Here is a 115343-nt window from a genome sequence, read left to right as displayed (position 1 = left end):
TCGGGCAAGAAGTCGGACAGCACGTGATCGGCGACCTCGCCGTGCACGGGCCTGCCGACGCCGAGGCGGATCCGCAGGAAGTCGCCGTTGCCGAGCAGCTGCAGGATGTCACGCAGGCCATTGTGCCCTCCGTGACCCCCGCCCTTCTTGACCGCGAGGCGACCGAGCGGGAAGTCGACCTCGTCGTGGACGACGAGGATCTGCGCCGGCGGCACGCGCAGGAATTGAGCCGCCGGGACCACGCTCTGGCCCGAGCGGTTCATGAAGGTCTGCGGCTTCAAGGCCACCACGCGGGCCGAGCCGGCGCCGAGGGTGGCGACCTGGGCCTTCCACTTCTCGGACCAGCTCGGCGAGGTCGTGGCCTGCTCGCACCAGGCGTCGACCGCCATGAAGCCGATGTTGTGGCGCGTGCGCGCGTACCGGGCCCCGGGGTTCCCGAGGCCCACGAGGAGCCATGGCGCCTGGTCGGCCATCTGCGCGCGCCCTCAACATCGGCGGTGGAGGCTCACTTCTTCTTGGCGTCCTTGGCCGGCGCGGCGGCCTTGGCCGGAGCCGCCTTCGCAGCCCCCTTGCCCGCGGCCGCCTTCTTGCCGGCCTCGCCGGGCGTCTCTTCCTTCTTGGCCTTGGCGGCCTCGACGAGGACGAGCGGGAGGTTGCCGTTGTCGAGGATCCGCCCCGCCGGGAACGTCACGTCGCGCACGCGCAGCGTCTGCCCGCCCTCGAGCGGCGTCACGTCGATGACGAAGCTGGTCGGGATGTCGGCCGGCTTGACGGCGACGCGGATCTGCCGCGCCATCGTCTTCAGCGTGCCGCCGACGGCCACGCCGGCCGCGCGGCCCGTGAACTCGAGCGGCAGCTTGACCTCGAGCTCGCGCTCCGGGTCGACGCGCAGGAAGTCGACGTGCAGGATGTCGTCGCGGACCAGGTCGAGCTGGCGGTCGACGATGATGCAGGACTCGACGCGATCGGCCTTGCCCTCCTCCTGGATCCGCACCGAGAACCAGGTGTTGCGCTTGCGGGCCGGGTCGACGGCCTTGCGCAGCGCGAGCGGGTCGAGGGCGATCGTCAGGTGCTCGCCGCCATGGCCGTAGACCACGCCGGGGATCTTGCCGGTCGCGCGCAGCTTGTGGGCCGCGCCCTTGCCGGTGCCCGTGCGGGCCTGGACGGTGATTTCACGTTGCTGGTTCATGGTGATTGTCTCGCTTCTGTCGGGTCCCCGGTTCGGGACCCCTCGTCTCGCCGCCGGGTGGGAGCCACACCATCGGGGCTCGCCGCCGGTTGGGCAGAGGTCTTGGTCGGTGCGATCAATAGAAGAGGCTCGAGATCGAGTCTCCGTGGTGGATGCGCTTGACCGCCTCGGCGAGCAGCGGCCCGAGGCTCACCACCGTGAGGCGGTCGCAGCGGGCCAGCCGATCTTCCTGCGGGCAGCTGTTGGTCACCCAGATCCGCTTGATCACCGACTTGTTGATGCGCTCCATCGCCGGGCCCGAGAACACCCCGTGGGTGGCGACCGCGTAGACCTCGGTGGCCCCCGCCTTGAGCACCGCCTCGGCCGCGTTGCACAGCGTGCCGGCGGTGTCGATGATGTCGTCGACGAGGATCGCCCGCTTGCCCGACACGTCGCCGATCAGGTGCATCACCTGGCTGACGTTGGGCCCGTCGCGCCGCTTGTCGATGATCGCCAGCGGGCAGTCGAGCAGCTTCGAGTACAGGCGCGCCCGCTCGACGCCGCCGGCGTCCGGCGAGACCACCACGACCTCCTGCCCGCGCAGACCCTCGAGCTTGAGCAGGTCGCGGAACACCGGCGTCGCCACCAGGTGGTCGAACGGGATGTTGAAGAAGCCCTGGATCTGCCCGGCGTGCAGGTCGACCGCGAGCACGCGATCGGCCCCGGCCGCGGTCAGCAGGTCGGCCACCAGCTTGGCCGAGATCGGCGTGCGCGGCTTGACCTTGCGGTCCTGGCGGGCGTAACCGAAGTACGGCATCAAGGCGACGATCGACCCGGCGCTCGCCCGCTTGAGCGCGTCGATCATGATGAGCAGCTCCATCAAGTTGCGGTTGGGCGGCGAGCAGGTCGACTGCATGATGAAGCAGTTGACCCCACGCACGTTCTCACCGATCTCGACGAAGATCTCTCCGTCGGAGAAGCGCTCGGCGCGAGCCCTGCCCTGCGAGATGCCGAGGTGGTCACACAGCTCGGCGGTGAGGGCCGTGTTCGAGTTGCCGCCGAAGATCGTGAAGGTCTTGTTCAAGCGCGGTTCCTCGGGTCCAGGCGAAGGAGGTAGCAGGGAAAGATTGGGGCGGTAGGATTCGAACCTACGAATGGCGGAACCAAAAACCGCTGGCTTACCACTTGCCGACGCCCCAGGCGGATGTTCAGCCCCGGAGGGCCGGAATGGAATTGGCTGTGCTCTGAGGACCGCGGAGGCGGCCCCCAGGGCGCGCGCTTTATAGGATTAGCCCAAAGGCGCTGTCAACCGTCCCCCTGGCGCCCAGGCGGGCCTCGCGTCCGCAGGCCGGGTCCCGCGCCGGCAGACGCCGCGACCGTCGGCGCGCTTCCCGCGCCTGCCCGTCACGACCTGGCCCGAGGGCCCGGCGGCGAACCTGAGTTCGGTACGACGAATTGGGGGTGACGAGCCCGTGGCCTGCTTCGCGGACGTCGCTCGAATCGCGTGAGTTCTCTTGCTCGGGAGCGGGGCACAAAGCAGGTGGAGCCGAGGGTCTCCGTGCGGTGCGAGGGTCCCGCTTTGTCCCACCGTCACTTTACCCATGTGCTAGGTTGCGGCCCTCGCAGGAGACGACCAATCCCATGTCGCCCACGCTGAAGTCTCACGGACGATCGCGCCGTGCCCTCGCCGGCCGCGCCGGACGCACCCTCGCCCTGTTCACCCTCTGCGGCGGCCTCTCGATCGCGCCGATCGCCGCTGACGCCGCGCCGGCGGCGGATCCTGCGCCTGCGAAGGCCGCGACCGCGGCCAAGAAGCCGGCCAAGGGCGGCCTCGGCTTCGACCTCCCGGTCCAGGAGTTCACGCTGGCCAACGGCCTGCGCGTGTACGTGGTCGAGGACCACTCGACGCCCGCGTTCAACATGACCCTGCTGTACGACGTCGGCTCGCGCGACGAGGTCCAGGGCCGCACCGGCTTCGCCCACCTGTTCGAGCACATGATGTTCGAGGGCAGCAAGAACGTGCCGCCGATGGGCCACCTCACGTTCGTGCAGCGTGTGGGCGGCAACAACAACGCCGGCACCAACTACGACATGACGGTCTACTACAACAACCTGCCGAGCCAGTATCTCGAGCTCGGGTTGTGGCTGGAGTCGGACCGCCTGCGCTCGCTCGAGATCACCGACGCCAACTTCGAGAACCAGCGCTCGGCCGTGAAGGAAGAGAAGGCCATGCGCATGGACAACGTGCCCTACGCGGCGGCCGTCCAGAAGTGGCTGTCGGCCGCCTGGGCCGGCACCGGCTACGGGCACGAGGTCATCGGCAGCCTGGAGGACCTCAACGCCGCCAAGACGCCCGACGTGCAGGCGTTCTTCGACAAGTACTACGCGCCCAACAACGCGGTGCTGGTGTTCGTCGGCGACGTCGAGCTGGCCGACCTCCAGGCCAAGGTCGAGAAGTACTTCGGCGACATCAAGAAGGGCCCCGACCGCGCGCCCACGGCCGTCGGTCAGGTCGACCGCAGCAAGCCGATGGAGTCGGTGGTCGAGGACCCGCTGGCCCAGCAGGCGCTGTTCCTGCTCGGCTGGCACACCGTCGGCGCCAACCACCCCGACCGCCACGCCCTCGACCTGCTGAGCAACATCCTGCTCGTCGGCGAGTCGGCGCGGATCCCGAAGATCCTGCAGGACGAGAAGAAGCTGGTCGCGTTCAGCGGCGGCACCCACTTCGCCCTGCGCGACGTCGGCCTCGTGTTCATCAACGCCATGCCGCTCAAGGACGTCAAGTTCGACGCGATCAAGCAGGTCGTGCGCGACGAGGTCGCCAAGGTCCAGAAGTCGGGCATCACCGCCAAGGAGCTGCAGAAGGCGATCAACGCCCAGGTGATGAACACCGTCGAGACCCTCGCCACCAACCAGGGCCGCGCCAACGAGATCGCTCAGGGGGCGCTGTTCCACAACGATCCCAAGCACGTCCTGACCGACCTGGAGAAGTACCAGCAGGTCAAGCCCGCCGACATCAAGCGGGTCGCCAACGAGTACCTGGGCCCCAACTGGCTGACCCTCGAGATCAACCCCGGAGGCGGCGGCGCGCCGATGGGTATGGGCGCCGGCTGACCGAGCTGACCTCAAGGACAGGAGCCAAAGACCATGTTCACGCGCACCACGCACCACTTCGCCACTGCCCTCGTCGTCGCCGCCCTCGCCGCCCCCGGCTGCGGCAAGCCCAAGGGTGAGACCACGCCGCCCGACGCCGGCCAGCCGACCGACAACGGCCAGGAGGTGGCCGCCAAGCCGACGCGGGTCTACCAGGATCCGCCGCCGCCGACCGAGCCGCGCGAGGTCCAGTTCCCCGACCTGCAGAAGATCACGACCAGGAACGGCCTCGAGATCTACGTCGTCGAGAACCACGAGGTCCCGCTGCTCACCGCGCAGCTGGTGATCAAGGCCGGCACGATGGACGACGAGCAGCTGGCCGAGATGACGGCGAGCATGCTCGGCGAGGGCACCAAGACCCGCACCAAGGCCAAGATCGACCAGGAGATCGAGTTCGTCGGCGGCAGCCTCGGCGCCGGCGCCGGCATCCACGACACCAGCGTGTTCTCGCAGGTGCTCAAGCGCGACATCAAGCTCGCGCTGACGCTGATGGCCGACGAGGTCATGAACCCCGCGTTCCCGCCCGACGCCCTGGCCAAGCTCAAGGACAAGGCCAAGACCGGGCTCAAGGCGATGAAGTCGAACTCCGACGTGCTCGCCGACCACCTGTTCCAGATGGCGGCCTACCCGGTCGGTCACCCCTACGGGCGCCCGATCCCGAGCGAGGCGCAGATCGACGCCGTCACCGTCGACGCGGTCAAGAAGTTCCACGACACCTTCTACCGCTCGAACAACGCCTACCTGATCCTCTCGGGCGACATCACCGTGCCCGAGGCGGAGAAGCTCGGCAACGAGGTGTTCGGCAAGTGGAAGCCGATCGAGGGCAACGCCCCGATCAACCCGCTCAACGCCTTCAAGTCGTACAAGCACCCGCCCAAGCTGATCGTCCACCTGGTCAATCGGCCAGGTTCGGCGCAGAGCGACATCCGCGTCGGCAACCTCGCGCTCGCGCGCAAGAACCCCGAGTGGATCAAGCTCGACCTCGCCTCCGACATCCTCGGCGGCGGCTCGACCGGGCGCCTGTTCCTCGACGTGCGCGAGGAGAAGGGCCTGACCTACGGCATCTACACCAAGATGGAGCCGGGCGTGGCCCCGGGCACCTGGCGGATCTGGACCAAGACCAAGACCGCCACCACCGGCGAGATGCTCAAGGCCATCTTCGGCCACATCAAGAAGATGCGCGACGAGGACGTCACGGCGAAGGAGTTCGAGGACGTCACGCGCGAGGCGATCGGCAGCTTCCCGCTGAGCATCGAGACCGCCGACCAGGTCGCCGGCCGCGTGCGCACGATCCTCACCTACGGCCTGCCGAACGACTACTACAAGACCTACCGCGACGAGGTGCGCAAGGCGCAGCTCGCCGACATGAAGACCATGGCGCGCAAGTTCATGAACGACGTACCGGTGGTCGTGGTCGTCGGCCGCGCCGACAAGACGGAGCAGCAGATCAAGGACGCGCTGCCCGACGCCACCATCGTCCACTACGACACCGACCTCAACTGCGTCGAGAAGGACACCACCTTCTGCGCCGCCAACAAGGCCGACCTGGCCGCGCCCGCGCCGGCCCCGGCTCCGGCCAACTAGTCGACCGCCGTCGCGGCTCGTGATAACCCGCAGGGGCCCCGCGGAAGCGCGAGGGCCCCTTCGCGCGTAAGGGCCCCGAATCGCCCTCCGGCCGCGTTCGCGGCCCCGTCTGTTCAGGAGACTCCATCATGTGCGGCATCATCGGTTACACCGGCGCTCGCTCCGCCGTCCCGCTCCTCCTCGGCGGCCTGCGCCGCCTCGAGTACCGCGGCTACGACTCGGCCGGTGTGGCGGTCCCGTCGACCACCGGAGGCCCGGTCCAGCTCTCGCGCTGCCAGGGCAAGATCGCCGCGCTCGAGGCGTCGCTCGACAAGGCCCCGCTCGCCGGCCCGTGCGGGATCGGGCACACGCGCTGGGCCACCCACGGCAAGCCGTCCGAGGTCAACGCCCACCCGCACCGCGCCGGCGACGTCGCCGTCGTCCACAACGGCATCATCGAGAACCACGCCGAGCTGCGCGCGCGCCTGCAGGCGGCCGGCAGCCACTTCACCAGCGAGACCGACACCGAGGTCATCGCCCACCTGGTCGCCCACGAGCTGACGAAGGACTCCGACTTCTTGCAGGCCGTCGTGCGCGCCGCGGCCCAGCTCGAGGGCGCGTGGGCGATCGCGGCGGTGAATCAGAAGCAGCCCGACACCATCGTCGCCGCGCGGCACAGCGCCCCGCTGCTGCTCGGCCTCGGCGGGCCCGGCGTCGGCGAGGACAGCACCGCCGCCGAGAACTTCGTCGCCAGCGACGTCTCGGCGATCTTGCAGCACACGCGCGTCGTCGTCGACCTCGAGGACGGCGACCTCGCCCGCATCACGCCGAACCACTACGAGGTCGTCGACGCCCACGGCAAGCCGGTCCAGCGCCCGCGGCGGCGCGTCGAGTGGAGCCCCGCCGCCGCCGAGAAGCAGGGCTTCCGCCACTACATGCTCAAGGAGATCCACGAGCAGCCGCGGGCCATCCGCGAAACCATGCTCGGCGCCGGCGTCGGCGCCGACGACGTCCGCTTCGACGGCCTGAGCCTCGACGTCAGCGCGTGCGCGCGGATCGTCATGCTCGCCTGCGGCACCAGCTTCCACGCCGCCCTGATCGGTCGCTCGCTGATCGAGGGCCTCGCGCGGATCCCCGTCGAGGTCGACATCGCCAGCGAGTTCCGCTACCGCGACCCGATCGTGCGCACCACCGACCTCGCGCTGGCGATCAGTCAGTCGGGCGAGACCGCCGACACCATCGCCGCGCTCAAGGAGGCCAAGCAGCGCGGCGCCCAGACGCTGGCGATCTGCAACGTCCTCGGCGCCTCTCTCAGCCGCGTCGCCGACCAGGTCCTCTACACCCACGCCGGCCCCGAGATCAGCGTCGCCTCGACCAAGGCGTTCACCACCCAGCTCACCATGATGGTGCTGCTGGCGATCCACCTCGGGCGGCGCACCGGCCACCTCACCGCCGAGCGCGCCAAGGCCCTCGTCGACGGCCTGCAGGACCTGCCGGCGCACATCGACAACTTGCTGGCCGCCAGCGCCGCGATCCGGATCGTCGCCCGGCGGCACCAGGGCGCGCGCGACTGCCTCTTCCTCGGCCGCGGCCTGTGCTATCCGGTCGCCCTCGAGGGCGCGCTCAAGCTCAAGGAGATCAGCTACATCCACGCCGAGGGCCACGCCAGCGGCGAGATGAAGCACGGGCCGATCGCCCTGGTCGACGGCAACATGCCGGTCGTCGTGCTCGCCCAGCGCGGCCCCGGCTACGGCAAGGTCCTGTCCAACCTCGAGGAGGTGCGCGCGCGCGGCGGCAAGATCATCGCGGTCGCCACCCTCGGCGATCACACCATCGGCGACCTCGCCGACGACCTCATCCTCGTCCCCGACGTCGCCGGCGAGCTGCAGCCGATCCTCGCCAGCATCCCGCTGCAGCTGCTCGCCTATCACTTCGCCGACTTGAAGGGCACCGACGTCGACCAGCCGCGCAACCTCGCCAAGTCGGTCACCGTCGAGTAGCGGGCCGCTGCATCCGCCAGAACCGCACCCCGCCGAGGTTGGCGAGGTCGTGCTCGCCCACGACCTCGTAGCCGTGGCGCATGTACAACCGCTTCGCCGGCTCGCGGTCGGTCTCGAGGTAACACGGCAGCCCGGCCGCGTCGGCGCGGGCCGACAGCGCGCGCAGCAGCGCCGAGCCGAGCTGCAGCCCCTGCATGTCCGGCTCGACCCCGAGCACCGCGAGGAAGAAGTGCGGCGCGCGAGGGTGGTGCGTGCGCAGGAACTCGTCGAGCCGCAGCAGCCGCGGCAGGCACGACGCGACGCTGAGGCCCGCGAGGTAGATCGGCAGCAGCGCCAGCCCGCGCGGCTTCTGGCCTGGCCCATAGGACAGGCTCGTCGCGACCGGGCGTCCCTCGACCCGGACCACCTCGACCGTGCCCGCCGCCAGCGCCGCGCCGGTGAGCCCGCCCATCAGTCGGGTCGCCCGGACCAGCCGCCGCGCCCGGTCGTCGCCGAGCACGGCCATCATGCCCGGGTTGTCGCAGAACGCCCGCCCGAGCAGCCCCCGCAGCTCCTTCGCCGCGCCGGCGAAGCCCTCGACCGGCCACGACGTCACGCCGCGCCTCCGCGGCGCCACACGCCCGACTTCCCGCCTGACTTTTCGACCAGCACCACCGACTCGATCGTCATCGCCCGGTCGATCGCCTTGCACATGTCGTAGATCGTCAGCGCCGCGGTGGTGGCCGCCGTCATCGCCTCCATCTCGGGGCCGGTGCGGTCGACCGCGGTGACGCGGACCGTCGCGCGCACGCCGGGGAGGTCGGGCTCGAGCACGAACTCGACGTCGATCCCGGTGAGGCGCACCGGATGGCACAGCGGGACCAGCTGCGGGGTCTGCTTCGCGCCCGCGATCGCGGCCAGGCGGGCCACCGCGAGCACGTCGCCCTTGCCGATCTGGCCCTCGCGGATCCGCTCGAGCGTGGCCGGGGCCATGCGCACGCGGGCCTCGGCCACCGCGGCGCGCGCCGTCTCCGGTTTGTCGGTCACGGCGACCATGCGCGCGGCCCCGGCGGGGTCGAAGTGGGTCAGGGGCTCGGCCATGGCCGCGAGGCTAGCGAGGCGCGCCGGCGCTGCCAGGCGGTGCGTCCGTGCGACCGCTCAAGCGACCTGCCTCGCGCGGCCGGGCGGAGCGCCGCGACATTTGCCGAATTCGGCGAGGAAACGCTAGAGCCGCGCACGTCCTCGTGATATCTCTCGGGCCGGCTGCCGCGGCCAGGTCATGCACCTGGTCAGCAGTCCCGCAACGCTATGAAGATCGGCATTCCGAAGGAGATCTACCCGGGCGAGCGCCGGGTGGCCGCCACCCCTGACACCGCCAAGCGCCTGCAGAGCCAGGGCTTCGCCGTGGTGGTCGAGTCCGGAGCCGGCGCGGCCGCCGAATTCGGCGACGACGCCTATGCCAGCGTCGGCTGCGGGATCGCGGCCGATGCCGCCGGTCTTTGGGAACAGGTCGACATCGTCCTCAAGGTCCGCCCGCCGACCGCCTTCGAGGTCGATCTGCTGCGCGACGGCCAGGTCCTCATCGGCTTCGTCTGGCCGGCGCAGAACCCCGACCTGGTCGAGCGCCTGCGCAGCCGCGGCGCCACCGTCCTCGGCATGGACGCCGTCCCGCGGATCTCCCGGGCGCAGAAGCTCGACGCGCTGTCGTCGATGGGCAACATCTCCGGTTACCGCGCCGTCATCGAGGCCGCCAACTGCTTCGGCCGCTTCTTCACCGGTCAGATCACGGCGGCCGGCAAGGTCCCGCCGGCCAAGGTCCTCGTCATCGGCGCCGGCGTGGCCGGCCTCGCCGTCATCGGCGTCGCCCGCGGCCTGGGCGCCATCGTCCGCGCCTTCGACACCCGCCCCGTCGTCAAGGAGCAGGTCGAGAGCATGGGCGCCGAGTTCCTCGAGCTCGACTTCAAGGAGGACGGCACCGGCATCGGCGGCTACGCCAAGGAGATGAGCCCGGCCTTCATCGCCGCGGAGATGGACCTGTTCCGCCGCCAGGCCGAAGAGGTCGACATCATCGTCACCACCGCGCTGATCCCCGGCAAGCCGGCGCCCAAGCTGATCCTGCGCGACATGGTCGAGCGCATGAAGCCCGGCTCGGTGATCGTCGACCTGGCCGCAGAGACAGGTGGCAACTGCGAGCTGACCGCGCCCGGCGAGAAGGTCGTGCACGGCGGCGTCACCATCATCGGCTACACCGACCTGCCGAGCCGCATGGCCGCGCAGTCGAGCCAGCTGTACGGCACCAACCTGTGTCACTTGCTCGACGACATGGGCAAGGCCACGGGCTTCCGCATCGACGAGAACGACGAGGTCGTGCGCGGCTGCCTCATCACCCACGCCGGCGAGATCAAGTGGCCGCCACCCCGGCCCGCCGCCCCGGCCGCGCCCGCGCCTGCGCCTGCCGCCGCCAAGCCGACGCCCGCCGCCGCCGCGCCCGAGCCGCCGCGCCCCTCGGCCCCGCCGCCGAAGAGCCACGGCCACGGCCACGGTCCGCCCGCCGGCGAGTCGAGCCCGTGGCCGCTGCTGCTGGCCGGCGTCGCGCTGGTCGGCATCGGCCTCGGCGTCGACGACCAGTCGAGCTTCCTCAGCCACTTCACCGTGTTCGTGCTGGCCTGCTTCATCGGCTACCAGGTCGTCTGGAGCGTCTCGCCGGCGCTGCACACCCCACTGATGAGCGTCACCAACGCGATCAGCGGCATCATCATCATCGGCGGCATGTTGCAGATCTCGGGCGCGCCGACCTCGGCGGCGACCCTGCTCGGCGCGGCCGCCATCTTGCTGGCGATGATCAACGTCGCCGGCGGCTTCCTCGTCACCCAGCGCATGCTGAAGATGTTCCGCAAGTAAGCGGCGGGGACCACCACGATGTCGTACAGCCTCCTCACCGTCATCTACATCGCCGCCAGCGCGCTGTTCATCCTCAGCCTCGGCGGCCTGTCGCGCCAGGACACCGCCCGCCGCGGCAACCTCTACGGCATCATCGGCATGCTGCTCGCGGTGGTGGCCACCGCCGTCGGCATGAACGCCGACAAGCTGATGAACATCAGCGGCAGCGGCTTCGCCATCCTCGCCGCGGCCATCATCCCCGGCGCGCTGATCGGCGCCGTCCTGGCCGCGCGCGTCGCCATGACGGCGATGCCCGAGCTCGTGGCCGTGCTGCACAGCTTCGTCGGCGCCGCCGCGGTGCTGGTCGGCCTGTCGTCGTACCTCGGCGCCACCAACCACGCCGACGCGATCCACAACGTCGAGGTCTACATCGGCGTGTTCATCGGCGCGATCACCTTCACCGGGTCCATCATCGCGTTCCTCAAGCTGCGCGGCAGCATCGGCGGCAAGCCGCTCACCCTGCCCGGCCGCCACCTGCTCAACCTGGCGCTGGTGCTCGGCTGCGTGGTCCTCGGCTACCAGTTCCTCGCCGACCCACACCACGGCCTCACGCCGCTCCTCATCATGACCGGCATCGCCAGCGTCATCGGCGTGCACATGGTCATGGCCATCGGCGGCGCCGACATGCCGGTGGTGGTGTCGATGCTCAACAGCTACTCCGGCTGGGCCGCCGCCGCCGCCGGCTTCATGCTGAGCAACGACCTCCTGATCGTCACCGGCGCGCTGGTCGGCAGCAGCGGCGCCATCCTCTCGTACATCATGTGCCGGGCGATGAACCGCTCGTTCCTCAGCGTCATCGCCGGCGGCTTCGGCTCCGACGGCGGCGCGCCGGCCCCCAAGGGCGCCGCGGCCCAGCCGGTCGGCGAGTGCCGCGAGGTCGACCTCGACGGCACGATCGAGCTCATGCGCTCCGCTCGCAACATCATGGTCGTGCCGGGCTACGGCATGGCGGTGGCGCAGGCGCAGCACCCGGTGGCCGAGATCGCCAAGATCCTGCGCAAGGCGGGCGCGAACTTCCGCTTCGCCATCCACCCCGTCGCCGGCCGCCTGCCGGGGCACATGAACGTGCTCCTCGCCGAGGCCAACGTGCCCTACGACATCGTCCTCGAGATGGACGAGATCAACCACGACTGCCCGAACACGGACCTCGTGCTGGTCATCGGCGCCAACGACATCGTCAACCCCGGCGCCCAGGACGACCCGTCGAGCCCGATCGCGGGGATGCCGGTGATCGAGGTGTGGAAGGCGAAGACGGTGATCGTCATGAAGCGCGGCAAGGGCGTCGGCTACGCCGGTGTCGACAACCCGCTGTTCTACAAGGAGAACACGCGGATGCTCTACGGCGACGCCAAGAAGAACGTCGACGCGCTGCTCGGCAAGCTGCGCAGCTAGAGGGTTAGGGGTCCCGCTCGCGGCTGAGAGCGCGGGGCCGTGAAGTCCTGGGTGACGGCGGGCACGGAGCGGCGGACCGGGTCCCTCGCGGACGGCGGGCCCCTCCCGCTTCACGTGCTCGGCGCCTCGCTTCGGGCATGATCTGGCTCGAAAGACAGATCAACCGCGAGCGCGACGGACTGTGCGCCTGCGCGCGGTGAAGCGCGGCTCCGTCCCGCCTGCGCCCCAGTCCGCCGCTCCGCGCCCGCCTGCGGAGGACGTCGCCGGCCCCGCTTGTCTCCGTGCGGCGGTGACTGCGAGATGAATCGCTAGCGCGACGGACTGTGCGCCTGCACGCGCTGAAGCGCGGCTCCGTCCCGCCTGCGTCCGAGTCCGCCGCTCCGTACCCGCCTGCGGAGGACGTCGCCGGCCTGCGTTGTACGGCCCGACGAGCTCGACGGCTCGGGAGAAAATAAGAGACAGTATCTTGACCATAATCGCCTTGCTTCGCCCCCAAAAGCTCACATAATACCCCTTGTGCTCTTCACCACCGAAGAGGTCGCGCAGGGCCTCGCCGCGCGGATGAAGCAGCTCCGGCTGGCGCGCGACTGGAAGCGGGACACGCTGGCCGAGCGGGCGGGCATCAGCGCGAGCACCGTCAAGCGCTTCGAGGCGACCGGTCAGATCGCGCTCGACAACCTGCTCAAGCTGGCTCTCGCGCTCGGCTGCCTCGAGCAGTTCGAGTCCGTGTTCGCCCCGCCGCCCGCGCGCACGCTCGCCGAGCTCGAGCAGCGCGGTCAGGGCCCGGTGCGCCAGCGAGGTCGCCGATGATCGCCACGAGCCGCAAGCTCGAGGTCCGCCTCGAGCGCACCGCCGGCGACGCGCAGGTCGTCGGCCACCTCCTGCTGCACGAGCGGGCGATCTGGTTCGAGTACGCCTCGACCTGGCTGGCCGCCGGCCCGTCGATCTCGCCGCTCAAGCTGCCCCTTCAGCCAGGTATCTTCAAGGCCCCCGCGACCACGCGCCTGCACGGCGTGTTCGCCGACGCGTTGCCCGACGGCTGGGGCCTGCTCCTGATGGACCGGCTGTTCCGCAGGCGCGGCCTCTCGCCCGAGAAGCTGTCGCCGCTCGACCGCTTGGCGCACCTCGGCGCGCGCACCATGGGGGCGCTCACCTTCCACCCGTGCACCGACGTCGAGCCGGTGGCCGACCAGTCGATCGCCCTCGAGCTGCTCGCGGCCGCCGCCGACGAGGTCTATCAGGGCCACCCCTCGGAGCTGTTGCCGGTGCTGCAGCACGCGGGCGGCTCGCCCGGCGGCGCGCGGCCGAAGGTTCTCGTGGCTGTCCGTGGGGACAGCATGGTCTATGGGACAGCCGTACCGCCGCCCGGCCACGAGCCGTGGCTGATCAAGTTCTGGTCCGGCTCCGAGCAGCGCGACGCGGGGGCGATCGAGCACGTCTACGCCCGCCTCGGCCGCCTCGCCGGGCTCGAGGTGCCGGACACGCGCCTGTTCGTGTCGGGCGCCGGCCAGCGCTTCTTCGGCGTGCGCCGCTTCGACCGCGACGCCGACGCGAGGACGCACGTGCACACCCTCGCCGGCCTGCTCGACGCCGACTTCCGCGAGCCCAACCTCGACTACGACATGCTCCTCCGCGTCACCGCCCACCTGACGCGCGCGCAACCGGAGGTGCGCCGGGCCTTCCGCCACATGGTCTTCAACGTGCTCGCGCACAACCGCGACGATCACGGCAAGAACTTCTCCTTCATCATGGACCCGGACGGCTCCTGGCGCATGTCGCCCCCGTACGACCTCAACTTCGTCGCCGGCCCCGGCGGCGAGCACACGATGACGCTCGACGGCGAGGGCCGCCGCCCGACCTGGCAGCACATGCTGCGCCTGGCCCGGCGCGCCGGCATCGACGAGAAGACCGCGCGTACGATCGTCGACGAGGTGCGCGCTGCCCTGCAGCGCTGGCCCCTGGAGGCCCGCGCCGTCGACGTCGACCCCGCCACGATCCGCGACATCGGCCGCCGCCTCGACGCCGTGGCGGCCGAGGCCGAGCTCCCGGGCGCGACCGCGAGCAAGCGATCGCGCCGCCGCTGATCGGCGCCGGACCGCGGCGGCGGGCATAATTCCGCCATGGCCGCATCCGCGAGCACCCTGCCCTCGGCCCTCACGCCCAGGCCCGCGTCGACGGCGGGCCGACGTGAAGCCGCGGCGGTCGCCACCTGCGCCGTGTTCATCCCAACCGTCACCTGCGTTATGAAGAGAGCCGAGTCCGCGACCATGCACGAGCAAGAGACCTGTCTGGCGGTGCGCGACGTCCTGCACCGGGTCGGCGACAAGTGGAGCGTGCTCGTCGTCAGCATGTTGAGCGAGCGCCCGCTGCGCTTCAGCGAGCTGCGCCGGTCGATCGAGGGCATCTCCCAGCGCATGCTCACCCTGACGCTCCGCAACCTCGAGCGCGACGGCCTGGTGATGCGCACCGTCACGCCGACGGTCCCGCCGCGCGTCGACTACGAGCTGACCGCGCTCGGTCGGACCCTGCTCGACCCCGTCCTCGCGCTGGCGGCCTGGGCCGCGGGCCACCGCGTCGAGATCGCCCACGCCCGCGCTCGCTTCGACCGCAAGGACCGGGACGAGCAGACCGATTGAACCTGTCTCTTTCACCATGCCCTCCCGAACATGGCCGATTGGACATGTCCGATGCTCCATGTCGTGGAGGGCAGTCGGCAGCCCGGCGGAGCACAGGCCCGCTCGAGACGCCCGACCGCGGCCACCCGCAGGCGCGGAACACCACTGGCTAGCGCACCTCGGCGGCCACGCGGAGCACCCCCGGCGTCGGGTAGCTGATCGCCAGGTCGGCCAGCTCCAGCCCGCCCGCGCGCACCGCCTGCGTGCCCTCGCGCAGCAGCGCGCGCACCTCGATGCCCGGTAGCCCGGCCGCGCCCGGGGCGAGCTGGGCGTCGAGCCTCGCCGCGACGTCGCCCATCTCGAGCAGCGCCCCGAAGCACGGCCACAGCGCCCCCGCGCGGGCGCAGGACAGGCGCAGGCGATCGATCGACCCGGCCAGCGAGATCCGTCCGCGGGCGGCGTCGTAGTGCGGGCGCACGAACCCGCGCCCGGCCACCAGCACCTCGCCGGGGTCCTCGCTCTCGATCCCCGTCAGCCCGAGCCGCAGCCCCGCGACCGTCAGGGCCCAGCCGTCACCTGTCCCCGGGGACAGCGACGGCGGCAGGCGGACCTCGATCCCGGCCAGCCCGAGCGTCGTCCACTCGCCGAGCGCCGCGTCGACCCGCTCGACCCACTGCGCCCGCCCCATCAGGTCGCCGAGCAGCCCGTTGGCCGTCCACGCGTCGAGCAGGGCGTCGATCGTGTCGATCGTCAGCTCGACCTCCGCGTCGCCGGTCGGCGCCACCGGTCGCAGCGGCGGCAGCGCGACCCCGTGCTGCACCGGCCCCGGGATCGCCGCCAGGCGCGTGCGCACCCGGCTGGCCTCCTCGCTGGTCTTCGGGTCAGGTTTATCTGGCCGCAAAGACAGGTGCGCCGCCACCCCGCCCGACTCGATCGCCACCGCGCAGAACGCCAGGCTCGCGCGCGAGCGCGGCTCGCCGACGATCAACTCGGCGCGCTCGGGGATCAGCGGGATCGCGCTCGCCACCGCCAGCGCGGCCGACAGCTGGGTCTCGACCTCCTCCCGCGCCCGCCGATCGATGTAGCCGTCGGCCAGCGCGTAGCCGGCGAGCCCGCCGAGCGGCGCCAGCGGCCCCGTGATCGCCGCCCCCAGCGCCGCCGCCCCCAGCGTCGTCTTCGTCCGCAGCGAGCCGGTGAACTCGACCGGCCCCAGCGCCGCCAGGCGCACGCCGAGCTGGCGCGGCCCGGCCACGCGGACCTCGAGCTTGGCCGACACGCCGATCCGGTGGCTGCCCGCGAGCGCCACGCGGACCCACAGCGCGTCGCCCTCCAGCCGCACGCTCGCCTCCTCGAGCGCCGTCTCCGGCCCGAGCAGCGAGATCGTCGACGCCGCCGCCAGCAGCTTCTCGCGCAGCGGCGGCAGCACCAGGCGGTCGATCGCCGCGCCCGCGACCCGCACCGCCGCGCCACAGGCGGGCGCGCCGTCCCAGCGCTCGGAGAACGGTCCGACCAGCGCCGCGTCGGTCGCCACCTCGGTCCCGCCCCGGCGCGGCAGCTCGACCTCGATGAGCCGCAGCCCCGGCGCGTCGCCCAGCGCGATCGACCATGCCCCGCCGGACATGTCTTCTAGTTCATGTCCTTCAGGCCCTGTCTGAACGGCCCCGTCGATCCGCACCACCGCCCGGGCGGCCAGCTCCGGCGGCAGGACCCGACCCGACCAGCGCCCGTCCGGCGCCGGCGCGTGCGGCGTCGCCACCTCGACGCGGAACGGCTCGACCGCGGCCGCGTCGATCAGCGCCCGCCGCCCGGACGCCAGCAACGCGCCCGCGAGCACGATCCCGGCCAGCCCGGCCATCGACGCGAGTCGCCACTTATCCTCCGCGAGCGCCATACAGCACGACCAGCGACGCCAGCTCGAGCGCCACGATCCAGAGCGTACAGGCCATCACGCTGCGGACCATCGCCGCGGTCACGGCGTCGGCGCTGGCCTTGTCGCTGGCCCCCTTCGCGACCGCGTCCGCCGCGATCCCGCCGGCGTAGAGGGCGACGAGCACGAGCGCCCGCGCGCGGAAGGGCGCGCGGGCCGCCGGCGGATCGAGGAGGTCGGCGGTGACGACGGCCCACGGATCGGCGATCGCCGGCACCTGCACCTTCAGATACACGAGCCCGCCGAGCACCATCCCGGCCGTGAACACCGCCGCCAGCACCACGTACGCCAGCGCCAGCCCGAGCACCGCCGGCAGCCACAAGTAGCGCGCCTCGGCGATCCCCAGCCCGCGCAGCGCCGCCGTCTGGCGCGTCAGCGACATCCCGCCGAGCCAGGCCGCGACCGCGCTGCCGGACGTGGCCGCGAACAGGATCCCCGACAGCGGCGGCGCCAACGCGAGCACGTGCATCGACCCGATCAGCGCGAAGATCTTGTCCGGCCGCACCGGCGCCCCGCCGCCCGAGAACGCGCGGTGGAAGATGTACAGCAGCGTGAACCCGACCAGCAGCGACACCGCGGCGATGAAGCCGGCCGGGCGCCACAGACCCTGCGCGAACGACACCCGCGCGACCTCGAGGAAGTCGCGCGGGCGTGCCAGCGCCGCCGGGGCCGCCGCCAGAGCGCGGGCCAGCACGGCGAACGGCGCCGACATGTCCCTGAGGACAGCTCGCAGACGAGCCGCCAGGCGCCGCCGGGGACGCCCGCCCGCCTGACCTGTCTCTTTGGCCAGGAGCTCGCGCAGCGCCGCTCCGAGCGCCGCCACCGTCGCCGCCGGGCTGTCACCGGGGGCGATCGACAATTCGACGAGCCGCCCCGCGGCCGAGTCGAGGTACAGGAAGCGATCGGCGAAGCCCGCCGCGAACTCGAGGTCATGGGTGATCGCCAGGGCGGCCGCGCCCTGTCCGGCGATCTGGCCGCGCAGCGCCGCCGCGAGGCGGTCGACGCGGAGCGGGTCCAGGCCGACCGAGGGCTCGTCGAGCAGCAGGATCTGGCGCCCGCCCGCGAGCGTGCGCGCGACCGCCAGGCGCTGGGCCTCGCCGCCGCTGACGTGGGCGACCGCCTGCCCGTCGTCGATCCAGCGCCGCGGCAGATCGAGCGCGGCGATCCAGCGCTCGACCGCCGCGGGGGTGGCCGGCTCGGGCCGCTCGGCGTTGCGCAGCGCCAGGGCGATGTTGCCGGCCGCGCTGAGGTGGTCGAGCAGCGCCCCGCGCTGCGGCACGATCCCGACCGCGCCCGCCGCCGAGAAGCTCGCCGCCCGGACCGCGAAGCCGCGCGCGCGCAGGCCGTCGACGTCGTGCAGCGCCGCCATCAGCGTCGACTTGCCGGCCCCGCTGGCCCCGAACACCGCCGCCGTCTCGCCGGCCCGCAGCGTCAGCGCCAGCCCCTCGACCAGCGGCGAGCCGTCCGGCCGCGCGATCGTCAGCCCCTCGACGCGCAACAGGACCGACCTGTCTGTTTCACCCTGTCTTTTCATTCCTGTCGCAATGCGCAGCTCATCCGCCGCCATCACGTCCCCGATCACTCCGCGAGCCAGGCGCTCAGGCGCTCGGCGTGGCGTTCGGGCAGCTCGATCCCGGGCTGGCGGATCTCCGGCACCGCCGCGCCGTGGAAGTCGGAGCCGCCGGTGACCACGAGATCGCGCCGCTTGGCCACGTTCAGCCACAAATTGCGCTCCTGCGCCCCGTAGCGGCCGTAGAACGCCTCGATGCCCTCGAGCCCGGCGCTGCGGTACTGCGCGAACATCTCGTCGACCAGCTGCGGCGAGCGCAGCGTGTGCGGGTGGGCCAGCGACATCCTGGCCCCGGAGTTGCGGCCGAGCCGCAGCCCCTCGTCGAGCGACACCCGCTCGAGCGCCACATCAGCCGGCCCGCCATCGTGGAGGTAGCGCTCGAACGCCTCCCGCTGCGAGCGGACCACCCCGGCCTCGACCAGCGCGCGGGCGATGTCGGGCCGCCCCGGCGTGTGACCGTGGGTGGCGATGAGGATCTTCTCGCCGTCGAGCTTGACGCCGAGACGGCGCAGGCGGGCGATGATCGCCTTGAGCCGCGTGCGTCTGTCCTCGAGGACACTTTCGAGCCGGCCCTGCAGCGCCGCCAGCCCGGTGCCCTCGCGGACCCCGTAGATCAGCAAATGGACCGTCTTGCCGGCGTAACGGCAGCTCAGCTCGACCCCGCGCAGCACGCGGGCGCCGGTGAGCGTCCGCGCCGTCGCCTCGTAGCCCGCGACCGAGTCGTGGTCGGTCAGACAGAACAGCTCGACCCCCTCCGCGCCCGCGCGCGACGCCACCTCCTCCGGCGTCAGGCTGCCGTCGGAGCAGGTCGAGTGGCAGTGGAGGTCGACGCGCATCAATCCCTCTCGACGAGCGCGTAGCGCAGCCCGCGGTCGCGCACGACCAGGCTGGTGGCCCCGCAGTGCTGGATCGCCGCGACCAGGATCGTCAGACCCGCGACCACCACGTCGGCGCGCGCCGGATCGAGCGCCGGTCGGCGGCATCGCTCGGCGACTGTCTCTTGGGCCAGGCGGTCGCGGAGCTCGCGGATCTGCGCCGCCGTGAACGCGCTGCCGTCGACGCGCTCGCGGTCGTACTTCGGCAATTCGAGCAGCAGCGCCGCGGCGGTCGTGACCGTGCCCGCGAGCCCGTGGAGCACGGGAAACGCCTCCAGCGGTTGATCGCGGCGGAACGTGTCCAGCGCCTCGATCTCCATGGCCACGACCTCGGCCGGCTCGGGCGGATCGTGCTTCACGAACCGCTCGTGCAGCCGCACCGCGCCGATCCGGTGCGACACCGACGAGATCAGCCGCGGCCCCTCGCCCACCGCCAGCTCGGTCGAGCCGCCGCCGATGTCGAGCACGCGCAGCGGCCCGCTCGACCCGGCCTCCTGCGCGACCGAGCGGAACGACAGCTCGGCCTCCTCGGCGCCGCTCAGCAGCCGCACCGGGGAGCCGAGCACCCCGGCCGCGAGCGTCAGGAATTCGTCGCGGTTCTTGGCCAGGCGCACGCCCTCGGTCGTCACCGCCAGCGGCCTCGCACCGTACTGCTCGGCCGTCACGCGGTAGTCCTGGAGCACCGCGAGCGTGCGCCCGATCGACTCCGGCGCCAGCACGCCGGTGGCAGCGACGCCCTTGCCGAGGCGCGTGATCGTCGCCTGGTCGAGCGCGATCTCCAGGCCGCGCTCGCCCCACCGCGCGACCAGCAGCAGCACGCTGTTGGTCCCGATGTCGATGACCGCGCGCCAGGATCCTCGCGGATCCGCGGCGCGCGGCCCAGGTTCACCAGTCTGTGAGGACATGTCCCGAAGGACCTACTCGCTGCGCGGGCCCCAGTCGGGCGTGGTGCCGGCCTTGGCGATGACCTGCTGGTTGTTGCCCTTCTCGTTGGCGACGACGATGCCGCCGACGGTCGACTGGAACGCGATCATGCGGCCGTCGGGCGACCAGGTCGGGTCGAGGTTGCGGCCCGGGTTCTGGGTCAGGCGGGTCAGCTTGCCGCTGCCGACGTCGATGGCGAAGATGTCGTAGCGGTTGGAGTTGTCGCGCCCGGCGTAGGCGACGAGGTTGCCGCGCGCGCCCTGGCCGGGGTTCCAGTCGGGCGTCTGGTTGTAGCTGCCCTGCTTGGTCAGGCGAGCCGCGCCGGCGCCGTTGGAGCCCATGCGGAACACCTGCGGGCCGCCCGAGCGGCTCGACACGAACGCCAGCTGGTTGGCGCCCGGGCTCCACGTCGGCGAGCCGTCGATCGCGGCGTTGTTGGTGAGGCGGGCCTTGATCGTGCCGCCGTTGTCGATCAGGTAGATCTCGGAGTTGCCGTCCTTCGACAGCGTCAGCGCGATGCTCGAGCCGTCGGGGCTCATCACGCCGCCGAGGTTGAGGCCGCGCTGGGTGCTGATCCGGCTCAGCGAGCCGCCCGAGCTCATCCACAGGTCGGGGTTGCGCTTGGCGTAGGAGGTGAAGAGCACCTGCCCGCCCGGCCCGATCGACGGCGAGATGTTGAGCGAGCGGTTGTTGGTGATCGAGGCCGGCGACTCGCCGTTCATCTCGATCGTGAACACGTTCTTGGTGACCGTGGGCGTGCGGTTGGTGCGGACGAACGCGATGCGCGAGCCGAACACACCCGGGATCTTGGTGTAGTGCTCGATCACGTCGTTCATGAACCGGTTGGCGGCCTTCAGCGGGTCGTTGGCCGCGTAGCCGCGCGACAGCACCGGCTTGCCGCCGGCGCCGAGGTCGAACAGGCGGAACTTGAACTGACCGCCGACCTCGTCGGCGAGGATCACCGCCTGGGCGCCGATGTCCTGCCAGCCCTTCTGGTCGAAGTCGTTGGCCTTGATCAGCGCCGCCGGGATGCTGCGCCGGTCGATGACCTCGAAGCCGCTCGAGATCAACGCGTTCTTGCGCAGGATGTCACCGATGCGGCCGTCGGCCGGCACGGCGAGGCGCAGCAGCGTGAACCCGCCGCCGAGGTCGACCTCCGAGCCCGCGGCCGGAGCCGCGTTGGCGAGGGCCGGCTGTTTGCCCGCGTAAAACGAGGCGGCGAGCAGGAGGGTGGCGAGGAAGGAAGTTCCGAGCAGGGTCCGCTTCATGGGCGATGGCACCTTCTGAGCGGCCTAACCATACATGCCCGTCAAGGCCGGGGGAACCCCCCCGGAGCGCGAATTGTGGCGCAGGAGCCCGTGGCCGCGCTGGGGGCCGGCCCCACCGGCCGTCGGCCGCAAGCGGCCGAGCGACGGGCGGCGAGCCCCGCAGTGGACAATTTGTCACCGACGCGACGACTACTTGACCGAGCCCGCGCCGGCTCCCTTGCCGCGCCACGTGAACTCGTACTGGATCTTCTTGCACTTGCCCTTGAGCAGGTCGGAGACGCCGGCCGGCACGCTGACCTTGAGGCCCTCGATCGTGTTCTTGATCCGCGAGTCGAGCGTGGGATCGCCGGTGCCCTTCTTCTGCTGGGCCGACAGCTTGCCGTCGGGGCAGACCTCGAGGCGGAACTTGAATTCGGCGTCCTTGCCCTCGGCGCCGAAGGTGCCGACCTTCATGCCGTTCAGCACCTTCATGACCTCGGTGGCCCACGGGTCGCCGGCCTTGAACGTGTCGGACCAGCCGCCCGCGTCGCCGAACGGGTCGCCGGGCAGCTCCTTGACCGTCGGCAGGTCGTTGTGCGGCGTGTTCGAGTCCTGGTTCTTGTCGGACTCCTTGGCGCCCTTCTTGTTCGGGTCGGGCTTCTCGGTCGACTTCGCGTCGGTCTTCTTCGGCTCGTTCTTCTTCGGCTCCTGGGTCGGCTTCGCCTTCTCGTCGGTGGTCACCGTCGTCTCGGCGGCGGCCTCGGCCGCGACCGTCTTCTCGACGATGATCTTCTCGGGGATCTGCGTCGGGTCGAGCTTGGGCCCGAGGCGGACCAGCTCGCCGGGCATGAACTCCATCTCGAGCTCGTCGTCCTCCTCGGCCGAGACCTCGAAGGTCGGGCCGAACATCACCAGCGCCGCCACGCCGCCGGTGAGCAGCGCCGAGCCGAGCAGGCTGCCGAAGAACGCCGTCGGGTTGCGCAGGATGTCGCCGAACTGCCGGCCCAGCTCGACGAAGGGCGAGAGCAGCATCGGCACGGAGCGGACCTTGATCTCGGACATGCTCGTTTCCCTCTCAGGTGCGCGGCGGGACCTTCGGGTCGGTCAGGAAGCCGACCTTGGAGACCCCGGCCGTTCGCAACGCGACGAGCACGTCGACGATCCGGCTGAACTCGATGTTCGAGTCGCCCTGGATGAAGGCGACCCCGTCCTGCTTGAGGCGCGCGTTGCTGCTGAGCTCGTTCGCCATGGTCGCGGCGTCGCGCGACAGCGCGACCGTGCCCATGAAGACGTCGCCCTTGGCGTCGACCGACACGGTCGCCAGCAGGAATTGCTCCTGCGCGATCGCCTGCGCCTTGGCCTTCGGCACCGCGATCTTCTGCGGCTGCTTCGGCGCCATCATCGGCGTCGACACCATGAAGATGATGAGCAGGCACAACATCACGTCGACCAGCGGCGTGACGTTGATGGCCGAGACCGGGCCCTCGCCCTGAATCGCGTCTGCTGTGACCTTGTCGCTCATGCGTGCCCCGGGATCGTAGCAGGCGACTGACTAGAAGAAGTGGCGCTTGACGATGTTGGTGTAGTCGCTGCCGAACGTGGTCATCTCGGCGCCGAGCACCTTGATGCGGCGGTTGAAGTAGTTGTAGGCCATGACGGCCGGGATGGCGCTCATCAGCGACGTCGCGGTCGCCACCAGCGCCTCGGCGATGGGGCCCGAGACCGTCGCCAGGTCGGCCGAACCGGACGCGGCGATGGCGGAGAACGCCTCCATGATGCCCCACACCGTGCCCAGCAGCCCGACGAACGGCGCCGCCGAGCCGATGGTGGCCAGCAGCGGCATCAGGTTCTCGAGCTTGGTGGTCTCGCTGACCTTGGCGCGGGTGAGCGCGCGCTCGATGTTCTCGAGCCCGTCCATCTTCTCGTGCATCGAGCCGGTCGACTCGGTCTGGCCCTTCTTGACCTTCGACAGCTCGATGTAGCCGGCGCGGAACATCGCCGCCAGCGGGCTGTACTTGAGCTGCTCGGCCACGCGATAGATGTCGTCGAGGCGCTTCGACTCCCAGAAGCGGTCGAGGAACGTGATCGACTGCGACTGCGCCTGGCTGATGTGGATCAGCTTGTAGAGAATCACGAAGATCGTGGTGAAGATCGAAGTGACCAGCAGGACGGCGACCACGAGCACGAGGCCCTTGGCGCCGAACAGCAGGTGGACGATGTCGATCTCGGCGAGCAAGCTGGGCGCGGGAAGCAACACGCCGGCAGGCTACACGCCCCCGCCCGGCCCCGTCAAACCGCGAGCCACCCCCGAAGGCGCCGGTTTTGCTATCCTCCCGGCCGTGCCTCGCCCCACCGCCCCCGCGCTCGCGCCCGCGCCCGCCTCGCGCCTGCGGCGGCGCCCGAGGTCGGCGGCAGGAGCGACCTTCGCGCTGGCCGCCGCCCTCGCCTGCGTCCGCGACCAGGGAGAGGTCGAGCTCAATTGGATCGTCGTCGACGCCGCGGGCCGCTCCGTCTTCCCCGCCGGTGAGCTGAAGAAGATCGACGAGTGCAACGCCGACGCCGACCGATTCGACGATCTCTGCGGCTTCATCGGCCGCACCACCCCCGACGGGCCCCGCCGGCCCTACTCGCTGCACGCGCAGCTGCGCCTCTGCGAGCCGGATTGCCCGCAGGCCTGCAGCGAAGACGAGAGCTGCCGGATCGACACCTTGCAGTACGGTTGCGCGGCCGCCCGCGGGTTCTCGATCGTCGCCGCCCGCGAGGAGGAGCCCTACGACTTCGAGGTCGGCGTCGTCGCCCGGTTCGACGACGACCAGTGCGTCTGCGAGCTCGGCCCGGCCTGCGCCCTGGCCCCCGGCCCGCGCACCCGCAAGGTCGAGCCGGGCCTGCTCACCGACCTGCAGGTCTATCAGTTCGTGCTGACCGGCCTCGACGCCTGCGTGCAGCCCGCGCCCGAGCAGGGGCGCACCGTCATGGATCTCGTGGGATGCTGCGACGCCTGTTCGTAGGGACCTGGCTCTTGGGGCCGGCCTGCGTCCTGCCCGTCGGTGGCGCCACCGGCGTCGAGCTGACCTGGACCGCCCGCGAGGCCAACCAGGTCGACGGCCCCGAGCTCCGGCGCGCGCGCACGTGCGAGGGCGCCGGCCTGTCGCGCGTGGCCGTGCGGGTGGTCGACACCGCCGACGCCGCGCGCGACCGGGTGTTCGCCTACGGGTGTGAGGCCGGCAACATGTCCCCGGTCGACCGCGCGATCGAGGCCCCGGAGATCTTCCTCGACCTCCGGGCCGGCAATTACGCCCTGACGGCCAGCGGCCGGGCCGCCGGCGACGAGCCCCGCGCCTTCGCCGTCGCCATCGCCGAGCTCGAGAAGCACGTCGTCACCGCCGTCGATCTGGAGCTCGCGCGCCCGACCCAGCCGCTCGACCTCGAATTGACCGGCGCCTGCGGCGAACTCGTGGCGGCGCTCCGCTACGCCGACCCCGCCGCCGACCTGTTCCTCGGCGACGGCGACGAGCCGCCGGCGGTGTACCGCGACGCCCTCGCCAGCGACCGCGGCCTGCGCCTCGGCGGCCAGACCCAGGCCTGCGCCGGCCTCGAAGGCGCTCACCGCGTCGCCGACGTCGATCCGGGCCGCTATCGCCTCGATCTCGTGATCGACGGCCGAACCTGCTCGCGCCCCGTGACTGTCGAAGACTCACCCGTCAAGCTCACGCTGGACCTTGAAAACCCCGCCTGTGACGGATAGACCGGCCCTGATGCTCCGCGCTCGTCTCGCCCCTCTCGCGCTCGCGTCCGTCGCCGCGGCCGGCTGTGCGGAGGATCCGAGCTTTCAGGTCCGCTGGCGTCTGCACCCGTACACCGACGAAGAGGTCGCCAGCAAGGACGCCGAGCCGCTCGTCTCGGTCGATCAGTGCACCGAGCTCGGCATCGGTCGCGTCCGCCTCACCACCCGCGACGGCGCCGACACGATCGTCGACGAGCGCGAGTTCCCTTGCTTCCCGCGCGCCTTCGCCGACCCCGACGCCCTCATGCCCGGGCCGCAGGTCGGGCCCGGCAACTACAGCGTCACGCTCACCGCGCTCGGCCGCCGCGATGTCCCGTTCTGCGCCGACGAGCCCGTCGTCGAGGCCGACACCGACACCGGCGGCGAGGCCTTCGTGCCGAAGTGCAGCGAGGTGATCGCCGCCGACGCGCAGGAGGTCGTCGTGCGCGAGACCGGCGAGGGCAAGCCGGTCCCCGGCTTCGTCATCGTCGGCGCGCCGGAGTGCAGCGACGGCGTCGACAACGACCGCGACGGCTTCACCGACCTCGCCGATCCGTCGTGTGACGGCGACCGCCGCGGCGTCGAGGTCGGCGACTCGGCCGGCGCGCAGCTCGTCGTGCGCCCGCAGCTGATGAGCGGCAACCCGCGCGCCTACTGTGCGGGCCTGGGGATCGCCGAGATCGAGCTCGCCATCGCCGGCCCGACGGCGCTAAAGCGCCGCTTCTCCTGCACCACCACCGCGCAGACCTTCACCGAGTCGCTCGACCCCGGCGACTACCAGCTCACCGTCACCGGCATCGGCTACGACGGCGAGCCGGTCGCCGTGCCCACGCTCGACCCCGCGGTCGCCAGCTTCAACCTGGTGCCGGAGGGCTTCCGCAGCCTCGACATCGTCGCCGACTTCACGATCGCCAGCTTCCTCGCCCCGATCGAGGCCGGCTTCTCGTTCACGCTGGCCTACATCGCGGCTCCGGGTGAGCTGGCCCTCACGACATGTACGCCGGGCCAGGGCAACCTCGTGCTCGACCGCGCGCGGATCACCGTCCTCGACGCCGATCTGCAGGTCGTGCCCACGGCGACGCTGCGCGACGGCGCCAACCCGCCGATCCCGCTCGATGGCGTCACCACGATCGCCTGCGAGGCTCTCGGCCAGCTCCGCGACGTCCAGCCGCTCGTGTGGGACGACGCGCCGATGGGCCACGAGGAGCTGTACCTGCGCGTCGAGGCGTTCGCCGCCGGCTCGGACACGCCCTGCTTCGGCAACCCCGACGATCCCGCTCCGGCGGCGCCCAACGCCAGCCTCGCCCTCAAACTGCCGCGGCTCTCCGACCAGGGCGCCTGCGCCCCCTAGACCGATGACCGACACGCCCGAACAACCCGCCCCGCCGCCCGCGGATCCGCCCGCCGCGCCCGCTTCGCGCACCGACTCGCGCCGCAAGCGGCGCGGCACCGGCCCGTTCTTGACCAGCGAGCAGGAGATCGCCCAGGCCCAGGCGGCCGCCCGCGCGCGCACCCCTGCGCCCGCGGCCCCGCTGACGTCCGAGCGGCCGATCACCCCGAAGTTCGGCCGCTACGAGCGCGCCGACTTCCAGCAGGTCGAGAACATGCTGGCGAGCTTCGCCACCCGTCGCTTCGGTCCGTTCGTCGCCCAGGTGATGAACGGCTTCTTCGGCGGCAGCACGCCGGCCGAGAAGAACAACGCCGACCTGCGCGCCGCGGCCCAGACCTTCTGCCTCTACGGCTACCGCGACCCCAAGGGCATCCGCCTGGTCGACATGTTCGCCAGCGCCGGCCTGCCGCTCGAGGGCCGCCAGCGCGCCGCCCTCGACGCCTGCCTGCAGGCCCGGCTGCTGCTGGTCGCCGTCGAAGACGTGCACGTCGGCAAGCAGCGCGTGCGCGGCAAGGACGTCCTGCGTGACGAGCCGGTCACGCTGACCGACGCCAACATGCCGCAGGTGCTGCGGGCGGGCGACCGCGTGCTGACCTGGACCATCCCGTGGGGCACCAGCTGGCAGCCGATCGGCGTCGGCCAGCGCCTCGAAGCCCGCCGCGCCGGCGTGCTCGACCGCGGCCTCGAGACCCTGTGCGACGGCCTGCGGGCCGTCCGTCGCGAGCTGCCCGAGCGCCACGGCCCCAACCTCTTCTGGCTGGTCCACCGGATCGCCAACGCGCCGGTCGGCTGAGCAGCTGGCTGCGAGGACATGCCGCCAGGGCCATGTCCCGGGGAACATGCCCGCGAGGACATGTCCCTGGGGACGACCGTCAGCGCCGGCGCCGGCGGCCGGCCAGCAGCCCGAGGCCGGCCAGGGCCAGCAGGCCGGCCGCGCCGGGCTGATCGTCGCTGCGGCAGCCGCAGCCGCTGGCGTCCTCCTGCCCCCCGCTCGTGGCCGAGTCGACGCCCTCGCTGTCGGTGTCGGTGTCGCTGTCGCTCGCGCTGGTCGTCGGCGCGTCGTCGGGGAAGCGCGGCCAGCCGTGCGCCAGGTTCCACTCCTCGATCTTCTTGTTGATCGCGGCCGTGTTGTTGACCAGGTGCATCGGCTTGCCCTTGAGGGCCACCTGCTGGATCTCCTCGGCCCACCACATCTCGCCGATGAAGTCGGGCCACGGCGCGCCGTTGGGCACGAAGATCTCGCGGGCGTCGGGCAGCGTGACCACGCTGTTGCCGTCGCACAGGTTGTACTCGGTGGCCGGGCGGAAGCTGTCGACGTCTCCCAGGTCCGGGTTGATGTGGAAGATCGGGTCCGCGATCATCTCGTTGGGCGAGATGACGGTGTACATGCGCGTCAGGTACTCGTAGCTGTCGATCAGCTCCTGCGCGTGCACGCCGGGCGCGATGATGCGGTCGTTCAGCGCCGTGGCGAAGCCGCTGCCGTCGCCCCACAGCATCAGATCGATCTGGTCGGCGTACGCGGCCAGGTTGCCGTAGAACTCCTCCGGCGCGACGCCGTCGGGCGGCGGCAGGAAGTCGGCCAGGATGCCCTCGATCAGGGGGTGGTTGTAGAAGCAGAACCCCGGCTCCCAGCAGCTCGTCAGGCCCTGGTTGTTGAGCGTGTCGATCACCGACTGCGGCTCGAGCCCGACGAACACCGCCTCGTTCCACGACGGGTTGAACACGTTGAACGAGAACTGCTGCAGCACCGCCGACGGGCCGGCGTACTCGGTCACGAACGCGAGGCCGTCGGCCTGCAGCTCGTCGACCGCCTTGGTGATGACCTCCTTGTAGTTGGCCGCCAGGTTCAGCCAATCGATCTTGAGCGGGTTGACCAGCACGTGGCGGTAGTTGCTCGGCGCCGCGCGGGCGTTGCCGAGCAGGAACACGCGGATGTCCATGTTCTCGACCGACGCGAAGCGCGTGAGGCGGAGCGGGAAGCAGTTCTCGTTCGACGGGTAGCGCAGCACGATCGGGTGCACGTCGCCCTCGTCGGCCCCCGACGCCAGCTTGAGCGCGACGATCTTCTGGCCCTCGTCCAGGTACTGCTGCAGCACCTCGTCCGAGCCCTCGATCCACTGAAAGTCGTTGTCGAGCAGCCACGTCTTGATCGGATCGATGTTGGCGCCCTCGAGCACCACGATCTCGAACGCGCCCGCGACCGTCTTGAGCAGCACCGGATCCTCGGGTGCCGGTTCGCCGCCGTCGGTGCCGGTGCCGCCCGCGCTGTCGTCCTGACCGGTCCCCGTCGCGTTGGTGGTGAGCCCGCCCGAGATGCCGTTCTCGCCGCACTGCTCGAAGCTCTGGTTGAGCTGGTACACCGGCACCGACGACTGCAGCAGCGCGTCGAACAGCGGCTGCGAGCCGACCTCGAACTCGGGGACCTCCTGGATCGGGATCAGCCACGCGAACTTCTGCGCGTTGGTGTCGGGGTCGATGCTGATCTGGATGTGGACCTCGACCTCGTTCTGATTGAGGACGAAGAGCACGTTCTCGCCGTCCTGGTTGACGGGCATCGAGTTGGGGATCCCGCCGTCGCACGCCGTGCCGCCGCACGCCTCGGCCGTCCGCGGAATCGCCGCGACAGACGCCGCGCCGAGAGCTGCACACAGGGCTCGTCCCATCATCGTCCAGGTTCGCATCGCCAATCTCCGATCTCGCAAGTTAAGCAGTCGACCTCGACAGCGTCGCACAAGCTCGAGCACGACGCCAGGAGCCGCGGATCGAGGCCTGAAGGCCACGGCGCGAGGACGTGTGCAGACCCTTGAAACGCGTTCCATTGCACCACCGCGACCGTCGCCTCGGCGACGCGCGAGCGGTGCTCAGGTGCGGAAGATGTAAGACCGCTGACCGTGTACTCGGGCGACCCCGCGCGGCCGCGGCTGCATCGCCCCACGCAGCTCCGCCATCATCTCGAGCGTCGGGCTCGGGTCGCTCGGCGACTGCGGCGGCACGACGTCGAGCGTGAAGCGGATGTCGGGCGACGGCTCGATCGACCGCAAGTACTGCAGGCAGAACTCGCGCGCCTCGTTCTCGTCGGTGGCCAGCACCGTCAGCCCCGTCGTGTAGCCGTCGGTGTTCTCGGGCCAGTGCTCGGGCCGCTCGCCGGCCTCGGCGCGGGCCACCACCGTGTACATGCTGACCTGCGGCGAGCGCCCGTGGTCGGCCTCGTTGAGACAGTCGAGGATGTGCGGCGTGATCCACTCGCGCTGACCGGCCAGCCGGGCCACCTCGCGCGCCTCGCCCTGGCGGCCGTTCTGCCACAACGCCTCGAAGATCTCCTCGGCGACCAGGCTGCAGTAGCCGAGCTGACCCGGGTCCTGCGCGTAGCGCCGCTCGAGCAGTTCGAGCGCGCCGTACAGGAGCCCGAGCGCCTCGTCGAGGTCGCAGTCGGCCGCCGACAAGCGCCAGCCGCCGAGCACCGCCAGCGTCAGCGCGTTGCCCTTGTCGAGCTGGCGCGCCCGCTCGAGCGCCGCGAGGGCCTGCTCGTAGCGACCGATGCGATACAGCGTGATCGCCTTGTTGTACTGCGCCCCCGCGTTCTCGGGGTCGAGGCTCAGCGCGAAGTCGAAGCGATCGATCGCCTCGTCGAGGCGGTCGAGGTCCGAGAGACAGATGCCGTGCTCGACCAGGATCTCGACGTTGATCGAGTCGTCGCTGAGGTAGAGCTCGTAGATCTGCTCGGCCTCTTCGAGCCGGCCCTGGCGCCGCAGCAACGCCCCCAGCGCCGCGATCGCCTCGAACATGCCGCCGTGCGGGTCGCACTCGTTGGCGCGGCGGTAACAGACCTCGGCGTCCATCTCGCGTCCGAGCCGCTCGAGCACCGCGCCGAGGTTGTAGTGCTGCAGCCCGCCGCCCGGGTCCTGATCGATCGCCGCCTCGAACGCCTCGCGCGCGCGCTCGAGGTCGCCGACCAGGTCCTGCACGTTGCCCAGCGCGATCAGGACGTCGACCTCGCGGGGGAACTCGTTGGCGGCTCTGCGCGCCAGCGTCAGCGCGTGATCGAGTTCTCCCGTCTCACACAACCCGCGGACCCACATGCAGTACATCCGCACGAGGTCATCGGGCGGGAGGTCGGGCTCCCAACAGCTACGCAACAAACGGACCGCCGAATCCGCGGCCCCCTGGTTCAGCAGGGTCGCGATCGCGTCGAGTTGGGGAAGCGAAGACATGGGAAAGCCAGGGGTTATGGTTTTTGCACGGGCCCTCGCGCTTGGCAATCCTGGGGATATCGCCCGCTCGCTTTCTCGCCCGACCCCGGATTTATGCGCCATCCGGTTCGCCGCTGGTGCCAGACCTTGGAGCAGAACGTCGCACGTTGCGGCGGCCTGCGAGCCAGGCGAGCGTCCGCCGCGGCAACGCGCGGGCGACCAGCGCCACCAGAGCCGAGGCCGCGCCGTCGTGCGATACGGCCCGTCCTGCCAGCGCGTCGCGCAACGCTAGGGCCACCACCTGCTCCGGCGTCGCGGCGGCGGAGATCGGCCCGCGCATGCCGGCCACCGCGAAGAACTCGGTCGCCACCGGTCCGGGACACACCGCGCACACCTCGATCCCGCGCGACCGCAGCTCCTCGCGCAGCGCGTGGGCCAGGGAGATCACGAAGCTCTTGCTGGCGGCATAGGCCGCGAAATAGGGCGAAGGCACGTACCCTGCCGCCGACGCCACCAGCACGATCCGGGACCCGCGCGACATCGATGGCAAGAGCCCGTGTGTCAGCAAGGAAAGTGCGCGAATGTTCAGGTCGAGCATGCGCGCCAGCGACTCGGCGTCCTGGTCGGCGAACGGACCGAGGTGACCCACCCCGGCGCTGGCCACGAACATGCGCACGACGGGCCGTTGTTCTCGCACTCGCGCGAGCACGGCCTCGACCCCGGCCGGCGTGGCCAGGTCGGCCGCGATCGGCACCCCGAGCTCGCGCGGCAGCTCGCGCGCGATCGCGTCCAGGCGCCGCTCGCGGCGGGCGATCAGCCAGATCTGCGCCAGGTCGGCGAACGCCGGGTGCGCGGCGATCGCCCGCGCGAACACCTCGCCGAGCCCCGACGACGCCCCCGTCACGACGGCGATCGATCGCCCCGTCATGCCGGTGCGCCGAGGCGATCGCGGACGATGCCGAGGAACATCGCCACGCCCGTCGGGATCAGGTCGTCGTCGAAATCGAAGTCCGGGTGGTGGCACACCGGCGTGTCTTCGTCGCCGCGGCGGGCCCCGAGGAAGAAGTACGCCGCCGGCACGGCCTGCGCGAAGTAGGCGAAGTCTTCCCCGCCCGCGAGCGGCAGCTCCGCGTTCGACACCCGTTCCGCCCCGAGCACGGCGGCGCCGACGCGGACCACCGCCTCCACGCAGCGCGCGTCGTTCATCAGCACCGGGTAGCCGATCTCGATCTGCAGGTCGATGTCGACCGCGAAGGTCGCCGCCACCCCGCTGACCACCTCGCGCACGCGCTCGAGCACCCGCTCGGTCGTGCTCGGCGCGAACGTGCGGATCGTGCCCTTCATGCGCGCGACGTCGGGGATCACGTTGTGCGTCGTGCCCGCCGAGAATTGCGTGATCGACACCACCCCGCCGCCGGCGTACCCGAGCCCCCGCGACACCACCGTCTGCAGCGCGCCGATCAAATGGGCACCCGCCACGATCGGATCGCGGCACAGCTGCGGCTGGCTGCCGTGACCGCCCTTGCCGCGGATCGTGATGTCCAGCATGTGCACCTGCGCCAGCATCGGCCCCGGCTGCACGCGCAGCTCGCCTTTCGGGTAGGCCGGCCAATTGTGCAGTCCGTAGATCTCGCGCACCCCTGCGAGCGCGCCCTCCTCGATCATCACCTTCGCCCCGCCGCCGCGCACCCCTTCCTCGGCTGGCTGAAAGAGCAGGCGGATGTTGCCGCGCACGGACTCGCGGTGGCGCGCGAGGATGTCGGCCACCCCGAGCAGGATCGCCGTGTGACCGTCGTGGCCGCACTTGTGCGCCTTGCCCTGGTGCACCGAGCGGTGCGGCAGGTCGGTGCTCTCGTGCATCGGCAGGCAGTCGAGGTCGGCCCGCAACGCGATCGTCGGCCCCGGGTGATTCGGGTGCAGGTCGGCGACCAGCCCCGTCTCTGCGCAATTGCGCGGCTGATACCCGCGCTCCTCGAGCCACGCGCGCACCAGCGCTTGCGTGCGCACCTCCTCGAAGCCGAGCTCCGGGTGGCGGTGGATGTCGTGGCGGATCTCTCGCAGGCGCTCGCTGAGCGCCGCGATCTCGGCGCGGGGGTCGGTCCAGGACATGGCAGCAAGCTAGACCATGATCCGCGCCGGCGCGACCTCCCTAGGCCCGCGCGTCACGGCTTTGTGCACCGCCTGGTCGGGCAGGTCGCCCGGCACGTCGGCGACGCCTCGCGGGAGCACGGCGTCGCCCCCGCCCGACCGCCGTCACGCTGGCGGACGGGCGCCGATTCGCCGCCATGCTCGACCTCGAACCTGCCCCGAAGACCAGCCGAGTGCCGGACCTGGGGCGGGCGATTGCGCCGGCCCCGGTCGTCGTGCCAACCTTGGCCCATGCAAGAGCCGCAGGCAAACCCCGCCGCGCCCGGTCCGGTCGGGCCTCCGCAAGCCCAGCCGCCGGTCGGCTCCTCGCCGACGCAGGCCACCGACGAGCTCTTCTTCGAGGGCATCGCCAAGCACAGCGCCAACATCGGCACCTACTTCTGGTGGGTGGGCGTCTGCATCCTCGGCGGCGGCATCGCCTTCGGCCTGCTGCAGATCGAGGCCCTGCACGGCAAGCCGCTGTGGCTGCTGGCGCTGATCGGCACGCCGATGCTGCTGTGGTCGTACCTGCAGCACATCACCACGCGCTACAAGATCTCGCGCCGGCGCGTCGAGTTCCAGAAGGGCGTCGTCACCCGTCGGCTCGACTCGCTCGAGCTGTGGCGCGTCCTCGACGTCCGCTACGAGCAGAACCTGCTCGACCGCATCTTCGACAACGCCAAGATCACCCTCATCGGCACCGACCAGACCCACCCGAACCTCCTGCTCTACGGCCTGCCGAACCACCGCCAGCTGTTCGAGCGCCTGCGCGAGGCCGTCCAGTTCGCGCGCAGCAGCAACCGGCCGATGGAGCTCGCGCCCGGCGCCCACGAGGGCGACGTCCTCGGGCATCATCATCACTGAGCCTCGCCTCGCGCGCATCTTCGCGCCGCGACTCCGGGTATTCTCGGCGCGATGAAGCCGCAGAACCCGTCCGCCCTGCACATCCTCGCCTTCGTGTACTTGACCTTCAGCCACGTCACCGACGGCGAGCTCAGCGACGAGGAGATCGACACCATCGCCCGCGTGCTGCACGGGTGGCTGCCCGAGGCCACGAACGACGCGATCTCTCGCGTCATCGTCGACACCGCCGCGTGGGTCAACGGCATCGACGGCGACGAGGAGCGGCTCGCGCAGGCCGAGACCTACGCCCACCTGATGAAGGAGCAGATGAGCGAGAAGCAGCGCAGCGCCGTGCTGGTCAACCTCATCGAGCTCGCCCGCGCCGACGGCAAGATCACCGCGACCGAGGAGCAGTTCATCGGCCACCTCACGCGGATCCTCGGCCTCGGTTGAGCTACCGTCGCCGTGCATGCGGCCCGACGACGCGCTCTACCTCCCCGACGGCGATCCGGACAGTGCCGTCCGCTTCATCGCCACCCCGTGGACGCGCGGCCCCTGGGACATGCGGACCCAGCACGGCGGCCCGCCCACCGCGCTCATGGTCCGCGCCATGGAGCGCCGGGCCGCCGAGCTCGGCGACTTTCAGCTGTCGCGGGTCACCGCCGACTTCCTGCGCGCGATCCCCATCGACCGCTGCCACCTCGACGTCGCGCTGACGCGCCCCGGCCGGCGCGCCATGGGCCTCGAGTGCACCCTCGCCGTCGACGGCCGCGCGTGCGCCCGCGCCAGCGCCCTCTTCATCCGCCGCGCCGCCGTCCCCGTCCCGCCGGAGCTCCTGCTCGCCGACGAGCCCGTCGACCCCACCCGCCTGCGCGAGCACGTGTTCGACTTCTTCCCCGATCCGGTCGGCTACCACAGCGCCATGGAGCTGCGCCTCGGGACAGGTCCTTTCGAACCTGGCTCCGGGGACGGGTGGCTCCGCCTGCGCGGCCGGCTGGTCGCTGGTGAGGCGCCGAGCCCCGCCCAGCGCGTCGCCGTCGCCGCCGACGCCATCAACGGCGTCGGCTTCGCCCTCGACATCGCCCGCTGGACCTTCGTCAACGCCGACCTGACCGTCTACCTCCACCGCGAGCTCGAGGGCGAGTACGTCCGGCTGCGCACCCGCCACCTCTCGCAGCCGGACGGCCGCGGCCTCGTCGACGCCGCCCTCGGCGACCGCCGGGGCCCGATCGGCCGCGCCCTCGAGGCCCAGGTCCTCGATCCGCGCCAGCCTGTCTCGAAGGACAGCTAGACCAGCGAGTAGCCGCCGTCGGCCACGACGTCGGCCGCGGTCATGAACGACGACTCGTCGGACGCGAGGAACACCGCCGCGCTGGCGATCTCGTCCGGGGTCCCGCTGCGGCCGAGCGGCGTCGCGGCGTGTGTGGAATTCTTGACGTGGTTCGCCGTCGCCTCGTCGAGCCCCATGTTGACGAGGATCGGCGTCTCGGTGAGGCCGGGGCTGAGGCAGTTGACGCGGATCTTCCGCGGCGCCAGCTCGGCCGCGAACGTGCGGGCGAAGTGCCGCACCGCCGCCTTGGTCGCGCCGTACACGGACATATAGGGCGTCGCCTTCTGATGCAGCCCCGACGCGATCAACACCACCGACCCGCCCGCCGACATCAGCGGCAGCGCCTTCTGCACCGTGAAGAACACCCCCTTGATGTTGGTGTCCAGCAGCATGTCGAACGACGTCTCGTCGATCGCGTCGACCGGGCCCATCACGCTGCGCCCGGCGTTGGCGACCACCACGTCGACGCGCCCGAACTTCTCCTTCACCGCCGCGTACAGCCGCTCGATGTCGGCCACGCGCGTCACGTCGCCCTCGACCGCCAGCGTGTCGGGCCCCAGCTCCTGCTGCGCCGCGTGCAGCGACGACGCGCTGCGCCCCGCGATCGCCACCTTCCCCCCCTCGCGCACGAACGCCCTGGCGATAGCGAGCCCGATCCCGCTGTTGCCGCCCGTGATGACCGCGATCTTGTCCTTCAGTCTCATACGTCCCCTCGCTGGCCTCACACTACGCCCAAGCGCCCGCGCTTGGCCATCGGTCTGCACGCGCGGAACCGCCCGAGCGCCTCATCACATGTCCCTTGAGACATGTCCTCGACGCTCGCTCGCCGGCCCTTTGCTTCGCGGTCCCCGCGCTCGCCCGACGGCGAGCGAGCGGCCCGGCGCAGCCGCTCCGCGCCCGCGACGACGCAGCCCTCGCCGCCTGCTCGCGCCAGCCTCACCCGCGCTAACCTGCCTCCGCGATGGAGCCCGAGCCCGACCTGCGCACCCCGACCCAGCGCGGCGTGTCGCGGCTTTATCGCCTCGTCGCCGGCGACCGCCCCGAGGGCAACTACGTCCTCACGCGCTTCGTCGTCCTCCGCGTCTTCGGCCTCGTGTGCGTCGCGGCCTTCGCCACCGCGGTCACGCAGCTCGTCCCGCTCGTCGGCGCCCACGGCATCACCCCGCTCGTCCCGATCGACGACTTCTTCGCCCGCCCCACGCTCTTCTGGTGGAGCGCCACCGACGCGGCGCTGTGGACCGTCAGCCTCATCGGCGTCGTCCTCTCGTGCTTGCTCCTGATCGGCTGCGAGAACGGTTTCCTCCTCCTCGTCCTCTGGTCCCTCTACCTCTCGATCGTCCAGGTCGGCGGCCGCTGGTACGCCTTCGGCTGGGAGATCCAGCTGCTCGAGACCGCGGTCCTGTGCGCCCTCCTCGGCCCGCTCGCCCGCCTGCGTCCGTTGGCCGCCGAGCGCCCGCCCGCGTACGTCGCCGTCGTCCTGCTGCGCTGGCTCGCCTTCCGCATCATGCTCGGCGCCGGCCTCATCAAGCTGCGCGGCGACCCGTGCTGGACGGAGCTCACCTGTCTCGAGAGTCACTTCGAGACCCAGCCGATCCCCAACCCCGTCAGCTTCTACTTTCACCACCTCCCGCCCGTCGTCCTGCGCGCCGGCGTCGTCTTCAACCACATCGCCGAGCTCGTCCTCCCATGGTTCGTGTTCGGCCCGCGGCGCCTGCGGCTCGCCGCCGCCCTCGGCATGATCGCGTTTCAGCTGACCCTCATCGTCAGCGGCAACCTCTCCTTCCTCAACTGGCTCACCCTCGTCCCGCTGCTCGCCTGCCTCGACGACGCCTTCCTGCGCCGCCTCCTGCCCGCGCGCCTGAGCGCGCGCGCCGGCGACGGCACCGCGCCTGCCACCCGGGCGGCCACCGTCACCGCCGCCTGCTACGCCCTCGTCGTGCTGTGGCTCAGCATCGACGTCGTCGCCAACCTGGCCGGACGGCGCCAGCAGATGAACGCCTCCTTCGATCGCCTACACCTCGTCAACACCTACGGCGCCTTCGGCAGCATCAGCACCATCCGCCTCGAGCTGCAGATCGAGGGCACCGACGCCGCCGCGCCCGACGCCTCCGCCACCTGGCGCCCCTACGACCTGCCCTGCAAGCCAGGTCCCGTCGACCGCCGGCCGTGCTGGATCTCCCCCTACCACCGCCGCCTCGACTGGCTGATGTGGTTCGCCGCGCTCGACGTCGCCGCCCACGGCACCCTGGCCCGAGAGACATGGCTCTTCAACCTCCTCGATCGCCTGCTCGCCGCAGAGCCGACCGTCCTGAGCCTGTTCGCCGATCCGCCGCAGTTCCGCGGCGGCGCCCCCACCTTCGTCCGCGTCGAAATCTACCGCTACTGGTTCGCCCCGCTCGGCGACCCTGCGTGGTGGCGGCGGGAGCGCCTCGACCAGCTGATCCGCCCGGTCGCGCGCGACGATCCCGACCTCCGCGGCCTGCTCGACGGCGAATGATCGTCCGCCTCGCCGCGCGCGCTGTCGCACAACGCCACGTCGCGTCCTGCCACGCCTGTGAATGACGCCTGGCCCGCTCGCCTTCCTCGCCCCGGTCCGCGCCGCGTGCAAGCGCCGACCTCGCGCCGGGCCTGGAACGGCGCTTGAATCGTGCGCGGCGGAGGATCTTCGTGACCCGGGCACCCGCGCTCCCACTCCTCTTACTCCTCGCCTGCGGCGACCTCCCGGCGGGCAGCGACAGCGACGGCCCCGCGACCGAGGCCACGACTGCCGGCACCACCGGCGACGACCCCACCGCCGGCACCACCGGCGACACCGGCGGCGAGCCGATCCTGCTCGACCCGCGCGACCGCCTCCTGCGGATCTCCATGGCCCTCCGCGGCGTGCGGCCGAGCGACGCCGACTACGCCGCCCTCGCGGCTGACCCGAAGGCCATGTCGAAGCTCGTCGACGTCTACCTCGACTCGCCCGACTTCGGCGCCACCGTGCGCGACCTCCACAACGACGCATTGCTCGTGCTCGCCGACTTCGCCGCGCCCCCGGCCGGCTTCCTCGCCAAGGACGGCCTCGCCGGCATGGACCTCGTCGCGGCCAACCGCGCGATCATGGAGGCCCCGCTGCGGCTCATCGAGCACGTCGTCGCCAGCGATCGCCCCTACAGCGAGATCGTCACCGCCGACTACACCCTCGTCAGCGCCGCCTCGGCCGCCGCGTGGGGCTTGCCCTTCGATCCTGCCGGCGACGCCTGGCAGGTCCAGGACCCGCCGAGCGACCTGCGCAACGCCGGCGTGCTCGCCGATTCGTGGCTGTTCCAGCGCCACGGCTCCACCCGGACCAACGCCAACCGCGGGCGCGCCAACGCCGTCGCGCGCGCATTCCTCTGCGTCGACTTCAACGACCGCGACCTCGAGATCGACCCCAGCGTCAACCTCGCCGATCCCGAGGCCGTCGCCGGCGCCGTGCAGGACAACCAGACCTGCGCCGCCTGTCATCAGATCCTCGACCCGCTGGCCGCCTTCTTCTGGGGTTACAAGCCGGGCTTCGTCCCGCTGCTCGTCGGCTACCCGCAGGACCACTACGCCGAGGGTTGGTTCACCACCGTCCTCGGCGTCCCGCGCCGCGACCCGCACTACTTCGGCAGCGTCGGCGACTCGCTGGCCGACCTCGGCGCCCTCCTCAGCGTCGACCCGCGCTTCAGCCTGTGCGCCGCCCGCCGCGCCCACGCCTACTTCCACCAGACCGACCTCGGCGCCGTCCCGCTCGAACGCGCGAGCGAGCTGCAAGCTGTCCTTCAGGACAGTGACGACTACAAGGCCATGATCAAGGCGCTCGTGCTCGCCGACGACTTCGCGCGGGCCGACGGCGAGCTCGGGCGCAAGCGAGCCCGCCCGCACCAGCTCGCGCGCCTGGTCGAGGACCTCACCGGCTTTCGCTGGCGCACCGACCTCTCCGCGTTCGGCGCCGGCGTCCTCGACCTCATGGACGACAGCCTGATCGGCTACCACGTCCTCGCCGGCGGCCTCGACGCGGTCTTCGTCACCGCCGCCTCGTACACCTACAGCGCCACCACCAGCCTGGTCCTGCGGGCCCTCGCGCGCCAGGCCGCGGGCGACGTCGTCGAGGACGACTTCGCCGTCGACGACAAGGCCGCGCGGCGCCTGTTCACCCTCGTGTCCGTCGTCGACACCGGCCAGGCCAAGCTGCGGCCGCAGATCGCCCTCCTGCACCGGCGCCTGTTCGGCCGCGACCTCGCCGACGACCACCCCGAGGTCGGCGAGACCCTCGAGCTGTTCAAGGCCGCGCTCGCCCTGGCCCCCGGCGACGTCAAGCGGGCGTGGAAGGTCACCCTCACCGCCCTCCTGCAGGACGTCCGGATCGCCTTCTACTGACCCGGTGAACATGTCCACTCCAACATGTTCCTTCCACCCTGTCCTAACGAGCATGTCATGAACGCCCTGTCCCGACGTACCTGGCTCAAGAGCAGCTTTTACGCCCTCGCCGCCGCCGGCGCGCTCGTCGACGGCAGCGCCGCCGCCCAGGTCGGCCCGGCCCGCCGGCTCGTCCTCGTGCTCGTCCAGGGCGGCTGGGACACCACTTACGCCATCGACCCCAAGCCGGGGGTCGGCGGCGTCGACGGCCCCGACGGCGCCGTCCAGCAGTTCCACGGCCTCGACGTCCTGACCCACGCCGCGCGCCCGTCGGTCGGCGATTTCTTCGCCGCCTGGGGCGACCGCTGCGCGATCGTCCGCGGCGTCTCGGTCGCCTCCGTCGCCCACCCCGACTGCACCCGCCGGATCCTCACCGGCGTGCTCGACGACACCGCCCCCGACGTCGCCGCCATCGCCGCCGCCCGCCTCGCCCCCGATCTCCCCGCCCCCTACCTGATCCTCGGCCGCACCGCCTTCAGCGGCCCCTACGGCGCCCTGTCCGCGAGGACAGGTTCCGCCAACCAGATCGTCACCCTCCTCGATCCCAAGGTCACCTTCCCGGCCATGGGCGCCCCCCTGCTCCCGCTCGTCCCCACCGACGCCGAGGAGGCCCTGATCCGCGCCCACGTCGAGCTCCGGGCCGAGCGCGAGCTCGCGGCCGCGGCCGGCAGCCGGCGCGTCCAGGACTTCCTCGACTCGCTGCCGCGCGGCGACATGTTGCGCGAGCTCGCCGAGGTCGGCGAGCTCGAGCTGACCCGCACCTTCGACACCCAAATTAAACTCGCCGTCGACGCCCTCGCCCGCGGCCTCTGTCACTCCGTCCAGCTCGAGAGCGGCGACTGGGACACCCACACCGGCAACGACGCCCAGGGCCCCAAGCACGACGCCCTGTTCAAGAGCCTCGCCGCCCTCATGCAGTCGCTCTCGGCCGCGAAGCTGCTCGACGACACCGTCGTCGTCGTCGCCTCCGAGATGGGCCGCACCCCGCGGCTCAACGCCGCCCAGGGCAAGGATCACTGGCCCGTCACCAGCGCCCTCGTCCTCGGCGCCGGCGTCGCCGGCGGTCGGGTCGTCGGCGCCACCACCGACGCCCTCGACGCCGCCCCCGTCGACTTCACCACCGGCGCGATCGACCCCGGCGGCCGCCCGATCGCCTACGCCGACTTCGCCGCCGGCCTCCTGCAGCACGTCGGCGTCGATCCGTCCGAGTTCATCCCCACCGGAGCGCCCCTCGATGCCCTCTCGGCCTGACCCGCGCCTGCTCGCCCTCCTCTGCCTGTCCCTTGCGTCCTGTACTGGCGACCCTGTCCCTTCAGACAGCGACACGAACACCGCCGCCGCGACCACCACCGACGCGAGCGCAACGGCCGTCCCGACCACCGGCGACGCGACCGCCGACTATCCCAGCCTCGCCGAGCGACCTTGCCCCGAGGACAGCATCCTCACCGCCGAGAATTTCGGCGCCCCGTTCATGCTGACCCACTGCACCGGCTGTCACCACGTCGCCCTGAAGGAGGGCGGCCGGGCCGGCGCCCCGCTCGGCGTCGACTTCGAGAGCCTCGACAAGGTGCGCGCCCAGGCCGCGCAGATCTGGGCCCGCGCCGCCGACCAGAACGCCACCATGCCCCCCGTCGGTCCGCCCCCCGCCGACGAGCGGGCCCAGCTCGGCGAGTGGCTCGCCTGCGGCGCCCCCACGGCCGCCGACCTGTGAGCGCCGGGTTGGTCCGAACTCGGCCGCGCTCTCCTGTTGGTACGCAAGGACCTACCGCCGCCCGGACGGTCGCCGGCAGACCCCGGATAGTCGGCCAGGCTATCCCACCACGGAGCGCCGTCATGACCGATCAAGAGCGAATTCAGGTCTTGTTCAAGGAGTACGACACCCTTCGCGCCGAGATTCTGCAGCGTATTTCGAACCGACTTCAATGCGTGGCATTCACGGGTGCGCTCGGCGGCGTGGCGATGTTCTCGGAGAAACCGCTCGACACCGCCAAGTAGCCTGCCCTGGCGCCATGCAGACCTGCCAGCCGTTCTTCGGCGACGCGCCGCCCCCGCCCGGGCTGGCGCACCTCGGCCAGTGTCGGCTGCCCTGAGCGCCCTGCCCCCAGGGGCATGCCCTTCCGGACATGCTCCCATCGCCCTGCCCTCCAGGACATGCCCCTGCAGGCATGTTCATCCGACCATCAGGCGGCCCTCGGGGAACGTCACCCGCCCGGTCTTCTGCGCCCCGAGCGCCAGCGCCAGCGACGTCGGGCCGACGCGGCCGATGAACATCAGCGCGATCAGCACCCACTTGCCGATCGCGTGCAGGTCTTCGGTGATCCCGAGCGACAGGCCGACGGTCCCGACCGCGCTGACCACCTCGAACAGCACGTGGGAGAACGGCAGGTTGTGGGTCGCCAGCATGATCACCACCGCGATCACCGTGATGAAGCCGGCGACGGTGACGATGGTGGCGGCGCGGTAGACGATGTCGTTGGGGATCGCGCGGCGCATCAGCACCGCGCGCGGCTGGTTGTACAGGAGGGCCGGCAGGGCCGCGGCCAGCACCGCCAGGGTCGTCACCTTGATCCCGCCGCCGGTCCCGCCGGGGGCCGCGCCGATGAACATCCACACCATCATCACCGCCATCGTCGCCTGCTCCACGGTCGCGAAGTCGACCGTGTTGAACCCGCCGGAGCGCAGCGTGATCGACTGGAACAGCGCGTTCATCCACTTCTCGGGCGTCGTCATCCCCGCCAGCGTCGCGTTCCACTCGAGCAGCGCGTACAGCAGCGTCCCGACCAGGGTCAGCGCCAGCGTCATCCACAGCACCACCCGCGTCTGCAGCGAGAAGCGGCGGTGTTCGCCGCGCGCGCGCAGCCACAGCGCCGCCAGCACCGAGAACCCGACGCTGCCGACCACCACCAGCGCCATGATCACGCCGAGCACCACCGGGTCGCTCTGCTGCGAGACCAGCGAGTCGGGCCACAGCGCGAAGCCGGCGTGGCAGAACGCCCCCACCGCGTGGAACATCCCGTACCAGATCGCGTCGAGCGGCTCCATCCCGTGCTGTGAGAAGCGCAGCGCCAGGATCCCGGCCCCCAGCGCCTCGAGCGCCAGCGTCGCCACGACGATGAAGCTCGCCAGCTCGTAGGCCGCCCCGGGGCTCTGGATGTCGAGGATCTCCTCGAGCGCCTGCTCGCTGCGCAGCGCCAGGCGGCCGCCGAGCAGGATGGTTGCGAACGTCGACAGCACCATGATCCCGAGCCCGCCGAGCTGGATCAGGATCAGGATCACCGCCTGGCCGAACGGCGAGAACGTGCTCGCCGTGTCGAGCACCGCCAGCCCGGTGATGCACGCCGCGCTGGTGGCGGTGAACAGCGCGTCGAGGAACGACAGCGGCTCGCCGCGGGCCGACGCCGGGAAGCTCAGCACCAGCGCGCCGGTCACCGCCATCGACCCGAACGTCGACAGCAGCAGCAGCGCCGGGCGGTGCAGGAAGCTCTGCACGAGGTCGTCGAACAGCGGCCCGCGGGCGAGCACGAACCCGAACACCACCACCTGGTACAGCGCCAGCGCCACCAGCCCCGCGCTCAGCGTCGCGCTCCACGGCGCCCCGAGCAGCACCAGCGCCAGCCACGCCAGGTGCCGCGGCTGCTGGCGCACCACCGCCAGCATGAACGGCCCCGTCAGCGCCACCACCCCGAGCCCGAGCAGCAGGCACGTCAGGTCGGACACCCACGAGGCCGCGATCTCGAAGCCCACGATCGACAGGTTGGCGATCAGCGACACCGCCAGGATGTGGCGCGCCGCCGGCCCGTAGCGCTGGATCCACACCGACGCGGGCGTCGGCGCCTTCTGCTCGTGGCGGCGGACCCGCTGCGCCCGTGTGTCGTCGACGAAGAACTCGTTGGCGACCTGGACGACGCTCCACAGCATCACGCTGCCCGCGACCGGGAAGTCGTGAACCAACGCCGGCAGGAACGCGCTGACATTAACGGAAAGTAAGATCAGCGATCCCCGCGCCGCCCAGCGCCGGCCCTGCAGCGCGCCGAGCGAGAACACGAGGGCCAGCAGCACCAGCGCCGCCGCGTAGATCGCCCCGAGCAGCGTCACCTGGCTCGCCGCGCCGAAGTGCCCGCGCGGCGCCTCGGTCACGATCATGCCGAGCACGCCGACGACCGCGAGGCCGATGAGGCGAGCGGCCTGCAGGCGGCGGGTCGGGCGCGGGGCCGGCGTCGACGACATGGGGGGCGACCGGCCGGCGACCATACCACGACCGACCGCGCGCGGGCCGGCGGCGAGCGCGAGGTGCGGGACCGCCGCTTGCGCCCGAATCCTGGGTTATCCTCGCCGACCGATGAGCGCAGCCGGCTTCGCCGACCACATCCGCGATCTGAGCATCGTCCTCAGCACTGCCGCCGTCACGAGCCTGATCTCGCAGCGCCTCAAACAGCCGCCGGTGCTCGGCTACCTGCTCGCCGGCATCCTCCTCGGCCCGCACGTCCCGGGGATCACGCTCGGCGGCGAGGAGAGCACGGAGCTCACCCACAGCCTGTCCGAGCTCGGCGTCATCCTGCTGATGTTCACCATCGGCCTCGAGTTCAACCTGCGCAAGATCGCCCGGATCGGCCCCGTCGCCGGCTTCACCGCCGTCGTCGAGGTCGGCCTCATGCTCTCGCTCGGGTTCGTCGCCTCGCGCCTGCTCGGCTTCAGCTCGATCGAGTCGCTGTTCGTCGGCGCTTGCGTCGGCATCTCCTCGACCATGCTGGTGGCCAAGGCTTTCGAGGAGCAGAAGCTGCGCGGCGGCTTCGTCGAGGTCGTGTTCGGCGTCCTCGTGTTCGAGGACATCATCGCCATCCTCCTGCTCGCGGTGCTCACCGCGGTGTCGTCCGGCAACGGCCTGACCACCGGAGAGTTCGCGCTGGAGATCGGCAAGCTGCTCGGCTTCTTGCTCGCGCTCCTGGCCATCGGCCTGCTCGTCGTCCCGCGCTTCATCCGCGGCGTCGTCCGCCTCAGCCGCAACGAGACCACGCTGATCGCCGGCATCGCCGTGTGCTTCACCATGGCCACGCTGGCCGCCGAGGCCGGCTACTCGGTCGCGCTCGGGGCCTTCCTCGCCGGCATGCTGGTGTCCGAGTCGGGCCAGGGCAGCAAGGTCGAGCACCTCGTGCAGCCGCTGCGCGACATCTTCGCCGCGATCTTCTTCATCGCCGTCGGCCTCTCGATCAACCCGATCGACGTCGTCACCCACTGGGTCCCGGTCGTCGTACTGACCGTGCTCGTCCTGATCGGCAAGACCGTCGGCGTCGCCCTCGGCGCCTTCCTCACCGGCAACGGCGTCAAGCACTCGGTGCGCTCCGGCATGAGCCTGGCCCAGATCGGCGAGTTCTCGTTCATCATCGCCGGCCTCGGCATCGCCCGCGGCGCCACCGGCAGCTTCATCTACCCGGTCGCCGTCGCCGTCTCGCTGCTCACCTCGCTCACCACCCCGTGGATGGTCCGCAACTCCGAGCGGATCGCCGACGCCGTCGATCGCCGCCTCCCGGCGCGCCTCCAGACCTTCGTCACCTTCTACGAGGCGTGGATCGAGCAGCTCAAGAGCGCCCGCGGGCCGGTGTCCACCTGGCAGCGGATCCGTCGCACGATCATCCTGCTCGGCGTCGACGTCGCGCTGCTGATCGCCAGCCTCGCCGGCGCGCGGCTGGTCCACCGCCGCGTCATCGAGGCGCTGCACGACCGCTTCACCCTGCCGACCTGGCTGGTCGAGCCGGCCTTCACCATCGCCACCCTCCTCGTCGCCGCGATCTTCCTCGTCGGCGTCATCCGCCAGAGCGTCAACCTCGCCAACATCCTCGCGCGGATCGTCCTGCCCGAGCGCCCGGCCGACGGCGCGTCCAGGCCCGACCTCGGCGCCGCCCCGCGCAACCTCATCATCGTCGTCTTCCAGCTGGCGCTCGGCCTCGCCGTCGGTTTGCCGCTGGTCGCCATCACCCAGCCGTTCGTCCCGCCGGGCTCCACCTTCGCGGTGTTCGTCCTCATCATCCTCGCGCTGGTCGTCAACGTGTGGCGCAGCCTCAAGAACCTCCAGGGCCACGTGCGCGCCGGCGCCGAGCTGGTGGTCGAGATGCTCGGCCGTCAGAGCCGCAAGGCCACCGAGTCGCACCACGGCACCCCGATCGAGCCGCTGCCGACCGTCGAGGAGATACTGCCCGGCCTCCCCGGCATGACCCCCGTGCAGATCGTCGAGGGTCACGCCGGCCTGGGCAAGAGCATCGCCCAGCTCAACCTGCGCCTGCGCACCAGCGTCGCCGTCCTCACCATCCACCGCGCCGACGGCACCGAGGTCCCGCAGCCCGTCCACCGCCACAAGCTCGCCGTCGGCGACGTGGTCACCCTCGCGGGTTCGCGCGAGGCCGTCGACAAGGCCACCGCCATCCTCCAGAGCGGCCCCGCCGTCGATCCGACCTTCCTCAGCTACACCAGTTGAGCGCGGCCCGGCGTGTTATCGTGCCGGGGCGCATGACCAGCCCGTCGCCGTCGACCGCCCCGCGCGCGAGCATCTTCTCGATCGACGTCGAGGACTGGTTCCACATCCTCGACGTCCCCGCCACCCCGCCGCCCGCGGCCTGGGACGACCTGCCCTCGCGCGTCGAGGCCAACTTCCTGCGCCTGCTCGACCTGCTCGACGAGACAGGTGTGCGCAGCACCTGCTTCTTCCTCGGCTACGTCGCCGCCCGCTTCCCCCACCTGCCGCGCGAGGCCGCCCGCCGCGGCCACGAGGTCGCCTCGCACGGCTACGACCACCAGCTCGTCCACCGCCAGACCCGCGCCGAGTTCCTCGCCGACGTCGCCCGCGCAAAACATGTCCTCGAGGACACCATCGGCGCCGCCGTCGACGGCTACCGCTCGCCCGGCTTCTCGCTGTCCGAAGGGACAGGTTGGTTCTTCGAGGCCCTGCTCGAGGCCGGCTACCGCTACGACTCCTCGGTGTTCCCGGCCGCCCACGGCCACGGCGGCCTCAAGACCGCCCGCACCGCCCCGCACTGGCGCAGCTACCCGTCCGGGCGGCTGGGCGAGTTCCCGATCTCCGTCACCGAGACCCTCGGCCGGCGCATGTGCTTCTTCGGCGGTGGCTACCTGCGCCTGTTCCCCTACGCCGCGATCCACCACATGGCCCGCCGGGTCGAGCGCGACGGCCGGCCGGTCGTCTTCTATGTCCACCCGCGCGAGGTCGACCCCGACCACCCGCGCCTGCCGATGAGCGCGGTGCGCCGCTTCAAGTCGTACGTCAACCTCGCCACCACCGAGGCCAAGCTGCGCCGGATCTTCCGCGACTTCCCCCTCACCACGTTCCGCGACTACCTGTCGCGCCACGGAGCCGAGCTCGCCGATGAGCGCTTCCACTGACTCGACCGCTCGCACCCGCGACTTCTTCCACGGCTACGCCGGCCGCTTCGACGCCATCTACGGCAACGAGCACACCCCGTGGAACGCCCTCGTCAACCGCTTCTTCCGCGCCAGCATGCGCCTGCGCTTCGAGCGGACCCTCGCCGGCTGTGAACCGGTGGAGGGCGCCAGCGTCCTCGACATCGGCTGCGGCCCCGGCCACTACGCCGTCGAACTGGCGCGCCGCGGCGCCGGCCGCGTCGTCGGCATCGACTTCGCGGACAACATGATCGCCCGCGCCCGCGAGCACGGCGCCGGCGCCGGCGTCGCCGATCGCTGCGAGTTCCTCGTCGGCGACGTCGACCGCTGGCAGCCGGACTCCCCGTTCGACTACGTCGTCGTCATGGGATTCATGGACTACGTCGCCGACCCGGCGGCGCTCGTCCGCAAGATCGTCGGCTTCACCCGCCGCCGCGCCTTCTTCTCGTTCCCCGCCGCCGGCGGCCTGCTCGCCTGGCAGCGCCGGCTCCGCTACCGCAATCGCTGCCCACTTTATCTGTACACCCCGGCGCGCCTGCGCGCGCTGCTGCAGTCGGTCCCCGGCGCCGGCTTCGCCATCGAGCCGATCGCCCGCGACTACTTCGTCACCGTCACCCCAATCTCTGCTTAAGCGTCCGTCGAGCTCGCGCATTGCGACGCGGTAAGATCGCCGCGTGACCGCGCCCGAATCCGCCTGTGACCCGATCGCCGAGCTCGCGCACCTGCGCCGACGCGTCACCGAATTGGAGGCCGAGCTCGCCGTCCTGCGGCCGTCCGAGGCCGAGCTGCGGGCGATGTTCCGGGCGATGACCGACGTCGTCCTGGTGATGGACCGCGACGGCCGCTACCTGCGGATCGGCGACACCGCGCCCGACCTGCTCTACCGCCCCTCGCTGGACCTGATCGGCCGGCGCATGCACGAGGTCATGCCCGCCGCCGCCGCCGACTTCTTCCTCGCGCACATCCGCCAGGCCCTCGAGCGCCAGAGCGTCGTCAGCATGGATTACAGCATGCCGCTCGAGGACCGCGAGGTGTGGTTCTCCGCCAACATCTCGCCGCTGTCGCCCGACTCCGTCGTGCTCGTGTGCCGCGACGTCACCGAGCGCAAGCGCAACGAGCTGCTGCTGCAGGAGAGCCTGCGCCAGCAGGAGCTGCTGCGCGCCCACGAGGCCGCGCTCCTCCGGCTCTCGACCCCGCTGATCCCGATCAGCGACGCCATCGTCGTCATGCCGCTGGTCGGCCGGCTCGATCGGGTCCGCGTCGAGCACGTCATGCAGACCCTGCTCGAGGGCGTGCAGCGGGCCCGCGCCCAGGTCGTGATCCTCGACGTCACCGGCGTCGCGGTCGTCGACGACGCGGTCGCCGACGCGCTCGTGCGGGCCGCCCGGGCCGTGGGCCTGCTGGGCGCGCGCGTGGTGCTCACGGGGATCCGCCCCGAGGTCGCCGCGACGCTCGCCTCGCTCGCCGCCGACCTGGCCGGCCTCGTCACCCGCGGCACCCTGCAGGACGGCATCCGCCACGCGCAGGCGACCCTGGTCCGCTCTCGCGCCTGACCCCCGCGAGGTCCGCGTCGCCGCGCCGGCGCACGCCTCCTGCTCGCGGGGATCCGTCCCGAGCTCGCCGCGACCCTGCCTTCGCTCGGGACCCACCTGATGGGGCCCATCCACCACGCGCAGACGAACCGGGCCCGCTCTCGCCCGCGCCTGACCTGTCCGCGAGGCCAGCATCGTCCGCACGCGCGGGCCCGCGGGCCCGTGGCGATCCGTGTTAGAACCTCGAGTCGTATGGTGAGGCTCCCTCGGCTCGGAATCGCCGGCGCGCTGATCTTGCTCGGCAGCGCCTGCCAAGACGACAACCCCGCCGCGGACAGCGACCAGGCCGCGAGCAACACCGCCGACACCGGCGACAGCGACGGGCCGACCGGCACCGGCGCGCCGACCGGCACCGACGGCGAATCGGACAGCGACGGCGATCCGGGCGACCCGTTCGCCCCCGCCGAGCCGGTCCTGCCGCGCCTCACCGTGTCGCAGTACCGCAACGCGATCGAGCACCTGCTCGGCCCCGGCCTGCCCGGCACCCCGCTCGAGCCCGACACCAACCCGTATCTCTTCTACAACATCGGCGCCACCAGCACCTTCATCTCCGAGCTCGGCGTGCAGCAGTACGAGGAGGCCGCCGACCACCTCTCGCGGGCCGTGTTCGACGACCCCGCGCGGCGCGAGGCCCTCGTCGGCTGCGTGCCCGCGGCCCCCGGCGACGCCTGCGTGCAGGGCTTCCTCGGCGCCTTCGGCCGCCGCGCCTATCGCCGCCCGTTCACCGCCGACGAGCTGACCCGCTGGACCGACGTGGCCAATCAGCTGTCGCAGGGCGACGCCTGGCGCGGCCTGCAATTCGCGGTCGCCGGCATCCTGCAGTCGCCGCACTTCCTCTACCGCGTCGAGCTCGGCGAGCCCGACCCCGGCGACCCCACGCGGCTGCGCCTCACCGGCTGGGAGATGGCCACCCGCGTCTCCTTCCTGCTGTGGAACGGCCCGCCCGACGACCTCTTGCTCGACGCCGCCGGCAACGGCGACCTCTACACCGACGCCGGCCTGCTCGCCGAGGCCGAGCGTCTCCTCGACGACCCGCGCGCCCGCGTCGCGCTGCAGGAGTTCTTCGCCCAGTACCTCGACCTCGCGCGGCTCGACCACGTCACCCGCGACCCCACGCGCTGGCCGATGTTCAGCCCGACCATGACGAGGTCGATGCGCACCGAGGTCCAGCTGCTCGTCGACGACCTGATCCACCGCAGCGACAGCGACATCCGCCAGCTCTTCAGCACCCGCCGCACCTTCGTCAACGCCGAGCTGGCCAAGCTCTACGACGTCGCCGCCGAGGGCGCCTCGCCGATCACCTTCGTCCCCGTCGAGATGCCGGCCGACGGCCCCCGCGCCGGCATCCTCACCCTCGGCGCCTTCCTCACCATGAACGCGCACGAGACCATCACCTCGCCGACCAACCGCGGCAAGTACCTGCGCGAGCGCGTCCTCTGCCAGATCATCCCGCCGCCGCCCGGCGACGTCGACACCGACCTCGGCGACGACGAGACCATGGACGCCCAGACCGTGCGCGAGAAGCTCGAGCAGCACCAGAAAGACCCGACCTGCGCCGGCTGCCACTCGATCATCGACCCGCCCGGGTTCCTGTTCGAGCACTTCGACTCGATCGGCGCCTACCGCACGCTCGACAACGGCTACCCGATCGACGCCAGCGGCAACCTCGACAACATCCCGCTGGACGGCGCGCGCGACCTCGCCGAGGCGCTCAAGACCGACCCCCGCGTCGGCCGCTGCATCGTCAACCAGCTGTACCGCCACGCCACCGGGCGCCTGGCCGAACCGTCCGAACAGCCGGCCCTCGAGGCGCTCGAGCAGCGCTTCATCGCGGCCGACCACCGCTTCAAGCAATTGCTGCTCGACCTCGTCGTCAGCGAGGCGTTCCGCACCGTCGCCGAGGAGACCGACGCATGAGCTTCGTGATCCGCAAACCGCCCCTCTCGCGTCGCACCGTCCTGCGCGGCGCCATCGGCGGCGCCGCCGTGGCCCTCGCCCTGCCCCCGCTCGAGGCGATGTTCGGCGAGGCCCACGCCGGCGATCCGACCGGCGACCCGATCTTCGGCCTGTTCTACTGGGCCAACGGCGTCCCGTGGCACGCCGGCCACGGCGCCGACCAGGGCGCCAACAGCCCCGGCGGCGACGTCTGGACCCCGCCGACCGTCGGCGCCGACTTCACCCCGTCGCCGCTGCTCGCCCCGCTGGCCGCCCACAAGGTCAGCGTCGCCACCGGCCTCGAGCCCAAGACCGAGGTCCCGCAGCCCGACAACGGCCAGAGCGACGGCCACATGCGCGGCTTCATGGTCGCCATGACCGGCGACCGGATCCGCCCCGAGGGCTTCGACCACCCGTCGCACACGCTGACCTGCCTGCGGCCGACCCTCGACCAGTACGTCGCCACCCACGCGCAGTTCTACGGCAACTCGCCGTCGCGGTTCCGCTCGCTGTGCCTCGGCGTCAGCGAGGCCCGCTTCCACGACTACGGCCACTGGAACGCGATCTCGTTCACCGGCCCCGACTCGCCGGTGGCCGCAGTGCACAGCCCCGCGCAGCTCTACTCGATGCTGTTCGACGTGCCGGCCGACCTGATGGCGCTGACCCGCCGGGTCACCCTCATCGACGCCGTCCTGGCCGACGCCGAGGGCCTGCGCGGCCGCCTCGGCGGCACCGACAAGCAGCGGCTCGAGGCCCACCTCGACCACCTGCGCGAGGTCCAGCGCCGCCTCGACCTGTCCTCCGGGACATGTGATATCATTCCCGCGGCGCCCGGCGACTCCGCCGACCTGATCGCCCGCACCGACATCATGGCCGGCCTGCTGGCCGCCGCGCTCAACTGCGGCCTCACCCGCGTGTTCTCGTTCATGCTGAGCTCGCCGGCCACCACCCACGTGTTCAACAACCTCGGCGTCCCCAACGGGATGCACCAGGTCTGCCACGACGGCCAGTGGGAGTACGTCCGCAGCATCACCGAGTACCAGATGCTGGCCTTCGCCCGCCTGCTCGACCACCTCGCCGCCGCCGTCGACCCGATGGGCGTCAGCGTCCTCGACCGCGCCTGCGTCTACGGCGTGTCCGAGTACGGCGAGGGCTACAAGCACAGCACCGCCGAGATGCCGGTGGTGCTGGCCGGCGGCTGCGGCGGCGCCCTGGTCCGCGGCTACCACTACCGCGAGCAGGGCGGCAACCTGTGCAAGGTCCACGTCACGATCCTGCGCGCGCTCGGCATCGACACGCCCAGCTACGGCTTCAACGGCGGCGAGACCACCGAGCACCTCACCGGCATCCTGGCCTGAGCGCCATGCCCCAAAACACCTGGCCTCATCACCCTGGTCTCGGGGCCATGTCCGTTCGGGCATGCCTCGCCGCGCTGGCCCTCGCCCTGCCCGCCTGCGCCGGCGGCGAGGCCGCGACCGAGAGCTCGAGCGCGACCGTCTCGCCCGGCACCGCCCCGGGCACGAGCGACGCCGCCGACACCACCACCGCCGCCCCCGACTCCACCACCGACGTCGGCACCACGGGCGACCCCGCCACCACCGACGTCGCGCCCACCTCCACCGCCGAGCCGGTCACCGCCGGCAGCGACGACCCGCCGCTCGAGTGCGACCCGCTGACGATCTGCGGCGTGCAGTGCGTCGACCTCGCCACCGACCCGGCCAATTGCGGCCAGTGCGGCGTGAGCTGCGTGATCCCGCAGGCCACCGCGGCCTGCAGCGCGAGCGCCTGCGCGATCGGCAAGTGCGACGACGGCTGGTTCGACTGCGACGACGACCCGAACAACGGCTGCGAGCAGCAGCTCGCCCCCGGGCAGATGTGCGGCCTCGTCTGCAAGCCCGACAAGCCCGAGCTGTGCAACCTGTTCGACGACAACTGCGACGGCCAGTGCGACGAGGGCGCCCTGCCCGGCTGCCGCGTCGGGGTCCACCGCGCCGCGAGCCCGACGCTCGGCCACTTCTACACCGTCGACGCCGCCGAGGCCATGTCCGGCGATTTCGTGCCCGAGTTCCTCAACTTCTATTATTTGTACGCCGCCCCCGGCGCCGGCCTGGTCCCGTTCTACCGCTGCCTCAAGGGCGACGGCCGCCGCTTCTATACCACCAGCGGCACCTGCGAGAACGCGGCCACGCCCGAGGGCGCCCTCGGCCACATCGCCACCGACCCGCAGTGCGGCGCCGTGCCGCTGTTCCGCCTCTACGGCAGCGGCGACCACTTCTACACCACGAGCGAGGCCGAGCGCGACAACGCCGTCGCCATGTTCGGCTACCAGTACGAGGCCGTCGCCGGCTACGTGTGGGCCGCCCCGTGATCGCTCGCGCCGCGGCGCCGGGCTGATCCCGCGCTGGCGTCCGGACCGGCCGACCGCCGCGTCGCGCCCTCCTCGACCCGCCTGCGCCGCCTCGCCGGCCCGCCCGCGTCGCCTCCTCGCCGGCCCCGTGTCGCGCCTCCTCGACCCGCCTGCGCCGCCTCGCCGGCGCGACCGCGTCGCGGCTCGCACCGCGCCCCCGCGCTCGCGTGCGACCTCGCGACCTCGTGGTGCGCCGCGACGCTTCACCTCGCCGTGATCCCGCCCGGCCGATGCACTTGCACCATGCATTCCCACGAGGGTTTCCCCGCGGGCTGAAAATGCGCTGGGTACCACCCTGAGCCCTCGCGGCACCCAACTCTGGCGAATGCCCGTCCCCTCCGACCCTCATCGCTCGCCGCCGTTGCAACATTGCACGATCGCAGTCGGCGCTCCTGACAGTGCAGTACGGTGATTGTCCATTGTTCCGCGGTTGCGAATACCGCGCATTCCGGGGACCACGATCACGGCCGCGGCCGAACGATTTGCGCCCTGTCGCCGCTACGGCCGCGTCTCGCCGCGATGATTCCGATTGCACCTGGGCCCGCCGTCTGCCACATTGGTGTCAATGCGGTGAGTTGTTCACCGCGGTCGATCTGCCCTGGGACGAACATCGCAGGTCGAGACGGCGGCGGCGCAATGGGCCGGCGAGCGCCGTCGTCGGCCGGACATCGAGGTGGACATGACCATCGCCGAAGACGACAGGATGCGCATCGAATACCGGACGCCGGTCATACGCCTGTGGGGTCGGCTCGTCCTCCCATTGCAGGGCGACATCACCGACGACGCCGCCGCGGCGCTCGTCGACGACGTCCTGGCGACGATCCGCGACAGCGCGGCGGTCGGGCTCGTCATCGACGTCACCGGCCTGTGGACGATCGACAGCCACCTCTGCCACGTCGTCGCCGGCCTGGCCGCCACGGCGCGGCTGATGGGCACGCCCACGGTCCTCTGCGGCATGAGCGGCTCGATCGCCATCACCCTGCAGACCATGGGCATCGACTTCCGCCTGCTGCGCACCGCCCTGACCCTCGAGGACGCGCTCGAGCTCCTCGGGGTCGAGCCCCGGCTGCACGACCTCGACTTCGAAGCGCTCGCTCCCCCCCTGTCCGAATCAGGAGAACCTAGCCATGGACACTCACCCCCATCGCCTCATCGAGACACCAACGCTTGAAGTATGCGGCCTCGAATACCGCTGGGACCTCGAACGCGGCAGCTTCACGATCGCTGACGTACCCAGCGTCGCCTTCTTCCGCGACTCCTCCCTCGCGCGCCTCCTTATCGGGTTCTTGACCACCCTGGGGCCGCATCGATTCTCGCTGATGATGCTGGCCGAGGGCCAGCGCAGCATCGACGACGATTGGGGGATCATCGCCGCGCAACCCAGCTTCGAGGCCGGTTTCGCCCAGCTCGCCAAGTACGCATATTCGGCGGGCTGGGGCCGGTGGGAGCTCGTCGCGCTCGACCGCGAGGCGCGGAGAGCGACGTTCCGTATCCACAACGGCTGGGAGGGCGCGATCCAGCGGACCACCTCCCTCAACTACGGCATCGGCCTGGTCGCCGGCAAGTTCACCGGCTTCTGCCAGAAGCTGTTCGGCTGCACCTGCTGGCCGCGGCAGACGCGGTTCATCGCCGACGGCGACCCCCACGACGAGCTCGTCGTCGAGCCGTCGCCGCGCACCGTGTCCGACGAACTCGCCGCCCTCGCCGACGCCGGCCTGGCGACCAACGCCGACCTGCACCGCCTCCTCGCCGACCTCAAGGCCAGCGCGAGCGCTCGCGAGCGCGCGCTCGCCGAGCGCGACCGCATGCTCACCGAGCTGCAGGACAAGCTCGACATCATCGCCCAGCAGCGAGTCGCCATCGTCGCCCTGTCGACCCCGATCGTCCAGCTGTGGGACGAGGTGCTGGCCGTCCCGCTGGTCGGGGGCATCGACGCCGAGCGGGCCAGTCGACTGATGGAGAAGCTGCTCGCCACCATCATCGACACCAAGTCGCGCTTCGCCATCCTCGACGTCACCGGCGTCGAGGCCATCGACGCCGCCACCGCCGACAATTTCGTCCGCATCATCCGCGCCGTCCAGCTGCTCGGCGCCCACGGCGTGCTGTCGGGCATCGTCCCTGCGGTCGCGCAGACGCTGGTCGACCTCGGCATCGATCTGTCAGGGATCCGCACCTTCGCCAACCTGCGCGAGGCCCTCAAGTCCTGCCTCGCCGAGCCCGTGAGGAGCCGCCGCCATGCTTGACCTCCACCGCCGCTTCTTCAGCCTCAGCGACGAGCTCCTGTGCACCGCCGACAACAACGGCTTCTTCGTCGAGCTCAACCCCGCGTGGGAGCGCGTCCTCGGCTGGACGCTCGACGAGCTGCGCAGCGCCCCGTTCATCGAGTTCGTCGACCCCGCCGACCGCGAGGCCACCCTGGCCGCGACCGCGCGCCTGGCCGGCGGCAGCGACATCGTCCGCTTCGAGAACCGCTACCGCAAGAAGGACGGCTCCTACGTCTCGCTCGAGTGGGCCTCCCTGGCCCCGCACGGCCCCGGCGAGCCGATCTGCGCCGTCGCCCGGCCGATCGTCGCCGCCGACGCCGCCGACGCCGTCGACGCCAGGCTCGGCGAGATCCGGCGCGAGGCCCTGATCGCCGCGGTGTCGACTCCGATCATTCAGGTGTGGGACGACATCCTCACCATGCCGGTCGTCGGCCTCGTCGACAGCGTCCGCGCGGCCGACATGAAGACCGCCCTCCTGGCCGCCGTGTCGCGCACCGGCGCCAAGTTCGCGATCGTCGACCTCACCGGCGTCGACATCGTCGACACCGCGACCGCCGACCACCTGCTCCGGGTCATGCGCGCCGTCCACCTCCTGGGGGCCCGCTGCGTGATCACCGGGATCCAGCCCTCGGTCGCCCAGATCATCGTCAGCCTCGGGCTCGGCCTCCCCGGCGTCGTCACCCTCCGCAGCCTGCGCGAGGGCCTGCGCTTCTGCCTGCGCGACCTCGGCTACGCCGTCCGCCAGGAGCGCGCGACCGCTTCTGGATGACCGAACGGACATGCTCCAAGGAGCATGTCCACAATCACCGCGCCGGCCGCCGCGCCGCGAGCTCGGGCGCGAGGCCGCCGACCTCGCGCCGCGAGCGTCGTCGACCGCGTGGAGACACTGTGCCCGAGGTCATCATCGATCATTGCCGCGCCGGCGGCACCCGCTAGGTTGTCTCCCGCAGGGAATCACTCGCATGGCGACAAGACTCATGTTCGGTCCATTCATGGGACTGGCGATCGCGGTGCCGTTCGTCGACTGCGTCCACATCGACGTCGGCGACGAGGACGAAGAAGAGGAGTACCGCTGGATCTGCCCGCCAGACCACGACTTCGATATCCGCACGCACTCCCCACCCGCGTGACCAGCACGCGCTCGGAAGGGGCCGGCCCTGCGAGAGACCGGTCCCTTCCGAGTCCCCTGCGCAGCTCCTGCCCGGCCTGACGCGGCGTCCGCACAGCGAGACGCGCGCCCTCGCTCGCCGCCGTCGCGCGCGCCGGATCGGCTATCTTCGTCGCGTGCCCCACGAACCCCGGGTCCGCCGCTCCGCCTGCGCGCTCGTCCTCGCCGCGAGCGCGCTCGCCTGCCCGGCCCCGCACGACGGCCCCGCCGGCTGCCCCGCGCCGCTCGCCGCGTCGATGGACCTCGCCGTGCTCGAGCAGCACCTGCTCGCCCTCGCCGACCTCGGCCAGCAGCACGCGGGCACCCGCGCCGCCGGCTCGCCCGGCTTCTCCGCCTCCGCGGACTACGTCGCCGGGCAACTCGCCGCCGCCGGCCTCGACGTCCGGCGCGAGTCGTTCACCTTCGACGACTTCGAGCTGCTCGCCCCGCCGCGCCTGCTGCAGGCGAGCCCGACCGCGCGCGAGTACGTCGCCGGCGTCGACTTCCGCGTCGCCCTCTTCTCCGCCAGCGGCGACATCGCCGGCCCGGTGATCCCCGTCGACCTGTCCTTCGGGCCAGATAACGAATCCTCCAGCGCCTGCGCCCTCGAGGACTTCGCCGGCTTCTTCCCCGGCAGCATCGCCCTCGTGCAGCGCGGCGGCTGCACCCACCAGCGGAAGGTCGACAACGCCGTCCTCGCCGGCGCCGCCGCGGTCGTCTACTTCAACCAGGGCGACATCCCCGAGCGCCTGCCGCTGTTCGCCCCGCGCCTGGCGCGGAGCACCATCCCGGTCGTCGCCCTCCCGTACGCGCTCGGCGAGGCGCTCGCCCGGCAGAGCGGCCTGCAGCTGCACCTCGTCGTCGACGGCGCCGCCGTCGTGCGCGAGACCGTCAACGTGATCGCCGACACCCCGCCGACCGCCAGCGGCCGGATCGTCATGCTCGGCGCGCACCTCGACTCCGTGCTCGCCGGCCCCGGCGTCAACGACAACGGCTCCGGCGTCGCCGCCCTGCTCGGCATCGCCGGCGCCCTGCCGCGCTGCGAGCTGCGGCATCAGGTCCGCTTCGCCTTCTGGGGCGCCGAGGAGCTCGGCCTGCTCGGCTCGACCTTCCACGTCGAGTCGCTGACCGCCGCCGAGCGGGCCCGGCTCGCGCTCTACCTCAACCTCGACATGATCGCCTCGCCCAACCCCGTCCGCTTCATCTACGACGGCGACGGCTCGGCCTGGAAGCAGGCCGGCCCCGCCGGCTCCGCCGCGATCGAGGCCGCGTTCACCGACTACTTCGCCGGCCTCGCCGTCCCCACCCGCGAGACCCCCTTCGACGGCCGCTCCGACTACTGGGCCTTCATCCGCCGCGACATCGCCGCCGGCGGCCTCTTCACCGGCGCCGAGGCCCGCAAGAGCGCCCACGAGGCCGCGCTGTTCGGCGGCGAGGCCGAGGTCGCCTACGACCCCTGCTACCACGCCGCCTGCGACGACCGCGACAACTACAGCCGCGACGCGCTGCTCGAGAACACCCGCGCCACCGCGCACGTGCTCGAGGCCTTCGCCCTGAACGACCCGCCGCTGCCGCCCTCCGACACCGACGCGCCCGCCCCCCGCGCCGCCCGCGACGCGCACCCGCCCGAGCACTGCGACGATCGCCGCTGACACCATCGGGGCCGTCGTCGTCGCACCGGGTCGTGCGCACGACGAGCCGTCTCCCCGCCTCGTCACCATCGCCCCGTGATCGATCTGCGTCGTCACGATTGTGATGACCGTCGCACTGTCGACATCGGCGCACCTCGACGAGCTCTGCGAGAGTGACGCCTGTCGCACCGCGATCGCCACGCTGCACGATCGCCGACGTCGGCGCGCGAGCGCTGCGATGCGCACGCCGATCGGCGTTGAAGACCTCGTCTCGCCCACCGCCTCGCAGGCGTTCGCCGGGCGCGGCGCGCCGCGCAGGGGCTGGCGCCGGCTCCGCAGCGCTCGCGCCGATCGTCGGCGACGCCTCCGCGTGCGGCGCTGTCTACCGGCGGCGAGGGCGTCGACGACGGGTGCTACGTTGGGCTGACATGCGCGAGCCCGCCGCTCTCCTCTCCGATCCCGCGCGCCGGATCGTCGACGCGCTCGCCGCTCTCGCCGCCCTCGAGGTCGTCGTCGCGGCCCCGCCGCACGGCGCGATCGTGGCCGCCACCCGCTCCGCCGCCGTGCTGCTCGCGCCGTTCTCCGACGACCCGCGGCGCCACCCGCTCGCGCGCAGCCTCGCCGGCGCCGTCGTCGACGAGGACCTGCGTCACACCGCCGCCGGCGGCGCCGTCACCCACGTGCACGTGCGCGCTGTCCCCGTGCGCGACGGCGGCGGAGCCGTCATCGCCGCCGTCGCCGTCCTCACCGACGTCGCTGCCGAGCGCCGCCGGCGCGACGCCGCCGGCTTGCTCGCCGACGCCGGCCACGTCCTGCTCGAGTCTCTCGACGGCGACCACCTGCTGCAGCTCGGCGCCGACCTCCTCGTCCCGCGGCTCGGCGACGTCTGCCTCGTCTCGACCGTCGCGGGCGAGGACGACCTGCGACTTCGCGCCCTCGCCCTCGCCGACCCGACCGCCCTCGCCGGCGAGCGTCCGCTCCACGACGTCTTCCCGCTCCTCGACCGCGCGTGGGATGTCCTTCAGGACAGCCGCCCCGTCCTCGTCGGCGACCTCGGTTCCGCGCTCGCCGCGGCGCCCGCCGCCGTCCGCGGGCTCGGCCTGCGCGCCGGCCTGCTCGCGCCGCTGATCGCCCGCGGGCGCGCCCTCGGCGTGCTGCGCCTGCTGGCCGCCCGTCGCCTCGACGACCGCGACCTCGAGCTCGTCGCCGCGATCGCCGGGCGCATGGCCCTCGCCCTCGACAACGCCCGCCAGCACGCCGAGGCCCTGCGGGCCAGCCAGGCCCGCGAGGACGTGCTCACCGTCGTCTCGCACGACCTCCGCAACCCGCTCAGCGCCATCACCCTCGGCGCCACCGTGCTCGTCAAGAAGATCCGCGACGCCGAGGAGAACGTCGCCATCATCCAGCGCAGCGCCGCCCGCATCGAGCGCCTCACCGAGAACCTGCTCGACCTCGCCGGCGCCCAGGCCGGCCAGACCACCGTCCTCGAGCGCGAGATCGCCGACGCCCGCGAGCTCGTCGACGAGGCGCTCGCGCTGCAGCGGCCGCTCGCCGACAAGAAGGGCGTCAAGCTCGTCGTCGACCTGCAGTTCGCCGAGGCCCCGCTGTTCTGCGACCCGCTCCGGATCGCCCAGTTGTTCGGCAACCTCCTCGACAACGCCATCAAGTTCAGCGCCTCCGGTCAGGACGTGCTCGTCACCGGCGCCGTCGTCGATCACGAGCTGCGCTTCGCCGTCGCCGACCACGGCCCCGGCATCGACGAGGCCGACCTCCCGCACGTGTTCGAGCCGTTCTGGTCGGCGACGCGCGGCGGCAAGAAGGGCCTCGGCCTCGGCCTCTCGATCGCCCGCAGCATCGTCGACGCCCACGGCGGCCGCATGTGGGTCGACAGCGACCCCGCCGCCGGCACCGTGTTCTCGTTCACCCTCCCGCTCGCCCGCTGATTCGTTCCATCGGACATGTCCCCACGGACATGTTCTTCGTGGCCGCCGGCCACGACCGGAACCGCCCACCACACCGCGCGCTCGCCGCTGGTGTCGCGCAGGAAGGTCGTGGCGATCCCCTCGCACACGATCGCCACGGCCAGGGCTGGCCGACCCACGCATATCGTCGCACGGTCCTCGCATCGGCCTCCGCGCCGCGGCCGACGCCGGCACGTGACATGACCGTAAGGACATCCGCGCGACCGCTCGCCGCCGCTGCGCGGCAGGCCCGGCGATCCACCGACCTCGCGGCGTTGCGAGGCCGGCCACACCTTTCGCCCGCGTACGCTCGCTCGTCGCGCCCGACCGGCGATTCGCGCCACGCGCTGCGAGTCAGCGCCGCTCGTCCCAGCGGGCTCGACCGCGATTCGTAGCACCACGGCCGCCCTCGCCAGGCCGCCGGCTCGCGCGCATTCGGAATCGTGGCAAGCATGAAACGTGGCTGCCGCGAATCACCACGTCAGCGGCCCGGTCCGCCGCGGTTAGCATGCGAGGCAGCGATGTTGCATCACACCCCCCTGCTCGACACCATCGCCGCCGGCCTCGTCTTCGCGTTCGCGCTCGGTGCCCTGGCCGCGCGCGTGCGGCTGTCCCCGCTGGTCGGCTATTTGGCCGCGGGCGTCGTCGTCGGCCCGCACACCCCGGGCATCCTCGCCGACCAGGCGCTGGCCACCCAGCTGTCCGAGATCGGCGTCATCTTGCTGATGTTCGGCGTCGGCCTCCACTTCTCGCTGCGCGACCTGCTCGACGTGAAGTCGATCGCGATCCCCGGCGCCGTGGCCCAGATCGTCCTCGCCACCGGCCTCGGCGCCGGCCTCGCGTGGCTGCTCGACTGGCCGCTGAGCGCCGGCCTCATGTTCGGCCTGGCGCTGTCGGTCGCCAGCACCGTCGTCCTCCTGCGCGCGCTCGAGGACCGGCGCCTGCTCGACAGCCCGCGCGGCAGGATCGCCGTCGGCTGGCTCATCGTCGAGGACATCGCCATGGTGCTCGCGCTCGTGCTCGTGCCCGCCATGGCCGGCGCGCCCGCCGAGGACGGCAGCGTCCCGAGCAACGTGTGGCTCTCGCTCGTGCTCACCGTCCTCAAGGTCTCCGGCTTCGTCGCCATCATGCTCCTCGTCGGCCGGCGCGTGATCCCCTGGATGCTCGAGCGGATCGCCGGCACCGGCTCGCGCGAGCTGTTCACCCTGTGCGTCCTCACCATCGCCCTCGGCGTGGCCCTCGGCGCGGCCCTGTTGTTCGACGTCTCGTTCGCCCTCGGCGCCTTCTTCGCCGGCATGCTCCTCGCGGACTCCCAGTTCAGCCACAAGGCCGCCAGCGACTCGCTGCCGCTGCGCGACGCCTTCGCCGTGCTGTTCTTCGTCTCGGTCGGCATGCTGTTCGACCCGCACATCCTGTTCGAGCACCCGCTGCCCGTGCTCGCCACCTTCGTCATCATCGTCATCGGCAAGTCGGTGGCCGCCCTGGCGCTCGTGCTCGCGTTCCGCCACCCGCTCTCGACCGCGCTGACGATCTCCGTCAGCCTGGCGCAGATCGGCGAGTTCTCGTTCATCCTCGCCGGCCTCGGCCTCGAGCTCGGCCTCCTGCCGGAGATGGGCCGCGACCTCATCCTCGCCGGCGCGATCCTCTCGATCATCTGCAACCCGCTGCTGTTCGCCGCCCTCGACCGCTGGTCGCGGCACCACGACACCGGCGACGGCGAGAAGCGGGCGATCGTCGCCTCCGGCCCGCCCGCGCCCGCCGGCCTGTACGTGCTCGTCATCGGCTACGGCCGGGTCGGCAGCGCGATCGCCCAGATCTTGCGCGAGCGCGCCGTCCCGCTGCTCGTCCTCGACAACGACCCCGACCTCGTCGACCGCGCCCAGGCGCAGGGCATCCCGGCGATCTGCGGCAACGCGGCCAACCCCCGCGTGCTCGCCGAGACCAACCCCGCCCAGGTCCGCCTGGCCCTCCTCGCCATCCCGCAGCCGCTCGAGGCCGGCGAGATCGTCGCCCGCCTGCGCGAGGCCAAGCCCGACATGACGATCATCGCCCGCGGCCACTCCGACGCCGAGGTCCAGCACCTCCTGCAGCACGGGGCCGACGGCGCCGTGATGGCCGAGCGCGTCATGGCCCTGCGCATGGCCGAGATGGCCACCCACTCGCTCGCCTACCACGATCGCCTCGCCGCCGCCGCCGCCGTCAGCCAGGCCGCGCCGCCGTGATGCGGTCCGCGCGGTGCCATCGACCGTCGTCAGCGCCTTGCCGTTGCCCGCCTGCCCGTTCGGAGCGGAGCGACGCCTGTCGCGGCGACAACTGACGCTCGCGCCCGGTGAACCGTGCCGCTGCCCACCGGGCCCGGCGACCCGTGCGCCTCCGGCCGCTGCGATCGAAAGACCCCCCGCCGCATCGGCACCTGTCGCGCGACAACCGACGCCGGCCGCGGCATGCTCCTCGCGTGCAGCTCCGCCCGTTCCTCGCCCTCGCCGCCGTGCTCGCCTGCGGCGCGCCGTCTGCCCCGCAGGACAGCTCCAGGACCCCCCCGGAAGGCCCCACCGCTCCTGTCCCCACGGACAGCTCACATGTCCGTGCGGACACCTCCAACCCGCCTGTCCCTGCAGACAGCTCGCCTGACCCCAAGGACAGCCCCCCGGCCCGCGCCTTGCCCGTGCAGGACGGGGCCGACGCGCCGACCGGCCCGCTGGTCGTCACCCACGCCGGCGTCGGCACCGCGCTGGCCGACGCCGACGGGGCCGAGCGGGCCGCCGCCGCCGGGCGCGACGTCCTCGCCTCGGGCGGCGACGCCCTCGACGCCGCCATCGCCGCCGCCGTCGTGCTCGAGGACGACCCGCGCTACAACGCCGGCACCGGCGCCAACATCCGCCTCGACGGCCGCACGATCCAGCTCGACGCCGCGCTCATGACCGACGACGGGCGCTTCGCCGCGGTCGCCGCGATCGAGCGGGTCAAGAACCCGATCCGCGCCGCACGCCTGGTCCTCGACTCGCCGCACGTCCTGCTCGTGGGCGAGGGCGCGACCCGCTTCGCCCACAAGCTCGGCCTGCCCGACGAGGTCCCGCGCTCCTCCCAGGCCGAGGCCAAGTACCGCGCCCGCATGCAGCGCCTGCGCGAGCTCGTCGAGGCCCCCGGCACCGCCGAGCCCGACTGGCGCCTCTACTGGAACTACCCCGGCGAGATGCCGCCCGACATGGTCGCCTGGCGCCACGGCGGCGACACCGTCGGCGCCGTCGCCCGCACCGCCGACCAGCGCTTCGCCGCCACCCTCTCCACCGGCGGCACCTCCGTGACGCTGTACGGCCGCGTCGGCGACGTCCCGATCTACGGCGCCGGCCTGTTCGCCGGCCCCGCGGGCGCGGTCGCCTGCACCGGCCACGGCGAGGAGATCATCCGCGAGGCACTGGCCCGCACCGTCTACCAGGCGCTCGCCGCCGGCACCCCCGCGCGCGAGGCCGTCCGCCGGGCCGCGGCCGCGTTCGATCCGCGCTGGGACGTCGGCCTCATCGCCGTCGACCGCGGCGGCTGGGGCGTCGCCGCCACCCAGCCCATGGCCTCCGGCCACGCGTCCTGACCGTCGCATCGGACATGTCCCCGCGAGCATGTCCCGACAGGCATGCCCCCACGAGCATGCACCTTCGGACACCCGCGCCGCCCCGCCCTACGGAGCCACGAGCGCCCCGCAGCGGGCGCGGTAGCGCGGCAGCTCGTCGGCGTCGCCGTCCGTGAACTTGTCGACGATCGCGCCGCTGCCGGTCCCGCGGGCCAGCGACAGCCGGTGCACCTCGCCGGCCCGGAAGTGGCGCACCCGCTCGCCCTTGCCGCCGCCGCACAGCGGCAGGCCCAGCTCCGGGCACATGTGGGCGACGTAGAGGTCGCGCTCGTCGTACGTGCCGGCGAGCACCCGCTTCACCGCGTAGCGCATCACCACCACGAACTTGCTCTTGCCGCAGTGCGGCGCGCTGCGGGCCTCGACCAGCTCCGCCTCGACCTCGAGCTGCCCCGACGGCTCGCGCAGCCCTGACGGATCGCCGCCGTCGACGTCGTCGAGCGACTCGTCGACCTCGCCGACCGCCACCGCCGCGTCGGACTCGGGTGCGATCACGGCCGGCACCATCCCCGCCGACGACTCGAGCACCGGCATCGACATCCAGCACCCGGTCGAACCGACCAGGCTCGCCAGCACGAGGCTCACGGCGCGCGCGGGGATCACGGACCCATTCATAGCGCCTTTTTCCCGCCTGCACAGCACGCGACAGCGGCGCCGGCCGACGCCCCTTCGCCGGTGCGAGCCACACACACCGGTGCGATCGGCCGATCGCGCCGGCGGCCTCGGCCCGCCATGACCGGCCGCCAGCCCCGCCTCGCCAGCAAGGACCTCCAGTCGGCCATCGCCGACGCCGGCGCCCCGAGCTGGCTCCGGCATGTTCGAATCATCGCGCGCGTAGAACGTGTTTCGTCGACCCCACATCGCACCGACGCTCCCGCCCCTCGCCGATCTCGCTCGCACGGAGAGGGTCACTGCATACGCCGGAACTCGGGTTCATTCGCCCGCCCGCGGCCGCAGCCGCTCACTGGGGAATGATCATCACGTCGTTGATCGGCCGGATCGCCGCGCCCGCCGGGTACGCGTACGACACGTTCAGCGTGTAGAACGCCGAATCCTTCGAGCCCCAGCCCCACACCGTGACCCCGATCGGCCCCGTGCTCGCGATCTCGTGGCGCCCGTTCGAGCAGTTGCCGACGTCTTCGAAGTCGCCGGTCACCAGGTCGACGCGGGTGTACTCGTGCTCGTCGTCGACCATCGCCCAGCCGTCGAGCTTGCCGGCGCAGCCGAGCGTCACGTCGGCGTAGGCGCCGTCCTGCTTGCGCCGCACCACCACCAGGCTGGTCTCCGAGTACGTCGGGTCGGTGAAGAAGATGTAGCGATCGAGGTACTGCTCCGACGGGATCACGTTGACCCACTCGGGGTCGCCGCGGTTGTCGTGCAGCTGCCCGCCCGTCATGTAGCCGGCCAGGTAGAACGGGTGCGCGCTGTCCTGGCTGCGCACCGTGAACGGCCCCGCCGCCGTGAATTCAGCCACCTGTCCGAAAGACAAGGTGTCGGGCGCCCCGGCCGGCTTGGCCGGCTGCCACGACAGCGAGGTGCCGTCGACCGTGCCGACCAGCCGCCACGGCGGCGTCTCCTCGCCCATCCCGTCGACCCGGTTCTTGTAGCGGACCGCCACGTACGCGCTGCCGAGCGCCTTGATCGGCGGGATCTGCTGGTGCGCCCCGTCGCAGTACGACGCGTTCACCGGCACGTTGAAGCAGCTCGCCCCGCCGAACACCCCCACCGGCTTGTTGGCCTGCAGCGGCGAGCCCGTCAGCTCGGCCGACTGCGCGAACTGGATCGTCTCGCCGCGGGCCAGGTTGTACTTGATCGGCACCCCTGCCGCGCCCGCGGCCACCCCCGGGCCGCCGTCGATCGCCACCTTCGGATCGATGGTCACCTCGGTCCCGTCCTCGCCGGCCACGACCGCCCACAGCGGCCGCGCCGCCGGCACCGCCACGCTCTGGGCATAGGCGTTGACGACCACGTAGTTGGTGTCCCACACGCTCGTCGGCAGCATCAGCGTCGCCGACGTGATCGCCACCGAGCCGCCGCCGTACGGCAGCATTTGATAGGCCGCGACCGGCCGGTCGGTCGCGATCCGGAACGCCATCCCGCGCCCGGTCCCGGCCACCTCGGTCTCGCTCGCCACGCCCGCGGGCGCCGGGCAGTCCGGGTTGTCACCTGGCCCTCGGGACAGGAACACGAGCGCGACCTGTCCGACCGGCAGACCGGCCACCGGGTCGTACGGCGCGTAGCCGATGTTGTCGCCCTGGCCCTCGGGGATCCGCGTGAACCCGGCCACGTCGAGGCTCTGCCCGTCGTACTCGACCTCGATGTGCACCGGCTCGTCCCACGTGTTGGCGACGAAGGCCGCGAAGCACCCGCCCGTCTTGGTCGTCTGCGTCTTCACCGCCCAGAACTCGCAGCCCTCGCTGCCCTGCAGCAGCGCCGCCGCCTCGCACGGCGACAGCGGCGCGCACGCGCCGTCGATGCAGTACGCGCCGTCCTCGCACATCGACACCGGCTGCCCCTCGCACTCGAGGCCCTTGAGGTCGGCCGAGCACTCGAGCGGCACGCCGCACGGCTCCCCCGTGGTCGGCTCGCCCGTCGTCGAGTCCGGCGTCGGCCCCGTCGTCGGCACCGCCTCGGTCGTCCCCATCGTCGCCGACGCGCTCCCGCCCTCCGTCTCGCTGCCGGCCGCCGTCTCCGTGCCCGTCGGCGTCACGGTCGACATCCCCGTCGTGTCGGTCGTCGCCTGCGTCCCCGGGTTCACCTGCGTGGCGCTGCCGTCACGGCTGTCGGAGCCCTCTCCGCCGGCGCACGCGGCCACCGCTCCGGCGACGAGGGTCACGATGGAAAGCCTATGGATCCTGCGCATCGTGGCCCCGAGTATGACACGGAGCACCCGCGCATGAGCGCGCGAGCGCGACCTCGACGCCCCGCCGGTCGCGCGCGACCCGCTCGCCCCGACCTCCGCGATCCTGCCTGCGCCGCGCCCGCGTGCGCGCAGATCCGGGCGACCGCGATCGATCGTGACACCGCCTCCATCTCCTCGCCATGAATTCATGGCTGCTCGCCGCCTCGCTCGTCGCGCCGATCGCCGGCCTCACCACCCCGATCGACGGCCGTGACGACCCTCTCGCAGTCTCATGATATGTCTCAAAAGACATATCATGCCAGGCCGCCGCTGTCGCCACATTTCGCCCCCGTCATCCCCCGAATGCAGAAGGGGTCTCCAGCCCCCGGTATCACGGGTTGCGGTTCCCGCCCGTCCCCGTGATACCGTGGGCGTCCATGCCGCTCGCGCCCAGCCTTCGCCTCGCGGTCCTCGCCGCGCTGTCCCTCGCCTCCACCGCCGCCCGCGGCGACGGGCCGCACGACCTGCCCGCCGACGTCTGCGAGCTCGCAATCCCGCCGGACGTCGGCGAGCACCCCGCGCCGGTCGATTGCGGCGAGAGCAAGGACACCGGCTACATGAGCGGCAACCCGTTCGAGATCACCGTCGTCCACATCGACGGGCTCCCGGTCGAGAAGAGCACCGCCAACGCCTACTGGGTCATGCGCGAGGCGGCGGCCGCCGCCGGCGTCGACATGCACATCAACAGCGGCTTCCGCACCATGCAGGAGCAGGAGTACTTCTGGATGTGCTATCAGACCTGCAACTGCAACAATTGCAACCAGGCGGCCTCGCCCGGCTATTCGAATCACCAGAGCGGCCACGCCCTCGACATCAACACCGCCACGCCCGGTGTGTACAATTGGCTGGCGGCCAACGGCGGCGCCTACGGGTTCACCGAGACCGTCCAGGGCGAGCCGTGGCACTGGGAGTGGTGGGGCGGCGGCCCGGGCGGCGGGATCTGCGACATCAGCCTGCCGCCGCAGGGCTACCTCGACACCGTCGATTGCGACCGGGTGTGGGGCTGGGCCCAGGACCCCGACGCGCCCGACGCCGCGATCGACGTCCACGTCTACTTCAACGGCCCCGCCGGCGACCCCAACGCCGTCGGCAAGCCCGTCACCGCCAACCAGCATCGCGACGATCTGTGCATGGTCATCGGCTCGTGCGCCCACGGCTACTCGCTCGGGATCCCCAACAGCCTGCGCGACAACGCCAGCCACCCGGTCCACGTCTACGGCATCGACATCGAGGGCCAGAACAACCCGCAGCTGGCCCAGAGCCCGCTCGCCTTCACCTGCCCTCCGCCCGAGCTGCCCGGCGTGCGCCGGCACGTCACCAACCCCGACGTCCTCACCGCGTGGAAGTTCGACCTGTTCTGGCAGCTCGTCAACGTCGACGAGCCCGCCCTGCTCGCCATCCCCCAGTGGGACGCCATCGACCCCGCGCCGCAGATGATCCGCGCCGACGACGGCACCCCCGAGGTCTGGCTCAAGGACGGCCCCGGCCGTCGCCACATCCCGAACCCCGAGGTCGCCGCCAATTGGGGCTTCGACCTCGGCACCGTCGTCACGCTCCCGGCCGCCGAGGTCTACGCCCTGCCGATCGGCACCCCGGTGTGGGACGCCCCGCTGCTGGTGAAGGGCCCCGGCCCCGAGGTCTACCAGCTCGACGATCGCCAGTGCTGGCCCGACAGCCTCGACCCCGAGTGCCAGCTTGACGAGACCACCGGCGGCGATCCGACCGGCGGCCCCGCGCCGACCACCAGCGACGGCGACCCCGAGCCGACCACCGGCTCGGACGGCGACTCGAGCACCGGCACGACCTCGACCGACCCGGGCAACACCGCCGGCAACACCGCCGGTGGCACCGCCGGCGCCGACGCCGGCGACGCGGGCGGCTGCGCGTGCAGCAGCGACGCCGGCGCCCCGGCCTCGACGCTGGCCCTGCTGGCCCTCGGCGCCCTCGCCCGCCGCCGTCGCCGCGATTGATCCTTCCTCTGCGCGAGCGGGCGCGGACCGCTCGCGCTCACCCCCCGAAGCGCCGCAGCGTCTCGCGGGTCCATCCTGGAGCCTGGTCGTTCCGGGGCCGCGCCGCGTCCGGGCGGGCGCGTCCCCGCGCCGCTCCGGCGTCGCCGACGTCCGCCCGCAGCGAAGCAGGGACACGCTAGCCTCACGTCGCCGCATGGCCGACCACCCCGTCTACGTCCCCGAGGACCTCGTCGTCTTCGACGTCCTGAGCACTCCGGTGTGGATCGTCGATCTCGATCGCGGCCATCAATGGTGGGCCAACCTCGCCTGCGTGCCGATGTGGGGCGCCCTCGACCGCGAGCGGCTGCTCGCCGACAGCGCCGCGGGTCCGCGCCCGTCGGAGACCTCGCTGGCCCGCCTCGACGCCCTGCGGCGCCGCTTCGAGCGCGGCGAGCGGGCCGTCGATCGCTGGACCCTCTACCCCGATCACGCCAGACCGTTCGTCGCCGAGTGTCGCCAGCAGGGCATCCGGATCGCCGAGCGTCGCGGCGACCCGGGCCGCCTCGCCATGCTGGTCGAGGCCCGCGTGCTCGGCGAGGGCGAGGCCGATCTCTACGATCGCCGCGGCATCGAGGCCCTGCGCTACCTCGGCGAGCTCGTCTCCCTCTACACCGAGGCGGGCGAGACGCTGATGCGCAACCCTGCCGCCGTGCGCGTGCTCGGCGACAGCGGCCCCGGCGACGCCTTCGCCGCCAGCTTCGCCGACCCCGCCCAGGCTCGCGACGTCCGGCTTCGCCTCGACGCCGGCACGCTGCGCCTCGACGTCGCCGTGCGCACCCGCGACGGCGAGCGCTGGTACGACACCGCCGTTCGCCGCAGCCTCGACCCGATCACCGGCGCCCCGGCGCTGCTCGTCACCCAGACCGACATCAACGAGCGCCGCGCCCACCTCGCCGAGCTCGAGCGCAACCGCCAGCAGCTCGCCGCCCAGGCCGACGAGCTGCGCCGGTGATCCGCGTCGGCGCCCGCGTGCTCGCCCTGCCGCTGATCGGCGCCCTCGACCGCGAGCGCGTCGACATCGCCCTCGCGGCCGTGCTCGCCCACACCGGCCGCGCTCGCGTCGACCGCGTCGTCCTCGACCTCACCGGCGCCGCGGCGGCCGACGCCGACGAGGCCGCCGGCGTGCTCCGGATCGTCCGCGTGCTGCGCCTGCAAGGCGTCACCGCCGCGCTCAGCGGCGTCCGCCCCGACCTCGCCCGCGCGATCGTCGGCGCCGGCCTCGACCTGTCCGAAGTGACATGTTATCAAACCGTCGACCACGCGCTCGCGGGCGCACGATGAGCCATGTCCTTCCCGCCATGTCTACGATGACATGTCTTCATCGACATGTCTGAACGTGCATAACGGGCCCCTCAGGGCTCGGCGGGCACGACCCACAGCCCGGCCTCGCCGGCCGCGAGCACCACGTCGAGCGCCCCGTCGGCGTTCACGTCCAGCGCCGCCAGCGCCGCGGGTGTCACGTCGAGCGCCAGCGTCGCGCACCGGCTCAACACCCGCCCGGGCGCGCTGCACAGGACCTCGAGGACAGGCTCCTCGGGCCCGCCGAGGTGGGCGACGATCACGTCGCCGAGCCCGTCGTTGCTCATGTCGCCGGCCAGGAATTCGACCGCGAAGTCTTCGAGCGCCACCTCCGCCCGCGGCCACTCGGCCTGCGCGCCGGCCAGCCACAGCGCGCCCGCGGAGTACGTCGCGAAGTCCCACCACACATCGGCGAACGCGAACAGCAGCTCGTCGGTGCCGTCGCCCTCGAGGTCCGCGAGCTTGAAGTACATCTGCGACGGCAGCGGCTCCTCCGCCGCGACGAAGCTGCCGTCGCCCTGGCCCCACCAGATCCTGGTCTCCTGGGACTCGCCGACGAGGAGGTCGGCGAAGCCGTCGCCGTCGGCGTCGCCGTCGCCTCGCACCCCATTCCAGGCCGACATCGGCTGGATCGCCAGCGGCACGAACAGACCGTCGTCTCCCGCCGCGTACGTGCGCAGCGCGTCGAGCTCCGGCGCCTGGCCGACGATCTCGTCGCGGCCGTCGGCGTCGACGTCCACCACGAAGATCCCGTTCAGCTTCGACACCACCGTGACGATCGGCGCCGCGAACCCACCCATCCCGTCGCCCCGGCTCAGCGCCAGCGTGCGCGCCTCGCCGTCGTGAGCGACGAGGTCGCCGTGGCCGTCGCCGTCGAAGTCGCCGACCTTGAACGCCGGGCCGATCGCCGGCACCGTCCCGGCCTCGAGCCCGCCCTCGCGCTGCAGCCACACGCCCGCCCCGGTCAGCACGTCGCTGCGGCCGTCGCCGTCGAGGTCCGCCGTCGACACGCGTTCGACCGGCGTCGCGTCGATCTGCACCGGCGTCCCCAGGCACACCTCGCCCGGCTCGACGATCCCGTTGCCGCACGTCCCGGGCACCGGCGGCGCGCCCGTCGTCGGCGCCTCGCCGCTGCTCGTCGTCGGCGCGTCCGTCGTCGTGGTCGCCGGCGGCTCGTCCGCGCCGGTGTTCGTCGTCGTCGTCGTACCGCCGCCGTCGGTCTGCTCCGGGACCGTACGCCCGTTGCAGCCGCAGACCAGCGCGAGGAGGTGAACGAGGGCGCAGCGACCACGCATGCCACCGAGCACCGTATCACGTCGCCCCCGCCCCGTCGCTACCCGTCCCGGGACCCGCCTCTCGGCTCACCAGGCCGTGCTGGACCGCGCCGACGCGCGTCTCTTCGAATCGACGCGCTCCCCACCGTCTGGTGAATCCTCCTCGTCCTCCGCTCGGTCACCGAGCCGCGATCGATCGCCGCGGCTCACCGCATTCGCCCACTGCCGCGACCGGCGAAATGCCCGGTCGCAGCGCTGCCACTCGGTCTGCTCCGAGATCTCCTGTGAGCCCGCCGGTCGCCGCGGCCCCCCGCCGAACCGGCGGTGTTCCCGGGCGTCACGGGTGAATGACGTTAAGCGCGCACCGCCCAATCATGCAACATCGATAACGTTCACAATCGCGCAGAAAAGGCGATCGGGGTTGTTCCCGTGATCGTTGGTTCACCGCCGATTGTCGCGGCACACGGGTTGTTCAAGCGGTCATACCTGGCGATTTCGCTCTCAGTGCATTTCGTGTCGCAACCACTTTTAACTCCATGACGATTCACTTTCGGCGTATGGTGCGAGCGACGAGATCGACCCCGCGATCACCACGGCCCCGCCGTGCGTGAGCGACGGACTCGTGGCTGTCGCGTCGACGCCCCTCGAAGCGACCTGCTGCGATGAAACCCGCCACCCGCGCGGCTGGATGCGCGCGCCCAGGAGCTGCCATGACCACCTCAAAGTCTACGCAATGGACCACCTTTCAGACCCCCGCCTGCCAGGTCGACTTCAGCGACAGCAAGCTGCAGGGTCGCATGAACCAGCTGTGGAACACCAACCTCAGCGGATTCACGCGTCAGGGCATCACGGGCAACCCGTGGACCGCCACCAATTCGAGCGATCAGACCTGGTACTTCGACCCGACCACCACCGACACCAGTGAGGGCGGGTACGCCTCGATCACCTGGTCGCCGGTGCCGGGGCGGATCAAATACTACTTCCCGAACATCTCCAACCCCGACATGTGGTCGCTGGCCGATACCGGCTACGACACCAACGGCGTGACCTTCGGCCGGATCTCGGCCGACCCGTGCGACCCCAGCGACACCAGCAAGATCCCCTACGGCCCGTACGGCCCGCGCGGCTGGCAGGACGAGTACTGCGAGTGGAGCATCACCCGCAACGCCGACAACCAGATCGTCCGCATCGACTTCACCTGCGAGAACCCGGAGTACTGGAACACGCTGTGGATGGTCAGCCCGCAGCGAGTCGTCGAGCTGTACCGCGAGACCCTCGACAAGCCGCAGATCGCGCTCGAGGACCTGTACCTGCGCGACGTCAGCGGCGCGCCGGTGATCGACGCCTCGACCGGCCGGCCCGCCTACGACCCGCTCAACAAGTGGAACCGCGGCACCGCCTCGACCGCCAGCGCCGGCGGCGCGATGCATCTGACCAGCACGCCCAACACCCTGCAGACCGAGATCGGCCTCGGCTCGACCGCCACCACCCCGCGCACCAGCGGAAACTCCAACGCGGAGACCCTGATCTGCTGCGCGCAATACGGGCAGATCGGGCGCAACTCCGATCCGCACATCGGCCAGGCCGTCAACCAGACGGTCACCCCGCCCAACCCCGTGGTCCCGTCCGCTCGCGCGACGATCGCCAATCCCCCCGGCCTCTACATCCAGAAGCCCGATTTCGGGATGATCACCGCGCCGCGCGGCATCGACCCCAGCACGTTCTGGACCGTCAAGCGCGGCCGGGAGACCCTGACCGATCCGCAGGGCCGGGAGCTCCCCGGCAACTTCATCCTCCACGCCGTGTTCGAGGTCCCGGCCGAGCTCGGCTTCACGATCTCCGACCTCGAGGTCGAGGGTGTCCCGGTCCAGTGGGCGGCCCAGATCGCCCAGACCTTCAACATGCAGATCGCCGCCATGGCCCTGCCGCAGCAGCCCGGACCGGCCGCGCAGGCCTGCGCCGGCAGCCCGGCCGTGCCGTTCGCCCAGGCGCTGCAGCTGTTCCACACACCTGTCTTCGAGGCCATGCTCGCCACCCCGATCGCCAACCCCGTCGGCCAGCCGATGAACCTCGCCAGCAACAGCACCATGATCGCGCCGCAGATCGAGCCCGGCGCCCAGCGGCGGCCGATGACGCTCGTCGTGACCGGCCTGCTCGACCCGCCCCAGCTGCCCACGATCTCGTTCGGCCCCGGGGTCCACGTATTCGGCGGCACCATGCGCCCGGTGACCTACGCGATCCCCGGCAACACCTACCCTTCGACCAGCTACGCCCTGTCGCTGCTCGTCAGCGTCGACAGCGACGCCGCCCCTGGCCTGCGCGACGTCACGGTCACCAACCCCGGCCAGGCCCCCCAGGCGGCCGTGCCCGCGCTGCTCAACGTCGTCGACCCTGTCGCCAAGGACATGGTTTAGCAGACATGTCTTCAAAGACATTTCTGCTCCTCCTGCTCGGCCCGCTCGCCTGCGGCGCCGGGCAGGAGCCCGCCGAGCCCGTCACCGCCACCAAGGCGGCCGCCAAGGACGGCGCCGCCAAGGACGACGCGACCGCGAAGGACAGCGCCGCCAGGGACGCCGCCACCGAGGACGCCTCTCCCAAGAGCGCGGCCTCGGCCTACCAGTGCGCCGTCCCGCTGCAGCTGAACGGCACCGTGCCCCCCGACATCTACCCGCACAACAACGACCGGGACGCCAACTGCTTCGGCTGGCAGGAGTTCATCGCCCTCAACTGGCCCGTCGCCACCGGCGTCGGCTTCGGCGATCCGGGCGACACGGGCGCGGTCGCCTGGCAGGGCTACATGAGCACCCACCAGCTGTTCCGGCCCGACGGCAGCGCGCCTCCGCCATGGGGCACGCCGCCGGCGATCACCCCGGACTGTCTGGCCGAGGCGGGCCTGACCGCCGCCGCCGCCCGGGCCGCGGTTCCGCTGACCATGTCAACCAAATTCTCGAGCGAGTTCGAGTCCGGCGACGGGCAGCAGGCCGCGCCGCGCAACGCCCCCGCGTGGCTCGGCGACACCCGCGGCAACAACGTCTGGTACGAGGTCCGCGTCGACCAGGACGAGTACGATGCCATCGTCGCCGGCTCCTACTACAACCGCGAGGGCCAGGCCGCCTATTACCGCAGCAACCCGAACACCGCGCTGGCGCTGCCGATCGGCACGTTCCGGCCCTCGTTCGTCGGCGCCCTCGAGCTCAAGGCCGCCTGGATGGAGGTCCCGAACCCGAGCGACGCCCAGTGGAACCGCTACAAGCTGTCGCAGGCGGTCGTCGTCGATCCGAGCACGCAGAAGTGCCAGGCCCTGACCGTCGCGCTGGTCGGCCTGCACATCATTCACAAGACCGAGGCCCAGCCGACCTGGGTGTGGGCCACCTTCGAGCACGTCGACAACGCCCCCAACGACGCCGACGCGGCCGCGACCACCAAGACCTGGAACTTCTACGACCCCGCCTGTCAGCCGCGCACCGTCCAGGTGCCGACCGCGTGCCAGTTCGACAAGCAGGCGAGCGTCAACGTCACTTGCACGCCCAATCAACCGCCGCAGTACTGGATCGGCGACGGCTGCCCGGCGCCGACGCCGATCCAGGTGACCCGCCTGAGCCCGATCGGCAGCGACGCGCAGACCGTCAACGACACCGCGTGGGCGACCATCCGCGCCGCCTACCCGGACTCCGTGTGGCTCAACTACCAGGTCGTCGCCGTGCAGTGGAGCACCAACCCGCCGCAGCAGTCGAGCCAGCCGGCGAGCGTGCCGCAGCTGTTCAACAGCCCATCGCCCGACGCGAACGTCGCCAACACCGTGCTCGAGACCTACGACCAGCGCAGCAAGTGCATCGACTGCCACAAGTACGCCACCATCTCGGGCAGCACCACCCTGCCCTCCGACTTCAGCTTCGCGCTCCAGGACGCGCAGCCGAAGACCACCACCCCGAAGCCGCTCAAGACCGCCGCCGTCAAGGCCGGTCACCGGCCCGCGCGACGGATCGTCGAGTGACGGCGATCATGAGAATGCCGCCCGTCCTCGAACTGTACTGAATCGGGCCCGCGTCGCGCCTTGCATGCGCGGCGCGGGCCTCACCGCCGAGCTCGCCGCGAGGCGGCCGCGAAACAGCGGCCGCTCCGCCGCCGTGCTGTCGCGCATGAAAGGTCAGTCGCGCTCGACGGTCTGCTAAACATGCGGGCATGTCCAGGTCATTCTCCGGTGAGCGCTGCGTCCCGTGGCTCTATTCGCAGGCAGGCGTCCGCGTCGAGGGCGAGCCGAAGGCCGTCGCCCCGGCCGTCGACGAGGTGCGGGCCCGCGTCCCGCGGCGTGCCGCCCTCGGCCTCAAGTTCGGCGGCATGGCCGGCCTGTTCGCCGCCGCGATGGCGCTGATGGCCGGCGCGCGCCCGGCCAAGGCCGACGCGAACGCCCCGCAGACCGCCTCCGTGCGCAGCATCGCCGGCTACACGATCGGCGGCCTCAGCCTCGCCGCCTACGCGGCCGGCCGCCGCCTCGACCGCAGCGCCCCCGCTCTGGCCGTGCTGTGCGCCGCCAAGGGCGCCGAGCTCGACGACCACCAGCTCGCGGCCCTCGCCGGCGACGCGCGCAAGCGCCTGACCGAAGAGTCCTGGCCTGAAGGACATGTGTGGCTGATCTCCGAGGCCCCGCTGTCGCCCGAGCGGCGCGGCCAGGCCGACGCCCTGCGCATCCGCTGCTTCGCCCCGGTGCAGGGCCGGATCGTCGAGGTCTGACCGCCAGCACATGTCCCCGAGGACATCCGGCGCTCAGCAGCCGTCGGCGACGTCGACCAGCATCAGGCTGGCCGCCGGCTCGACCGTCTCCAGCGTCGCGTCCGGGTGGCGCTCGGCGCAGCCGCCCATGACCGTCGCGACGGCGTCCTCGTCCATGTCGAACACGATCGTGTCCGGGTCGGCGTCGACGAAGCGCGAGCCCTCGACCGTGAACACCGCCTGGGGGTTGCCGTGGACCTGCGCCTGCGTGCCCGAGCCGCCGCGGAGGTGCGGGTCGAGGCCGCTGCACTGCTGCAGCGTCGCCTGGCCCCAGATCCGGAAGTTGCGCTTGTTGTCGACCGCGACCGCGCGCAGGAGCGTCGTGTCGGTCGACTTGAGGTCATAGCCGCCGTCGGTGTTGCCGGCCGCGTAGGTGTCCTCGAAGCGGATCGCGTGGTTGTCGCGCTCGGTCGAGAAGCCGTCGGCGTTCCAGTAGCCCGCGACGTCGACCTGCTGGTGGTTCAGCATCACCGCGCGCCGGATCACCACGTCGTGGGCCGCCTCGTACAGCGTCACCCCGGTCGAGAACGACTCGAACGGCTGCGCCTCCGAGTCGCCGAACACGTCCTCGAGCAGCGCGTCGTGCGACTCGTACTGCAGCCGGGCCACCGCGCGCGCGTAGCCGCGGACGGACACGTCCTTGAGCACCAGCCCGGCGATCGACGCGTCGGTGCCGTCGCCCCCCACGAAGTTCTCGAGCAGGCGGTGCACGTTGGTGGCGACGATGTTGTCGAGGCGCAGGCCGGCGATCGGGTCGGCCACGCGCCAGCAGCCGTTGCCCTGGTCGACGAACCCGAGGTTGACGAATTGCAGGTGGTCCGCCCCGCTCGCCAGGCGGAACACGGTCCCGCCGACCGCCCCCTCGGCCACCCACGGGCTCGCGCGCGTGCCGATGAAGCGCGGACGCCCGGGCGAGTGCCAGTCGTCGCCGACCCCGCGCACCACCACCGACGCCTCCGCCGTCCCACCGGCCGTGATCACGAGCTCGCCGCCGATCGGGTAGTCGCCGGCGTGGATCCACACCTCGTCGCCCGGCGCCGACGCGGCGATCAGCGCCGGCAGCTGCCCCAGCCCCGCCGCGTCGGCCAGGCTGTCGCCGCTGCCCGCGCCCTCCGGTGCGATGTGCCGCACCGTCCCCGCCGGCCCGTCGCGCAGCCCGCCGTCCCCGAACAGCTCGAGCGCCGACAGCATCGGCATCTCGCTGCCGGGCACCCGCACCAGCTCGACGTCGAGCCACTCGTCGGCCTCGATCGCGAACGTCACCGCCGCGCCCGCGTCGCCGGCCGTCAGCGCCGACACGTCGATCGGCTCGCCCACCGGCGCGCCGTCGATCCACAGCTGCGTCAGCCGCGTGCTCGCGCCCTGCGACGGCCCCGAGAAATGTAGCCGCAGCTGATACGACCCCGGCTCGACCGGCACGCTGTAGCGCAGCTGTCCGGTCCCGCCTGCCAGCTCGGCCGGCTCGACGCGCCCGCTCGCCAGCACCTCGAGCGGCACGTCGGCGGGCACGCTCGGCCCCGGCACCACCGCGTCGGCGGCGAAGATCTGCGTATCCGGGCTGGCGCGATACGGCGACTCCTCCCCGTCGTCGGCCATGAACTCGCCGACCGCCGGACCGCCGACGTTGATCCGCAGCACCGGCGGCCCGAGCTCCGGCCCACCGGTGGTCGTGTCCGTCGTCGTCGTCGGCGCCGTCGACCCGATCGACGTCTCGCTCGTCCCCGTCGTCGTGGGCTCACCGGTGACGGTCGCCGCGCTGCTGCTCTCGGTCGTGGCGGAGCTCGTCGTCGTCGTCTCGTCGCCGCTCGCCTCGCTCGTCGCCGCCGTGTCCGTCGTCGCTGCCGGCGTCCCGCCGCACGTCGCCAGCACCAACCACCACGCCCTCGCCCCGCGACCTGTCCCGATCATGAAGAACAGGGTTTCCGACCCGCAGTCCGCTCGTCAACGGGTCGCCGTGGGCCCCCAACCGCGGCCCCGAGCCCGCGGCGCGGCTCGGCGCGCCGCGCTCGTTTGCCGGTCCTCGCATCTTCCCGGCGACATGACCCAAGAGACATGAGCACGCGTCCACTCGTCGACAACCCCAGGGACATACGACTGTCCCCGGCCGCCCCCGCGCGCGGTCGTCGGCCCGCCCATCACATGTCCGAACAGACACCCTCTGCGTCCCGCCGAGCCGCCCTTCACCTGTCCGCTCAGACACCCCTCTCTGCGCACGTCGAGCCCCCCTCACCTTTCCGAACAGACACCCTCTCTCTACACCGCGCCGAGCCCCCCTCACCTGTCCGAACAGACACCCTCTCTCTGCCCCCGTCGAGCCCGCCGCGCGCCTGGCGATGGCGGCCGCGGTCGCCGTCGCCGCCGCCGTCGCCCGCGGTCGTCGACACCGGCGCGGCCGTTTTTTGTTCGCCTGCGGGCCGGTGCGGCCTCACCTTCGAGGCGTGGGCCTCTTCGATCGCCTGGCCTCGATCCCGTCGCTGCGCCCGCCGTCGTGGCTGCGCACCGCGGTCAACCTGTTCGGCCACCGCCACCGGCGGCTCTGGACCGACGGCGCGCGCGCGCACATCGAGCTGCGCGCGCTCGACCGCCACGACTTCGAGCGCTTCGCCGACGCCGTCGAGGCCACCTTCGCCGGCCTCGGCGGGATCGGGGGCGTGCGGATCAACGGCCTCGTCGGCCGCCTGCTCGTCGACTACGACGCCGACGTGTGGAGCCCCGACGTCCTGGTGCGGATCGTCGACGCCATCGAGCTGCGCCTCTCGCTGCACGACCTCCCGTTCGCCGAGACGATCCCCGACTACCCGGGCGACCGCGAGCCGCTGCTGCGCAAGGCCGTCGACCTCGGCGCCGACGCCTTCGGCGTGGTCCTCGGCAGCGCCTTGCGGCTCGTCGACTTCTCGCCCAGCCGCGCCGGCTTCGACCTCGCCGCGCTGATGACCGTCGTCGACAACACCCCGCGGCTGCGCAAGCTCCTGGTCGAGCGGCTCGGCGCCGCCGCCACCGAGGTCGGCGTCGGCCTCACCAACGCCGTCGTCCAGGCCGTGGGCGTCGGGCCGATCGGCCTGCTCGTCGACATGGTCGTGCAGACCGTCAAGCTGCGGTCCGAACGGGCCCGCTGCGCCGCCTGGACCGAGCGCGAGCCCGAGCTGTGCGGCGACGGCTGCGCCCCGGCCCGGCTGGTCCCGCTGCCCCCGCGCGAGCGCCCGGTCCCGCTGCCCGACAGCATCATCGAGCGCTACGCCGACGACGCCCTGTTCGCCTCGCTCGGCGGCTTCGTCGTCGGCATCGCCGACACCCACAACCTCGAGTCCGCCCTGACCCCGCTGTTCGGCGGCCTGCCGAAGGCCGCCTTCTACGGCCGCACGATCTTCGCCGCCGAGCTCGGCGTCGCGCTCGGGCGCCGGGGCTGCCTCGTCCTGCGCAACGCCGCCGTCCGCCTGCTCGACCGCGTCGACACCCTCGTCGTCGACGCCGACGCCCTGCTCACCGCCGACCGCACCATGGCCGTCGTCGTCCCCGCGCCCGGCGTCGCCCGCGAGCCCGTCGTCCACCACGCCGGCATGCTGTTCGAAGAGACAGACTGGTCTTCCGTACATGTCCACGAGGACTGGTCGATCGGCCCGCCCGAGGCCCTCGCCCCGCCCGGCTGGGGCGGCCCGCTGCGCGCCGCCGTCGACAACTGGTCGGGCGAGTCGCTGGTCCTCGCGCGCCGCGGCGAGATCGTCGCCGCGGTCCACCTGCGGCCGGCGCTGCGCCGCGGCGCCGACGCCCTGCTGGCGGCGATCCGGCACTCGCGCCTCCACTTCGTGCTCGCCTGCGACGACCCGGCGCTGGCGCGGGTCCTCACCGCCCACGACCGGGTCGCCACCACCGACCTCGCCGACAGCGTCGACGACCTCCAGCGCCACGGCCGCGTCGTCGCCGTGCTGTCGGCCGGCGACACCGCCGCCCTCGCCGCCGCCGACGTCGGCCTCGGCCTCGCGCTGACGCGCGCCTGCCCGCCGTGGACGGCCGACATCCTCCTGCGCGACGACCTCGCCGACGCCACTTTCGTCGTCGACGCATGCATGGTCGCCCGCCAGGTCGCCGAGCAGAGCGTCGTGCTCGCCGGCGTCGGCGCCGCGCTGGGCGCCGCGCTGGCCCTCGGCGGCCTCAAGAAGACCCGCCCGCAGCAGGTCATGCTCGCCACCTACGCCGCCAGCGTGATCGCCCTCGCCAACGGCCTGCGTCGAGCTGTCCTTTTGGCCAGGCGACCGCCGCCCCCGGCCGTCGACCCGACCCCGTGGCACCGGCTCAGCCCCGAGATCGTGCTCGCGCGCCTCGGCGCCACCCTCGAGGCCGGCCTGCCCGAGTCGCTGGCGCAGCAGCGCCGCCACGAGCCGCCGCACCTGGCCTCGCGGCCCGTTCGCCTCGCCCGCGCCGTCGCCCACGAGATCGTCAACCCGCTCACCCCCGTGCTCGTCACCGGCGCCGCGCTCTCGGCCGTCACCGGCTCCTTCCTCGACGCCGGCCTCATCACCGCCGTGTTCGGCTTCAACGCCGTCATCGGCGGCGCCGAGCGCTACCAGGCCGAGGGGGCCATCGCCGCCCTGGCCGACCAGGAGCGCCCCGCCGTCCGCACCCTCCGCGGCGGCCGCGAGCGCGACGTCGCGGCCGACGACCTCGTCGAGGGCGACATCGTCGAGCTGCGCGCCGGCGACGTCGTGCCCGCCGACTGCCGCCTGCTCGCGGCCGACGATCTCGAGGTCGACGAGTCGAGCCTCACCGGCGAATCACTGCCCATCGCCAAGGATCCCGCGCCCTCCTACGCCGCCGCGATCGCCGACCGCAACAGCATGCTGTACGAGGGCACCGCGATCGCGGCCGGGCTCGCGCGCGCCGTCGTCGTCGCCACCGGCGCCGACACCGAGGCGCGCCGCGGCCTGTTCGCCCTGCGCGAGCTCAGCCCCGAGACCGGCGTCGAGGCCCGCCTGCGCCGCCTCACCGAGAGCACCCTGCCGATCGCCGGCCTCAGCGGCGCCCTGCTCGTCGGCGCCGGCCTGTTCCGCCACCAGGACATCCACGGCCTCATCGACCTCGGCGTCAGCATGACCATCGCCGCCGTCCCCGAGGGCCTCCCGCTGCTCGCCACCGTCGCCCAGCTGGCCGCCTCGCGCCGGCTGTCGCACCGCGGCGCCCTGGTCCGCAACCCGCGGACCGTCGAGGCCCTCGGCCGCCTCGACGTCCTCTGCGCCGACAAGACCGGCACCCTCACCGAGGGCCAGATCCACCTCCACGGCCTCGCCGACGCCGAGCGCAGCGCCACCCTCGACGACGGCGAGCTGCCGGGGTGGGCCCGCGCCCTGCTGGCCGCGGCCCTGCGCGCCTCGCCGCCGAGCAACGGCCGCGACGTCCTCCCGCACCCGACCGACCGCGCCGTCGTCGACGGCGGTCGCCACGCCGGCGTCGATCCCGAGCTCGACGTGCCCGGCTGGCGGCGCCTGCACGAGATGCCCTTCGAGCCAGGTCGTGGCTATCACGCCGTCCTCGGCGTCACCGACGCCGGCCTGCGCCTCACCGTCAAGGGCGCGCCCGAGGTCGTCCTGCGCCGCTGCGACCTGCCCGACGAGCAGCGCGCCGCCGTGCTCGCGCGCGCCGAGGACCTCGCCGGCGAGGGCCTGCGCGTGCTGGCGATCGCCGAGCGGCCCGCCAGCGAGGAGCGCGACCTCGACGACGCCCGCATCGATCGCCTGCGCTTCTGCGGCTTCATCACCCTCAGCGATCCGCCGCGCGCCTCCGCGGCGGCCGCGATCGCCCGCCTGCAGGAGGCCCGCGTCGACCTCATCATGATCACCGGCGACCACCCGCGGACCGCCCGCCGGATCGCCGATCAGCTCGGCCTGCTCGGCGGCCGCCAGGTCCTCACCGGCCCTGAACTCGAGGACATGTCCGACGAGACACTCGACGCCGTCCTGCCCGAGCTCGGCGTGATCGCCCGCGCCACCCCCACGCACAAGGTCCGGATCGTCAAGGCCCTGCAGCGCGCCGGGCGGGTCGTCGGCATGACCGGCGACGGGGCCAACGACGCCGCCGCGATCCGCCTCGCCGACGTCGGCATCGCCGTCGGCGCACGCGCCACCCTGGCCGCGCGCGACGCCGCCGACCTGCTGGTCGTCGACGAGCGCATCGACACCATCGTCGACGCCATCGCCGAGGGCCGCGCCATGTGGACCGCCGTGCGCGACGCCGTCGCCATCCTCACCGGCGGCAACCTCGGCGAGATCGGCTTCTCGCTGATGTCCGGCCTGCTCGGCGGCGCCCCGCTCAACGCCCGCCAGCTGCTGCTCATCAACCTCCTCACCGACGTCGCCCCGACCATGGCGATCGCCCTGCGCCCGCCCGACCCCGAGAGCTTGCGCCACCTCCTGTCCGAAGGGCCAGAGGTCGCCCTCGGCGAGGCCCTCGACCGCGACATCACCCTGCGCGCGATCACCACCGCCGGCGGCGCCGCGGCGGCCTGGATGGCCGCGCACGTGCTCCCCGGCGGCCGCCGCGGCGCCTCCACCGTCGGCCTCCTCGCCCTCGTCGGCACCCAGCTCGGCCAGACCCTCGTCGCCGGCAAGCTGACCCGCGACGTCGTCGTCACCAGCCTCGGCTCGCTCGCCGTCATGCTCGCCGTCGTCGAGACCCCCGGCCTCAGCCACCTGTTCGGCTGCCGCCCGCTCGGCCCGATCGGCCTCGGCATCGCCGCCACCTCCGCCACCACCGCCACCGCCGCCTCCGTCGTCGGCCCCCCGCTGGTCGCCCGCGCCCGCGCCAGGCTGGCCCGTCGCCGCCCGCGAGCCGAGCCGCCGCCCGACGTCGAGATCAAGCTCGGCCCCCGCGCCGCCTGAGGGACATGTCCATCGGGACATGCCTATTGAGGCATGTCCCTCAGAGCATGTCCGAATCGACACTCGCTCGCCCGACCGACCCGCCCCCGCGAGCGCGGCGGCGGCCTGTCGCCCGCGCCGATACACCTGTCCTTGCAGGCAGGTCGCCCGCGAGCCGCGGGCTCACCCGCGACTCGCGGCGCGCGCTCGCGGGTTCAGTCGAGGTGCCACTCGCCGGCCGCGAGCCACTTCAAGAACGAGCGCCCGACCACGCGGCGGCTCGGATCGTCGTGCCAGAACGACAGGATCTGCCCGTAGCGCCCGCCCTTCGCGGGCGCCAGGTCGAGCACGTCGTGGTTGCCGGCGCCGTCGTAGGTGAGGGGCACCCACTCGGGGATCCACCACTTCTGCTGGACCCCGGGCCCGGGCTCGCTGTGGGCGTTCTCGCCGAACACGCCCTTGTCGAGCAGGTCCTTCCAGATCTTCCACTCGTCGGCGATCCGCTCGAGCGACAGCAGCTCGCGGTTCTCGAGCGCGAACTGGCTGCCGCCGCCGTCGTGCGCCAAGAACCACGCCTTCACCTCGTCGGGCAGCGTCAGCGACAGCGTGTCCTCGAGCTCGGCGATCGCGGCCGGGCTCGCCCCCTCGGGCAGCTCGACCCCGGCCGCGCGCGCGCCTGCCTCGATCTGGGCGATCAGCTTGGCGTACTCGCCCTTGCCGAGCACAGCAGGATCTGATCTGTCGCTCGCGTCGGCGGTGCCTTTCTTGCTCGCCTTGCGCGCCGCCTTCTTCGCCCGCCCCGTCTTGCCCTTCTTCGGCGCCTGCGCCGGCGCCGGCGTCGCCTTCGCCGCCCCGCCCTTGCTCGCCTTCGCCGCGCCCTTCTTCGTCGCCCTGGCGGGAACGGCCTTGCTCGCCTTCGCCTTGGCCTTCACCGGCCCGGTCGCCTTCGCGCCCTTCTTCGCCTTCGCGCCCGCGCCCTTCTTCGCCTTCGCAGCCGCCTCCGCGCCAGCCGCGGCCGCCTTCTTCGCCTTCTTCGCCGTCGGCGCGGTCGCCTTCGCCAGCACGGCCTTCACCGTCGACGTCGCCGCCTCCACCGCGGCTTTCGTCGCCGTGGCCACCCGCTTCACCGCCTTGGCGAGCGTCGCCGTCCCGGCAGCGCCGGCGCTTTTCTTGCCCGCGCCCTTCCTGGTCGGCTTCGCCGGCGCCTCGCCGAGCTGCCCCGCCGCCTTGGTCCACGCCTCGACGATGTTGGCGGCGGCCTTCTGCGCCTTCTTGTCGGCCTTCTTCGCCTTCTTCGCCCCGTACGCGGCGGCGGCCTCCTCCTTGCCCGCGCCCGCCTTGCCCGCCTTGTAGGTGGACGCGACCTCGGCCGCCTTGCGGCCCACCGCGCTCTTCCCGGTCACCTTCGCCACCTTCGCCTGGTACGCCGCGGCCACGTCCGCCACTTTTGCGCTCACGCGACCCGCCTTGCCCGCCTTCGCGTACGCCGTCGCCACGTCCGCCACCTTCGCCGCGCCCTTCTTGCCGGCCGTCTTGCCGGCCTTCTTGGTGGTCGCGCCGGCGTCCGTCGCCCTGGCGGGGGCCTTCTTGGCCGCCTTCTTCGCATTCGCCGTCGCAGCATTCGCCGCGGTCGCCGCCGCCGCCGCCCGCGGCGGAGCCAGCTTGCCGCGCTTCTTCGCCGGCGCCGCCGACGTGCCCGCATTCCCGGCCTTCGCCTTCGCCGCCGCGCCTGCGCTCGCCGTCGGCTTCACCTTCGCCGCCGGGGTGCTGACAGTCGCCGCGCCCTTCGCCGGCTTGCCCGTGGCCTTCGACTGTCCCTTCGCCTTCGCAGCCGTCTTCTTCGCCCCCGCCGTCTTCTTCGCCATTCGGGTCACCTCGTTGGACTTGTGATACACGCGGCCTCGCCCGCACCGCAAGCGCGTCAGCCCGCCCGCGCCAATCCATCGGCTGCGCCATGGGCCAGATCACCACAACGACGCCCGACGGCGCCCAGCGACCGCACGAACGACGAATCGCCGGACCTCGGACCCGCGCCCGTCTCGGGCACGGCCGGTCGACCTGACCTTTCGGTCACGAGCTCGCCACCGATTCTGCCACCAATCGGGGCCCGACGCCGGGGATCTCTCCGCCCGCTCAGCCGGCCTGCCGTCGCGCTCGCTCGACCCCGGGGACTCGCTCGATCTTCGCCAGCACCCGCACCAATTGCTCGTTGCTCGACACCTCGAGGGTCGCCGAGATCAGCGCGGTCTGTTCCTTCTTGTTCGTCGTCACCGTCGTCCCGCTGACGTTGATCCCGAGGTCGGCGAACACCTCGACCACGTCGCGCAGCAGCCCGATCCGGTCGCTGCCCTGGATCACGATCGTCACCGGATAGCGGCGGCGGTTCTCGTGGCCCCACGCGATCTCGATCAGCCGCTCCGGCTCCGGGCTGCTGACGATGTTGGGGCAATCGCGGCGGTGGATCGCGATCCCGCGGCCGCGGGTGATATAGCCGATCACCGCGTCGCCGGGCACCGGCGTGCAGCAGCGAGCCGGGTGGCTCAGCACCCCGCTCTGGCCCTCGACGCTGACCCCGCCGGCCGCCTGCGGCTTGCTCGGGGTGCGCTTCGGGCTGGTCTCGGGGACAGGTGCCGAATGCATCGAGGCCGCGGCCGCCGCCAGCCGGGCCGCCTCGGCCGCCAGCTTGGCCGCCTCCTGCTGCGCCCGCTCGGCGTCGAGGATCTTGGTCGCCACCGCCTGGGTGGCGATGTCGCCGAACCCGACCGCCGCGAACAGCTCCTCGGGCGTGTTGTGATTGGCGAACAGCTTGACGTACTCGTCGAAGCGCGGGCGCTCGACGCCGAGGCGCTTGAGCTCGCGCTCGAGCGACTCGCGGCCCTGCACGATCGCCGCGTCGCGGCCCTGCTGGCGGAACCACTGCCGGATCTTGTGGCGCGCGCTCGAGGTGATCACGTACCCGAGCTGCGGGCTGAGCCAGTCGCGGCTCGGCTGCGCCGTCTTCTGCGTCAGGATCTCGACGCGGTCGCCGGTCTGCAGCTTGTGGTCGAGCGGCACGATCTGGCCGTTCACCAGCGCCCCGCGGCAGCGGTGGCCGACGTCGGTGTGCACGCGGTAGGCGAAGTCGACCGGCGTCGCCCCGACCGGCAGGTCGATCACCGCGCCGCCCGGCGTGAACACGTAGACCTGGTCCTGGAAGATGTCGGTCTTCAGCGACTCGACCACGTCGTGCGGGTCGGTGACCTCCTTCTGCCAGTCGATCAGCTGCCGCAACCAGTTGAACTTCGCGTCGGCCAGGCGCCCGGCCTTGCGGCTCTCCTTGTAGGCCCAGTGGGCGGCCACGCCGTACTCGCCGAATTGGTGCATCTCCGCCGTGCGGATCTGGACCTCGAGCGAGCGCCCGCCGGGCCCGACGATCGCCGTGTGCAGCGACTGGTAGCCGTTCGGCTTCGGGCGCGCGATGTAATCGTCGAACTCGCCGGCGATCGGCGTCCACAGCCCGTGGACGATGCCCAGCACCGCGTAGCAGTCGGGCACCGAATCGACCAGCACCCGCACCGCGCTGACGTCGTAGATCTCCTCGAACGAGACCCGCTTGCGCTGCATCTTCTTGTAGATGCTGTAGATGTGCTTGGGTCGGCCGCTGATCTTGCCGTGGATCCCGGCCTCCTCGAGGCGCGCCTGCAGCGTCAGGATCGCGTCGCGGATCATCGCGTCGCGCTGGTCTCGCTTGGACGCCAGGGCCGCGCCGATCTGGCGGTAGATGTCCGGCTCGAGCTCGCGCAGGCACAGGTCCTCGAGCTCCCACTTCAGGTGGAAGATGCCGAGGCGGTTGGCCAGCGGCGCGTAGATCTCGAGCGTCTCGCGGGCGATCCGGCGCCGCTCGGCCTCGTCGGCGCGGCTCCGCAGCGCTCGCATGTCGCGCAGGCGCAACGCCAGGGCCACGATCACCACCCGCACGTCGGCGGCGATCGCCATGAACATCTTGCGCAGGCTCTCGCCGTCGTCGCCGGCGGTTCGGTCCCAGCGCATCGTCGCCACCCGGCGCACGCCGTCGACGATCGCCTGCGTGTCGGCCCCGAGCGCCTCGCCGATCGCCTCGACCTTGACCGCCCCCGAGACCGCCGCGTCGGCCACCATCGCGGCCGCCAGCGCCGGCGGGTCGAGCCGCAGATCGGTCAGCATGTCGGCCGCCACCACCCCGCGCTCGGCCGCCGCCGCGTCGCCCGCCGCCGCCACCTCGTGGGCCCGGGCGACCAGCGCCGCGCCCTCGGCGTAACGACCCGCGATCTTCTCCTGCACGTTGTCGAGGCTGGTCTCCGCCGACTTGACCATTGCGACCGGACAATAGGTCCTGGGCCGCCCCCTCGCCAGCGAATTCTCGCCAGGTCCGCGGCAGGACCGGCCCTGTCGCCATTCGCAGCGCGAGCTCGGCGGTGCGTGTTCAGGCCACGCGACGCCGCCCCCGCAGCCGCCGCGTCGCCGCGCCGACCCCCAGCCCGGCCGCCAGCGCGGCGACGTGGGCTGCGCCGCCGACCGGGCCGACCAGTCCCAAGAGACAGGCGCCGAGCCACGCCGCCGCCAGCACCACCTCCGCCTCCCTCGCCCCGCGCCCGCCCTCGCCCGCGGCGAAGCCGAGCAGCCCGAACGCCGGCGTCGACAGCCCGACGTATGCTGGCCCATCGAACATGTTCTGCACGACATTGCCGAAGATACCGACGCCGAGGACCATCGCCGCCAGCGCGGCGGTGCCGGCGCGCGCCTCGACCCGCCGCGCCGACTCGGGCCAGGCGACCGCCACGAACAGCAGGTGCAGCGGCCCCGAATGCAGCAGCACCGGCGTGACCCAGCGCCACGGCTCGCGCAGCGCCGACGCGAACGACCCCGCCTCGCCCGCCTCCGCGATCACGAGCCGCGCCAGCAGCGGCGCGTCCGGATCGCCGACCCGGGTCATCAGCGCCACCACCCCACAGAGCACCAGCAGCGCCCACGTCAGCGGCGTCGGCGAGCTCAGCGACCACGGCATCGCCGCCCTCGGCGCCGGCGGGAGCGCGGCGGCCACCGCCCCGCGCCGCGAAGCCGCCGCCCGGCTCTCGGCGCGGATCCGCTCCGCCTCGCGCGACACCGCGAAGCGGGCCGCGCCCGGCTCGCGGCGGAACGACGCCAGCTCGTCGCGCGCCCACGGCAGCGCGTCCTCCTCGATCACCCACACCGTCCAGCCCTCGCGCGACGGGCCCAGCCGCGCCGCGATCCCCTGCGTCAGCAGGTAGTCCGCGAAGCGCCGGGCCTGGCGCTGCTCCGAGATCGTGCCGGCGAGTCGCATGCGCGGGGCGAGAACCACCGCGAACGCCGCGCTATTTCACTCGATCTGCAGGGTCGCCGACTGCCCGTAATGATCGGACAGCTCGAAGCGACCGGCCGCGCCGAAGTCGAGCGGTTCGGTGTACTCGAGCGCGCTGGAGACCACGCGGACGTGCTGCCCGACGTCGCGGACGAAGATGTAATCGAGCCGCGCGGGGTACTCGGTCGCCCCGTACTGCCCGAAGTACAGCGAATTGCAGTCGGTCCCCGTGAACGTGTCGACCGGGATCTCCGCGCAGCGACCGGCCAGCGGATCCTTCTTGTACGGCCCGAACTCGAACGGCAGCGACAACTGCTGCATGCGGGCCACGTCCTGCGCCGGCGCCAGCGCGCTGTGGCTGTCGTACAGCCCGCCGTAGTGCAGCAACAGCGGGTACATCATCGCGTTGTGCCACCACCCCGACAGCGTCGCCTCGCCGTCGCTGCCGAAGCTGTCCTCGGGGTAATACGGCCCCGCGTTGAGGTCGCCGCCGACCAGCACCACGTCCTCGTCCGCGTGGCTGCGCGCGCGCCCGCCGAGCACCCGCGCCTGCACGTCGCGCTCCTGCCATAATTCGGGGAACGCCGTGAAGTGCGTCGCATAGAGGTGGATCCGCCGCCCCGTCGCCGCGTGCGTGAAGCTCCAGCCGAGGAGGCCGCGCTTGATCCCCGGCCCGGGGAACAGCTCGATCTCCCGCTGCGCCTCGTACTGCTCCTCCACGAACTCCTGCGCCGCCTCGGCGATCAGCGCCTCGCGCACAAGCAGGACCACCCCGTGCTGCGCGTGCTTCTCCTCGCTGCCGGCGTAGATCGCGTAGCCCTGCGCCTTCGCCTCCGCCGCGAAGCGCTCGACGTCGACCAACTCCCACACCTCTTGCAGGAACAGCACGTCCCAGCCGTCGCCGAGCAGCCGCGCCGCCGTCTCGGCCCGCCGCTCGCGGTACTTCGGCACGCCCACGTGCGTGAACGGGTACCAGCGGCTCAGCAGCCCGGTGTTGTACGTCAGCACCTTCAGCGTCGTCGGCTCGGCCAGCGGCGGCAACGCGGCGTGCTCGCTCGCCTGCGCCGCCAGCAGCTCCGACGGATCGGGCGCCGTCGTGAAGCGCAGCCGCTCGGCGAAGAACAGGTCGCTCGCGCGCAGCGTGTCGCCGTCTTCCAGCGCCGCCGCCAGGTGCTGCAGGATCGGGCTGTCGATCAGCAGCACGTCGTCCTCGGGCCGGCTGCCGAGGTCGTTCGGGATCTCGTCGTCGGCGCAGGCCGGCGCGAGCGTCAACAGGGCGGCGATCGTGAGGCGGTGCGCGTGCATCGTGTCCTCCCGTCAGAACCTTCCGGCCAGCCCCAGCCCCGCGAAGCCCGGGCCCAGGCTCGGCGCCACGCTGACCTTCGCCGCGGCCTTCGAACAACCTGTCCCGTAGGCCAGGTGCGCCGCACCGGCGAAGATCGCCCCGGTCCCGATCCAGAACGTCGTCTCGAGCGTCGTGTAGGCGCAGCGATTGCTCGGGCACGCCTCGGCGATCGGCAGGAACAGCGCCCGCGACAGCGCCCACAGCCCGAGCCCGCCGGACAACAGCCCGATCCCGACCAGGCGCATGCGCTTCGCGTCGCGCACCTTCCCGAGCCGCGCCTCGTGGCCGCCGCGCCGGTAGGCCCCCGCCGTCAGCAGGCCGAGACCTGGCCCGAAGAACATCAGGTTGTTCCAGTTGGTCACGAACACCAGGTTGGCCGTGCTCCAGCGCGCGAACGGATCGGTCGGCACGATCTGCGCCGCGGTCGACCAGTACACCTCGAGCCCGATCCGCCCGACCACGCCGAGCCCCGTGAGCACACCGCCCGCGATCAGCAGCCCGCGTCCCGTCTTCGCCCGCGTCGCCGGCGACGTCGCCGGCGGCCGCGCGATCGCCCCGTCCGCCCCGGTCACGTCGGCCGTCGCCGCCGGGGCCGGCACCACCGCGCCCGCGCCCTCGCCGGAGTCCGCGGGCGCCTCGGCCGGCGAGGCGAGCGCGACAGCGAGGAGGAAGCTCGGCCCGATCATGGCGCCCCGCGACGATACCGGCTCCGTCGCGCGCTGTCATGCCGGACCGCGATGCGCAAACTCGCGCCGCACGCCCGCGCCCGCCGCTCGCCTCCTCGCCGTTTGCAGGACAGGTCCCGCCGGCCCACTCCCTCGCGCGAATCGGAGCCATCACCTTTAGACATGTTCAAGTAAACATGTCTCTACAAACATATCAGCGGCCCGACGATGGTGCACTCGTCCGCGTAGGACTCGCATTCGAACAGCGGGCCGAGGACGGCCGGCCCCTCCTATCAGGAATTCAAGGCAACAGGCGACCTGCGGCCGCGCGCCGGGCTTCGACCGGCCGGCAAGGCGCGAGGATGGATGTCCCTTTCGCCATGTCCTCAGCGACATCCACTCGCGCGTCGCCGCCGTCGCCACCGCAAGCACGCGCCGATCACCCACGCGGACCCGGGCTCGCCGACCGCACAGCCGCGCTGGGCCACCGGCGGCGGCTCCTGCGGCTGCGCCGGCGCGGGCGTCTCGCTCGCAGGTGGCTCGCTCGCGGGCGCCTCGGTTTCCGCGACAGGCTCCGCCGGGCTCGCCGCGCACGCCAGCATCACGTCGATCGCCGCCGTCGTGATCACCTGCTTGCGATCGGGCGTCGCCACCTCGATCTCCACGCGATGCAGCCCCGGCGCCAGCCCGCCGACCGACCCGCCCTGGCTCGTCACGATCTTCTCCGCCTCGGGGCTGCGCTGGCACACCGTGAACACCAGATCGGTGCCGGCGCCCCCGGTCCACGCGCGCCCCGGATCGATCTGCTCGCAGTTGTCGTGCCGCGGCGCCCACGGCTGTCCGTCCACGCGGGTCGCAAAGACCAGGTGGTCGCGCAGCGGCTCTACCTCGGGCGGAATTTCGACCCGCAGCGCCACCCCGGTCGCCCCCACCCCCTCCGCGCAGATGCCAGGCGCCGCGATCGACAGCTCCTGCTCGGCGGGCGCTCCCGCCTGCAAGGTCGCCTGCGTCAGCTTCAGCGGCGCCGCTGCGATCGTGACCGCCGTCGTCGTCTCCGACGGCGGCAGGTCCGCTGCCTTGATCACCTTGCGCTTCTCGGTCGCCAGCGGTCCCTCGCGGACCGTCACCTCGTACACCTGCCCCGGCTTGAATTTCCCCGCCGGGACGATCCACTCGATGCCGCCCTCACCGCCGGCGATCGAGTGCTTCACCGGCACCTTGCGCTGCTTCTCGACCCGCACCACGGTCACCCGATCGGTCGAGCCCGCGAGCGGCTCGGCGCCCGTCCACGCGAACCCGCGCGCCTCCGGCGGGAGCCTCCCGTCCGCCCCGAGGTACAGCCGGCCCGTACCGAGCCGCGTCCCCGCACACGAGCACGCCTGCGCCTCGCGTTCGCCGATCACCGCCAGCGCCGCGCTCGCCACGATCACCATCCACGCCGCACGCACCCCGCGATGGCAGCACGACCTCCCGGGCGCGTCAACCACGAACACACGGGCATGTCCCCGACCCCACCAGACCGGGCGCCCGGGCATGCCCTTCGGAACATGCCCGGAACGTCATGTCCGGAGGGTCAGCTCGCGCGCCGGCGGCGGCGCCAGGCCAGCAGACCGGCCAGGCCGAGCACCCCGGCGAACCCGGGGTCACCCACCGAGCAGCCCTTCTTGGCGACCGGCGGCGGCTCCTCGCTGGGCGGCGGCGGCAGGGACGGCAGCGGCTCCTCGCTGGGCGGCGGCTCGGGGGCAGCGCAGGCGAACTCGAGCTCGACCGCCGGCGTCGTGATCACCACCGCGCGGTCCGGCGACGCCACCTCGACCTCGACCTTGTGCTTGCCCGGCTGCGGGTGTCCGCCGGCCGACTCGCCCTGCTCGCAGGTGGCGAACACCACGTCCTCGCCGGCCGCGCCGGCCCACGTGCGGCCCGGCTCGATCGGCGCGCACAGGTTCTTGAGCTGCGTCCACGGCTGGCCGTCGACGCGTGTCTCATAGACCAGGTAGTCGCGCAGCGGCTCCGCCTCGGGCGGCAGCTCGACCTTGATCGCCGCCGCCGACGCGCGGATCTCCGCCTCGCAGCTGGCGCCGTGCGCCACCGTCACGCCCCTCTGCTCCGGCGCGCCGGCCTGCAGCGTCGCCTCCGCCAGCTTCAGCGGCTCGGCGCCGATCGTCACCGTCGTCGTCACCTCGGCCGGCGGCAGGTCGGCCGGCGCGTCGGCCCCGAGCTCCTTGCGCTGCTTGGCCGCGGCCTCGCTCTCGCGCACCGTCACCTCGTAGACCTGACCCGGCTTGAACTTCGCCGCCGGCATGATGATCTCGAGCGGACCCTTGGCCTCGATCGTGTGCTTCACCGGCACCTTCTTCTTGCCGTCCACGCGCACCACCGTCACGCGGCCCTTCGAGCCGGCCAGCGGCTCGGGCCCGGTCCACGGGAACCCGGTCGCGTCGGCCGGCAGCGCCCCGTTCGCGCCGACGTAGAGGCGGCCGCCGCCGAACACCTGTAGCATGCACGAGCAGGCCTTCGCCTCGCTCTCGGCCACGAACGCCAGGGTCAAGCTCGCAAGAATCACCAATCGCATGAGTCGCATCGCGGGGGACTGGACCACGGTTGCTGCGGCCCGTCAACCACGGGGCCGTGCTATCTTCTGGATCAGTGCGCTGGATCTCCCTCGCTGTCTCCGCCCTCGCCCTCACGATGATCTCCGGCTGCGCCGGAGCTCGCAGCCTCCGCGCCGACGCTCGCGTCGAGCTCGACGCGCTCGCCAGACGCGGCGCCGTGCAGCCCGGAGCGCCGGTGACGACGGCTGTGCTCGCTCCGTTCGCCGCCCGCTTCACCGAGGCCCGCGTCATCGGCCTCGGACGTCCGCTCGCCGGCGGCCACGAGTTCGTGGTCCTCGCGCGCGACCTCTTCCTCGCGCTCGTCCGCGATCACGGCGTCACCGGCCTCGCGCTCGACGTCAGCATCCAGTCCGGCTTCGCCCTCGACGCCTGGGCCACCGCCGCCGGCGAGCCCGACCTCGACGCGCTCGACGCCATCCTCCTCGACCTCGAGGAGCCCGCGCTGCGCACCGCCGAGTTGCGCGAATTCATCGCCGCCGTGCGGGCCCACAACGCGGCTGTCCCGAAGACCATCTTGCGCGTGCACGGCACCGACCCCGGCGAGCTCGACGCGGTCGCGCGCGGCTTCGTCGCCTACCTCGAGCAGGTCGAGCCCGATCACGCCGCGCCGGCCACCGCGATCCTCCGCGGCGGCGACGGCCCCGCGCTGACCGCCCTGCTCAAGCGGCTCGACGAGCAGCGCCCCGCCTACGTCGAGCGCAGCTCCGCCTCGGCCTACGCGCGCGCGCGCATGCAGGCCGAGGCCGCCGTCCAGCTGCTCGATCAGGCCGAGAGCTGGGCCTTCGACGCCCCCGAATTCCACCGCGCGCGCAACCTCGACCTCGCGCTGCAGCTCGGCGGAGCCGGCAACAAGCTGTTCTTCTGGGGCGAGAATCGGCGCGCCGCCGCCGACGTCCCCGGCGGCGCGCCCTCGGTCGGCGAGTACCTGCGGCAGTGGCACGGCCGCGGCTACGTCGGACTCGGCGGCCTGTTCGTCCGCGGCCGCGCCCTGCTCGAGCGCAGCGATTCGCGCCTGTGCCCGCTCGATCTACCACCTGCCCCTTCGGGCAGCTTCGACGCCGTGTTCGCCGACCTCGCCGGCCCCGCGCTGCTGTCGGTCCCCGAGCTCCTGGACAGCCCCGACCTCGCGCGGGCGCTCGGCGGCAAACCTGCCATTCGCGCGATCGAGGGCGCGTACGAGCCCGCCGACGCCGCCCGCTACACCGACCAGTACAAGTCGCTCGCCGCCGCCTTCGACGGCCTGCTCGTCGTGCCCACGGTGTCGGCCGCCGCCCTCGCGCCCGGCCTCGGTCGCCCCGGCCCCGACGGCTGCGTCGAACTGCTGTGATTCGCCGCCCGCACGGCGCGGCGGCTCGTCGCGGCCGGTGAATCATCACACCGCCGCGGCACCCCGCCGACCTCCTCTGCCGACGCGAGCGATGCATCGCCGCCGCGGCGATAGGCATTCACACGCTGCACACCTCGTCCTCGCGCGCCCGGAGGTCGAGTTCGCGCTCGTCACGTCCCATGGTCAATCGACGGTCGCGCGATAATAGTGGATTGACTTTCGCCCCGCCGCTCGCGTAGGCTTGCCCTCCCTGGGTATCCCCATGTCGCTCGACGCCCGCGATCTCCCCTGCGCTTCCTCGTACGCCCCGGCCTCCCCGGCCGCAGCGCGCGTGCCAGGAGCGTACCAAGCGGCATCGGCGACAGTTCGCTGATTAGCCGAATCATCAGGGTGCGCGACCGTCCGGCGAGGACGGCCGCGCGGATGGGCGTGTCCGGGTATCGGCGTGTCCGTCGATTGCAGGGACCTTTGGGTCCACGAAAGTACAGGTGCATCATGTCCAGCTTCGCTGTTCAGGTCGTTCGTGTGGTCATTGAGCCGCACGGCAACGCCGACGCCCTCGAGATCGCCCGCGTCGGCGATTACCGATCGATCGTCCGCAAGGGCCAGTTCGCCGACGGGGACCTCGTCGCCTACATCCCGGAGCAGGCGATCGTCCCCGACCCGCTGCTCGACGAGCTCGGCCTGCGCGGCCGGCTGGCGGGCAAGGAGGCGAACCGGGTCAAGGCGATCAAGCTGCGGGGCGTGCTGTCGCAGGGCCTCGTCTATCCGGCCCGCGCCACCTGGTCCGAGGGACAGGATGTCACCGCCGAGCTCGGCATCGTCAAGTACGAGCCGGCCGTGCCGTCGCACATGAGCGGCCACGTCTACGGCGCCGGCCCCGACCGCTGCATCAAGTACGACATCGAGAACGTCAAGCGCTACCCCGACGTCCTGGTCGAGGGCGAGCCGGTGGTCTTCACCGAGAAGATCCACGGCACGTGGTGCCAGCTCGGGCTCATCCCGGGCGACGCCGCCGGCGAGCACGGCCCGCTGATCGTCAGCTCCAAGGGTCTGGCCGCCAAGGGCCTCGCGTTCACCGCCTCGGCGCCCGAGAACGCCCACAACCTCTACCTGTGGGTCGCCCGTCACCTCGACTTCGAGGCCCGGGTCGCGCGGGTGTTCGCCGACCAACTCGCCGCCGGCCGTCCGGTGTTCGTGCTCGGCGAGGTGTTCGGGGCCGGCGTTCAGGACCTGTCCTATGGTTCCAAGACCGATCAGGACCGCAACCTCGGGTTCCGCGTGTTCGACGTCTACGCCGGCTGGTTCGGCCAGGGCGAGTTCCTGTCCGACGCCGACCTCCAGGCCGCCTGCGCCGCCCTCGAGCTGCCGCGCGTGCCTGTCCTCTACCGCGGCCCGTTCACCCGCGCCGTGATGGAGGAGCACACCGACGGCCGCGAGACCGTGTCCGGTCAGGGCCTCCACGTCCGCGAGGGTATCGTCATCCGCCCGCAGCTCGAGCGCCGTCACCCGGAGCTCGGCCGCGTCCAGCTCAAGAGCGTGTCCGAGAAGTACCTGCTCCGCAGCGGCGGCACCGAGTACAACTGAAACCGACCGCGGCGCGCGGCACTTTTGCGCGCCGCGGACCCCTGCTTCCATTCGCGAATCGCGCCCCCGTGATTCGGGGGCGGAGCGGGGGGTCCGGGGAGGGGTCGGCGACGGATCGGCATCTGGATGGGCGCTCGCGCCTCGCGCCCGTCTCGCCTCGAATTCGTCGCCGTCCGCTTCCCCGGACCCCTGGCCGCAGCCGTGACGGGCCGACGCACCGCCATCGGCTTGGGCGCCACATGTCCCATGAGACATATCCCGAGTTTGCACGGACGCCGCCTCCCGTCATTCGCCGCGGGCCTTCCGGGAGCGCCTCGACGAATGGGCCTGCCCGCCGATCTCGCGCCATTCGCGGCGCGTCGCCGGCGGGCTCGACCGTGGCGCCGATGCGGACAGCGCCGGCCCGGCCGGACCCCGCCCTCGTCCTCGCTCCCTCGCTGCGAGCGGACAGAATGGCGTGAGGACGCTGTTGCAGCGCGAGCACGCCCCGCCTCGCATCATGCGCGCGCCACCCCGCCCGCGATGCGCGGTTGCTGCCGCGGGAGACGGCGGTATCCTTGGCCGATGCCCTCGTTCCATGTCGGTCGTGCGACGCGGCGCTGGTCCGCCGCAGCCCTGTTCGCCCTCGTCGTCGCCGCGAGCGGCCCCGCCCGCGCCGATGCCATCGAGATCCCGCCGAGCTGCCCGGAGGGCGCGATGCCGGACGGGTGCCACAGCGGTCCGTACTGCAAGCTGCGCGAGTGTGTCGACGCGAGTTGTCCCGAAGGACATGTCTGTAAGGACCTCCAGATGTGCGTCGAGTCGTTCACGTGCGGCGGCGGCGGGTGGACCGGCGACAGCTTCGACGTCGACAACGTCCTCGGGCCGTGCGACCCCGACAACACCTGCACCAAGGGCACGTGCAAGTCGGTCAAGGCGTGCGCCAAACCCCCCGCGCCGACCAGCGACACCGCGAATGACACGGGCGATGCGGGCGCCGGCGGTCCCGCCGAACCCGCCCCGGCCGGCGACCCGGTGAGGCAACTCGGCTGCCATGGCTGCCACACCGGCGGCGACGGCTCCCCTGCCCTCCTCCTGCTGGCCGCGCTCGCCCTGACCCGACGTCGCCGCGACCGCTGAGCCCCGCGCTCGCGCGAATGGCCGCGAACCCGCGTCAGCGCCGGCCCTTGCCGTTGGCCCACGCCGTGTAGTCGACGAGCGGGTTGAACAGCGGCCCGCGGTTCGGCGTGCCGAAGTGGATCGTCGGCGCCGTGCCGCGAGCGAGCAGGGTGACCAGGCGTTCGACCGTCGCCGCGCCCGGCAGCAGCATCGCCGTCGGATCGTCGAGGTCGGCCGGCGAGGTCCCGTACTCGCGCTCGGCCCGGCGCTGCTCCTCGTACGAATCGGCGATCTTCAGCGGCAACCACCGCTGCGGCGGGCCCTGCGGCGCGAACGCCCGCCACGCCACGGCGATCAGCGCCTCCTCGTCGATCATGAAGCAGTGACACGCCTCGGCCCGGTCGATCCACAGCCCCAGCATCTGCCGCGGCCCGAACCCGAATTGCGTGCACACGTGGACGGTGACCGGGCACGTATCCGCGGCCGCCCACACGTCGCGCAATTCCTCGAGGCGATCGAAGCCCGCCTCGGCCGTCAGCGTGCGCCGCTCCAGCGCCCCGCGCAGCGCCTCCGGGGCGGCCGGCCGCGGCAGCGCCGGCTCGGGCGATGCGACCACCAGGCGCAGCTCCCACTCCCGCGCCAATCGCCGCAGCGCCGGCCAGTGCCTGTCGAGCTTCACGTCGCTGCGCAGCGCGAGATAGATCGGCTCCCGCGGGTGCGCGCCGCCCCACATCCGCCGCTGGTCCGCGAGCCGCTCCACGTCGCGCGCGAGATCGGGCCACTCGTCGTCGGACGGCGGACCGTAGAGGATCGCCCCGGGCTCGGCCCCGTGCATCGGCTGCCCGGCCGACGACACCGGCAGCGGCCAGCCCTCGCGCTGCGCGTGCGGATGCGCGAGGCGCCGCTCGAGCTCCGCGAAGCTCCCGCGCATCCGCTCGACCTGCTCCCCGCACGTCCCCAGCGTGATCGCCGGCGGGGTGAGTGCCGCCCCGAACAACGGCAGCGTGAACGCGAGGGCGCGGAGGAGCAGGCGTGCGCGCGGCATATCCCGGCGGGAACGCAGGCCGCGGCCCTCCGATCTCGCGCCCCGTGATCCCGATCGCCGGCCCGACCGGACATGTCCGAACGGACATCTGATTCCCGTCCGCACCGATCGTCCCACACTGTCCGCGCCGCCCCGCGCGGTCACGAACGCCGCGTCACAGGCGACCGCGGACCACAACCACGGCAGTCGGCGCACGGGAATCCCGGGAGCGGCGCCCCACGGGCCGCCGCCCCGAATCATCGCACCGACCGCAACCCGAATTGCGCTACCAAGAAACTGGCCTTCGGTCGGAGGGACGTCCGGTCGTCGGGGTCATGCGGCCGGCCGGAGCTCGACCTCATAACCCAGGCTGGCCAGGCGTTTGGTGAGTTTGGCGACGGTGTGGGTCTGGTCCTTGCGTTCGAAGAAGTTGTTCCCGAGATCGCGGAACCGGCACTGCGTCGACAGGATGGCGTGGACGGCCGTGAGGATGGACGCGGCGACTGCGATGATGGCCTTTCCTGGTCCGCGTCGGGCACGAAGCCGCCAGAACTGGGCGTGGAGGTAGCCGCGCTTCTTGCACCGGACCCCCGCCCAAGCGGCCTGGCACAGAGCCGACTTGAGCCACTTGTTGCCGTCGCGGATCTTCGTCGAACGCCGCTTGCCGGCGCTCTCGTCCATGCGCGGGCACAAGCCCGCCCATGACACGAGGTGGCCCGGCGTCTTGAAGCGGCTCATGTCGGCGCCAACCTCCGCGACGACGACCCGCGCGGTGCCGTCGCCCAGACCCGGGATGGTCTTCAGGAGCGCGACAGCATCAGCGAAAGGGAGCAACGCCTCGTCGATATCTTTCTCGAGGTCCGCCAGCGTCCGCTCGAGGGCATCGATGATGCTGAGGTGACTACGGATCAGCTTCCGGGTCGCAAGACTGACTCGCCCCTCGAGAGCCTCCGCGAGCTGCTCTGGCGTCGCCTTGACCCCTTTGGCGAGGGCCGCGAGCTTGCGGGGCTCGGTCTGTCCGCCGACGATCGCGTCGATGATCCGCCGGCCGCTCTTGCCCATGATATCGGAGAGCACCGAGTCGAGACGGACGTTCGCGGCCTGGAGGTGCTTCTGGATCCGCTGCACGTGCTGAACTCGCTCGCGGGTGAGCTGCTTGGCCGTCCGCGTCAGATCCCGCAGCCCGGCGATCGGGGCGTCAGGGACGAAGCTGGCCTCGACGAGCCCATGCGCGAGGAGGTCGGCGAGCCACTCCGCATCCTTCACGTCCGTCTTGCGCCCCGGCACGTTCTTGACGTGTCGCGGGTTCGCCAGGATGAGCTCGAATTGGTCGCCGAGGATGTTCCAGACCGGCTTCCAGAACACGCCCGTCGACTCCATCACGACGTGCGTCGTCCCCGTCTCCTCGAGCCACGCCGAGAGCCTGAGCAACTCGCGGGTCGTGGAGCCGAAGCTCTCTACCTCCTTGATGGTGTTCTTGCCGCGGGCGACCCGGCGACAAGCGACGATGACGTCTTTGTGGACGTCGAGACCCGCACAACTGCTGTGAAGGACCTGCATGACAACCTCCTCCATGAGGCATCGGCGTGAGATCTCGGACGGTAGAAATCTACCAAACGTGCTTCGGCGCCCCTAAACGGGCGCCTTGCGACACTCAAGGGTGCTCTCGAGATCTCGGGGACAGACTCACTCACGGGCTTACCCTGCACCACGGCGCACGGCGTCCTCGGTGCCGATGTGCGGGCAATTATACCCGCGCCCGCGACCCAGTTTCATCCCTCGTGGGTGCGCGTCAGCCCATGCCGGACTCACTCGAGCAGCGACGGCTCGGGCTGCAGGCACGCCGCGTCGTCGAAGCGCGGGCTATTGACCCGCGTCGACACGGGAGTGTCGATCAGCAGGTCGTCGGGCGCCGGCCCCAGCAGGTGGGCCACGGCTGTCTTTTCGGCCATATTCGCCGTCCGCGGCAGCGGGGCCAGCCAGCGCCCGAGCTGGCCGCGCGGCACGATCGCCGGCATGCGGTCGTGGTGGCGCGCGACCACCTGATTCGCCCCGGTCGTCAGGATGGCGAAGTGGCGCCGCACCTCGCCGGTCGACTCGTCGCGGACATCCTTGTAGAGGCCCGCGAGGACCAGCAGGCGGCCGTTCGGCGCGTGGAACCAGTGCGGCTGGCGGCGATCCTTCGGGCCCGACCACTCGAAGAACCCGTCGGCCAGGACCCCGCAGCGGCCGCGCGCGAACACCTCGCGCGAGCTCGGCGCCGTCGCCACCGTCTCCGCGCGCACGTTGATCTGGCCCGCGCGGCCCGAGCCGAGCTGCAGGCCCCACGTGGCCAGCTCGAGCCGGCGGATCGTCGCGCCGTCGTCGGGCTCCTCGCACACGATCGTCGTCGGCTGCGACGGCGCGATGTTGTAGCGCGGGCGGTACTCGGCGCGCAGTTGCGGCGAGATCTCCGCCTGCACCACGCGCGCGAGCGCCTCGAGGTCGGGGGTCGTCAGCGTGTAGCGGCCGCACATGACTTCAGTGTCGCGCGAGACCGCCCGCTCGGCCAGCCCCTCGGTTATCTTTCTCCGCGTGCCGGACCGGACCTCCGTCGCGCCGCTGCTCACGCGAATGAGTCGGATCATGAGCAGCGCCGGCGTGCGGCTGCTGCTCAGCGCGGCGATCATCTTCAGCCTCATCCCCGAGCCGTCGGTCAAGCGCTACGAGCCGGTGCTGCTGGGGCTGTTCGCGCTCGAGTTCTCGCTGCGCCTCGTGTTGGCGCTGCGGCGCGAGACCGACGACGACCCGCGGCAGCGGGGCTGGCGCTGGCCGCGGCCCGGGGCGCTGGCCTTGCTGGCGCTCGACCTCATCGCCCTCGTCAGCTTCCTGCCGATCGACCCGCGGGCCTCGCCGTGGATGCGGAGCCTCCGCCTGCTGCGCTTCGCCGTGCTGCTCGGCTACTGGGCCCCGCTGATGCGCGACCTCCGGACCGTCATGTTGCGGCGCGAGCGGGCGCGGCAGGTCGTGGTCATGGCGATGATCGTCGGCCTCCTGACCTTCGCCGGCGCATTGATCCTGCAGCAGAGCGAGTTCGACGACCAGGGCGTCGACTACGACGAGAACGGCCAGGTCGACCCCGCCGATCGCGACTTCTTCACCAAGCTGTGGTGGGCGTTCCGCCAGATCCAGGACCCGGGCAACATGATGACCGCGCCGACGGCCACGAGCGTGGTGTTCGTCAGCCTGTGGCTCACCGTCGCCGGCCTGTTCCTCGTCAGCTTCCTCATCGGCCTCGGCAGCGACGTCGTGCGCGAGATGATGGAGCTGTCGCAGCTGCGGCCGCCGGGCATGCACGGGCACACGGTGATCGTCAACATCACCGCCGCCACCCACCAGCTGCTCGAGGAGCTGATGCGCTACTATCAAAAGCTCCTCCCGCGCGACGTGAGGCCGCTGTCGCGCTGGTGGTTCGGCCTCCTGCTCGAGAACCTGCGGCGGGCGCTCGCCGGGCCGCGCTACGTCGTCGTCGGCACCAGCCCCGACCGGCCCGACTTCCTGCGCCGCAGCGACCTCGCGCGGATCGTCTACCGCCACGGCAGCGCCAACGACGAGGCGTTCATGCACCGCGCCGACATCGCCGTGGCCCAGCGGGTCGTGCTGCTGGCCGACACCGCCGCCGACGAGCCCGACGCCGAGACGATCCGCGCCTCGCTGGCGATCGTCGAGGGCCTGCGCGACCCGAGCCCGGCCCACCCCGACGAGGGCGCGGTCACCGGGTCGAACATACAGGTCCAGAGGGACAGGTCCAAGCGGACAGCTCGTGTCTCCGACGGCCACCTCACCCACCAGCGCGGGCGCGGCAAGCTGCTCATCGCCGAGATCCTCGACGAGCGCAACGTCCCGGCCGCCTGGGCCGCGCTGGCCTCGGGCGGCGGCGAGCTGCGGGCCTTCATCGTCGTCGTCGACCGCATGATCGCGCTGTTCCTCGCCTGCGTCGGCCGCAGCGCCGGCATCGGCCCGCTCCTGGCCGAGCTCTTGACCTGCACCGGCCACGAGATCTACACCTGCTTCTTCGACCTGCCCGAATTGAGCTACGCCTGTGAGACGCCGCCGCAGCTGCCGCACGAGCCGCGGGCCGCGATGGACCGGCTGACCCGGCGCGCGCGCGCCTTGCCGCCGCACCAGCGGCTGGTCCCGATCGGCCTGCTATACGAGGAGACCGACGAGCTCGGCATGCCCGACCTCGGCGTCGCCATCGGCGGCGACGAGCGGGCGGAGGACGCCCAGTCGCCGACCTGCAGCGGCTTCGTCGCGCTCGCCCCGAGCTTCGCGCACGTGCGTCAATTCTCCGAGGACCTGCGCCACCGGCCGGACGCGGCGACCTGGTCCGAAGACCAGGAGGCCGCCGCGCGGCGCAGCGTCGCCGAGGCCCCCGAGTTCACGCGCGAGCCGCACCTGCCGCTGCGGCGCGTGCTCATCTGCGGCTTCAGGCCCGTGACGATCGCCCTGTGCGAGGCCCTGATCCTGGCCGAGCCGGACGCCGACGTGCTGGTCCTCGTGCCGACCGAGGCCGAGCGGCGGGCCGCCCTCGATCGCATCAATGTCCATCGGGACATGGTCCAGCGGCGACTGCTGCGCGGATACCACGGCGCCCTCGCCCCCCGGCCCGACGGCGACTTCTCGCATCATTACGAGCCGCGCGGCGGCGGCCCCCCGATCGGTCGCGTGCGGATCGTCGTCGGCGACGCCACCTCGCCGCTGCAATTCGTCGACTTGCCTGGCGGCTCGGGCCACGTCTCGCAATACGACCTCGTATACCTGCTTTCGAGCGCCGGCCAGGACTCCGACGCTCGCGGCGCGCAGACCCTCATGACCCTCGACGCCTTGCTGAGCCGTAATGAGCCGGTCGCGCCCCACCTGCGGATCGTCGCCGAGTTCGTCGACGCCGAGCTCGCGCATCGGCTGCGCCAGCGCTACGCCGCGCTCGGGGTCTCGCGCGTGCAGGTCTACAGCACCGAGAACCTGAGGGCCTATTTCTTGTTTCAAAGCGTGTTGATCCCCGGATTTGCCCGCGTCTACGGCCAGCTGCTGGCGCCCTGGGGTCACAGCTTCGCGCGCGTGGTGCCCTCGGGCCGCGGCCGCGGTCAGTGCTCGTTCCAGGCGCTTTCGCTGCACATCGCCGCCGCCGGACACGGCGTTCTCATCGGTGTCGAACTCGATCGCGAGGGCGGGGGCGCCGACCTCCACCTCGGCGGCGGACCGCCGCGAGGCGATGGACTGGTCGACCTCGCACGTGTGCGCGGACTATGGGTCGTCACCCTCGATCCCGCCGTGCACCCCGCGGACCTCCGCGACGCCCTCTGACGATCCGCGGCGATCAGCCGATTTGCGGGCGACCCGTGCCCTCACGCGTGCGCCGCGGCGGGCCTGCGTTACCATGCGCGACGGTCCCGCTTCTTATGCTCGCCGCGACGACCGCATCGATCACCCACGACGATCCGTATCAGGCCGGCCGCGACCTCGCGGCCGAGCTGAATGACGCGCTCGGAGCCTCGCCCGACGTCGTCCTCCTGTTCGCCGCTCCGACCTACGATCCGCACGGTTTGCTGGCCGGCCTGCACCGTCGCCTCGCGCCCGGCGTGCAGCTCGTCGGTTGCACGAGCTTCGCCGAGATCAACCACGAGGGCGCCGTCAGCGGCACCGTCACCGCGCTCGGCGTGCGCACGCGCGACCTCGCCGCGCACGCCTTGCACGCCACGCCGGCCGGCGGCGACAGCTTCGCCGTTGGCCTCGCCCTGGGAGAGCAGGCGCGCGAGCGCGACGCCTCCTTGCTGCTGCTCTTCGTCGACGGCGTGCGCCTGCACAGCGGCGACGTGCTGCGCGGCGTGCAATCGGTGCTCGGGCCCGAATTCCCGATCGTCGGCGGCCTCGCGGCCGACGACGTCCGATTCGAGCGGATCCGTGAATTCTGCGGCCGCGACGTGCTCGAGGGCGCCGCCGTCGGCCTCGCGCTGGCGGGGCCGCTGCGGCACGCCACCGTCGCGCGCGGCGGCTGGGAGCCGATCGGCGCCACCCGTCGCTGCACCCGCGTCGAGCGCGATCGGCTCGTGCTCGAGCTCGACGGTCAGCCCGCGCTCAACATCTATCGCGAGTACCTCGGGGCCCAGGGCCGCGACCTCAAGACCGCCGGTATCGAGTTCCCGCTCGGCATCGTCGGCACGCCCGACCGGCCGTGGCGCGGCGACGATCACGTCCACGTCGTGCGCGCCGTCTACGGCGTCGACGAGGCCCGCGGCGGCCTGCGGTGCAACCGCGAGATCCCCGAGGGCGCCGAGATCCGCATGTTGCGGGCGACCAAGGAGGACCTCATCCGCGGCGCGGCCGAGGCCGCCGCCGACCTCGGCCGCGCGCTGCCCGGCGGCCGGCTCGCCCTCGTGTTCGACTGCTTCGCCCGCAAGATGGTCCTCGGCGCCCGCTACAAGGAAGAGGTGGCCGCCGCCTATTCGCGCCTGTCCCCGGCCGCCACCCGCGTCGGCTTCTACAGCTACGGCCAGCTCGCGCCGGTCGCCGGGCAGACCGAGCATCACGACGCCACCTTCACCGCGGTCGTCATCGACGGCTGAACCCGCCATGGACGACTGCGACTGCGTGTTCGGGCGCGCCGACCTGGCCGGCCTCGGCGACGACGAGGTGATCGAGCAGCTCGAGCGCTGCGGGACATGCCCGGAAGTACAGTCGGGTCCCGCCCGGGTCCTGCTCGAGCGCCTGCGCAGCAGCGCCCGCGACCTGCGCCGCGCCGCCAATCGGGCGCGCCAGGCCGAGCGCGAGCTCGCCGAATTGCGGGTCGAGGTCGACCGCTCCGAGCAGCGGATCGCCAACCTCGAACGTGTACAAAAGGTCAGCACGCGCGAGGTCCTGCAGAAGAACGCGCTGCTGGCGATGATCTCGAGCATCACGATCGCCGCCAACGAGGCCGAGAGCGAGGCCGACGTCTACCGGATCTGCATGCACAAGGTCTGCTCGGCGTCCGGCTGGTCGCTCGCGCGCCTCACCCCCGCGAGCGGCGGCAGCAGCCGCTGGCACGTCGCCGACCGGCTCGCCGGCGAGTTCACCGGCCTGCTCGTCGACGGTGAGCCGACCTCGCTCGGCCTCGACGCGCTGCGCGGCGGCAAGCCGGTGTGGGCGCCGGATCTGCGGGCCCGCCTCGACGCCCCGTGGATCGAGCGGGCCGCCGCGCTCGGCCTGCGCGGCGGCGCGGCGCTGCCGGTGGTCGTCGGCGGCCAGGTCATCGCCGTCGTCGAGTTCTTCGGCACCGCCGGCGAGGGCACCGCGACCGCGCTGATGCTCGCCATGGCCACCATCGGCGCCGAGATCGGGCGCGTGCTCGCCCGCCTGCGCGCCGACGAGGCCGCCGCCCACGCGCGCGACGTCGCCGAGGGCGCCAGCCGGACCAAGAGCGCCTTCCTCGCCAGCATGAGCCACGAGCTGCGCACCCCGCTGAACGCGATCCTCGGCTACGCCGACCTCGTGCACGAGATCCTCGACGAGCAGGGCCCGAGCGACGTGCGCGGGGACATCGTCCGGATCCGCCAGGCCGGCGAGCACCTGCTCGGCCTCATCAACAACATCCTCGACCTGTCCAAGGTCGAGGCCGGGCGCATGCCCGTGATCTGCGAGCGCTTCGACCTCGGGGCCCTGATCCGCGACACCGCCGATCTGCTCAAACCATTGCTGGATCGGCGCAACAACGTCGCCTGCCTCGACCTCGCCGGCGACCTCCTCGACGTCGAGACCGACCCGACGCTGGTGCGCCAGATCCTCTTCAACCTGATCAGCAACGCCGCCAAGTTCACCGACGCCGGCACCATCACCATCGCCGCCGCCCGCCAGACCGACCCGTCCGGCGCCCCGTGGTTCCAGCTCGCGGTCGCCGACACCGGCATCGGCATGACCGAAGAGCAATGTGCACAGTTGTTCGAACCCTACCGCCAGGCCGATCCGCGCCTGGCCCGCCGCGCCGGCGGCACCGGCCTCGGCCTCACCCTGTGCCGCGGATTGTGCACACTCCTCGGCGGCACGATCGCCGTCTACAGCGCCCCCGGCCGCGGCACCTGCTTCACAGTCCGCCTGCCGCTGGGGTGATTTCGCCTTCGCCGACCCCGCGGGCATGCGCCCGCAGATCAATGTCTCCAAAGACATGTCGTGACAATCCGAGCCTGCGCACGATCGCGGTCACGCGGCCGGAACCGCGCTCGCTCGCCGAGCGCGCGACCGCCTGGTCGCGGCCGGCGAACGCGGCTACCCTGCCGGCGTGCGGATCGTGCACATCGACCGCGAGCCGCTGCACACGCTCGCGTACCTCGACGCCGCCCCCGGCGGGGGCTCGCAGACGCGCGAGCTGCCGCTGCTGCGCGCGCGCGTCGATCGATTGCCGGCGCAGCTCGACGCCCTGCTCGTCACCTCCGACCTGCAGGGCCGCGCCGCGCTGGCCGAGGCCGACGGCGCGCTGCGGCTGCTGGGTGAGGTGCTGGCCGAGGAGTACGCCGCCCTCGCCGACCTCGACCTCGCGCCCGACCCGGCGTTCACCGGCGTCGTGCTCGCGGGCGACCTGTTCGCCGCGCCCTGCGCCGATCGCCTGGGTGCCACCGGCGACGTGCGCGACGTCTGGCGGGCCTTCGCCGCGCGCTTCCGCTGGGTCAGCGGCGTGGCCGGCAACCACGATCTGTTCGGCAAGCCGGCCGAGCAGGCCCGCTTCGTCCGCGAGCCCGGGATCCACCTCCTCGACGGCCGGCAGGTCGAGCTCGACGACCTGCGCGTCGCCGGCGTCGGCGGGATCTGCGGCCGCTCGGGCAAGCCCAATCGCCGCCCGCCCGACGAGTTCGTGGCCGCGATCCGCCGCCTCCTGCCGGCCCGGCCGCACCTGCTCGTGCTGCACGAGGGCCCCGAGGGCGGCCCGCGCCAGCGCGGCAACCCCGACGTGCGCGACGCCGTCGACGGCCGCGGCGCGCTCGTCGTCTGCGGCCACTGCCACTGGCACGACCCGCTCGCCGAGCTGCCCGGCGGCGCCCAGGTCCTGAACGTCGACGCCCGCGCCGTCCTGCTCGAGCGCGCCGCCGCGTGATCCTCTGTCCTCAAGGACATGTCGGCGAGCGCTCGGCCGCCCACGCCATGCATGCTCTCAAGGACATGTCCTGAAGGACACTCGTCGCACGCCGCGCGCGGCGGCGTCAGGGCGCCCGGAACTGCGCCGGCGCGCCCTCCTCGACCGTGATCGTCACGACCACCGCGACCGGGCCCGGGGCGTTCACGTGGAGGATGAACGCGACCCCGCCGGTGTGCGGCGACACGTTCGACACCCACACGTCGGCGTCGCCGAGCGAGAAGATGAACTCCTGCTGCGGGTTGCCGTTGGGGCCGATCACGTACGCCGTGCCGTATTCGGTCGCCTCGGCGGCCGACACGTGGACGATCGACAGCGGCGTGATCGGCGGGTGGATCCCCCACTTGAAGTCGAGCCGCGACCGCCCGACCAGCCCGTGCTCCTTGCCATAGAAGACTCGAATCGACTTCGCCACGGCCAGTTCATGGCACCGGCCGCGGTCGCTGCCAGCGCCGGGGCCGGCGGACGGGCCGCCCTGCGCGGTGGATCAACCCGCGTCGCCGGGGCCGCCCGCCGTGTCGCCGGCGTCACCATGCACGCGCGCGCTCGCCCCCTGTCCGGCGACGGGCGACAGCTCGACCGTGATGCCGAGGCCCGCGAGCGCCCGGGCCAGATCGGCCGGCAGCGACGCGACCACGCGCAGCGGCTCGCGCGTGCGCGGGTGCGGCAGCGTCAGCGACCACGCGTGCAGCGCCAGCCGGTGCAGGTCGTGGCGCTCGCGGAACAGCCGGTTGTGCTCGCCCTTGCCGTAGCGCACGTCGCCGATCAGCGGGCAGCTGACGTGCTTGAGGTGGCGACGGATCTGGTGCAGGCGACCCGTGAGCGGCCGCGCCTCGACCAGCGCGTAGCGGCCGGCCCGCGCCAGCGTCGTCACCTCGGTCACCGCCGGCACCCGCGGCCCGTCCTCGGCCCGCGGGATCGGGTGGTCGATCGTCGCCGTCGCCGGCGGGTTGCCGCGGACCAGCGCCAGGTAGCGCTTGTCGACCTGTCCCGAAGACCAGCTCTCCTGCACCGCCCGCGCCGCCGCCGATCCGAGCGCGAACACCACCACGCCGCTGGCCCCGCGGTCGAGGCGGTGGACCGGGTAGACGTACGCCCCCGCCGCCTCGCGCGCGAGGTCGAGGAGCGCGACCTCGTCGTCGGCCCAGCCGCGGTGGACGATCAGCCCCGCCGGCTTGGCGACGATCAGCAAATCGTCGTCGCGGTGGAGGACGAACGGGCCCTGCCCTGAAAGCCCTGTCTCTGAAGACATGCCCGTACGACCTGCGCGATCAGGCAGGACAGGGCGCGACCCACGTGTAGCAGCACGTGGCCGCGTCGCCGTCGTCCCGCAGCTTGCGCGTGCCCTTCTCGTCGAGCGTGCCGTGGGCGCCCGCGGGCACGCCCGGCGGCAGACCCTGCTCCGGCGGCGCCTCGGCGCCCTCCGCCGCCGCGGGCGGCTGGGTCGCGTAGGCCGACTCGATGTGAATGGGGCAGGTCAAGGTCGAGCCCGCCGCCGCCTCGGCCATGCGCTCAGCCACCTCGGCCGGCCCGCACCAGCCCTCGCCGGGGCAGCGCGCCGGGCCGCCGCCGCGCCCGGCACAGGCGACGCCGAGGACCACCGAGAGCGTGAACAAGACGAACGACGAGCCGCGGGTCATGCGGGCGGCAACGTATCACGCCCGCGCGCCCTGTCCAGCGCCGAGTCCGGGGCGTGCCTGGCCCGGACCGTCCCGCCCGCCGCCGGCGCATCCTTCGCAGCACGAGCACGGGCGGCCGTCCTGTCCCTGGCGCCTGGCCCGTCGTCTCTCGGGCGACACTGCCCTGCCGATCGCTACCGCAGTGCGCCTCCGCCGCTCGGCGACCCTCCGACCAGCACTTTCAGACATGCCCTTTTCGACATGTCCACATCGACATGCTCTGGACAACATGTCGCGCACGACATGCCCCCACGGACACAGAGCTCGTCTGCCGCTACTTCGCGCCCTCGCGCAGCGCCGCGGCCGCCAAGCGTTCGCGCTCGAACCCCGCCCCGGCGGCCTGCAGGTCGGCCTGCGCCTGCCCGGCCAGCGTCGCCGCGTCGGCCTCTCCGCGCGCGGCGTGCAGGCGGGCCAGGGCCGCGCGGGCGCGTCCGCGGGCCAGCGGGGCCGGCAGCAGCGGCAGCGCCTGCGTCAGCAGTGGTTCGGCCAGCTCGGCGAAGCCGCGGGCCAGGAGCACGCGCCCGCGCAGCGCCTGCACCGCGGCGGTCTGCGCCTCCGTGGCCCCGCGGCGCGGGCGCGGCAGCATCGCCTCGGCGGCGCCCGCGTCGCCGGCGAGCAGCAGCGCCTCGACCAGCTCGGCGCGCGCGGAGTCGGTGTCGGGGTGGTCGGCGCCGCGGGCCCGCTCGCGCAGCGCCAGCGCCTCGCGCAGCTCGGTCAGCGCCTCGTCGAAGCGGCCCTGCCAGGCCAGCGCCGCGCCGATGCCGGCGCGCACGTCGGCGGTCGTCGCCAGGTCGGGCCGCTCGCCGCCCGTCAGCAGCGCCAGCGCCCGCTGCGACAGCTGGCCCGCGTCGTCCCACTGGCCCTGACGCGCCAGCGTCTTGGCCAGGTTGTCGAGCGTCGGCGCCAGCTTCACGTGGCGCGGCCCGTACAGCGTCTCCTCGACCGCCAGCGCCCGCCGCAGCAGCCCCGCCGCGCGCTCGAGCTCGCCGACCTCCGTCAGCACGAGCGCCAGGTTGCTGCGCGCGATCGCCACTTCGGGGTGGTCCTTGCCGAGCTTGGCCTCGCGGATCGCCAGCGACCGCTCGAGGTGGCGGATCGCCGCGCCCAGGTCGCCGCGCATGAACTCGACCCGGCTCATGTTCCCGAGCACCAGCGCGACCTTCGGGTTGTCGGCGATGTCCTCCGCCTCGTAGATCGCCAGCGCGCGGCCGTAGTCCTCGGCGGCCTCGTCCTGGCGGCCCTCGGCGGCGCGGACGATCGCGCGGTTGTTGTAGAACGCCGCCGCGATCCGCGGCCGGTCGCGCACGCGCTGCAGCAGCGCCGCGGCGCTGCGCTCCCACAGCGCCGCGCGGACGCGGTCGTTGCGGTGGTAGCCGTCGACGATCAGCAGCGCGCCGGCGGACTCCGCCGCGGTGTCGTCGGCACCTGTCCCGAGGGCCATAAAGTACGCGTCGCCCAGCGTCGCCGCCGCGCGCTCGTGGTCGGCCAGCGAGCGCTGGAGGTTGCCGATCCGCAGCAGCGCCTCGGCCACCAGCGCCGCGTCGCCGAGCTCGCGCGCGGCCGCCAGCACCACCTCCGCGCGCGCCAGCCCCGGCTTGTAGCGGCCGACCTCGTTGGCCGTCTTGATCTCGGCCAGCCAGCGCCGGATCTCCGCCCCACGCATCGTCTCGTGGACGTCCGCCTGGCGCAGCCACGCCGGCAGCCCGGCGACGTCGACGCAGGCCTCGACCGGGTCGAGCTGGCCCTCGGCCTTGACCGCGTGGCGCGCCGCCGAATCTGGCTCTTCGGACAGGGCGGTCAGCATCGCCGCCAGCTCGCGCGCCTGTCCGCTGAGACAGGTCATGCGCCCGACCAGCGCCGCCTGCTCCTCCGGCGCCGCGCTCTGGTAGGCCTCGCACGCGCCGGTGTACAGCTCGCTCCAGCGCCCGGCGCGGGCCTCCATCGCCGCCGCCAGCGCCTGCCAGGTCTCGTCGACGTAGGGCGCATCGACGCCGGTGATCGCGGCGCGCAGCGGCTCGCGGCGCTCGGCCCACAGCCGGGCCACGCGATCGGCGTGGTCCGAGCACCCGCCGCGGGTCTCTCGCCACAGCGAGAACGCCAGCCCGCCCGCGATCGCCAGCAGCAGCACCAGCGCGCTCGCCATCAGCCGGCGCCGGCGCAGCCGCGGCGCCTCGGTGATCGCGTGCAGCAGCGCGTCCATCGACTCGTGGCGGCGGTTCGGCACCGCCGCCAGCCCGCGGGCCAGCGCCGCGCGCATGAAGCCGGGCACCTTGACCGGTCGCGGCGGGCGGCGCAGCTCGGCGGCCATGATCGCCTGGAAGCGGTGGGCCGGGTCGCCGTCGGGGAACGGGCGCACGCCGAACAGCGCCTCGTAGAACGCGACGCAGAAGCTGAACTGGTCCGAGCGGGTGTCGCACGGCAGGCCGAGGTGCTGCTCCGGCGCCATGTAGGGCGGCGTGCCGGCGATCATCGACGTCTGCGGCCCGGGCGCCCCGGCGTGGAGGATCCGCGCGACCAGGGACGACGGCGGCCCGAGGCCCGCCGTGCGCGCCAGCCCGAAGTCGAGCACGCGCACGCGGCCCTGCACGTCGATCATCGCGTTCTCCGGCTTGAAGTCGCGGTGCACCAGATCGGCGCGGTGGGCCGCCGCCAGCCCGCGCCCGGCTTGCACGAACGCGGCCGTCACCTCCGGCCACGGGCGCGGCCCGCCGCGCGCCATCCACTTGCGCAGCGTCTCGCCCTCGATGAACTCCATCGCCACGAACACGTCGTCGGCCAGCTCGCCGACCTCGTGGACCGCGACGACGTTCGGGTGGTCGAGGCGCGCCAGCGCCTGCGCCTCGCGCAGCAGCCGGGCCGCGCCGTCGCGGGCGTCGTCGCCCTCGCCGCCGGCGCGCAGCACCTTGAGGGCGATCTTGCGCCCGAGCTGGCGGTCCTCGGCCTTGTAGACCACCCCCATCCCGCCGGCGCCGATCCGCGCCTCGATGGCGAAGCGCCCCAGCCGGGCCGGCATGGGTGGCTCCGAGGACATGTCCGGACGAGCATGTCCCTTTCGCCCTGTCCGCGGCGGCTGGGTCGACTCGTCCTGTTGCGGCCCGAGGCGCAGCGTCGGCGCCGATGCGCCTGCGACCTCGTCGGACCGCGCGTCGCGCGAACTGCTCACGGCGCCGCACTATACCCGCGCCGTCCCCGGGCGTGCGCCTCAATCGCCGCGCGGCTCGTCCTCGCCCGCATCGGCGGGCGCGCCGGCCTCGACGGTCGGCACGACGAAGCGCTGCCACACGAGCTGTCCCGCCCGCGTCTCCGAGCGGAACAGGATCCGGCCCATCGCGTCGTGCTGGTAGCGGACGCACAGCCCGCTCGCGGGCGGCCGGCGGAACAACGCCGTCGCTTGATTTCGTGTCAGCGTCGACAGGTCGTGCACCGCCGTCTTGCACGTTTCGCAGCGGCGCACCCCGCCGTCGCCGGCGAACGCGTGCCAGTCCTCGCCGCAGGCGAACTTGAGGCGCAGGCTGCGGATCGACGCCATGGCGCGCTCCTATCGCTCGCGGATCTCCACCTTCGCGCCGACGGCCTCGAGCTCGTGCTGCAGGTCGCGCGCGTCGTGACGCGAGAGGCCTCGCGCGACCACGCTGGGCGTCGCGTTGATCAGGTCCCTCGCCTGCGCCAGCTCCAGCTTCACCGCCTCGCGCATCACCTTCATCACCTGCACCCGCCGCGGGCCGGTCGACAGCAGCACGACCTCGACCTCCGGCATCCCCGGCAACACATAGTAATCGAGCGGCATACCCATCGTCGGCCGCCCCGGCTCCGTGTACGGCGGTTCGAGACCCCACAGGTCCTCGAGCTCGAGGATCAATTCCTGCAGCTCGCCGGGCCCGAGCGCGCCGAGATACGCCACCACTTCGTCCCGCGTGATCGCCACGTCGCCCCCCGTCCGCGTCAAGCGACGAACATGAAGTAGAGGATCGTCACCAGCACCGCCGCGCCGAGCACCACCGCCGCGACGACGCGCGTCGAGTCTCCCGGCAGCGTGTCGGGCAGCGTCTCGTCCTCGACCGGCAGCGGCCGCAGCGCCATCGAGCGCGCCGCCGCGTTCTCGATCGACAGCATCTCGCTCTCCGACGCCGGCACCTCGTGCACCTCGAGCGCGGAGAACACCTCCGACACGGCCGTCTCGCTGTCCGCCTCCGACTCCTCGGCGAACGCCGCGAACGCCTTCACCAGCGACACGTTGGGCCCGCCGTCGACCGGCGCCGGCGCGGCGGCGGGCACGGGCTCGGCGAGCCCGACGTCGGAGATGTCGACGACCTCGACGTCGTCCGCGATCACCTCGGCCTCGGAGACGTCCGAGATGTCGGAGATCTCGACGATCTCGACCGACGAGTCGACATGTCCCAGAGGCAAGGTCTTGCGCGGCAGCTGCGGCCCGCCGACCCGCCGCAGCGTGGCCGCCAGGGCCGAGGGCCCCTCGCCCACCACCGCCTCGCGCGGACCGCCGGCCTTGACGACCGGGCCGCCGAGCGCCGGCAGGCCGTCGCGCCCGCCGACCGCGGCCGACAGCGCCGCGCGGAACTCCGCGGCGGTGCGGAAGCGGTGCTCGCGGTTCCACGTGATCGCGGTGCGGATCACCATGCGGATCGACTCGGGCACGCTCAGCTCGCCGATCAGCCGGTCGGTGTTGCGGATGACGTCCATCGTCAGGTCGCGCTCGTAGAACAGGAACGCCAGCGTCATCCCGAGGCCGTAGACGTCGGCGCGCGCGTCGGCCTCGCTGGCGCGCTCCATCATCTCCGGCGCGGCGTAGATGACCGTCCCGAGCCCGCCCGCGGTCCCGCCGGTGGTGTCCTCGGCGCGCACCAGGTCGAAGTCGGTGAGGTACGGCGTGAAGTCGTCGGAGACGAGGATGTTGCTCGGCTTGACGTCGCGGTGGAAGATCCCGCGCTCGTGGGCGAACGCCAGCGCGTCGGCCACCGTCAGCAGGATCTGCAGGCGCTTGCTGACCGACAGCCGGCCGCTCATCACCGCGTCGCGCAGGTTGCCGCCCGACACGAACTGCATGGCGAAGTACTCGTACTCGCCGTCGCTGGCCGAGGGCTCGATGATCCTGACGATGTTGGGGTGATCGATCTGCGCCATGATCCGCGCGCCGCGGAAGAAGCGCTCGCGCCGCTCGGCGTTGTGCACGTGCTGCGCGTGCAGCACCTTCAGCGCCACCGGCGTGTCGGTCGTCTGGTCGAGCGCGCGCCACACCGTGGCGAAGCCGCCGGCCCCGAGCTGGTCGAGCACCACGAACCGCTCGTCGAGGACGTCGCCGCGGTGCAGCGGCCGACCCATGCGCAGCGACCGGCGCAGCGCCTTGATCTCCTCGTGGATCTCGCGCGTGTCCTCGCCGAGCGCCTCGAGCCGGGCCTTGCGGGCCCGCGCCGCCTCGATGCGCTGCTCGAGGTCGCGGATGCCGTCGAGCCGGGTGTCGCCGACGGGCACCCCGATCCGCGTGCCGCCGCGCGGCGGGGCCGTCTGCGGCAGTCCGAGGTGGACCACGACCTGCTCGCACACCTCCTCGAGCACGCGGTCGGCGTCGGCGACCGGCAGGCGATCGAGCGGCTGCGACGGGTCTCCGAGCGCGCGGAACTCGAGCAGGTCGGTGCCCTCGTAGGGCGTCTCGGCGATCATCAGCCACAGCACCGGCAGGCCGCGCTCCTGGGCCATCAGCACCAGCGAGTACAGCTCTCCGCCGGGCGCCAGCTCCTCGGTGAGGAAGCGCGGCGAGATCAACAGGATCACCGCCCGCGCCCGCGCGAACGCGTCGGCCAGGATGTCGATGCGAGACGCCCGCGACGACGAGTCGCCGGCGTTCCAGATCGGCAGCTGCGCCGTGTCGCGATGCGTGCGCAGGTGCTCGCGCAGGTGCTCGAACCACCGCCGCTCGCCGCGGCCGTGGGCCACGATCACGTGCTCGCCGAGGGCCTGCGGGCGCGGCCCGCTGACCTCGACGCGGCGCGCCTCGACCTCGGGCAGCGACGCCGACGCCGACGCCTCGATCACCGTGAGCAGGCCCGAGCGCTCGACCCGGACCGACGAGTCGGGTCCCGCCTGCTGCGCGTAGTGGCCCTCGAACGGCTCGAGCGCGGAGCTCAGGTCGGCGCACGACGGGTAGCGCTCCTCGCGGTCCTTGCTGAGGCAACGATCGACCGCCGCGGCCAGGCCGATCGGCACGTTCGGCGCGCGCTCGGCCAGCGGCACGTGCGGGAAGTGGAGGATCGCCGTCAGCACCGACGGCACGTCGGGCCCGGTGAACACCGGCGCGCCGGACAGCGCACGGTAGAGGATCGCGCCGATCGCCCAGATGTCGGTGCGCGGGTCGACGAACGCCGCCCCGCGGGCCTGCTCCGGCGACATGTACTCGGGCGTGCCCATGAACAGGTCGGCGGCGGTGCGGGTCTTGCTGGCGCCGGTGGCCGAGAACTTGGAGATCCCGAAGTCGAGCAGCTTGACCAGCACGCGGTCCTCGCCGACCTCGTGGAGGAAGATGTTCTCGGGCTTGATGTCGCGGTGGACGATGCCGGCGCGGTGCACCGCCTCGAGGCCGATCAGCGCCTGCCGCACCAGGTGGACCGCCAGCTCGGGCTGGAGCGTGCGCTCCTCGAGGATCAGCGACTCGAGCGAGCGCCCCGACAGCCGCTCGAGCACGATGTAGGGCCCGTGCGCGCTGCTCTTGACCAGGTCGAGCACGTCGCACACGTGGCGGTTGTGGATCCGTCCGGCCGCGGTGGCCTCCCAGAAGAACCGCGCCAGCACCGCCGGATCGCTGATGACCTCGGCGCGCAGCGACTTGACCGCGACCTCCTTCTGCGTGTCGATGTTGCGGGCGTCCCACACCAGGCCGAAGCTGCCCTCGCCGATCAGGCGCTTCAGCCGGTACTTCTGGTCGAGCAAAATGACCTGCCCCGCCGACGGGCAGACCTCGACGTCCTCCGCGTGCATCTCGGCGCAATACGGGCACTGCAGCGAGTCGCGCGCCTGCGGGTACATGT

Annotated in this window: 89 protein-coding genes and 1 tRNA gene (1 of these 90 cut by a window edge); 49 read left to right on the top strand and 41 right to left on the bottom strand. The window is 72.3% G+C overall.

Annotated elements, in window-relative coordinates; translation table 11 throughout:
- From pth to K7C98_RS19865, 4 genes are all read right to left on the bottom strand, one after another.
- Positions 1 to 473, bottom strand: the 5' portion of a protein-coding gene (pth, locus tag K7C98_RS19880; protein WP_224193270.1) for an aminoacyl-tRNA hydrolase. 106 nt of this gene lie to the left of the window's left edge; the window shows 473 of its 579 coding nt (coding positions 1–473); its start codon is at positions 471 to 473; its stop codon lies beyond the left edge, outside the window.
- Positions 474 to 505: 32 nt separating this feature from the next.
- Positions 506 to 1189: a 50S ribosomal protein L25 gene (locus tag K7C98_RS19875; protein WP_224193269.1), complete on the bottom strand. Its 684-nt coding sequence runs from the start codon at positions 1187 to 1189 to the stop codon at positions 506 to 508.
- 115 nt (positions 1190 to 1304) lie between these two features.
- Positions 1305 to 2252, bottom strand: coding sequence for a ribose-phosphate diphosphokinase (locus K7C98_RS19870; RefSeq protein WP_224193268.1), 948 nt, complete (start codon positions 2250 to 2252; stop codon positions 1305 to 1307).
- Between the two features lie 43 nt (positions 2253 to 2295).
- Positions 2296 to 2367 (bottom strand) — tRNA-Gln (locus K7C98_RS19865).
- Positions 2368 to 2809: 442 nt separating this feature from the next.
- On the opposite strand from K7C98_RS19865, the gene K7C98_RS19860 reads away from it, so the two are divergent.
- The 3 genes from K7C98_RS19860 (at position 2810) to glmS (ending at position 7884) form a co-directional block, all read left to right on the top strand.
- Positions 2810 to 4282 (top strand): M16 family metallopeptidase, encoded by a 1473-nt coding sequence (locus K7C98_RS19860; RefSeq protein WP_224193267.1) that lies wholly within the window; start codon positions 2810 to 2812, stop codon positions 4280 to 4282.
- Positions 4283 to 4315: 33 nt separating this feature from the next.
- Positions 4316 to 5905 carry a M16 family metallopeptidase gene (locus tag K7C98_RS19855; protein ID WP_224193266.1) on the top strand — a complete coding sequence of 530 codons (1590 nt, stop codon included), beginning with the start codon at positions 4316 to 4318 and terminating at the stop codon, positions 5903 to 5905.
- Positions 5906 to 6033: 128 nt separating this feature from the next.
- Complete coding sequence (gene glmS, locus K7C98_RS19850; protein WP_224193265.1) at positions 6034 to 7884, top strand: glutamine--fructose-6-phosphate transaminase (isomerizing); 1851 nt, start codon at positions 6034 to 6036, stop codon at positions 7882 to 7884.
- Here the strand turns inward: glmS and K7C98_RS19845 are convergent.
- Together K7C98_RS19845 and moaC are read right to left on the bottom strand one after the other, a co-directional pair.
- Entirely contained in the window at positions 7871 to 8479 is a 609-nt protein-coding gene (locus K7C98_RS19845; protein ID WP_224193264.1) for a GNAT family N-acetyltransferase, read from the bottom strand. The genes glmS and K7C98_RS19845 overlap by 14 nt on opposite strands.
- Positions 8476 to 8964, bottom strand: a complete 489-nt coding sequence (gene moaC / locus K7C98_RS19840; protein ID WP_224193263.1) for a cyclic pyranopterin monophosphate synthase MoaC — start codon at positions 8962 to 8964, stop codon at positions 8476 to 8478. Before moaC ends, K7C98_RS19845 begins: the two co-directional genes overlap by 4 nt.
- Positions 8965 to 9171: 207 nt before the next feature.
- Between moaC and pntA the strand changes: the two genes are divergently transcribed.
- The 5 genes from pntA to K7C98_RS19815 all read left to right on the top strand — a co-directional run bounded on the left by pntA (position 9172) and on the right by K7C98_RS19815 (position 14831).
- A complete protein-coding gene (gene pntA, locus K7C98_RS19835; RefSeq protein ID WP_224193262.1) occupies positions 9172 to 10764 on the top strand; it encodes a Re/Si-specific NAD(P)(+) transhydrogenase subunit alpha in 1593 nt (530 codons plus the stop codon).
- Between the two features lie 18 nt (positions 10765 to 10782).
- Positions 10783 to 12195 (top strand): NAD(P)(+) transhydrogenase (Re/Si-specific) subunit beta, encoded by a 1413-nt coding sequence (locus K7C98_RS19830; protein ID WP_224193261.1) that lies wholly within the window; start codon positions 10783 to 10785, stop codon positions 12193 to 12195.
- A 516-nt stretch (positions 12196 to 12711) separates the two neighbouring features.
- On the top strand, positions 12712 to 13005 hold the full coding sequence (locus tag K7C98_RS19825) for a helix-turn-helix domain-containing protein (protein WP_224193260.1): 294 nt from the start codon (positions 12712 to 12714) through the stop codon (positions 13003 to 13005).
- Entirely contained in the window at positions 13002 to 14279 is a 1278-nt protein-coding gene (locus K7C98_RS19820) for a type II toxin-antitoxin system HipA family toxin (protein ID WP_224193259.1), read from the top strand. Before K7C98_RS19825 ends, K7C98_RS19820 begins: the two co-directional genes overlap by 4 nt.
- Positions 14280 to 14462: 183 nt before the next feature.
- Positions 14463 to 14831, top strand: a complete 369-nt coding sequence (locus tag K7C98_RS19815) for a winged helix-turn-helix transcriptional regulator (RefSeq protein WP_224193258.1) — start codon at positions 14463 to 14465, stop codon at positions 14829 to 14831.
- A 148-nt stretch (positions 14832 to 14979) separates the two neighbouring features.
- On the opposite strand, the gene K7C98_RS19810 is transcribed toward K7C98_RS19815, so the two are convergent.
- The 8 genes from K7C98_RS19810 to K7C98_RS19775 form a co-directional block, all read right to left on the bottom strand.
- Positions 14980 to 16665, bottom strand: coding sequence for a hypothetical protein (locus tag K7C98_RS19810; RefSeq protein WP_224193257.1), 1686 nt, complete (start codon positions 16663 to 16665; stop codon positions 14980 to 14982).
- A 16-nt stretch (positions 16666 to 16681) separates the two neighbouring features.
- Positions 16682 to 18235: an ATP-binding cassette domain-containing protein gene (locus K7C98_RS19805; RefSeq protein ID WP_224193256.1), complete on the bottom strand. Its 1554-nt coding sequence runs from the start codon at positions 18233 to 18235 to the stop codon at positions 16682 to 16684.
- Positions 18236 to 18315: 80 nt separating this feature from the next.
- Entirely contained in the window at positions 18316 to 19143 is an 828-nt protein-coding gene (locus tag K7C98_RS19800; protein WP_224193255.1) for a PHP domain-containing protein, read from the bottom strand.
- Entirely contained in the window at positions 19143 to 20087 is a 945-nt protein-coding gene (locus K7C98_RS19795; protein WP_224193254.1) for a Ppx/GppA family phosphatase, read from the bottom strand. The genes K7C98_RS19800 and K7C98_RS19795 overlap by 1 nt, the downstream gene beginning before the upstream one ends.
- Before the next feature lie 12 nt (positions 20088 to 20099).
- Positions 20100 to 21374 (bottom strand): hypothetical protein, encoded by a 1275-nt coding sequence (locus K7C98_RS19790; protein ID WP_224193253.1) that lies wholly within the window; start codon positions 21372 to 21374, stop codon positions 20100 to 20102.
- Between the two features lie 189 nt (positions 21375 to 21563).
- Positions 21564 to 22415 (bottom strand): hypothetical protein, encoded by an 852-nt coding sequence (locus tag K7C98_RS19785; protein WP_224193252.1) that lies wholly within the window; start codon positions 22413 to 22415, stop codon positions 21564 to 21566.
- Between the two features lie 13 nt (positions 22416 to 22428).
- A complete protein-coding gene (locus K7C98_RS19780; RefSeq protein ID WP_224193251.1) occupies positions 22429 to 22875 on the bottom strand; it encodes a biopolymer transporter ExbD in 447 nt (148 codons plus the stop codon).
- Positions 22876 to 22905: 30 nt separating this feature from the next.
- The gene (locus tag K7C98_RS19775; RefSeq protein ID WP_224193250.1) at positions 22906 to 23610 is read right to left on the bottom strand and encodes a MotA/TolQ/ExbB proton channel family protein; all 705 of its coding nucleotides are present in this window, start codon (positions 23608 to 23610) and stop codon (positions 22906 to 22908) included.
- Between the two features lie 82 nt (positions 23611 to 23692).
- Between K7C98_RS19775 and K7C98_RS19770 the strand changes: the two genes are divergently transcribed.
- Genes K7C98_RS19770 through K7C98_RS19755 form a run of 4 tightly spaced genes read left to right on the top strand, consistent with a single transcriptional unit; the run spans position 23693 to position 27299 of the window.
- Entirely contained in the window at positions 23693 to 24361 is a 669-nt protein-coding gene (locus tag K7C98_RS19770; RefSeq protein ID WP_224193249.1) for a hypothetical protein, read from the top strand.
- Positions 24340 to 25098, top strand: coding sequence for a hypothetical protein (locus K7C98_RS19765; RefSeq protein ID WP_224193248.1), 759 nt, complete (start codon positions 24340 to 24342; stop codon positions 25096 to 25098). Before K7C98_RS19770 ends, K7C98_RS19765 begins: the two co-directional genes overlap by 22 nt.
- Before the next feature lie 10 nt (positions 25099 to 25108).
- Positions 25109 to 26467 (top strand): hypothetical protein, encoded by a 1359-nt coding sequence (locus K7C98_RS19760; protein WP_224193247.1) that lies wholly within the window; start codon positions 25109 to 25111, stop codon positions 26465 to 26467.
- A gap of 4 nt (positions 26468 to 26471) precedes the next feature.
- The gene (locus K7C98_RS19755; RefSeq protein WP_224193246.1) at positions 26472 to 27299 is read left to right on the top strand and encodes a hypothetical protein; all 828 of its coding nucleotides are present in this window, start codon (positions 26472 to 26474) and stop codon (positions 27297 to 27299) included.
- A 79-nt stretch (positions 27300 to 27378) separates the two neighbouring features.
- Here the strand turns inward: K7C98_RS19755 and K7C98_RS19750 are convergent, their stop codons facing one another.
- The 4 genes from K7C98_RS19750 to K7C98_RS19735 form a co-directional block, all read right to left on the bottom strand.
- A complete protein-coding gene (locus K7C98_RS19750) occupies positions 27379 to 29187 on the bottom strand; it encodes a DUF2330 domain-containing protein (protein ID WP_224193245.1) in 1809 nt (602 codons plus the stop codon).
- A 180-nt stretch (positions 29188 to 29367) separates the two neighbouring features.
- Positions 29368 to 30717, bottom strand: coding sequence for a tetratricopeptide repeat protein (locus K7C98_RS19745; RefSeq protein ID WP_224193244.1), 1350 nt, complete (start codon positions 30715 to 30717; stop codon positions 29368 to 29370).
- A gap of 91 nt (positions 30718 to 30808) precedes the next feature.
- On the bottom strand, positions 30809 to 31624 hold the full coding sequence (locus tag K7C98_RS19740; RefSeq protein WP_224193243.1) for an SDR family NAD(P)-dependent oxidoreductase: 816 nt from the start codon (positions 31622 to 31624) through the stop codon (positions 30809 to 30811).
- On the bottom strand, positions 31621 to 32805 hold the full coding sequence (locus tag K7C98_RS19735) for a M20 metallopeptidase family protein (RefSeq protein ID WP_224193242.1): 1185 nt from the start codon (positions 32803 to 32805) through the stop codon (positions 31621 to 31623). The genes K7C98_RS19740 and K7C98_RS19735 overlap by 4 nt, the downstream gene beginning before the upstream one ends.
- A gap of 270 nt (positions 32806 to 33075) precedes the next feature.
- Between K7C98_RS19735 and K7C98_RS19730 the strand changes: the two genes are divergently transcribed.
- The 3 genes from K7C98_RS19730 to K7C98_RS19720 are packed head-to-tail and all read left to right on the top strand — an operon-like array spanning position 33076 to position 34957.
- Positions 33076 to 33687 carry a PH domain-containing protein gene (locus K7C98_RS19730; protein ID WP_224193241.1) on the top strand — a complete coding sequence of 204 codons (612 nt, stop codon included), beginning with the start codon at positions 33076 to 33078 and terminating at the stop codon, positions 33685 to 33687.
- Between the two features lie 51 nt (positions 33688 to 33738).
- On the top strand, positions 33739 to 34119 hold the full coding sequence (locus K7C98_RS19725; protein ID WP_224193240.1) for a TerB family tellurite resistance protein: 381 nt from the start codon (positions 33739 to 33741) through the stop codon (positions 34117 to 34119).
- 16 nt (positions 34120 to 34135) lie between these two features.
- A complete protein-coding gene (locus K7C98_RS19720; RefSeq protein ID WP_224193239.1) occupies positions 34136 to 34957 on the top strand; it encodes a thioesterase family protein in 822 nt (273 codons plus the stop codon).
- On the opposite strand, the gene K7C98_RS19715 is transcribed toward K7C98_RS19720, so the two are convergent.
- Positions 34954 to 35700: an SDR family NAD(P)-dependent oxidoreductase gene (locus K7C98_RS19715; protein ID WP_224193238.1), complete on the bottom strand. Its 747-nt coding sequence runs from the start codon at positions 35698 to 35700 to the stop codon at positions 34954 to 34956. The genes K7C98_RS19720 and K7C98_RS19715 overlap by 4 nt on opposite strands.
- Positions 35701 to 35957: 257 nt before the next feature.
- Between K7C98_RS19715 and K7C98_RS19710 the strand changes: the two genes are divergently transcribed.
- The 5 genes from K7C98_RS19710 to K7C98_RS19690 all read left to right on the top strand — a co-directional run bounded on the left by K7C98_RS19710 (position 35958) and on the right by K7C98_RS19690 (position 41416).
- Positions 35958 to 37493 carry a lipase maturation factor family protein gene (locus tag K7C98_RS19710; protein ID WP_224193237.1) on the top strand — a complete coding sequence of 512 codons (1536 nt, stop codon included), beginning with the start codon at positions 35958 to 35960 and terminating at the stop codon, positions 37491 to 37493.
- Between the two features lie 170 nt (positions 37494 to 37663).
- Positions 37664 to 39382 carry a hypothetical protein gene (locus K7C98_RS19705; protein WP_224193236.1) on the top strand — a complete coding sequence of 573 codons (1719 nt, stop codon included), beginning with the start codon at positions 37664 to 37666 and terminating at the stop codon, positions 39380 to 39382.
- A gap of 57 nt (positions 39383 to 39439) precedes the next feature.
- Entirely contained in the window at positions 39440 to 40672 is a 1233-nt protein-coding gene (locus K7C98_RS19700) for a DUF1501 domain-containing protein (RefSeq protein ID WP_224193235.1), read from the top strand.
- Positions 40656 to 41132, top strand: a complete 477-nt coding sequence (locus K7C98_RS19695; RefSeq protein WP_224193234.1) for a hypothetical protein — start codon at positions 40656 to 40658, stop codon at positions 41130 to 41132. The genes K7C98_RS19700 and K7C98_RS19695 overlap by 17 nt, the downstream gene beginning before the upstream one ends.
- A 122-nt stretch (positions 41133 to 41254) precedes the next feature.
- Positions 41255 to 41416 (top strand): hypothetical protein, encoded by a 162-nt coding sequence (locus K7C98_RS19690; RefSeq protein WP_224193233.1) that lies wholly within the window; start codon positions 41255 to 41257, stop codon positions 41414 to 41416.
- Positions 41417 to 41590: 174 nt separating this feature from the next.
- On the opposite strand, the gene K7C98_RS19685 is transcribed toward K7C98_RS19690, so the two are convergent.
- Complete coding sequence (locus K7C98_RS19685) at positions 41591 to 43648, bottom strand: TrkH family potassium uptake protein (protein WP_224193232.1); 2058 nt, start codon at positions 43646 to 43648, stop codon at positions 41591 to 41593.
- A gap of 112 nt (positions 43649 to 43760) precedes the next feature.
- Here K7C98_RS19685 and K7C98_RS19680 point away from each other — a divergent pair, with 112 nt between their 5' ends.
- The 15 genes from K7C98_RS19680 (at position 43761) to K7C98_RS19610 (ending at position 63351) form a co-directional block, all read left to right on the top strand.
- Positions 43761 to 45890: a cation:proton antiporter gene (locus K7C98_RS19680; protein ID WP_224193231.1), complete on the top strand. Its 2130-nt coding sequence runs from the start codon at positions 43761 to 43763 to the stop codon at positions 45888 to 45890.
- A 32-nt stretch (positions 45891 to 45922) separates the two neighbouring features.
- Complete coding sequence (locus K7C98_RS19675; protein WP_224193230.1) at positions 45923 to 46810, top strand: XrtA system polysaccharide deacetylase; 888 nt, start codon at positions 45923 to 45925, stop codon at positions 46808 to 46810.
- A complete protein-coding gene (locus tag K7C98_RS19670) occupies positions 46794 to 47459 on the top strand; it encodes a class I SAM-dependent methyltransferase (RefSeq protein WP_224193229.1) in 666 nt (221 codons plus the stop codon). Before K7C98_RS19675 ends, K7C98_RS19670 begins: the two co-directional genes overlap by 17 nt.
- Positions 47460 to 47502: 43 nt before the next feature.
- Positions 47503 to 48381, top strand: coding sequence for a PAS domain-containing protein (locus K7C98_RS19665; RefSeq protein WP_224193228.1), 879 nt, complete (start codon positions 47503 to 47505; stop codon positions 48379 to 48381).
- Positions 48382 to 48612: 231 nt separating this feature from the next.
- Positions 48613 to 50337 carry a DUF1592 domain-containing protein gene (locus K7C98_RS19660; protein ID WP_224193227.1) on the top strand — a complete coding sequence of 575 codons (1725 nt, stop codon included), beginning with the start codon at positions 48613 to 48615 and terminating at the stop codon, positions 50335 to 50337.
- The gene (locus K7C98_RS19655) at positions 50334 to 51713 is read left to right on the top strand and encodes a DUF1552 domain-containing protein (RefSeq protein WP_224193226.1); all 1380 of its coding nucleotides are present in this window, start codon (positions 50334 to 50336) and stop codon (positions 51711 to 51713) included. Before K7C98_RS19660 ends, K7C98_RS19655 begins: the two co-directional genes overlap by 4 nt.
- A 47-nt stretch (positions 51714 to 51760) precedes the next feature.
- Positions 51761 to 52723, top strand: coding sequence for a hypothetical protein (locus tag K7C98_RS19650; RefSeq protein WP_224193225.1), 963 nt, complete (start codon positions 51761 to 51763; stop codon positions 52721 to 52723).
- Between the two features lie 718 nt (positions 52724 to 53441).
- A complete protein-coding gene (locus K7C98_RS19645; RefSeq protein ID WP_224193224.1) occupies positions 53442 to 53933 on the top strand; it encodes an STAS domain-containing protein in 492 nt (163 codons plus the stop codon).
- Positions 53890 to 55005, top strand: coding sequence for an STAS domain-containing protein (locus K7C98_RS19640; RefSeq protein ID WP_224193223.1), 1116 nt, complete (start codon positions 53890 to 53892; stop codon positions 55003 to 55005). Before K7C98_RS19645 ends, K7C98_RS19640 begins: the two co-directional genes overlap by 44 nt.
- Positions 54998 to 55795: a PAS domain S-box protein gene (locus tag K7C98_RS19635; RefSeq protein WP_224193222.1), complete on the top strand. Its 798-nt coding sequence runs from the start codon at positions 54998 to 55000 to the stop codon at positions 55793 to 55795. The genes K7C98_RS19640 and K7C98_RS19635 overlap by 8 nt, the downstream gene beginning before the upstream one ends.
- Before the next feature lie 193 nt (positions 55796 to 55988).
- Positions 55989 to 56156, top strand: a complete 168-nt coding sequence (locus K7C98_RS19630) for a hypothetical protein (RefSeq protein ID WP_224193221.1) — start codon at positions 55989 to 55991, stop codon at positions 56154 to 56156.
- Positions 56157 to 56310: 154 nt separating this feature from the next.
- Positions 56311 to 57825 (top strand): M28 family peptidase, encoded by a 1515-nt coding sequence (locus tag K7C98_RS19625; protein ID WP_224193220.1) that lies wholly within the window; start codon positions 56311 to 56313, stop codon positions 57823 to 57825.
- Positions 57826 to 58232: 407 nt separating this feature from the next.
- Positions 58233 to 59747 carry a sensor histidine kinase gene (locus K7C98_RS19620; RefSeq protein ID WP_224193219.1) on the top strand — a complete coding sequence of 505 codons (1515 nt, stop codon included), beginning with the start codon at positions 58233 to 58235 and terminating at the stop codon, positions 59745 to 59747.
- 539 nt (positions 59748 to 60286) lie between these two features.
- Positions 60287 to 61987: a YbaL family putative K(+) efflux transporter gene (gene ybaL / locus K7C98_RS19615; RefSeq protein ID WP_224193218.1), complete on the top strand. Its 1701-nt coding sequence runs from the start codon at positions 60287 to 60289 to the stop codon at positions 61985 to 61987.
- Between the two features lie 233 nt (positions 61988 to 62220).
- A complete protein-coding gene (locus tag K7C98_RS19610) occupies positions 62221 to 63351 on the top strand; it encodes an isoaspartyl peptidase/L-asparaginase (RefSeq protein ID WP_224193217.1) in 1131 nt (376 codons plus the stop codon).
- Between the two features lie 87 nt (positions 63352 to 63438).
- Here K7C98_RS19610 and K7C98_RS19605 read toward each other — a convergent pair whose 3' ends face one another.
- Together K7C98_RS19605 and K7C98_RS44900 are read right to left on the bottom strand one after the other, a co-directional pair.
- A complete protein-coding gene (locus tag K7C98_RS19605; RefSeq protein WP_224193216.1) occupies positions 63439 to 63990 on the bottom strand; it encodes a hypothetical protein in 552 nt (183 codons plus the stop codon).
- Positions 63991 to 64348: 358 nt separating this feature from the next.
- Positions 64349 to 66223, bottom strand: coding sequence for an IgGFc-binding protein (locus tag K7C98_RS44900; RefSeq protein WP_224193215.1), 1875 nt, complete (start codon positions 66221 to 66223; stop codon positions 64349 to 64351).
- 443 nt (positions 66224 to 66666) lie between these two features.
- On the opposite strand from K7C98_RS44900, the gene K7C98_RS19595 reads away from it, so the two are divergent.
- The 3 genes from K7C98_RS19595 to K7C98_RS19585 all read left to right on the top strand — a co-directional run bounded on the left by K7C98_RS19595 (position 66667) and on the right by K7C98_RS19585 (position 69579).
- Positions 66667 to 68259: a M15 family metallopeptidase gene (locus K7C98_RS19595; protein ID WP_224193214.1), complete on the top strand. Its 1593-nt coding sequence runs from the start codon at positions 66667 to 66669 to the stop codon at positions 68257 to 68259.
- Between the two features lie 193 nt (positions 68260 to 68452).
- Positions 68453 to 69250 carry a hypothetical protein gene (locus K7C98_RS19590; RefSeq protein WP_224193213.1) on the top strand — a complete coding sequence of 266 codons (798 nt, stop codon included), beginning with the start codon at positions 68453 to 68455 and terminating at the stop codon, positions 69248 to 69250.
- On the top strand, positions 69247 to 69579 hold the full coding sequence (locus tag K7C98_RS19585) for an STAS domain-containing protein (RefSeq protein WP_224193212.1): 333 nt from the start codon (positions 69247 to 69249) through the stop codon (positions 69577 to 69579). Before K7C98_RS19590 ends, K7C98_RS19585 begins: the two co-directional genes overlap by 4 nt.
- A gap of 71 nt (positions 69580 to 69650) precedes the next feature.
- On the opposite strand, the gene K7C98_RS19580 is transcribed toward K7C98_RS19585, so the two are convergent.
- Positions 69651 to 70892, bottom strand: coding sequence for an FG-GAP-like repeat-containing protein (locus K7C98_RS19580; RefSeq protein ID WP_224193211.1), 1242 nt, complete (start codon positions 70890 to 70892; stop codon positions 69651 to 69653).
- Positions 70893 to 71581: 689 nt separating this feature from the next.
- Between K7C98_RS19580 and K7C98_RS19575 the strand changes: the two genes are divergently transcribed.
- The 3 genes from K7C98_RS19575 (at position 71582) to K7C98_RS19565 (ending at position 75602) form a co-directional block, all read left to right on the top strand.
- A complete protein-coding gene (locus K7C98_RS19575; protein ID WP_224193210.1) occupies positions 71582 to 73285 on the top strand; it encodes a hypothetical protein in 1704 nt (567 codons plus the stop codon).
- A 5-nt stretch (positions 73286 to 73290) separates the two neighbouring features.
- On the top strand, positions 73291 to 74865 hold the full coding sequence (locus K7C98_RS19570; RefSeq protein WP_224193209.1) for a cytochrome c family protein: 1575 nt from the start codon (positions 73291 to 73293) through the stop codon (positions 74863 to 74865).
- Between the two features lie 188 nt (positions 74866 to 75053).
- Positions 75054 to 75602 carry a hypothetical protein gene (locus tag K7C98_RS19565; protein ID WP_224193208.1) on the top strand — a complete coding sequence of 183 codons (549 nt, stop codon included), beginning with the start codon at positions 75054 to 75056 and terminating at the stop codon, positions 75600 to 75602.
- Positions 75603 to 75635: 33 nt separating this feature from the next.
- Here K7C98_RS19565 and K7C98_RS19560 read toward each other — a convergent pair whose 3' ends face one another.
- On the bottom strand, positions 75636 to 77549 hold the full coding sequence (locus K7C98_RS19560) for a hypothetical protein (protein ID WP_224193207.1): 1914 nt from the start codon (positions 77547 to 77549) through the stop codon (positions 75636 to 75638).
- A gap of 530 nt (positions 77550 to 78079) precedes the next feature.
- Here K7C98_RS19560 and K7C98_RS44895 point away from each other — a divergent pair.
- Positions 78080 to 82510 (top strand): cation-translocating P-type ATPase, encoded by a 4431-nt coding sequence (locus K7C98_RS44895; RefSeq protein ID WP_224193206.1) that lies wholly within the window; start codon positions 78080 to 78082, stop codon positions 82508 to 82510.
- 194 nt (positions 82511 to 82704) lie between these two features.
- Here K7C98_RS44895 and K7C98_RS19550 read toward each other — a convergent pair whose 3' ends face one another.
- From K7C98_RS19550 to K7C98_RS19520, 7 genes are all read right to left on the bottom strand, one after another.
- Positions 82705 to 84354: an SMI1/KNR4 family protein gene (locus K7C98_RS19550; RefSeq protein ID WP_224193205.1), complete on the bottom strand. Its 1650-nt coding sequence runs from the start codon at positions 84352 to 84354 to the stop codon at positions 82705 to 82707.
- 268 nt (positions 84355 to 84622) lie between these two features.
- A complete protein-coding gene (locus K7C98_RS19545; RefSeq protein ID WP_224193204.1) occupies positions 84623 to 86821 on the bottom strand; it encodes a RelA/SpoT family protein in 2199 nt (732 codons plus the stop codon).
- 109 nt (positions 86822 to 86930) lie between these two features.
- Positions 86931 to 87809: a rhomboid family intramembrane serine protease gene (locus tag K7C98_RS19540; RefSeq protein ID WP_224193203.1), complete on the bottom strand. Its 879-nt coding sequence runs from the start codon at positions 87807 to 87809 to the stop codon at positions 86931 to 86933.
- Between the two features lie 36 nt (positions 87810 to 87845).
- Complete coding sequence (locus tag K7C98_RS19535) at positions 87846 to 89132, bottom strand: endonuclease/exonuclease/phosphatase family protein (protein WP_224193202.1); 1287 nt, start codon at positions 89130 to 89132, stop codon at positions 87846 to 87848.
- Between the two features lie 12 nt (positions 89133 to 89144).
- Positions 89145 to 89858, bottom strand: a complete 714-nt coding sequence (locus K7C98_RS19530) for a hypothetical protein (RefSeq protein ID WP_224193201.1) — start codon at positions 89856 to 89858, stop codon at positions 89145 to 89147.
- Positions 89859 to 90223: 365 nt separating this feature from the next.
- Positions 90224 to 91285, bottom strand: a complete 1062-nt coding sequence (locus K7C98_RS19525; RefSeq protein WP_224193200.1) for a hypothetical protein — start codon at positions 91283 to 91285, stop codon at positions 90224 to 90226.
- A gap of 125 nt (positions 91286 to 91410) precedes the next feature.
- Positions 91411 to 92418, bottom strand: coding sequence for a hypothetical protein (locus K7C98_RS19520; RefSeq protein WP_224193199.1), 1008 nt, complete (start codon positions 92416 to 92418; stop codon positions 91411 to 91413).
- A 65-nt stretch (positions 92419 to 92483) separates the two neighbouring features.
- Between K7C98_RS19520 and K7C98_RS19515 the strand changes: the two genes are divergently transcribed.
- The 3 genes from K7C98_RS19515 (at position 92484) to K7C98_RS19505 (ending at position 96482) form a co-directional block, all read left to right on the top strand.
- The gene (locus K7C98_RS19515; RefSeq protein WP_224193198.1) at positions 92484 to 93776 is read left to right on the top strand and encodes an erythromycin esterase family protein; all 1293 of its coding nucleotides are present in this window, start codon (positions 92484 to 92486) and stop codon (positions 93774 to 93776) included.
- A gap of 495 nt (positions 93777 to 94271) precedes the next feature.
- Positions 94272 to 95363, top strand: a complete 1092-nt coding sequence (locus tag K7C98_RS19510; RefSeq protein ID WP_224193197.1) for an RNA ligase (ATP) — start codon at positions 94272 to 94274, stop codon at positions 95361 to 95363.
- 564 nt (positions 95364 to 95927) lie between these two features.
- On the top strand, positions 95928 to 96482 hold the full coding sequence (locus tag K7C98_RS19505; protein ID WP_224193196.1) for an MYXO-CTERM sorting domain-containing protein: 555 nt from the start codon (positions 95928 to 95930) through the stop codon (positions 96480 to 96482).
- Between the two features lie 34 nt (positions 96483 to 96516).
- Here K7C98_RS19505 and K7C98_RS19500 read toward each other — a convergent pair whose 3' ends face one another.
- The 3 genes from K7C98_RS19500 to K7C98_RS19490 all read right to left on the bottom strand — a co-directional run bounded on the left by K7C98_RS19500 (position 96517) and on the right by K7C98_RS19490 (position 100001).
- Entirely contained in the window at positions 96517 to 97506 is a 990-nt protein-coding gene (locus K7C98_RS19500) for a hypothetical protein (protein ID WP_224193195.1), read from the bottom strand.
- Positions 97507 to 97818: 312 nt separating this feature from the next.
- Positions 97819 to 99045 carry an IS110 family transposase gene (locus K7C98_RS19495; protein WP_224193194.1) on the bottom strand — a complete coding sequence of 409 codons (1227 nt, stop codon included), beginning with the start codon at positions 99043 to 99045 and terminating at the stop codon, positions 97819 to 97821.
- 248 nt (positions 99046 to 99293) lie between these two features.
- Entirely contained in the window at positions 99294 to 100001 is a 708-nt protein-coding gene (locus K7C98_RS19490; protein WP_224193193.1) for an SOS response-associated peptidase, read from the bottom strand.
- A 109-nt stretch (positions 100002 to 100110) separates the two neighbouring features.
- Here K7C98_RS19490 and K7C98_RS19485 point away from each other — a divergent pair, with 109 nt between their 5' ends.
- From K7C98_RS19485 to K7C98_RS19470, 4 genes are all read left to right on the top strand, one after another.
- Complete coding sequence (locus K7C98_RS19485) at positions 100111 to 102831, top strand: ion transporter (protein ID WP_224193192.1); 2721 nt, start codon at positions 100111 to 100113, stop codon at positions 102829 to 102831.
- 95 nt (positions 102832 to 102926) lie between these two features.
- Positions 102927 to 104090, top strand: a complete 1164-nt coding sequence (locus tag K7C98_RS19480; protein WP_224193191.1) for an FIST signal transduction protein — start codon at positions 102927 to 102929, stop codon at positions 104088 to 104090.
- A 7-nt stretch (positions 104091 to 104097) separates the two neighbouring features.
- Positions 104098 to 105609, top strand: coding sequence for a sensor histidine kinase (locus tag K7C98_RS19475; protein ID WP_224193190.1), 1512 nt, complete (start codon positions 104098 to 104100; stop codon positions 105607 to 105609).
- Between the two features lie 169 nt (positions 105610 to 105778).
- Positions 105779 to 106588, top strand: coding sequence for a metallophosphoesterase family protein (locus tag K7C98_RS19470; protein ID WP_224193189.1), 810 nt, complete (start codon positions 105779 to 105781; stop codon positions 106586 to 106588).
- 106 nt (positions 106589 to 106694) lie between these two features.
- On the opposite strand, the gene K7C98_RS19465 is transcribed toward K7C98_RS19470, so the two are convergent.
- From K7C98_RS19465 to K7C98_RS19435, 7 genes are all read right to left on the bottom strand, one after another.
- Complete coding sequence (locus K7C98_RS19465; protein WP_224193188.1) at positions 106695 to 107042, bottom strand: hypothetical protein; 348 nt, start codon at positions 107040 to 107042, stop codon at positions 106695 to 106697.
- A gap of 72 nt (positions 107043 to 107114) precedes the next feature.
- Entirely contained in the window at positions 107115 to 107879 is a 765-nt protein-coding gene (locus K7C98_RS19460; protein ID WP_224193187.1) for an RluA family pseudouridine synthase, read from the bottom strand.
- A 19-nt stretch (positions 107880 to 107898) separates the two neighbouring features.
- Positions 107899 to 108267: a hypothetical protein gene (locus K7C98_RS19455; protein WP_224193186.1), complete on the bottom strand. Its 369-nt coding sequence runs from the start codon at positions 108265 to 108267 to the stop codon at positions 107899 to 107901.
- A gap of 313 nt (positions 108268 to 108580) precedes the next feature.
- The gene (locus K7C98_RS19450; protein WP_224193185.1) at positions 108581 to 111337 is read right to left on the bottom strand and encodes a serine/threonine-protein kinase; all 2757 of its coding nucleotides are present in this window, start codon (positions 111335 to 111337) and stop codon (positions 108581 to 108583) included.
- Between the two features lie 171 nt (positions 111338 to 111508).
- The gene (locus tag K7C98_RS19445) at positions 111509 to 111835 is read right to left on the bottom strand and encodes a hypothetical protein (protein WP_224193184.1); all 327 of its coding nucleotides are present in this window, start codon (positions 111833 to 111835) and stop codon (positions 111509 to 111511) included.
- A gap of 9 nt (positions 111836 to 111844) precedes the next feature.
- Positions 111845 to 112252, bottom strand: coding sequence for a ribosomal protein L7/L12 (locus tag K7C98_RS19440; RefSeq protein ID WP_224193183.1), 408 nt, complete (start codon positions 112250 to 112252; stop codon positions 111845 to 111847).
- A complete protein-coding gene (locus tag K7C98_RS19435; RefSeq protein WP_224193603.1) occupies positions 112249 to 115341 on the bottom strand; it encodes a serine/threonine-protein kinase in 3093 nt (1030 codons plus the stop codon). Before K7C98_RS19435 ends, K7C98_RS19440 begins: the two co-directional genes overlap by 4 nt.
- Positions 115342 to 115343: the final 2 nt, after the last annotated feature.

Origin of the sequence: Nannocystis pusilla, assembly GCF_020073745.1 — a bacterium.
Lineage (GTDB): Bacteria > Myxococcota_A > Polyangia > Nannocystales > Nannocystaceae > Nannocystis > Nannocystis radixulma.
The sequence above is the reverse complement of the archived record's forward strand: the minus strand, read 5'-3'. Positions and strand labels throughout refer to the sequence as shown.

Bases quoted from the DNA above. Each gene is read 5' to 3' on its own strand.
- K7C98_RS19570 (WP_224193209.1), top strand. From the start codon at position 73,291: ATGTCTTCAAAGACATTTCTGCTCCTCCTGCTCGGCCCGCTCGCCTGC.
- K7C98_RS19795 (WP_224193254.1), bottom strand. From the start codon at position 20,087: ATGTCCTCACAGACTGGTGAACCTGGGCCGCGCGCCGCGGATCCGCGA.
- K7C98_RS19720 (WP_224193239.1), top strand. From the start codon at position 34,136: ATGCGGCCCGACGACGCGCTCTACCTCCCCGACGGCGATCCGGACAGT.
- K7C98_RS19510 (WP_224193197.1), top strand. From the start codon at position 94,272: ATGTCCAGCTTCGCTGTTCAGGTCGTTCGTGTGGTCATTGAGCCGCAC.
- K7C98_RS19505 (WP_224193196.1), top strand. From the start codon at position 95,928: ATGCCCTCGTTCCATGTCGGTCGTGCGACGCGGCGCTGGTCCGCCGCA.
- K7C98_RS19700 (WP_224193235.1), top strand. From the start codon at position 39,440: ATGAACGCCCTGTCCCGACGTACCTGGCTCAAGAGCAGCTTTTACGCC.
- K7C98_RS19580 (WP_224193211.1), bottom strand. From the start codon at position 70,892: ATGCGTGGTCGCTGCGCCCTCGTTCACCTCCTCGCGCTGGTCTGCGGC.
- K7C98_RS19670 (WP_224193229.1), top strand. From the start codon at position 46,794: ATGAGCGCTTCCACTGACTCGACCGCTCGCACCCGCGACTTCTTCCAC.
- K7C98_RS19520 (WP_224193199.1), bottom strand. From the start codon at position 92,418: ATGCGACTCATGCGATTGGTGATTCTTGCGAGCTTGACCCTGGCGTTC.
- K7C98_RS19490 (WP_224193193.1), bottom strand. From the start codon at position 100,001: ATGTGCGGCCGCTACACGCTGACGACCCCCGACCTCGAGGCGCTCGCG.
- K7C98_RS19780 (WP_224193251.1), bottom strand. From the start codon at position 22,875: ATGAGCGACAAGGTCACAGCAGACGCGATTCAGGGCGAGGGCCCGGTC.
- K7C98_RS19810 (WP_224193257.1), bottom strand. From the start codon at position 16,665: ATGGCCGGGCTGGCCGGGATCGTGCTCGCGGGCGCGTTGCTGGCGTCC.
- pntA (WP_224193262.1), top strand. From the start codon at position 9,172: ATGAAGATCGGCATTCCGAAGGAGATCTACCCGGGCGAGCGCCGGGTG.
- K7C98_RS19445 (WP_224193184.1), bottom strand. From the start codon at position 111,835: ATGGCGTCGATCCGCAGCCTGCGCCTCAAGTTCGCCTGCGGCGAGGAC.
- K7C98_RS19800 (WP_224193255.1), bottom strand. From the start codon at position 19,143: ATGCGCGTCGACCTCCACTGCCACTCGACCTGCTCCGACGGCAGCCTG.
- K7C98_RS19500 (WP_224193195.1), bottom strand. From the start codon at position 97,506: ATGCCGCGCGCACGCCTGCTCCTCCGCGCCCTCGCGTTCACGCTGCCG.
- K7C98_RS19535 (WP_224193202.1), bottom strand. From the start codon at position 89,132: ATGCACGCGCACCGCCTCACGATCGCCGCCCTGTTGACGCTCGCGCCG.
- K7C98_RS19635 (WP_224193222.1), top strand. From the start codon at position 54,998: ATGCTTGACCTCCACCGCCGCTTCTTCAGCCTCAGCGACGAGCTCCTG.
- K7C98_RS19660 (WP_224193227.1), top strand. From the start codon at position 48,613: ATGGTGAGGCTCCCTCGGCTCGGAATCGCCGGCGCGCTGATCTTGCTC.
- K7C98_RS19590 (WP_224193213.1), top strand. From the start codon at position 68,453: ATGGCCGACCACCCCGTCTACGTCCCCGAGGACCTCGTCGTCTTCGAC.
- K7C98_RS19740 (WP_224193243.1), bottom strand. From the start codon at position 31,624: ATGACGGGGCGATCGATCGCCGTCGTGACGGGGGCGTCGTCGGGGCTC.
- K7C98_RS19695 (WP_224193234.1), top strand. From the start codon at position 40,656: ATGCCCTCTCGGCCTGACCCGCGCCTGCTCGCCCTCCTCTGCCTGTCC.
- K7C98_RS19575 (WP_224193210.1), top strand. From the start codon at position 71,582: ATGACCACCTCAAAGTCTACGCAATGGACCACCTTTCAGACCCCCGCC.
- K7C98_RS19790 (WP_224193253.1), bottom strand. From the start codon at position 21,374: ATGAAGCGGACCCTGCTCGGAACTTCCTTCCTCGCCACCCTCCTGCTC.
- K7C98_RS19550 (WP_224193205.1), bottom strand. From the start codon at position 84,354: ATGGCGAAGAAGACGGCGGGGGCGAAGAAGACGGCTGCGAAGGCGAAG.
- K7C98_RS19860 (WP_224193267.1), top strand. From the start codon at position 2,810: ATGTCGCCCACGCTGAAGTCTCACGGACGATCGCGCCGTGCCCTCGCC.
- K7C98_RS19730 (WP_224193241.1), top strand. From the start codon at position 33,076: ATGCAAGAGCCGCAGGCAAACCCCGCCGCGCCCGGTCCGGTCGGGCCT.
- K7C98_RS19475 (WP_224193190.1), top strand. From the start codon at position 104,098: ATGGACGACTGCGACTGCGTGTTCGGGCGCGCCGACCTGGCCGGCCTC.
- K7C98_RS19875 (WP_224193269.1), bottom strand. From the start codon at position 1,189: ATGAACCAGCAACGTGAAATCACCGTCCAGGCCCGCACGGGCACCGGC.
- K7C98_RS19460 (WP_224193187.1), bottom strand. From the start codon at position 107,879: ATGTCTTCAGAGACAGGGCTTTCAGGGCAGGGCCCGTTCGTCCTCCAC.
- K7C98_RS19680 (WP_224193231.1), top strand. From the start codon at position 43,761: ATGAGCGCAGCCGGCTTCGCCGACCACATCCGCGATCTGAGCATCGTC.
- K7C98_RS19455 (WP_224193186.1), bottom strand. From the start codon at position 108,267: ATGACCCGCGGCTCGTCGTTCGTCTTGTTCACGCTCTCGGTGGTCCTC.
- K7C98_RS19820 (WP_224193259.1), top strand. From the start codon at position 13,002: ATGATCGCCACGAGCCGCAAGCTCGAGGTCCGCCTCGAGCGCACCGCC.
- K7C98_RS19650 (WP_224193225.1), top strand. From the start codon at position 51,761: ATGTCCGTTCGGGCATGCCTCGCCGCGCTGGCCCTCGCCCTGCCCGCC.
- K7C98_RS19760 (WP_224193247.1), top strand. From the start codon at position 25,109: ATGCTCCGCGCTCGTCTCGCCCCTCTCGCGCTCGCGTCCGTCGCCGCG.
- K7C98_RS19715 (WP_224193238.1), bottom strand. From the start codon at position 35,700: ATGAGACTGAAGGACAAGATCGCGGTCATCACGGGCGGCAACAGCGGG.
- K7C98_RS19530 (WP_224193201.1), bottom strand. From the start codon at position 89,858: ATGATCGGGCCGAGCTTCCTCCTCGCTGTCGCGCTCGCCTCGCCGGCC.
- K7C98_RS19565 (WP_224193208.1), top strand. From the start codon at position 75,054: ATGTCCAGGTCATTCTCCGGTGAGCGCTGCGTCCCGTGGCTCTATTCG.
- K7C98_RS19685 (WP_224193232.1), bottom strand. From the start codon at position 43,648: ATGTCGTCGACGCCGGCCCCGCGCCCGACCCGCCGCCTGCAGGCCGCT.
- K7C98_RS19690 (WP_224193233.1), top strand. From the start codon at position 41,255: ATGACCGATCAAGAGCGAATTCAGGTCTTGTTCAAGGAGTACGACACC.
- K7C98_RS19750 (WP_224193245.1), bottom strand. From the start codon at position 29,187: ATGCGAACCTGGACGATGATGGGACGAGCCCTGTGTGCAGCTCTCGGC.
- K7C98_RS19495 (WP_224193194.1), bottom strand. From the start codon at position 99,045: ATGCAGGTCCTTCACAGCAGTTGTGCGGGTCTCGACGTCCACAAAGAC.
- K7C98_RS19655 (WP_224193226.1), top strand. From the start codon at position 50,334: ATGAGCTTCGTGATCCGCAAACCGCCCCTCTCGCGTCGCACCGTCCTG.
- K7C98_RS19830 (WP_224193261.1), top strand. From the start codon at position 10,783: ATGTCGTACAGCCTCCTCACCGTCATCTACATCGCCGCCAGCGCGCTG.
- K7C98_RS19645 (WP_224193224.1), top strand. From the start codon at position 53,442: ATGACCATCGCCGAAGACGACAGGATGCGCATCGAATACCGGACGCCG.
- K7C98_RS19595 (WP_224193214.1), top strand. From the start codon at position 66,667: ATGCCGCTCGCGCCCAGCCTTCGCCTCGCGGTCCTCGCCGCGCTGTCC.
- K7C98_RS19630 (WP_224193221.1), top strand. From the start codon at position 55,989: ATGGCGACAAGACTCATGTTCGGTCCATTCATGGGACTGGCGATCGCG.
- K7C98_RS19540 (WP_224193203.1), bottom strand. From the start codon at position 87,809: ATGCGACTCGCCGGCACGATCTCGGAGCAGCGCCAGGCCCGGCGCTTC.
- moaC (WP_224193263.1), bottom strand. From the start codon at position 8,964: ATGGCCGAGCCCCTGACCCACTTCGACCCCGCCGGGGCCGCGCGCATG.
- K7C98_RS19755 (WP_224193246.1), top strand. From the start codon at position 26,472: ATGACCGACACGCCCGAACAACCCGCCCCGCCGCCCGCGGATCCGCCC.
- K7C98_RS19485 (WP_224193192.1), top strand. From the start codon at position 100,111: ATGAGCAGCGCCGGCGTGCGGCTGCTGCTCAGCGCGGCGATCATCTTC.
- K7C98_RS19735 (WP_224193242.1), bottom strand. From the start codon at position 32,805: ATGTCCTGGACCGACCCCCGCGCCGAGATCGCGGCGCTCAGCGAGCGC.
- K7C98_RS19815 (WP_224193258.1), top strand. From the start codon at position 14,463: ATGCACGAGCAAGAGACCTGTCTGGCGGTGCGCGACGTCCTGCACCGG.
- K7C98_RS19710 (WP_224193237.1), top strand. From the start codon at position 35,958: ATGGAGCCCGAGCCCGACCTGCGCACCCCGACCCAGCGCGGCGTGTCG.
- K7C98_RS19725 (WP_224193240.1), top strand. From the start codon at position 33,739: ATGAAGCCGCAGAACCCGTCCGCCCTGCACATCCTCGCCTTCGTGTAC.
- K7C98_RS19675 (WP_224193230.1), top strand. From the start codon at position 45,923: ATGACCAGCCCGTCGCCGTCGACCGCCCCGCGCGCGAGCATCTTCTCG.
- K7C98_RS19620 (WP_224193219.1), top strand. From the start codon at position 58,233: ATGCGCGAGCCCGCCGCTCTCCTCTCCGATCCCGCGCGCCGGATCGTC.
- K7C98_RS19785 (WP_224193252.1), bottom strand. From the start codon at position 22,415: ATGTCCGAGATCAAGGTCCGCTCCGTGCCGATGCTGCTCTCGCCCTTC.
- glmS (WP_224193265.1), top strand. From the start codon at position 6,034: ATGTGCGGCATCATCGGTTACACCGGCGCTCGCTCCGCCGTCCCGCTC.
- K7C98_RS19745 (WP_224193244.1), bottom strand. From the start codon at position 30,717: ATGTCTTCGCTTCCCCAACTCGACGCGATCGCGACCCTGCTGAACCAG.
- K7C98_RS19765 (WP_224193248.1), top strand. From the start codon at position 24,340: ATGCTGCGACGCCTGTTCGTAGGGACCTGGCTCTTGGGGCCGGCCTGC.
- K7C98_RS19435 (WP_224193603.1), bottom strand. From the start codon at position 115,341: ATGTACCCGCAGGCGCGCGACTCGCTGCAGTGCCCGTATTGCGCCGAG.
- K7C98_RS19545 (WP_224193204.1), bottom strand. From the start codon at position 86,821: ATGGTCAAGTCGGCGGAGACCAGCCTCGACAACGTGCAGGAGAAGATC.
- K7C98_RS19450 (WP_224193185.1), bottom strand. From the start codon at position 111,337: ATGTCCTCGGAGCCACCCATGCCGGCCCGGCTGGGGCGCTTCGCCATC.
- K7C98_RS19855 (WP_224193266.1), top strand. From the start codon at position 4,316: ATGTTCACGCGCACCACGCACCACTTCGCCACTGCCCTCGTCGTCGCC.
- K7C98_RS19480 (WP_224193191.1), top strand. From the start codon at position 102,927: ATGCTCGCCGCGACGACCGCATCGATCACCCACGACGATCCGTATCAG.
- ybaL (WP_224193218.1), top strand. From the start codon at position 60,287: ATGTTGCATCACACCCCCCTGCTCGACACCATCGCCGCCGGCCTCGTC.
- K7C98_RS19560 (WP_224193207.1), bottom strand. From the start codon at position 77,549: ATGATCGGGACAGGTCGCGGGGCGAGGGCGTGGTGGTTGGTGCTGGCG.
- K7C98_RS19640 (WP_224193223.1), top strand. From the start codon at position 53,890: ATGGACACTCACCCCCATCGCCTCATCGAGACACCAACGCTTGAAGTA.